This is a genomic window from Propionibacterium acidifaciens DSM 21887 (genome assembly GCF_000426605.1).
Lineage (GTDB): Bacteria > Actinomycetota > Actinomycetes > Propionibacteriales > Propionibacteriaceae > Propionibacterium > Propionibacterium acidifaciens.
The window spans coordinates 52,169-149,926 of record NZ_AUFR01000002.1 but is presented as its reverse complement, the minus strand read 5'-3'; the positions used below and the strand labels follow the sequence as shown (position 1 = coordinate 149,926).

The following is a 97,758-nucleotide window of genomic DNA, read 5'->3' as shown; positions in this document are numbered from 1 at the left end:
CGGCCTGGACTTCTGGACGATCTCGAGAACGACTTGTTCCTTAAACTCCGCACTGTATTTCGGTGCCGACATGATCTAATTCTACCTCACGATCATTTCACCCACTGTCCGAAAAACACCAAGCACTCCAGAACCTGAATTGATTGAACCGCCCAGGGCTCCACGAAGGCAGCGAACGCACGGAAAGATCTGCCATGAGCGCCGCCAGAGGAAACACCCCGAGAAGCCGCCGGTGGTGGGCCACTCGGATGACCGCGGAAGTTCGTAGGAATCCCGAGGGGTCGCGAGCGGTTCGGGGCCATCCACCCAGCCGTCCAAGGCAGCGACCACCGGCGGACGGTCGGCAGCGCAGTGAGCACCGAGCCCGAGCACCGGACGGGAGGCGCCGGCCATTGCCGTCATGATGCCCTGCACCACCGGCGCCACCGGATGCCGCCAGCGGCATGCAGCCGGTGTCCCGAGTCGCCCGGGCCCCCGCCGGGCCGGGCGGCCGATCCGCGGCCCCGGTCAGGTTGCCACCCGGCTTGAGCGCTCCCCCCGGACGGGTAGCATTCCAGGCGATTGCATCGAGTCCGAAATCGGATTCAGGGAGGGACGGAGGCGCAGTGGGGAGCGAGCTCGAGGGCGCGCAGCGCAGCATCAACAGGGCGACCAAACGCATCGACGAGGCCTACGGCCGGGCTGCCCGGGCGGCGGGCCTGTCCGACAGCGCCTTCGACATCCTCTACGCCCTGCACGTGGCCGGCCAGGGCTGCTCGCAGAAGCAGCTGTGCGAGCTGTGCTTCACCGGCAAGCAGACGGTGAACTCGTCGATCAAGAAGCTCCAGGGCGAGGGCGTCGTCCGCGTCGAGCACGGCACCGGGCGCGCCACGCGGATCTTCCTCACCGACGAGGGCCTCGCCCTGGCCGGCGAGCACATCGCCCCGGTCGTCGCCGCCGAGCTCGCCGCGCTCGGCACCGTCCCCGCCGAGCGGCTCCCCCGGCTGCTGAGAGCGATGGGCGACTACGCCGATGCGCTCTGCGCGGCGCTCGACCGGATCGGTGGCGGGCGGGCATGAGCACCACGCACTGCGAGAGGAACATCCCCGCCGAGGAGCCCCGCGCCGGCACGGTCCTCACCACCGCGCTGGGCGGACGGCGCCGCTGGGCGGTGCTGCTCGTGCTGCTCTTCGCCCAGTTCGTGCTGGCCATCGACCTGACGATCATGGACATCGCGCTGCCGGGCATCTCGACGCAGCTGCACCCGAGCTCCGAGCAGCAGCTGTGGATCGTGGACGTCTACTCCCTGGTCCTGGCCGGGCTGCTCGTGGCGGCCAGCTCCCTGTCCGACCGCATCGGCCGGAAGCGGACCTTCCTGAGCGGCGCCCTGGTGTTCTGCGTCGGCTCCGCGCTGGTCCTGGCGGCCCGCAGCGCGCCGGGGGTCATCGGGGTGCGGGCGGTGATGGGATTCGCGGCCGCCCTCATCATGCCGACGACGATCTCGGCGGTGCGCAACATCTTCCTGGACGCGGCGGAACGGGCGGTGGCCGTCGCGGCCTGGTCCATCGTGGGCGGCGCCGGCATGGCGGTCGGCCCCGTGCTCGGGGGATTCCTGGTGGAGCGCTTCAGCTGGCACTCGGCCTTCCTGGTGAACATCCCGCTCATGGGTCTCGTGCTCGTCGCGGGCATCGCCGTGCTGCCGGAGATCAAGGTGGTGAAGAAGGGCCCCTGGGACCCGGCCGCCGCGGTGCTCTCGTTGCTGGGCATGGTGCTGACGGTCTGGGCGCTCAAACACATCGCCGCCGGCGACGAGGCGCCGGCGCCCCGGCTGCTGCTCACCCTCGCACTCGCGCTGAGCGCCGGCATCGCGCTCCTGGCGCTCTTCGTCCGCCGCTGCCTGAGGGCCGCCGAGCCCCTGCTCAAGGTGCGGCTGTTCGCCGACCGGACCTTCACCGGCGGCATCCTGGCCGCATTCGGCTCGATGTTCGCGCTGGCCTCGATGCTCTTCCTGCTCTCGCAGTGGATGCAGCTGGTGAACGGCTTCAGCCCCCTGCGCTCGGGCGTCCTGCTGCTGCCGGCGGTGCTGTCGGGCATCCTCTCCGGGGCCACGGCCCCCGCGCTGGCGCGGCTGCTGGGGCCCGGCGGGTCATGGCCGGCGGCATCGCCGTCGCGGGGCTGGCCCTGCTGCTGCTGTTCCTGCTGCGGGGCGCCCTGGGCTATCCGCTCGTCGCGGTCGTCATGGCCCTGGTCGGCCTGGGCATGGGCTCGCTGGCGGTCGGATCGGCCGCGCTCATGGGAGCCACCCCGCCCGAGAAGGCCTCCAGCGGGGCGGCTTTCGAGGAGATCGCCTACGATCTCGGCAATGTGCTGGGGGTGGCGGTCCTCGGCTCGATCGCCTCGATCGCCTACCGCCTCGGCCTGGACGCCGACTCCCTGGCCGAGGCCGGGGTGGACGCCGGGCTCGCCGCGCAGGCCTCGCAGTCCTACGCGGCCGCGGTCTCGATCGCCCGTGAGCACGGCCTCGACGAGCTGGCGAGCCGGGCCACCGCCTCCTTCAACGGCTCGGTCGTGCTGACCTCGGCCGTCGGCGGCCTCATCACGGTGATCGTCGCCGTCCTCGTGCACCGGCTCGTGCCGAGGGGGCTCGATCTGCAATCGGATGAGTGACGAGCACAGGAGCGTCCTGACGATGGACATGTCGCGACACCTGGGCCGGCGCGCCCTGCTGCGCTTCACCCTGCCCTCGATCGCGATGATGATCCTCACCTCGGTCTACGGCGTCGTCGACGGGCTGTTCGTCTCGAACTGCGCCGGCACGACGGCCTTCGCGGCGGTCAACCTCATCATGCCGTTCATCATGATCCTCGGCACGCTCGGCTTCATGATGGGCTCGGGCGGCAGCGCGCTCGTCGCCCGCACGCGCGGCGAGGGCGACGACGAGCTGGCGAACCGCTACTTCTCGATGATCATCCATGCCACGCTCGCCGCCGGCATCGTGCTGGCGGTCGTCGGAGCCGTCCTCATGCGCCCCGTCGCCGAGGCGCTGGGCGCCTCCGGCGAGCTGCTGGAGTTGTGCGTCCGGTACGGCCGGATCTCGATGGTCTCCCTGCCGGCATTCATGCTGCAGTACGCCTTCCAGACCTTCGCCTCGACCGCCGGCAGGCCCCGGCTCGGACTGCGCGTGACGATCGCGGCGGGTCTGGCCAACGTCGTCCTGGACCTCCTGCTCGTCGGCGTCCTCGGTCTGGGCGTGACCGGCGCCGCCTGGGCGACCGTCGTCGCCGAACTCATCGGCGGCCTCGCCCCGCTCGTCTGGTTCGCACGGCCCAACGACAGCCTTCTGCGACTGGGCCGCCCGGCGAGGGACCCGGCCGCCCTCGGATCGGTCTGCGCGAACGGCTCGTCCGAGATGATGGCCTCGATCGCGGTGTCGGTCGTGAGCATCGTCTACAACCTGCAGTTGCTGCGGCTCATCGGCCGGGACGGCGTGGCCGCCTACGGCACGGTCATGTACGTCAGCATGGTCTTCACCGCCGTCTTCGAGGGATTCTGCATGGCTTCGGCACCGCTCATGAGCTTCCAGCACGGCGCCGCCAACGCCGTCGAGAAGCGCAGCCTCATGCGCGCCTCGCTCGTCGTCGTGACCGTCGCCGGCGCCGGGATGCTCGTCGTCTCGCAGCTCCTGGCCCGCCCGCTCGCCCTGGCCTTCGCCGGCCACGACCCGGCGCTCCTCGCCCTGACCGAGCGGGCCTTCCGCATCTTCTCGCTCTCGTTCCTGCCGATGGGCGTGGGCCTCTACGGCTCGTCGCTGTTCACCGCCCTCGGCAACGGTCTGCTCTCGGCGGCCCTGGCGGCGGTCCGCACGCTCGGGCTGGAGGTCGGCGCGGTCCTCCTGCTGCCGCCCCTGTTCGGCCCGACGGGCATCTGGTTCTCCGTCGTCGTCGCGGAGACGGCGGCGGCGCTCATCGTGGCGGCCCTCGTCAGGGGGCTCGGGCCACGGTACGGGCTCGTCGGTCGGCGGCCGCCCGAGACGGACTCCCGGCCGCCCCTCGTAGCGGCTCCCGCGCCGGCTCTCGGCTGACCGCCGAGGGCGGTGGCCCACCGCATCGGCGCCCGGCGGCGGATGCCCGCGCCATGCCCGGCGCGTCCTACTGCCGGCTGACCCAGTCGAACACGTCGGTGGTCTCCTGGCGCCCTTCCGTTCGTGCCAGCAGGTAGAAGGTGGCGTGCGCCATGGCGTCCCGGATCGGCACCACGACGCGCCCCGGCGCAGGCGCGGACAGCGAGGGCGCATCGGTGACGAAGTAGGGCAGTGCCGAGGTCCGCGTCAGCTGCTCGAAGACACCACGGTCCTCCTGCACGACGAACTGCGCGTGCGGCAGGTGCCGGTCGCAGCGCTCCCGCCAGAAACCGATGTCCGCCAGGAGCAGGAAGGTCTCGCCATCGAGTTCGGCGGCGCTCACCGCGCTCCGACCGGCCAGGGCGTGATCGGCGGGCAGGGCGACCGCGAGATTCTCCACCATGAGCCGGGTGGATCGGACCGTCGGCAGGGGGTGGGTCCGCAGGGCGACCGCGAGGTCGATGTTCCCGGCGATGATGCCCGCCTCGACGTCCGCTTCCGCGAGCATCTGCGAGGTGAGCACCGTCTGCGGGAAGCGTTCCACGATGAGCGCGGTCAGGCGCCACAGCGGGGCCGGCGCGACCGTGCCGACGCGCAGCGCCTTGGTGCGGCGGGCCGCCTCGTCGAGGGCGTCGCGCATGAGGCGCTCGTCGCGCAGGATCTGCCGGGCATGTTCGAGTGCGATCCTGCCCGCCTCGTTCATCTCGAGACGCCGGCCGACCCGATCGAACAGGGGCTGGCCGAGCTCGGTCTCAAGACGACGCAGCGAGCGGCTCAACGCCGGCTGGGAGATGTGCACCGTGCGGGCGGCTGCGCTCATGGTGCCCGCGTTCGCGATCGCATCGAGCTGCCGCAGCTGCTCCGGATCCATCGCGCCCGCCTCTCGCTCATGCATTCGGTGCATCAACGGTTCCGACATTGGCATTTTATCCGCGCCACGATCCGACGAAGACTTGTGACAAGCACCGCAGTGAATCTGGGGTGAGCACGTTTCGCGATCCGAAGGAGCGCACCATGACCGCCATCCCGTCCTTCACGATGAACAACGGCCGGACCATCCCCGCCCTGGGCTACGGCGTCTTCCTCATGACCTCCGACCAGGTGCGCGAGCATCTGCCCCAGGCGCTCAAGCTCGGCTACCGGCACATCGACACCGCCAACGCCTACTTCAACGAGGTCGCCGTCGGCGAGGTGGTGCGCGACGCCATCGCCGCCGGCGAGCTCGCGCGCGAGGATCTGTTCATCACCACCAAGCTGTTCCCGCAGTCCTACCCCTACGCTCAGGCGGTCGAGGACATCGACGCCACCCTGGCCCGGCTCGGCCTGGACTACGTGGACCTGCTGCTGTTCCACCAGCCTTACGGGGAGTACGTGTCCGGCTGGAAGGCGATGGAGGAGGCCGTGGCGGCCGGCAGGGTCCGCTCGATCGGCCTGTCCAACTTCCCGATCGCCAAGTTCCAGGAGATCCTCGACGTCGCCGAGATCATCCCGGCCGTCCACCAGGTCGAGGCGCACCCGCGCTGGAACCAGCACGAGCTCAAGGCCCGGATGTCCGAGGCGACCGGCACCGAAGTGCTGGTGGAGGCCTGGTACCCGCTCGGCCATGGCGACAAGACGCTGCTTGAGGAGCCCGTCATCGCCGCCGCCGCGCAGCGCACCGGCGCCACTCCCGCCCAGGTGATCCTCGCCTGGCATCTGGCGGAGCGGAACATCACATTCCCCAAGACCCTCAGCCCCGCCCACATGGCCGACAACCTGGCCGCCCTCGACGTCGAGCTCACCGCCGCCGAGATCGCCACGATCAACGGGATCCCGCAGCAGCCCTACTACCGGATCCCGGATGAGCCGCCCGCCTTCGTACTGACCACCAACGACTACTCCCAGCAGGCCTGAACCCGCCGGCGGGGTGGACCCGGCCCGGCTGACACGCGCCCCGACGGGGAGGGCCCGCCCCGCGGCGACGACAGCACACGGCTCGTCGGCGCAGGCGCTCCGGGGGCATGCACCATCCGGCCCCGCGGCGGCTGCACAACTCGACCCGCTCAGAGCGACCTCTCAGGAGGACCTGTGACCACAACCGTCCCCACCGTGATTCTCAACAACGGCGTCGAGATGCCGATGCTCGGCTACGACGTCCTCCAGACCCCGCCCGACGAGACCGAGCACTGCGTGGCAGAGGCCCTCGAAGTCGGCTACCGGCTCATCGACACCGCCCAGGCCTACGCCAACGAGGAAGGCGCGGGCGCCGCCGTCGCCGCCGCCGGCGTGCCCCGCGACGAGATCTTCATCACATCGAAGATCTGGGTGTCGAACATGAACCACGAGCGGGCGGCCGCCTCCATCGACGAGTCGCTGGAGAAGCTGGGCACCGACCACATCGACCTCATGCTCCTGCACCAGGCGATGAGCGACTACCCGGGGCCTACCGCGCCATGGAGGAGGCGTACCGGGCCGGGAAGCTGCGCGCCATCGGCGTCTCGAGCTTCTACCCCGAGCGCCTCGTCGACGTCGCCGCCCTGGCCGAGATCCCACCGGCGGTGAACCAGGTCGAGACGCACCCCTTCCGACAGCAGGACGCCGCGCACGCCGTCATGGCCGAGCTGGGCGTCGTCCACGAGGCCTGGGCGCCCTTCGCCGAGGGGCAGAACAACATCTTCGCCGACCCGACCCTGGCCGGGATCGACGCCAAACACGGCAAGAGGCCGGGCCAGGTGGTCCTGCGAGCGCTCATGCAGAAGGACGTCGTCGTCATCCCGAAGTCGACGCACCGCGAGCGCATGGCCGAGAACTCCGACGTCTTCGACTTCGAACTGGACGCCGAGGACATGGCCGCCTTCGCCGCCCTGGACGACGGCACCCTGCCGCGCATCTTCGCCCACTACGACCCGAAGGTCGTCGGCTGGCTGGTGCGCGACCTGGTCAGGACCCAGCAGCTGGGCGGCGGCACCCTGTACTGAGCGGTGGACGAACGGGGCCCGGGGCCCGACCTGCGTTGCGCCGTCAGGACCCGCGATGAAGCAGCAGAAGGTGGGAGGGAGCATGAAGAAACGTCGTCTGGGCAGCCTGGAGGTCTCCGAGATCGGGATGGGCTGCATGGGCCTGTCCCACGGCTACGGACGGATCCCGCCCGAGGAGGAGTCGGTCGCGACGATCCGCGCGGCTTACGACGCCGGCTGCACCTTCTTCGACACCGCAGAGGGCTATGGAGCAGCTCTTCACGGCGCCGGGCACAACGAGAAGCTGCTCGGTGACGCCGTGCGGGGCTTCCGCGACTCGGTGACGCTGGCGACCAAGTTCCACTTCACGGGAGACGCCCCCGAGGGCACCGACGGGGTCGAGTCCTGCATCCGCGACCATCTCGCCCGGTCGCTGAAGAACCTGCGAACGGACCACGTCGATCTCTACTATCTGCACCGCGTGAACCGCGGGGTTCCGGTGCAGGCGGTCGCCGATGTCATGAGCAGGCTCATCGGCGACGGCCTTATCCGACGGCCTCATCCGGGGATGGGGCCTGTCACAAGTGGACGTGAACACGCTCGCCGCGGCGCACGCCGTCGCCCCGGTCTCGGCGGTCCAGAATCTCTACAACATGCTCGAGCGCGACTGCGAACATGAGGTCATCCTGTTCTGCCTGGAGCACGGCATCGGGGTCGTCCCCTTCTCACCGGTCGCCTCCGGCTTCCTCTCGGGCGGAGTCGACGCGGCAACGGATTCCTCGCACGCCGATGACGTGCGGAAGTTCGTGCCCCAGCTCTCCGCGCAGAACATCAGGGCGAACCAGCCCGTCCTCGAGCTGTTGGAGCGCTGCGCAATCGCGCACCGGGCGACCAAGGCGCAGATCGCGCTGGCATGGATGCTGGCGAAGTACCCGAACATCGTGCCCATCCCGGGCTCGAAGCGCAGGGAGCGCGTGCTGGAGAATCTCGGCGCATGCGACGTGGAATTCTCCGACGTGGAGTTCCGCGAGCTCGACGCCGCCTTGGATGCCATCGAGGTGCACGACCATCGCGGGCAGGTCGAGTTCGACGGCATGACCATGAGGGAATGGAACCGGTGACAGACCGGCCGGTCCATGGACAGAGCACCTTCCGGGCACAGGAGAAGGCATGAGCACAATCGTCATCACCGGCCCGTCGTCGGGCATCGGCAAGGCCACGAGTTCGGCGATCTCCTCGGTCCGGCCCGCCAGGGCCGGCGGGCTCAGAACACGAACTGCACGAGCAGCATGTAGACGATGGTGCCACCAGCGATGGAGACCAGCATCTGCCGCCTCCACAGGTGAGGCCCCACCGTGACAGCAATCCCGATCACCTCAGGGACCCCGTGACCGCCCGAGACGAGGGAGACGTCCTTGAGACTGTAGACCACCAGCATGCCGAAGACCGCTGCGGGCAACGCCCGGCCGAGGTAACGGACGAACTCCGGCGTCCGCCGCCCGCGGCCGAACGCGAGGAACGGCAGAAAGCGCATGGCAACGGTGCCGAGGACGCAGATACCGACGGTCCAGACCTGCTGGGCAGGACTCACAGCAGACCTCCCTCGACCTCGATCGGCCTGCGCGGAGCCATGAGCAGCACCAGGATGCAAACCATCGTGGGCACGACGAACGAATCGGCGCCGAAGACGAGCCGGCATCCCGCCGCCGCGCCGACGCCGATGAGCGCGGTCCAGTGCCTGCGCTCCTTCAGCCACTGGTCCAGGAAGATCACGACGAACATGGCCGTCATCACGAATTCGAGACCCGAGGTGTCGAAGGCCACGAGCGAGCCGGCCACACCGCCGATGGTGGCGCCCGAGACCCAGTAGAAGTGGTTGAGCAGGGTGACGAAGAAGTAGAACCAGCCGCGGTCCACGCCCTCGGGGATCCGCGCCGAGTAGTTGATGGAGAAGGTCTCGTCGCACAGCCCGAAGATCAGGTAGGCCTTCTTCCAGCCCATGTCCCGGTACCGGTCGAGCATGGCGATCCCGTAGAACAGATGCCTCGCCTGCACCATGCAGGTGATGGCCATGACCTGAGCCGGTGCGAAGGGGGCGGGCAGCATCGAGACGGCGACGAATTCCAGGGAGCCGCCGAAGACGGTCAGGCTCATGAGCGTCGGAACCAGAAGCCGAACCCCGACACGTTCATGTACACGCCGTAGGCGAACCCCAGGAACCAGAACCCGGCGAAGATGGGCAACGTGCAGGGGAATGCGGCCCTGAACGCCCTCGCCCCGGCTCCCGATGCCACTGGCCACTCTCCCCCGCCGCTGCGGCGCCCGCCTCCCCGGCGGGCCCGGCGGCACCCGGCATGGCAGATTACCCGTGATGCGCCAGACATGCGGCGGCGGTCCAGCCATGGGACACGGGACAGCCGCCGCGCCGAGACCATGATGCCCCGCGATCGCGATGACGAACTGCCGCCGGCCATGCCGAGGCCGCCTGCTGCGAGTGGCCCGCCGCCCAGCAGGGCGAGCCGTGCCTCGTGGCGGCCTCCCCGGCGCAGCCACGACCGTCGCCCCCAGAGCACCGATCCCGCCTCAAGCGGTTCGGGCTCGTCCTCGACCGCCTCCGCCGCTGCGCGGCGCTGCCGCTTCGTGCGGATCACGCGGTCGAGCAGACTGGTCCGGAAGGAAGGATTTGACCAAGTCTCTCCGAACCAGGGAAGACATTCTCGTCAGGAGAATGCCCCTCACCGGGCCACGTGACAGCAAGCCACTCGCCATTACGGATGACAATCGTTCCCTCGGCCCCATCAGCACCCTTTGCCATGTATCGGAAACGAGGGGAAATGCCATTGCTCGACATGATCGCACCCATTTCTTGCTGACCCCAGCGGTCAGCGCATGATTTGAAGAGATCAAATCAGACCAAGGACGGAAAATCTTGAAGGATGCCGGACGCGGGCTACGACAGACAGAAACGCGACGAAGTACGGCGACGATGCCTGTGAATCACTGAGTTCGCATGTCCTCCACTCGCCTTCGATGAGAGTCAGGATTCAGTCCATGACGTCCCCGGTGGGGATGCCGGGTCGGTCGGTGGAAGCGATCCGGCCCCATGCGGCCCTTCGACCGGCTCACGCCGAGCGACGCGGCGCAGGGAACCGCTGAGGATCGCCGGGCAGTTCCATTCGGTCCGGCACCGCCGGGGAAGGGAGCAATGGGTCCGAACACCGCTCTTCATCTGGGATGTTCATGGCGGACGCAAGCAGGGTGCCGAGCCGACGAGCATCCTTCAGGCGCTCTCCCTCCTGGGCCCACGCGTCGAAGGAGATCCGGATGTTCTCATCCTTGGTGATGACGTCCAGCACCAGTCCTGCGGCCCTGTCGGCGCCGGTGCGCACGTAGCGGATGTCGGCAAGTGGAATCTGTCTTTCGATGATGCCCTGGCTGTTGACGCCGCTCTGGGACGAGAGGAAGAAGTGCTCGGGCGTGACACCGAGATACGCATTGCCGTGGATGAGATGCTCGGTGTCATTCACATCGGCGAGCGCCAGCAGCCTCGTCCCCTCCGGCAGAACGTACTGCAGGATCCGCAGCAATTCCTTCGGAGCGGTCCCGTCCTTGAACACTGCCAGGGCCGGTTGCGGCAACTCGCCGATCCGGTGGGGACGGTTGCGGAGAACCGCCACCTTTTCGGCCAGCGCTTCGGCCAGTGGTGCGATGTCGTGGCGGTCCGTACCTCGACCGGCGCCGAGCTTGAACGACCGCCTGCCGGGCAGTGCGGCCACCAGGCGGGCCCGCCGCTCGAGGGCCTCGAGCAGCTCCGCGATGCGCCCCATCGCCTCGTCGTGCTCCTGTTGGGTCGTCTCCACGAGGGAAGTCAGCAGCTGCTGATTCTCAGCGGCGTGGTCCTCGTCGTAGGCGATGGAGGCGGCTCGCAGCACCCGGAAGCGGAACCAGGAACCCTCGGCCATGAGAAGCCCATGGGCGTCGGCGATGATCTCCTCGCCGTGCCCCTGGAGATACTCATTGCGACTCCTGGCATTCGGACTGAGGGCCTTGACGTGGCCCTTCACGTAGTCGTCGAAAACATGGCGCTCCGCGCGCAGGTCGGCCTCCCTCGTCTTCACGGCACCGTAGATGTGCTGGTTGACGAAGCCCACCATCTGGGCCTCCTCCACCGCACGGACCGTGGTTTCGTACAGGCCGAGCAGGGTGTTCCAATGGTCCTGACGCAACTCCTTCAGAACCTCCTGGGTGAGTTCGAGGTTCTCATCAACCCGGCGGGAGACGGAGGCCAACTGCATCTGCAGGCTCAGGAGCGCGGCTGCGGGCCCGAGCGAGGACAGCAGGGTGGCGGCCTGCGCACTGGTCGCCGGAGCCCACCGTATGACGTGCGAGAAACCGTGGCCCTCGGTGAGGACGCCCAGGTTCCAGCCCCCGACTGCACCGGAACCGCGGTCTTGAGCGCCTCCAGCGTCTGGGGTGCGAGCCGGACCAGCCCCTGCGCCGGCAGCGCGCCCTGGACGCCTTGGACCCCGGTATTCACCAGCCCGGCACCGATCGCGAGCCGGTCGGTCAGTCTCTTCGTCGTCTCGGTGCCCATCATGCTGAAGGGGATCAGTTCCATCTCGGACGGGGACCTGTCCGCGAAGAGGACGGCCATGCCGGCCCCGACCTCGACCAGCGCGGTCGTCGGATCATCGCGGGACGCGGGATCGGATCGAGAAGACGCGTCGTTCGGCAGGGGCATGCGGATCCTCCTTGATCAGTCAGGGCAACGCACGACAGAGCCCCACCACTGACACGGCGGAGCCCTGAGTGGTCAGGCAGTCACTTCGACATCCTCATCGAAACCGGGGAACTGCTCAGGGTTGAGTAGGGATATCACGCACGTGCCCGATCGAGCAGGGCCCGTCGACCACGGCGGCAGGGGCTGCTCGCGCCGGCTCACCACTAGCCAGTGCCACAGCAGGCATGTGACCGCCGCGCCGATGCGGCCCATGCGGTGCCGCTCTCCACCACGACTTGCTACTATGTCAGAGATAAATTTTCAATACCTTCACACCCCTGCCACTCCCTGAAGAGTCCCGGAGGCGTGAAGCAGACCAGGAGGGGCTGCACTCATGAGGAAAAAGCTTTGTTATCTGTTGAGCGCGATCCTCGCGTTCGGCATCGTGGCACCGGGCGGGACGACGACAGCGACCGGGCTGGGCAACTCGATCCCCGCCCAGGTGCTCCAGCAGGGGGCCCCGGCCGACGATTCCGACTCGCTGTCGACGTCCCAGCCCCGCGCGGCCCTCTTCGACGCCGTGACGGTCACGGTGGACGACGAGGCGGACCTGCTGGCCGCCATCGCCGCCGCGACCGACGGCGACGCGACGACGATCAAGCTCACGGGCGACATCGCCCTGACCGGCACCGTCACGATCCCCGCCGGCAAGGTCATCACCATCACGAACGCCGACGGCGCGGCGCCGACCGTCACGGGCAGCGCCAAGCCGTTCGTCCAGGTGGCGGCCGGCGGCACGTTCACCCTCAGCGGCGACGTGACGCTGGACGGCCAGGGTCGGGAGAACAGCTTCGTCCGCACAGAGGGCTCCTTCACCCTGGACGGCGCCACCCTGCGCAATCTGCTGGCCTCCCGGCAGGGCGCCGACGACCAGAACGTGGGCGCTGTGATCGCCTCGGGCGGCGATGCCACGTTCACCATGGCGAGCGGCCTGATCACCGACACCACGATCGAACGCGATCATGGCGCGGCCGTCTACGTCCGCGACGGCGCCACCGCGACGATGAGCGGCGGCACGATCACGAACACCACGATCGACAACCAGTTCGCAGGATCGGTCCTCATCGACGGGGCAACCTTCACCATGGAGGGCGGCGAGATCTCCAACGGCGCAGCCGGGGATCAGATCCAGACCTCCGGCGGCGTACTCGTCCTGGCGGTCAACCCGAATGGGGCCGCCGCCGACAATGCCATCGAGTCCACCTTCACGATGAACGGCGGCACGATCACGAACTGCTCGGCCCCGCATGGCGGCGGCGTCTACGTCTACGGCGGCTCCGCCGGCTACCGCGACTTCTGGTCGAAGGCGCACTTCACGATGAACGGCGGCACGATCTCCAACTGCCAGGCGACGGGCCTGACCACGGCCACGGGTGAACTCTCCGACGGCGCTGGCGGCGGCGTCTACGTCGAGAGCGGCAGCGACTTCGTCATGAACGACGGCGCCATCACCGGCAACACCTCCGTCGGCGTGGGTGGCGGCGTCGCGACCTACGACACCTTCGTCGCCTACTTCCACAAGACCGCCTACGAGGACGCGCCCGGCCGCTACTACGACATCGTCTACAGCCAGTGGCCCAGCTTCTTCCCCGCCTCGTTCACCATGAACGGCGGCACGATCTCCGGCAACAGCGCCCGGATGGAGGAGACGACGCAGACGGACAGGGGCTGCGGCGGCGGCGTCTACGTGGCCTCCAGCGAGGTGCGCATCAACGCCGGAACCATCGAGAACAACACCGCCAGCAAGCAGGGCGGCGGACTCTACGTCGGCTCGGTGCCCTACACCCTGTACATCAACGACTCCCTCATCACCGACAACGAGGCCTCCGTGCTCGGCGGCGGCGTGTGGTTCTGCCCCACCGGCGAGGCCAGCATCAACGTGAACAGCGGTACCGCCCTCTACGGCAACACCGCCACCGGCGCCGGCGATGACGCCTCCATCGTGCGCTTCCCCGACAACGAGAAGAAGACGGCCGCGACAATCTCCGACCGCATGCTGGGCGGCGGCCTGGCCGACTGGCACCTGGACGGCGCGACCCTCGAAGCCGACGCCGATAACTCGGTCGGTGTGCCCGACCCGGACGTCGCCCGCTACTCCACCGACACGGCCGGCCAGACGGCGGTCTCGGGCATCACCGACGACCCGGCCTCCTACGAACTCAAGGCCACCCCGAGCGAAGAGGCCATCGAGCTCTCCTCCGGCCTCGCCACAGTGACCATCCGGAACAACTCATCCACCCGCGGCGGCGGCATCGGCTCGAACGGCAAGGTCGTGCTCGGCAACGAGCACGAATACACCGAGAGCCTCACCGTGACCAAGCACTGGGACCCGGGCCAGACCGCGCTCAGCGCACCCGAGAACGCCACGGTCTGGCTGACCATCGACGGCCACCGTGTGGAGAGCGCCGTGCTCGATGAGTCGAACGGCTGGACCCACACCTTCGAAGGCTTGCCGCTGAACTCCGGCGCCACCATCGAGGAGGACGCGCCGGAGGGCTGGACCGCGAATTACCAGCGCGAGTACAACCCGGACACCCGGGTGATCTCCATCGTCGTGACGAACGAGGCCGTCGAGGCCACGCCCGCGCCGACTCCGACACCCACCCCGATGCCCGCGCCGACTCCGACACCCACCCCGATGCCCGAGGTGACGCCGACTCCCGATGCGCCGACGACGCCTGAGGAGACGACTGCTCCGACGCCGGGAACGTCGCCCACGACGAGGCCCGCCAGGATGCCGCGAACCGGTGAGGACGCCCTCGAAGGACTGTTCGGGGCCGTGGCGCTCGTCGCCGCCTGCGCCGGCGTCCAGGCGCTGCGCAGCCACAAGCGCTCATGACCCAGGGTGACGGCCGGGTGCGGGACAGCGCCCCGCACCCGTTGGTGTCCGACTGCGGAGTGTGCGTCCTGTCCGCGGTGGCGATCCTGGTGATCGGTCTCGTCCTCGGACGCTCCCGATCGAGCGCCTCGCTGTGAGCACGGGACGCCGCGCGGCCGGAACTGTCTGTCCTTGTCGAAATCGGATACCCGGGTGATGGGCAGGGCGCCGCGCGGCCGGAGCCGTCCCCGCCCGCGCCATCGGACAGGAACGGACCGGCAGGGTCCGGGCGGGCGAGCGGCCCTCACGGGCACCAGGACGGCGACCGCCGCCACCTGGATGGATGGTGGATGGCGTGTCGGCCCGCCCTCACGAACGTTTCGGCGGCTCCTGAACGGTCCCGGCGAGGGCTCCCTCGTCCGGACGGACGAGCGGCCCCACGAGCTCGTGCGGCCGGTAGGGCTCCTCGAGGCGCGCCACCTCGTCGGCGGTGAGCCGCACGTCGAGGGCGCGCACCGCGTCGTCGACGCGGCCGGGCCGCGAGCAGCCGACGACGGGGGCGGCGACCCCCTTGGCCCAGTGCCAGGCCAGGGCGATGTCGGCCATCGGCACCCCGCGTCGGGCCGCGAGCTCGGCGACGCGGGCGACGATCGGCAGGTCGGCCTCGCGCTCGCGGTCGTACTTGCTGCGCATCGTGACGTCGGTGGTGGCCCGGACGCTGTCCGCGTCCCAGTCCGGGCGCGCGAGGTGACCGGAGGCGAGCGGGCTGTAGGGCGTGAGCGACATGCCGTACCGGCGGCACACGGGGATCATCTCCCGCTCGTCCTCGCGGTAGAGCAGGTTGTAGTGGTTCTGCATGGACGCGAACCTCGTCCAGCCGTGCCCGTCGGCGACGACCTGCATGGTGTGCAGCTGGTAGGCGTACATCGCGCTCGCCCCGATCGCGCGGACGCGGCCGCCCCGCACCAGCGCATCGAGGGCCTCCATGGTCTCCTCGACGGGGGTGTCGTAGTCGAAGCGGTGGATGATGTAGAGGTCGAGGTGGTCGGTGCCCAGCCGCCCGAGGGTGGCGGTGATCTCCCGCTCGATGGCCCGGCGCGACAGGTGCCCCTCGTTGAAGTAGACCTTCGAGGCGAGCACCACGTCCTCGCGGTTGACGCCCAAGTTCTTCAGCGACTGCCCGATGAACTCCTCGCTCGTGCCGTGGGCGTAGACGTTCGCCGTGTCGATGAAGTTCACCCCCAGCTCGAGGGCCCTGGCGATCACCGCCTGGGTTGCGGGCTGGTCGATGACCCACTGGTGGAAGTCCGGGAAGACCCGGCCGAAACTCATGCCCCCGATGCACAGCCGCGGGATCGTGATGTCCGTGGCGCCGAGTCGCGTGTACTCCATTACTCCTCCTCGAGCCGCCCCGTTCCGCTCTCCGGCCGACGGCGCCGCGGACGCGGCACCGGCCATGTCACGCGGCCACGGTGAGATAGTCGCCGTCGTCGATGAGGAGGGCGTCGAGCACATAGTAGCCGCCGACGTGCGCGAGCCCGTATCTCTGGCAGCAGGACCCCTGGTACTCGCTGGACGAGTGGACGAGCACGACCGGATCGCCGTGCCCCTGAGCCAGGTATCCCGCCATGACGGAGTCGGGGATGTAGACCGTGTCCATCCAGACGGGTCGGCCCTCGGACCCGCCGTCGACTGTGCGCCGGTACGTGGGGCCGACGGGCTCCGCTGCCGAGCAGGAGGAGCGCCGCCCCCAGCAGAGGTCGTCGGGGAGATCCTGGGGGGCGACCTCGGTGAACTGCTCCGCGAACGACGCGGAGCTCCCCCACTGGAGCAGCGGCGTGTCCTCGTCGACGAGGGTCGTGGCCTCGCGCTTCGGATCCGAGTCCTGGGAGAGGGGGGCGTCGATCCTCAGGGCGCGGGTGACCTCGGGGAAGTAGAGGCTCTCGTCGTGAAGGACCGCGTCCCGGTCCTGCCCCCACTTCCAGGTGCCGGCATCGGCCCCGTCCTTCATCTGGTAGAGGACGCAGTGGAGCGCCAGGTTCTCCGGGTTCCCCGGTCCGGCTCCGGCGAGCAGCCGGTCGGCGCGGTCGAGCGCGCCGCGGATGTCCACGTCGCCGGGGTAGAGCAGTTCGAGATCGTTGCGACTGGCCATCGTCGCGCCGAACACCCTCTGCGGGTCGCCGCCGTCGTAGAGGTCGCTCACCATCACCTCGGACTCGTCGATGGTGTCAGCATTGGTGGAGACGGGCGCCGGCAGGTCCAGCGCATCGGCGATGCTCCGGTACGTGTCCGCGATGATCTCCGGCGCCTGGTAGCTGTCCCTGAAGGACGAGATGCCGGCGTCCACCGGGCCATCGGGCACCTTGTACATCGGCCGCTCGTGCGTCGCATAGTCGGCCTCGACGTGGAAATCGCGTCCGTCGTGGCGCGCGGTGAAGACGACCGCGTCGTCGACCGCCGTGCGGGAGGGGTCGTCGTCCATGTCGGTGCTCCCCCGGTAGCCGGTGATCTCGGGTTCGAAGCCGTACTTGTCGCGGCAGTGGTCGACGACCGCCTGCTGCGCCTGCTGCGCACGCCGGGCGTTGTAGGCGCTCATCCGCACGCGCTGCGAGCAGTGCTGCGACGTGCAGAGAGCAAGGGAGAGGAGCAGGGCGGGGAGGAGAACACCGACCAGGACGATCGCGACCACGAGGAGAGCACGCCGCCTCGACCGCCTCGCCGCCGCCATGCGTCCCCCGTTCCGAACAATGCCCCGGATGGGCAGTGAAAACTCTTCACGTTCACGGGATTTTCCGGCGGTGAGGAATGACATTCCTGACCGGGAGGCTCATTCAAAACCCTTGTCGGACCCAACCCTGACCACGATCTTTCCTTGATGACGAGTCAGCTTTGAATGCCCCTCCGGGAATCAGCCTCCCGACCGGTCCCCATGAGATCCTCGCGAGCAAATCATTTTGAACATTACTCGACAAGATTCCAGAAGTCAAACACCATGACTCGTCGGACCATGGGAATCATTCCCGGAGGTTTGCTCACAGAAGCTTGTTCACAGCACGACGGAAAGGAGTCCTGACAAGGGGGAGCGCTCGTGCGAACGACTCCTGTGAATGAGCCTCACCGCATCTGTCTCCGGGGACACGACAAGGGACGACGCTTCTGCACGGGGTTTCCGCGAGGCTCGTCCACGGCATCCGCGGCGGACACTCCGACCGGGGACGACCATCATGATCGGGCCCCTGCGAGCAGGCCCCCGAACAGCTCTCGCAGCACCGTCGGCACCGTCGGATGAGGCTGCGGCGAGCCGGAGAGCTTCCGAGCCGCCCCGCGGACGAGCCCCCGTGATCTCGTCGGGCCGCGGACCCGTGGGGAGCCCGCCCGCGGGCTCACAGCTCCTGCCCGAGCGGGACAGCGCCCCATCACGACACGGCCGGGGCCGCGACGGCGAACCAGCAGTCCCGGCTCACAGCTCCTGCCCGAGATAGCGCCCCGTCACGCTCGCCGGGTTCGCGGCCACGTCCTCCGGCGTGCCCGCGCAGACGACGGCGCCGCCCGCCCCGCCGCCGCCGGGGCCCATGTCCACGACCCAGTCGGCGTCGGCGATCACGTCGAGGTCGTGCTCGACGACCACGACCGTCGCGCCGTTCCGCGCGAGGCCGTCGAGCACCCCGAGCAGCGTCCCCACATCGAGCGGGTGCAGGCCGATGGTCGGCTCGTCGAACACGAGGAGCGCGTCGTCCTGGCGTCTGCCGAGCTCACCGGCGAGTTTGAGCCGCTGCGCCTCGCCACCCGAGAGCGCTGGCGTGGCCTCGCCCAACGTGAGATAGCCGAGCCCCAGGTCGTGGAGCGTCCGCAGACGCGCGGTCACCGTGCGCATGCCCCGCGTCAGCACGAGCGCCTGGTCGACGGTGCAGGCCATGAGCTCGGGCAGCGAGACCGCCTCGGGGACGGCGCGCGCACGGGACCCGGGGGCGCCCGTCGCAGCGTCCTTCGCGCGCTTGACCGGTCGGCGCACCCGCCCCGCCTCCTCCGCGTAGCGCGCACCGCCGCAGTCGGGGCACGGGACGTCCACGTCGGGCAGGAACTGCACGTCGAGCGTGATGGTGCCCGTGCCGTCGCACGTCGGGCAGCGCAGGGCGCCGGTGTTGTACGAGAAGTCCCCCGCCCGGAGGCCGCGCGCCCTGGCGTCCTCGGTGCGCGCGAAGGCGCGGCGCAGCTCGTCGAGCACGCCCGAGTAGGTGGCCACGGTCGAGCGCACGTTGACCCCGATGGGCGCGGCGTCGATGATCCTGGCCCGTCCGATGCCGTCGGCCGCCACGCTCCTGACGTGCGCCGGGAGCGGCTCGCCCGCCGCGCTCGCCTTCAGCGCCGGGACCAGGCTCTCCAGCACGAGCGTCGTCTTGCCCGAGCCCGAGACGCCCGTGACCGCCGTGAGCCGCCCGCGGGGGATGCGCACCTCGAGCGGCCCGACGGTGTGCAGCGGCCCCGTGGTCAGGTCGATCGATCCCGCGGCGAACATCTCGGCGGTAGGGACGCGGCTGCGCACGCGCACCGTGCGCTCGCCGGTGAGGAACGGGGCGATGCGCGACGCCGGGTTCCGCCCGACCTCCGCCACGGTGCCCTGCGCGATGATGCGCCCGCCATCGGCGCCGGAGGCCGGCCCGACCTCGATGAGATGGTCCGCCCGGCGCAGCACGCGCACGTCGTGATCCACCACCACGACCGAGTTGCCGTCGGCGAGCAGATCGTCCACCACGCCCAGCAGGCCGTCGACATTGGCGGGGTGCAGGCCGATCGAGGGCTCGTCGAGCACGTAGAGCACGCCGGTCGTGCGGTTGCGCACCGCCCGCGAGAGCTGCACGCGCTGGAGCTCGCCGGTCGAGAGCGTGACGCCGGCGCGGTCGAGCGAGAGGTAACCCAGCCCCAGCTGCTGCAAGCGCTCCATCGGCTCGGTCATCTCGTCGAGGATCGCGACCGCCATGGGGCGCACCTCGTCGGGCAGCGACGCGGGCACGCCGCGCACCCAGTCGGCCAGCTCGTCCAGGGTGAGCGCGGTGGCCTGCGCCAGGTCGATGCCGCGCACCGTCATCGAACGGGCCCGCTCGTTGAGGCGCGTGCCGCCGCAGTCGGCGCACGGCCCCACCGTGAGGAACTTCTCGACGCGCCTCATGCCCTTCTCGTCCTTGACCTTGGAGAGCGCGTTCTCCACGGTGCGGACCGCGTTGTAGTAGGTGAAGTCCATCTCGGCGAAGGTGTCGCCCTTCTTCGCCCGGTAGAGGATGTGCCTCTTCTCGGCCGGGCCGTGGAGGACGATGTCGCGCTCCTCCTGCGTGAGCCGGTTGAACGGCACGTCGGTGCGCACCCCGCACGCGCCGCAGACCTGCTTCATGAGATCCCACATGAGGGTGCCCCACGGGGCGACGGCGCCGTCATCGATGGAGATCGACTCGTCGGGCACGAGCGTGGACTCGTCCACGACACGCGTGACGCCCGTCCCGCCGCAGGTGGGGCAGGCGCCCTCGGAGTTGAACGCGAGCTGCTCGGCGCCCAGGCCGTCGAAGGCCGTCCCGCAGGCGGGGCAGGTGTAGGGCACCATCCGGGCCTCGTTCATGCCCGGTGGGACCTCGGCGCCGCAGTGGGGGCAGGTGTAGGCGCCCGTGCGGCTGAAGAGCGGACGAAGATGGTTGAGCAGCTCGGTCGCGGTGCCGAAGGTCGAGCGCACGCCCGGCACCGCGGGCCGCTGCCGCAGCGCCAGCGCCGCCGGCACGTGCCGCACCTCGTCGACCTGCGCCCTGCTCGCCTGCCCGATGCGTCGGCGCGTGTAGGTGGAGAGCGCGTCCATGTAGCGGCGCGAGCCCTCGGCGTAGAGCACGCCCAGCGCCAAGCTCGACTTGCCCGAGCCCGACACGCCCGCGATGCCGACGAACTCGTTGAGCGGGACGTCGACGTCGACGTCCTTGAGGTTGTGGACGCGCGCACCGCGCACCGCTGTCCGGTCCGGCGCGCGTCCGCGCCCGGCTCCACCGGGGTTCCGACTCATCGTCTGCACTCCTCTCACCGAAAGGCGCCGCCCCTCCTCAGATGCCCCGCCTGGGCCCGAGCCCGTCGCCGCCCCTCCTCCGGTCCTGGCCCCGACGGCACCGGCCGGGGCCCGTCCCATCCACGGCGGCTCGTGAGCGTCATGCGACGAGCGCGACGCACACCGCCATGATGGCGAATGCACGACGTCTCGGATGCGCAGGCACGGCAGCCTCCCATGACCTGCAGACGGACAGGCGCATGCGCCTGTCCGGTTCCCACGTGCGATGCTGCCACCTTAATCTCACGAGGCGACGGGACGGCGCCTCCTCATGCGCCCCGCGCGCAGACGCCGTCTGGTGGGATGCCTGCGTGGGAGGCAGAGCATCCTGCCGCCCATGCCGCCGGAGCCACCGGCCCCGCGAGCAACCGGGGCGCACCGGCACTCATGCGCGCTCCGGGCCGGCGCCCATTGCCTCCCCCGGTCCGGAAGCGGCGCAACTGCTGGCGCCGGCAGTCCGGGCGGTGGCCTCCTGTACGCCCTCATGAGCGTCCAGCCATTCGGAGGATATTCGGGCCATGCAGCAATCCCCGCCGTTGTCGGCGACGAACGCGTAGCGGTCACGCGCGGCCGAGAGGTCGCCGCGCGCCTCCGCGAGCAGTCCGCGGCGGCGTTCCGCGCCCACCTGCTGCTGGCGTGTGGAGCTCAGGGCATCCATGGCCCCCAGAAGCTCGTTGCAGTGTTGCCAGTCCTTGTCCTCCAGGGCAAGGTCGAAGTCGATCCATGCGAGAAGCAAATGGGCGGTCCTGCGCAGCCGAACCGATGCGCGCCCGTTCGAGCAGAGGACGGCAAGGGCGGCGACTCGCCCGCGGACGTTCGCCAACGCGTCCCGGTCGTCACGATGCTCTGCAACGACCGCGCGCACGTTGCAGGCCAGAAGCCTGTTGGACAGGCTCAGTCCGGGGGAGGATTCCGCCTCGTCCGCCCACTGGAGGGCGATGTCGTCGTATCCGAGCTGCGCCGAGCACATGGCGTAGAGCACCTCCCAGGTTGGCCTCTCGCGGCGCCTCGTGCGTTTCCCCATCAACAGGGCCGTTGCGTCGAGCATCTTCCGGGCGCAGCAGTCGGCAGACAAGATGCCCAAGAGCCCGTCGACGTTGCGCCTGCTGAGGACGACCGAGGCGAACGAGACGCCCAGGCACACCACCGCGTACACGGCGAGCCCCTCGATGTCAGGCGCTCGGACGACAGTGGGGACCGCGCAGACAATCAGCACGAGGACGGCGCCGATCACGATGCGCCGATGCCTGCCGAGGAACCTGCGCACGGCCTCCTGCGCGTTCGCGTACGCATAGGGCGAAGCGGTGCGGATGGGCTCGGAACGTCTCGGCATGGCGTCACACTCCTTCCGGGGCGGTGAGTGGGCCCCGCTCGCCGGCCTCTGCCGGCCGCCCACCAGACCGGACCGGGAGGGCGGCCGGGCCAAGATGGTCTTGAATTCTTGCTTCTGGGCGCGGACAGGTTTCGCCGCGTCCCGGTTCCCGGCCTGCCCGGTCAGCACCGAGCGCATCCTGGCATCCCGCCAGTCGGTCAGCCCTTCCTGCACGGTCCTCTCCGTCCGTTCGACCATCTTCGCGATGATGCCGGTGGCGACTCCTCCGGAGACGTACATGGTCGCCTCGGCCTTCATCCCGACGAGCACGTGACTGCCGGACCATTTCCTCCGCCCGACCAGGACGGCGGTTTCTTCGGGGCGACCTCGCCCCGCATGTCCCGATCACGTCCGGAACGACGCATGAAATCCACGAAGAATGCGGCCCTGTCTCGCGTCGGCCACGTCTACTCCCACTCGATGGTCCCCGGCGGCTTGGAGGTGCAGTCGAGCACGACGCGGTTGACCTGAGGGCACTCGTTCGTGATGCGGGTGCTGATGCGCTCGATGACCTCGTGGGGAAGACGCGACCAGTCGGCGGTCATCGCGTCCTCGCTGCTCACCGGGCGCAGCACGACGGGGTGGCCGTAGGTGCGGTGGTCACCCTGCACGCCCACCGAGCGAACGTCGGCGAGCAGCACGACCGGCATCTGCCAGACCTGGCGGTCCAGGCCGGCCGCGGTGAGCTCGGCGCGGGCGATCGCGTCGGCCTCGCGCAGCAGGTCGAGGCGCTCGCGGGTCACCTCACCGATGATGCGGATGCCCAGGCCCGGGCCGGGGAACGGCTGGCGCCGCACCATGGACTCGGGCAGGCCGAGCTCGGTGCCGACGGCGCGCACCTCGTCCTTGAACAGGGTGCGCAGCGGCTCGACGAGCTCGAACCGCAGGTCGTCGGGCAGGCCGCCGACGTTGTGGTGGCTCTTGATGCTGGATGCGCCGTCGCCACCGCCGGACTCGACGACATCGGGGTACAGCGTGCCCTGACACAGGAAGTCGATGCCCTTGTCACCGGCGATCCGACGAGCGGCGGCCTCGAAGGAGCGGATGAATTCGCGGCCGATGATCTTGCGCTTGGCCTCCGGATCGGTGACGCCGGCCAGGGCGGCCAGGAAGCGCTCCGACTCGTCCACGACGACGAGGTCGACGCCGGTGACCGCGACGAAGTCGGTGCGCACCTGCTCGGCCTCGCCCTTGCGCAGCAGCCCGTGGTCGACGAAGACGCAGGTGAGCTGGTCGCCGATGGCCCGTTGGACGAGCGCCGCGGCGACGGCCGAGTCGACGCCGCCCGACAGGCCGCACAGGACGCGTCGGTCGCCGACCCGTTCGCGGATGGCCCGCACCTGCTCGTCGACGATCGACGAGCTGCTCCAGGTGCGGTGGCAGCCGGCGATGTCGTGGAGGAAGTGCTCGAGCACCTGCTGGCCGTACTGCGAGTGCAGCACCTCGGGATGCCACTGGACGCCGGCCAGCCTCCGGTCGAGGTCCTCGATGGCGGCCACCGGGGCACCGTCGGTGCGGGCGAGCACGGTGAAGCCGGCGGGGGCCCTCGTCACCGAGTCGCCGTGGCTCATCCACACCGAGGAGTCGGGGGCCATGCCCTTCAGCAGACGGCCCGGCTCCTCGACCGTCACGGCGGTGCGGCCGTACTCGGAGTCCCCGGTGCGCTCGACCCGCCCGCCCATGGCGTCGGACATGGCCTGGAAGCCGTAGCAGATGCCGAGGACGGGGACGCCCGCCTCGAACAGCGCGGGGTCGACCCGCGGGGCCCCGTCGGCGTACACCGAGGCGGGGCCGCCGGACAGGATGACGGCCGCGGGTCTGCGCGCGAGGATCTCGTCCACGGACGTGTCGTGGGGGACGATCTCGGAGTAGACGTGTGCTTCGCGGACGCGCCGGGCGATCAACTGCGCGTACTGCGCGCCGTAATCGACGACCAGCACGAGATCATGGCTCGTGGGCATGCGACGGATTCTAGTGCCCGGACCCCGCGCCCCGGCTCGACCCCGCACCAGACCCCTGCCCCGTCGTGAACGTCAACACGCCGGCAGGCCTCACACCCCGCGCCCGAGCTCCACCCCCTGCTTCCCACCTCACTTTCGTGCTCGCACCCGGGATACATCCGAGGTGCGAGCACGAAAGTGAGGTGGGAGCGCATACGTGAGGTGCGGACGACGGGAGCCGACGGGCCGGACGACGGGGCCGGCGGACGCGACGGGCACTAGGGTTCAACCATGATCTACAACGACGTGACACAGCTCGTCGGCCGCACCCCGCTCGTGCGCCTCAACCGGGTCAACGGCACCGGCGCGACCGTCCTGGCGAAGCTCGAGTACTGCAACCCGGCCAACTCGGTGAAGGACCGCATCGGCGTGGCCATCGTCGAGGCGGCCGAGGCCAGCGGCGAGCTGCGGCCCGGCGGCACGATCGTCGAGGGCACGAGCGGCAACACCGGCATCGCTCTGGCCATGGTCGGCGCTGCCCGCGGCTACCGCGTCGTCCTCACGATGCCCGAGTCGATGAGCCGCGAGCGGCGCGCCATGTTGCGCGCCTTCGGCGCTGAGCTCGTCCTCACCCCGGCCGCCGAGGGCATGAGGGGCGCCGTCGCCGCGGCCGAGCGCATCGCCGCCGAGCGCGGCGGCGTCCTGGCCCGCCAGTTCGACAACCCGGCGAACCCGGCCGCGCACTACGCCACGACCGGCCCCGAGATCTGGACCGACACCGAGGGCAGGGTCGACGCCGTGGTCGACGGCGTCGGCACCGGCGGCACCATCAGCGGCACCGGGAAATACCTCAAGGAAAAGAACCCCGCCCTCCGGGTGTTCGCCGTCGAGCCCGACGAGTCGCCGCTGCTCACCAAGGGCCAGGCCGGCGGCCACGGCATCCAGGGGCTGGGCGCCAACTTCGTCCCGGCCAACTACGACGCGAGCGTCGTCGACGAGGTCCTCACTGTCAACACCCCGCACGCCATCGACATGGCCCGCCGGCTCGGCACCGAGGAGGGCATCGTCTGCGGCATCTCCTCGGGCGCGTCCGTCGCCGCTGCCCTCGAGGTCGCCGCGCGCCCCGAGTTCGCCGGGCGGACGATCGTCGCCATCGTCTGCGACTTCGGCGAGCGCTATCTGTCCACTCCCCTGTTCGCCGACGTCATGGACGGCTGAGCCGGCAATCCCGCGGTCGCCCCGGCGGCGCGATGGACGACCGGCGTCACAGGCGCACGACCGCCGTGCGCTCATGGGCCGAATGAGCGATGACCCCGCGCCCGGGGATCCTGGCCCATGGTCCGGCCGGCCGCACGGGCGCGGAGGACGACGCCCCGCGCCACGAGGTCCAGGGCCAGGGCCCGCCGTGACCGATGACCTGCGGGCCGTCGGAGGCCGCGATGCCCGCGTCGGCCCCGGACGCCCCCGGACCGGGCGGACGCTGGAGGCATCACCGCGGGCGGCCGGCCGCTGCGCTCCGACACCGGCCGCTGCTCCGACAACGGTCGAGCCGGTCCACGTCGGGCGTCCCGGTGCGGCCGCCGGGGCGGCGGGTCAGGCCCGCTTCGCGATCTCCGTGTGGTGCCGCACGACCTCGGAGACGATGAAGCCCAGCAGTTTCTCGGCGAACTCCGGGTCGAGGTGCGACTCGGCGGCCAGCTCGCGCAGCCGCGCGATCTGGACCGCCTCGCGCCCCGGGTCGGAGGCGGGCAGCCCGAGCTCGGCCTTGAGCTCGCCGACGCGCTGGGTGATCTTGAAGCGCTCGGCCATGATGTGGATCACGGCCGCGTCGAGGTTGTCGATCGAACCGCGCAGCCGCGTGAGCTCGGGCGGGGCGTCGAGGGCCTGGTCGCGTTCATCGCTCATGTCACGAGCCTAGTGAATGGCACGGGGGCGGCCCGTCCCGGCCGCCGAGGAGGGGCCCGGCGGGTGGCCGGGTCAGCGGATGACCAGGTCGATGCGCTGGAACTCCTTGAGGTCCTGGTAGCCGGTGGTCGCCAAGGCCCGCCGCAGGGCGCCGACGAGGTTCATCGTGCCGTCGGTGACGGTGCTCGGCCCGAGGAGCACCTCCTCGAGGGAGCCGACCGAGTCGTAGCGGACGCGCCGCCCGCGGGGCAGCGTGGCGTGCCAGGCCTCGGCGCCCCAGTGCCAGCCCTTGCCCGGGGCCTCGACGGCGCGGGCCAGCGGGCCACCGATCATGGCGGCGTCGGCGCCGGAGGCGATCGCCTTGACGATGTGGCCGGAGGTGCCCATGGCGCCGTCGGCGATGATGTGGACGTAGCGACCGCCCGACTCGTCGAGGTAGTCGCGGCGCGCCTCGGCGACGTCGGCGATGGCCGAGGCCATCGGCACCTCGATGCCGAGCACCTGACGCGTCGTGCTCGTGGCGGCGCCGCCGAAACCGACGAGGACGCCGGCCGCACCGGTGCGCATGAGGTGGAGGGCGGTCTGGTAGCTGGCGCAGCCGCCGACGATGACGGGCACGTCGAGGTCGTAGATGAACTCCTTGAGATCGAGGGGCTCGCCCTGCTCGCTCACGTGCTCGGCCGAGACGGTCGTACCGCGGATGATGAAGAAGTCGACGCCGGCGCTCTCGACGACCGAGGCGAACTCGGCGGCGCGCTGGGGCGACAGGGCGCCGGCGACCGGCACGCCGGCGGCGCGGATCTCGTCGAGCCGGGTCGTGATGAGCTCGGCCTTGATCGGCTCCGCATAGATCTGCTGCATGCGCCGCGTCGCCTCGACCTCGTCGGTGATGGCGGCGAGCTCGGCGAAGAGCGGCTCGGGATCCTCGTAGCGGGCCCACAGGCCCTCGAGGTTGAGCGCGCCGAGGCCGCCCAGCCGGCCGAAGGCGACGGCGGTGGCGGGGCTCATGACGGAGTCCATGGGGCCGGCCACGAGCGGGAAGTCGAACTCGACGGCATCGATCTTCCACGAGAGGTCCACCAGCTCGGGGTCCCGCGTACGCCTCGAGGGAACGATCGCCACGTCGTCCAGCGAGAAAGCCTTCGGCGCGCGCTTGCTGCGTCCGATGTCGTACATAGTCCTCCGATCGCGGTCTGCGGGGACAAATCTACCGGCCCGGGCCCCGGTCGGGCCGTCCGGGGGACCACGTGGGCGCCGAATGGGCGAAGAGGCAAGGTTATTCGCCCGCGCGATCCCCCACTCACCGTTCCGGACGATCCTGCACGAACGCGCAGGAGCGCCCGCACCGCGCTGGGGTCTCCGTCGTGGCGGTCTTCCCACCACAGGCCCGCCGAACCTACCGTGTCAGCGGCAATTCCCGTAGCCGACTCACCGAGGAGCAGACCATGCGCATCGCCGTCCCCACCGAGATCAAGAACAACGAGTTCCGCATCGCCATCACGCCCGTCGGAGTGCACGAGTTGACCCGCCGCGGGCACGAGGTCTACGTCCAGGCCGGCGCCGGGGCGGGCTCGTCCTTCACGGACGAGGAGTTCACCGCCCAGGGCGCGCGGATCGTCGAGGGCGCCGAGGCGACATGGGCCGCCGGCGAGATGGTGCTCAAGGTGAAGGAACCGATCGAGAGCGAGTACCGCTTCCTGACCTCCGACCAGGTGCTGTTCACCTATCTGCACCTGGCCGCCGACCGCCCGCAGACCGAGGCCCTGCTCGGTGCGGGCACCACCGCCATCGCCTACGAGACCGTCCAGCGCGACGACGGCTCGCTGCCGCTGCTGTCGCCGATGTCAGAGGTCGCCGGCTGCCTGGCCCCGCAGGTCGGTGCGGCTCATCTCATGAAGGCGGCAGGCGGACGAGGCGTCCTCTTCGGCTGCGTCGGCGGCGTCCAGAAGGCCAAGGTCGTCGTCCTCGGCGCCGGCACGGCCGGTCAGAACGCGGCACGGATCGCGCTCGGCATGGGCGCCGACGTCACGATCCTCGACGTCGACCTGCGCAAGCTCCACCGCATCATCTGGGACTTCGACAACCGCATCCAGGGGCTGGCCAGCACCGCGCTGGCTGTTCGCGAGCAGGTGCTCGCCGCCGACTTGGTCATCGGCACCGTCCTCATCCCCGGCGCCAAGACGCCCAAGCTCGTCACCGACGACATGGTCGCCGCCATGAAGCCCGGCTCGGTCCTCGTGGACGTCGCCATCGACCAGGGCGGCTGCTTCGAGGACAGCCGCCCGACGACGCACGCCGATCCCACCTTCCCGGTGCACGACTCGGTGTTCTACTGCGTCGCCAACATGCCCGGCGCCGTCCCGAACACCTCCACCCAGGCTCTGGCGAACGCCACCCTCCCCTTTGCGATCCAGCTCGCCGACAAGGGCTGGAAGCAGGCGCTGAGGGACGACCACGCCCTGGCCCTGGGGCTCAACGCGCACGCGGGCAGGCTAGTCTTCGCCGGTGTGGGTGAGGCCCTCGGCATGGAGACCACGCCCCTGGAATCCGTTCTGGTCTGACCCTCAGGAGGGCCTCATGACAGGCAACGAGACGGCGCCCCCGTCCCCGGACGTCCCCGCCGCGAGACCCGACGGGGACGTCAGAGCGCTCAACAGGGAGCTCTCGAACCGTCACATCCAACTCATCGCCATCGGCGGGGCCATCGGCACCGGTCTGTTCATGGGATCCGGCAAGGCCATCAGCCTTGCCGGGCCCTCCCTGCTGCTGGCCTACCTCATCATCGGGCTCATGCTCTTCTTCGTGATGCGGGCCATGGGCGAGATGTTCCTGCACGACCTGCGCTTCAAGTCGTTCCAGGACTTCTCGCGGGAGATGATCGGCCCGTGGGCCGGTTTCTTCACCGGCTGGACCTACTGGGTCCTGTGGGTCGTCACCGCCGCGGCCGAGATGATCGCCATCATCGGTTACTTCGACTTCTGGATCGGGAACCTGAACGTCTCGATGATCTGCACGGCGGCGCTGCTGCTGGCGCTGCTGGGCTCGAACCTTCTGACGGTGAAGCTGTTCGGAGAGCTCGAGTTCTGGTTCGCGCTCATCAAGATCATCGCGATCATCGCGCTGATCCTGGTCGGCGCGTACATGGTGACGACCGGGTTCACCTCGCCGGACGGCACAGTGGCCTCGGTCACCTACCTGTGGAGTCACGGGGGCGTCTTCCCGACCGGCCTGACCGGTTTCCTGGCGGCGTTCCAGCTGGCGATCTTCTCGTTCATCGGAACCGAGTTGATCGGCACGGCGGCGGCGGAGACGGCCGACCCGCACAAGACACTGCCGAAGGCGATCAACGCCATCCCGGTGCGCATCATCATCTTCTACGTCCTGGCGCTGGCCGCCATCATGGCGGTCACGCCCTGGGACAGGGTGAGTCCCGAGATGAGCCCCTTCGTCAACGTGTTCAACCTCGCCGGTCTGGTGGCGGCGGCCAGTGTCATGAATTTCGTGGTGCTGACCTCGGCGTCGTCCAGTTCGAACTCGGGGATCTTCTCCACCTCACGGATGCTCTACGGTCTGGCCGACACGGGCTACGCCTCGAAACGGTTCGCCAGGCTGTCGGGTCGGCACGTGCCGGCCAACGCGCTGGTGCTGTCCGGGGCGCTCGTCTTCATCGCCTTCCCGGTGCTGAAGATCGGCGGTACAGTGATGCGGGCCTTCCAGCTCATCTCGAGCGTGTCGTCGATCCTCGTGCTGTTCATCTGGTCGCTCATCATGGTGGCCTACATCATGTACCGCAGGAAGTTCCCGCAGGCTCACGCGCAGGCCTCCTTCAGGGTGCCGGGCGCCGTCTTCATGCCGTGGGTCGTGTTGGTGTTCTTCCTCGGCATGATCGCGATCCTGGCGCTCGACGAGGAGACGCGCGTCGCCCTGGTCCTGACGCCGTTGTGGTTCATCGCCCTGGCCGTCGTCTGGCGGCTCCGCTTCGCGGGCCGGCCGGCCGTCGTCAAGACGCCGGCAGCCGCGGCGGACTGATCCGCGAGCGACGGGAGGGGCGCCCCTCCCGTCGTGGGGCCGTCGCGAACCGAGCCCGTGCTCGCGCGAGGAGCGGGTTCGGGACGGCGGTCGTCCGGATGCCGCGCGGACGGCTCCCGCAGATCCGCCGAGGCGAATGGCAGTCGTCGCCGAGGCCCTGAGCGGAGTCCTGCAGGCGCGAGCTCGCCCGGGCCCGTGTCAAGCCTTGGGTTTTGCGGGGGCTCGTCTGTCCGGTTGCGGTGGTCTGTAGAGGCTGGTTGCCGCCCTTGATGACCTCGAAGGCCATGCTCGGTCCCGTGGGCGTGTTCGTGCTCGATGGGGGTGAGCATCCCGATCGCGGGGTGGGGCCGTACCGCCTTCTGCGCTCCTCGGGATGAGTCTCAAGCTGAGCGCGTCGCTCAACGAGCGCAGCCCGATCGGGCCGGACATGCCGACCGGGTCGTTGCCCGCCTACGAGTACGGGTTCGCGGCCCAGCCGACCCCCTCCGCGGGGAGCAGAGGCACCCCGGCACCGGGCGTCGTCCCGACCGGGGTTAGCCGCGGCCGCAGCACGGGCGCCATCCCGCCGGACGTCATGCGGACATGGCCCGACGCCATGCGGCGACAACCGACCGGCGCCGCGATCTCCGCCGAATGACAACGAACCACCTGGTCGGCATCGTGCTCCGTCCGCGAGACGATCGTCCCGGGCAGCCCGTCGTCCGTCCGCCCCGCCACTGCCCCTCTCAGGGGCCGACCCCGGGGTGCCCGTCTCAGTCGTGCGAGGAGTAGTTCGGGGCCTCGACGGTCATCTGGATGTCGTGCGGGTGGCTCTCGCGCAGGCCGGCCGAGGTGATGCGCACGAAGCGTCCCCGCTCCTGGAGCTGGTCGATCGTGCGGGCGCCCGAGTAGAACATGGCCTGGTGCACCCCCCCGATGAGCTGGTAGACGACGGCTCCCAGAGGGCCGCGGTAGGGCACCTGGCCCTCGATGCCCTCGGGGACGATCTTGTCGTTGCTCGTGACGTCGGCCTGGAAGTAGCGGTCCTTCGAGTAGCTCATCCTGCGGCCGCGGGTGGCCATGGCGCCGAGGGAGCCCATGCCGCGGTACTCCTTGAACTGCTTGCCGTTGATGAAGACGAGCTCGCCGGGGCTCTCGTCGCAGCCTGCGAGCAGGGAGCCGAGCATGACCGTGTCCGCGCCCGCCACGATGGCCTTGGCGACGTCGCCGGAGTACTGCAGGCCGCCGTCGCCGATGACCGGGACGCCGAAGGGCCGGCAGGCGCAGGCGGCCTCGGCGATGGCCGTGACCTGGGGGACGCCGACACCGGCGACGACGCGGGTCGTGCAGATCGAGCCGGGGCCGACCCCGACCTTGACGGCGTCCGCGCCGGCCTCGCACAGGGCCCCGGCGGCCTCGAAGGTGGCGACGTTGCCGCCGACGACGTCGACGTCCTTCGCGGCCGGCTCGGCCTTGAGGCGGGCGATCATGTCCATCTCGGCCCTGGAGTGGCCGTGCGCGGTGTCGACGACGAGGACGTCGACGCCCTCCTCGACGAGCGCCATGGCGCGCTGGAAGGCGTCGCCGTAGAAGCCGATCGAGGCGCCGACCCGCAGGCGGCCCTGCGGGTCCTTGCTCGCCAGCGGGAACTGGTCGGACTTCACGAAGTCCTTGAGCGTGATGAGGCCCTTGAGCCGGCCCGCGTCGTCGATGAGCGGCAGTTTCTCGATCTTGTTGCGGGCCAGCAGGGCCAGCGCGTCGTCGGAGGCGATGCCCTCGGGCGCCGTGACGAGCGGCATGGGCGTCATCACCTCGCGCACCGGGCGGGCCGAGTCGGTCTCGAAGCGCATGTCGCGGTTCGTGATGATGCCGAGCAGCGTCATGTCCTCGGCGACGACGGGGACGCCGCTGATGTGGAAGGTGGCGCACAGCGCGTCGACGTCGGCGAGGCTCATGTCGGGACCGATGGTGATGGGCTCGACGACCATGCCTGCCTCGGAGCGCTTCACCCGGTCGACCATGGCGGCCTGGTCCTCGACGGACAGATTGCGGTGGATGATGCCCAGACCGCCCTCGCGGGCCATGGCGATGGCCATGGCGGACTCCGTGACGGTGTCCATGGCGGCGGAGATGAGCGGCACGTTGAGGGTGATGCGCCTGGTGACGCGCGAGCTGGTGCTGACCTCGGAGGGGATCACGTCGGTCTCGCGCGGGATGAGGAGGACGTCGTCGAAGGTCAGCGCCAAGGGCGCGATCTCACCGGTCTCCCGCTCCGCCTCGAGCCTGCTGCTCGCCGTCTCCCGTGCCATGTGACGCCCTCTCCTCGCTCGACGGTGGGACCAAGTCTAGTGAGTCCGGCGCCGGGCGGGCGGACGGTCCTGCGCCCTCGCGCGGTCCTCCCGTCGGGCTCGCGGCTTCGGGCCGGGACGCGCGAGGGCGGCCGGACCGGTGTCCGACCGCCCTCTGCGGTGCGTGGGCTCAGCGGCTCACTTCTTGTCGTCGTCGTCCTCGTCGGGCTTGTTCACCACGAGGGTCTCGGTGGTGAGCAGCAGGCCGGCGATGGAGGCGGCGTTGGCCAGGGCCGAGCGCGTGACCTTCACCGGGTCGATGACGCCCTGGTCGATGAGGTTGCCGTACTCGCCGGTCCGGGCGTTGTAGCCCTCGTTGGCGGCCATGTCGGCGATCCGCGAGACGATGACGTAGCCCTGCTCGCCGCCGTTCTCGGCGATCCAGCGGGTCGGCTCGACGACCGCCCTCTGGACGATCTGGGCGCCGACCTTCTCGTCGCCGGCCAGGCCGAGGCCGTCGACGGACGAGGCGGCGTGGATGAAGGCGGCGCCGCCGCCGGCGACGATGCCCTCCTCGATCGCGGCGCGCGTGGCGGACACGGCGTCCTCGATGCGGTGCTTCTTCTCGTTGAGCTCCACCTCGGTGGCCGCACCGACCTGGATGACGCAGACACCGCCGGCCAGCTTCGCGACGCGCTCGTTGAGCTTCTCGCGATCCCAGTCGGAGTCGGTGCGCTCGATCTCGGCGTGCAGCTGCTTGACGCGGGCCTCGACGGCAGAGGCGTCGCCGCCGCCCTCAACGATGGTCGTCGCGTCCTTCGTCACGACGACGCGGCGGGCGCGGCCGAGGACTTCGAGGCCGACCTCGTTGAGCTTGAGGCCGACGGTCTCGGAGACGACCTGGCCGCCGGTGAGGATCGCGATGTCCTCGAGGATCGCCTTGCGGCGGTCACCGAAGGCCGGGGCCTTGACGGCCACGGAGGTGAAGGTGCCGCGGATCTTGTTCACCACGAGGGTCGACAGCGCCTCACCGTCGACGTCCTCGGCGATGACGACGAGCTGGCCCTTCGCCGCGATGACCTTCTCGAGCAGCGGCAGCAGGTCGTTCATCGAGGAGATCTTGCCGTCGTTGATGAGGATGTAGGGGTTGTCGAGGACAGCCTCCATGCGATCCTGGTCGGTGACGAAGTACGGGGAGATGTAGCCCTTGTCGAACTGCATGCCCTCGGTGAACTCGAGCTCGGTGCCGAGGGTCTGGGACTCCTCGACGGTGATGACGCCGTCCTTGCCCACCTTGTCGAAGGCGTCGGCGATGATCCGGCCGATCTCCTCCTCGCGGGAGCTGATGGTGGCGACATTCGCCATGTCAGCGGTGGTCTGAACCTCGCGGGCCGCCCCGCGCAGCGACTCGGTGATCGCCGCGACGGCCTTCTCGATGCCGCGCTTGAGGCCGACCGGGTTGGTGCCGGAGGCCACGGCGCGCAGACCCTCGTGGACCATGGCCTGGGCGAGCACGGTGGCGGTGGTGGTGCCGTCGCCGGCGATGTCGTTGGTCTTGGTCGCGACCTCCTTGGCGAGCTGGGCGCCGAGGTTCTCGTAGGGGTCGTCGAGCTCGACCTCCTTGGCGACGGTCACGCCGTCGTTGGTGATCGTGGGGGCGCCCCACGACTTGTCGAGGACGACGTAACGGCCCTTGGGGCCGAGCGTCACCTTGACGGTGTTGGCGAGGACGTCGACGCCGCGCTCGAGGGAGCGGCGGGCCTCCTCGTCGAACTGGAGCTGCTTAGCCATGAGTACCGGCCCGCCTTACTTCTCGACGACCGCGAGGATGTCGCGGGCGTTGAGCAGGAGGTAGTCCTCGCCGTTGTACTTGACCTCGGTGCCGCCGTACTTGCTGAAGACGACGACGTCGCCCTCGGAGACGTCCATGGGGACGCGGACGCCCTTGTCGTCCACGCGGCCGGGGCCGGCGGCGATGACCCTGCCCTCCTGCGGCTTCTCCTTGGCGGTGTCGGGGATCACCAGGCCCGAAGCGGTGGTGGTCTCGGCTTCCAGAGGCAGAACGAGGACGCGGTCCTCGAGCGGCTTGATCGTGGTGGCCACGTCAAACCCCTTTCTCACTAGTCAGCGCCTTTCGGCGCGGGTTTCTCGGCTGTGTCGACCAGCGGGACGTCGTCGCGGTGCCATCCCCTGGACTGGCACTCCCCTACCGGGAGCGCCAAGGACCAAGTTATACCCGCTTTAGCACTCGATCAAGCCGAGTGCCAGGGCTCCGGGTCGGAGCACGGGGCGCCACCGATGGCGCTCGGGCTCTGCGGGGGTGGCGGGTTTCCGGGTCTTGATGGGCCAGGGCCCCGCAGTGCGGATTCGTGGATCGTCTCCGGGACCGGGCCCGGGGATGCCGGCATGCATGGGAGGCCCGACAGAGAACACCCACACATCAGCCGTCGGTGATGATGCCCTTGCCGATGAGCCAGTCGCGGGCCACGTCGGCCGGCTCACGGCCGTCCACGTCGACCTGGGCGTTCATGGCGATGAGCTCCTGGTCGGTGAGCAGGGGGGAGACGGCGCCGAACAGCTCGTCGTAGGCGGCCGGGTTCCGGTCGTAGACCTCACGGGGCAGCACGGGTGAGGCGTTGTAGTTCGGCAGGAAGTGCAGGTCGTCGGCGAGAACCGTCAGGTCGAGCGCCTGGATGCGCCCGTCGGTGGTGAAGATCTCGCCGAAGTTGCACACCCCCTCGGCCGTGGCCGAGTAGATGGCGCCGGTGTCCATGACCATGCGCTGCGTCGAGCCGGGGTCGAGGCCGTAGCGCCGGGCCATCGGCTCGAAGCCGTCGTTGCGGTTGGCGAACTCGCTCTCGAGGCAGAAGGTCAGCTCGGAGGGATCGAGGGAGGTCAGCTCGGAGAACTTCGTGACGCCCAGACGCTGCGCGGTGCTCGCGTTCATGGCGAAGCCGTACGTGTTGTTCGCGGGCACCGGGGACAGCCAGACGAGGTTGTTGAGCCTGGCGTCCTCGTCGCGGACGGCCTCGTACTGGGCCTGCGGGTCGGCGATGGGATCGGAGTGGCCGAGGTAGCTGATCCAACCCGTGCCGTTGTACTCCCACATCATCTGTATCTGATCGCTCAGGAGCGCCTGCCGGGTCGACGAGGAGCCGGGGATGCCGGTGAGATCGGACACGTCGGCCCCGGCCGACTCGAGGAGGATGACGGCGATCTTGCCGAGCACGAGCTGCTCGGTGAAGCTCTTGGAGCCCACGGAGATGCTCGTCCCGCTCAGGTCGATGTCGGCCAGGTCGCCGGCGAGATGGCCGGAGCGCGTGAAACCGCCGGAGGTGCCGAGCCCGCACGAGGCGAGCAGGAGGCACAGGGCCAGGGCCGGCAGGACGACGAGACGGCGGATTCGGGGAACGGCTCGGGTCATCTCACAGTCCCTTCGGCTCGACGATCAGTTGCAGCACCTGCCCGGCCCACTCCACGAGGAGCGCCAGGAGGGCCACGAGGATGGCGCCGGAGACGAGGATTCGGAAGCGGAACAGGGTGATCCCCGTCTGGATGAGGGCGCCCAGCCCGCCGGCGTTGATGAAGGTGGCGAAGCTGGCCGTGCCCACGAGCAGGACGAGCGCCGTGCGCACGCCGGCCATGATGACCTTCGCGGCCAGGGGCAGCTCGATGCGCATGAGCACGCCCACCGCCGAGATGCCCATGCCGCGCCCGGCCTCGATGAGGCCGCGGTCGACGCCCTGGAGGCCCGTGATGGTGTTCTGGAGCACCGGGAGGAAGGCGTAGATGCTCAGCGCGACGACGGCGGTGGCGGTGCCGAAGCCCATCGCCATGGCCAGGAGCACGACGAGCCCGATGACGGGCGCCGCCTGACCGGCGTTGGCGATCACCAGGACGACCGGCGCCGCCCGCTTGATGCCCGGGCGGGTGAGCAGGATGCCGATGGGGATGGCGGTGACGAGCACGACGACGGTGCAGATGAGCGTGAGCACGATGTGCTGGACGGTCAGCTCGCCGATCGTGCCCCAGGCGAGCTGACGGGACTCGATGTCGTCGAGGTCGGCGGTGCAGCGCCAGAGGAGCCAGCCGGCGAAGATGACGACGACGGCGACGGGGATCCCGAGCAGGAACCTGCGGTCGTCGGCGGAGAGGCGGTTCAGCATGACGGCTCCTGCCCCGCCCCGTCGGGACGGCTCTCCCCCTCGATCTCGCCCGGCCGCTGGGCGCCCTCGGCGGGCGACTCGTCGACCGGCTCGGCGCTGAGCCTTCGCACGAACCGCGTGATCTCGTCGAAGGTGGCCACGCCGAGGAACTCGCCCGCGTGGTCGACGACGAGGGCGCCCTCGTGGAACGAGGTGACGAGCGCGTCGAGGACCGCGTCGAGGGTGGCGTCCTCGTCGAGGAGGATCGGCTGGCGCCCGGGCCTGACCTGCACCCGCTCGCCCCGCAGGGTGTTCGTCCAGTACCAGTCCACCGGGTGGTTCCGCCCGTCGACGACGACGACCTGGTTCGTGCCGCGCTCGCGGGCCTGGGCGAGGACGCGTGCCACGGGGTCCCCGCCGCGGACGAGGACGGCGCTCTCCAGCTCGATCGAGGAGACCCTCTCCAGGGCGAGGCGTCGCAGGGTCGAGCCGCCGCCGGTGAAGTCGGCGACGAAGTCGTCGGCCGGGTTCGTGAGGATCTCGGAGGCCGTGCCGTACTGGGCGATGCGCGCCTGGTCCTGCAGCACGAGGATGCGGTCGCCGAGCTTGATGGCCTCGTCGATGTCGTGGGTGACGCACACGATGGTCTTGTGCAGCTGGGCCTGCACGTCGAGCAGCTCGTCCTGGAGGTGGGTGCGGGTGATCGGGTCGACGGCGCCGAAGGGCTCGTCCATGAGCAGGACGGGCGGGTCGGCGGCCAGGCCCCGGGCGACCCCGACGCGCTGCTGCTGACCGCCGGACAGCTCCTTCGGGTAGCGGTCGCGGTAGGCGGCGGGGTCGAGGCCCACCATCTCGAGGAGCTCGTCGGTGCGACGGGCGATGCGCCTCTTGTTCCAGCCGAGCAGCTTGGGGACGACGGCGACGTTGGCGCCGACCGTCATGTGGGGGAACAGGCTCCCGCCCTGGATGACGTAGCCGATGCGCCGGCGCAGCTCGTCGGCGTCGAGGCTTCGGGTGTCCCGCCCGTCGATGGTGATCGTGCCGCTCGTGGGCTCGATGAGCCGGTTGATCATCTTGAGGCTCGTCGTCTTGCCGCAGCCGGAGACGCCGACGAAGGTGACGATCCTCCCGGCGGGGATGGTGAGGCTGAGATGATCGACGGCTGCCCGCCCCTGCCCGGGGTAGCGCTTCACGACGTCGGCGAAGACGATCTCGCTGCCGGTGGCGGTCGAGGTCTGGCTCATGAACGGATTCCCTTCGGGATGGTGAGGCGGCCGACGCCGACGAGCACCGCATCGGCGAGGAGTGCCACGATGACGATGCCGACGGTTCCGACGACGGCGTAGTTGAGGGCGTTCTTGCCGCCGATCTGGGCCAGCCCGGTGAAGATGTACGAGCCGAGGCCCGGCCCGAGCGCGTAGGCGGCGACGGCGGCGATGCCCATGGACATCTGCGTCGAGACGCGCAGTCCGGTGAGGATGACGGGCCAGGCCAGGGGGAGCCTGATCCGGAGGAAGACGCCGACCGTCCGCATGCCCATGCCGCGGGCCGATTCGATGAGCGCCCGGTCGACCCCGAGGAGGCCGACGACGGCGTTGCGCAGGATGGGCAGCACCGCGTAGAAGGTGACGACGGCCACCGAGGTGACCGTCCCGATGCCGCACAGCGGGATGAGCAGGCCGAGCAGCGCGAAGGACGGGATGGTGAGACCGACCGTCGAGATGGCGTTGGCGACGGGCTCGAGCCTCGGCACGGTCGTGACGACGACGGCCAGGGCGACGGCGATGACCGTCGCCAGCAGCACGGACTGGGCGACGAGGCTGGCATGCTGATAGGAGCGGAATGCGATGTCCGCCCAGCGTTCGGAGATGAAAGCTCCCATGGTCCTCCCCGTCCTCAGGTGTCCTGCACGATCCCCTCGGAGCAGGGGGCCTCTTTCCGTCCACCATAGGTCGTGATCGGGCCCGATGCACATTCCGGCGACTTTCCCCCTCCTCGGAGCCCCACCAGATGCCCTCGCGCGAGCCGTTCCCGCGTCCTGCTCCCCACCGGCCGCACTCGTGCCGAGCGCCCGCGGGACCCCTCCCCCACCGGCGCCGCGCAGGGGTGGGGTCACGGGGCGGGGCGCTCCAGCCGCCGTACGACGAAAGCCCGCGCACCACCCGTCGTGGGGCTCAGGAGGAGGGTGGCCCGGTTCGGGCCGGAGGGGCGCAGCCGTCGGCGCAGCTGCGCCGGGTCGAGGTCGAGGGCGCGCTTCTTGATCTCGAGGACGCCGACCCGGTGGGCGCGCACCCAGGCCCGCAGGGCGGCGGGCCCGGCGTCCAGTTCCTCGAGCACCTCGAAGCAGTCGGCGAGCGGGCCGTGGACGGGCTCGTCGCACGAGAGGTAGGCGACGCGCTCGGCGAGCCGCCACAGGCCGGGCGCAATGGCGGCCGAGGCGCCCGCCCGGCTCACGGCGGGGTCGGGTTCGAGGATGTAGCGCCCCGGCGCGCGGACGGGCGGCGCCGGTGCGTCGGGCTCGGCCCGGACGAGGGCCCCGGAGGGCAGCAGCTGCGCCGCGCGCCCGGGCCCGGCACCCGGGATCCGCCACAGCCCGCACTCGACGAGCTCGTGGTGCTCGCTCACCCAGACCGCCTCGGCCGCCTCGGGCAGAGCCTCGGCCGGGGCTCCGGGGCCGAGCCTCACGACGGCGCTCGTCGGGCCGGCGAGCACGTCCTGGACGAATCCCCAGCCGGGTCGCAGGTCGGCGAGCCGCCAGCTGCGGCCGCGGGCGGTGCGGCGGGCCGGATCGAGGAGGACGGCGGTGCGCCCGTCCGCCCCGGCGGTCAGGTCAGCGCCGACCCGGGTCGCGTCGGCGCAGAGCACACGGGCGCCGGGCAGGTTGCGGGCGGCGAACTCGGCGGTGGCCGGGTCGATGTCGACGGCGGTGACGTCCAAGCCTGCGTCGAGGCAGGCCAGGGCGTCGACGCCGGCGCCGCAGGCGAGGTCGACGACCCGGGTGATGCCGGCGGCGACGAGGCGGGCGGCTCGCCAGCGCGAGACGGCCGGCCGGGAGGCCTGCTCGACGGAGTCGGGCGTCCACCAGAGGCGAGCGGCGCCCGGGCCCATTCTCCGGCGGGCCCGGGCGCGCAGCCCCGCCTGGGTGAGGGCCGCCGCGGCCAGCTCGGGATCGAAGGCGGCGCGCATGGCCTCGGCGGCCGCCAGGGAGTCGGGGTCGGGCAGCGCCTCGGCGGCGGCGACGGCCTCGGCCCCCTCGGGGCCGGTCAGACGGCGCGCGAGCTCGATGTGCACCCGTGCAGGGTACTCGAGCCGGGCCGACACGCGGCGGGCCGGCCCCGCTGCTCGTGACGGGCGGCCGGGGCTCAGGGCAGGACCGTCCAGCGGGCGCCGGTCGGGCGGCCGTTCTCGTACGGGATGACGGCGTGGAACTGGGGCACGTCGGGGTCGAGGACGAGCGGCACGAAGTAGCGGTCGCCCTCCCACATGTCCAGTTGGCCGAGCCGGTCGATGCGCTCCCAGGCGAGCGGGCCCTCCTCGTTGGCCGGGGGGATGTCGCCGTGCCAGGCGTCGACGACGAAGACGAAGCCGAACTGGTCCGAGCCGTCCGGGTTGAAGCCGGGCCAGCTGACCGTGCCGGCCAGGCTCATGTGGTCGACCTCCAGGCGGGCCTCCTCGCGCAGCTCCCGTTTCATGCCGGCGGCCACGTCCTCGTCGCGCTCGACCTTGCCGCCCAGCCCGTTGTACTTGCCGAGCTGGTCGTCGTCGGGTCTGGCGGTGCGGTGCACCATGAGGACGCGCTCGCCGTCGGGGTGGAGCACGAAGGCCAGGGTGGTCAGCTGCGGGCAGATCACGGGCCACCTCCTGTCAGCGGGTGCGGCCGGCGCCCCGGCGCACGGCCAGGCCGGTGAGCAGGCTCTGGGCGGCCAGGGACGCGCCGACCCCCTCGCCGGCGCGCAGGCGCAGGTCGAGCAGCGGCTCCAGGCCGAGTTCGGTGAGCACCTCGCGGTGCGCGAACTCGCGGCTGACCTGCCCGGCGACCAGGTAGGGCTGGACGGCCGGGGTCACCTCGACGGCGGCCAGGGCGGCCACCGAGGTGGCCAGGCCGTCGAGCACGACGATCGCCCCGGCCTCGGCGGCGCCGATCGTCACGCCGGCGAGCACGGCGAACTCCGGACCGCCGACCTCGGCGAGAGTGCGGGCCGGGTCCGTGCGCAGCGCCTGCGGATCGACGCGGCGGAAGACGGCGCGGAGCACCTCGGCCTTGTGGTCGAGCATCGCCGCGTCCGAGCCGGCCCCGATGCCGACGGCCCGCTCGGGGCTGATGCCGGTGAGCGCACTGGCCAAGGCGGAGGCGACCGTCGTATTGGCCACGCCGATCTCGCCGAGGGCGACGAGCCCCCCGGCTGCGGCGCGCCGGCCGAGTTCCCGTCCGGCCGCGATGAGGCGGGCCGTGTCCCCGCCGGTCATGGCCGGGGCGTTCACCAGGTCGCCGCGGGGGCCGGCCGGGCGCAGCTGCTCGACACCGGCCAGGGGCTCGCCCGCGACGCCCGCGTCGACGAGGATCGTGTCCAGGCCGGCGGCGACCGCGGTGACGACGCCGACCGCGCGGCCGGCGGCCGCGGCGTCCATGACCTCGCGGGTCACCGACTGGTCGAAGGCCGAGACGCCGTGCTCGACGATCGGGTGGTCGGCGGCGACGAGGACGAGGGTGCCGGCGGTGACCTCCTCGCCGGTGACGGCGACCGTGCGGTCGAGCGCCTGGTCGAGCCTGCCCAGCGAGCCGGGCGGGGTGAGCAGGTCGTCGGCCCGGTCGCGGGCGGCCACGACGCGGCGCTGGTCGGGGGCGGCGAGCTCGCTCCACAGCGGCGAGGAGGGGTCGGGTCCGGGCACCGGGGCGGGCGGCGCGGTCTCGGGAGACGGCGCGGCGCCGGGCAGTCCGCTCACCGGCGGCCGGGGCGCGTTCTCGGGCCAGCGGTCGGCCATGATCACCTCGTCCAGGGGCAGCTTGTGCGACCAGGCGCGGCGCTCGAGGCCGGGGAGGGGCGGGCGTTCGTCGGGCCAGCCCAGGCACAGCCAGCCGAGGGTCTCGACGCCGGCGGGCAGGTGCAGCAGACCGGCGAGCTCGGCGGGGCGCATGAGCGTCACCCAGCCCATGCCGAGGCCGGCCGCGCGGGCGGTGAGCCACATGTTCTCGATGGCGGCGGCGCAGCTCCACAGGTCGGCGTCGTGGAAGGTGTTGCGGCCGAGCACCCCGGAGGCGGGGGTGCGGCGGTCGCAGGCGACGACGAGGCCGAGCGGGGCCTCCCGGATGCCCTCCAGCTGCAGGTCGAGCAGCCGGGACCTCCGGTCGGGCGTCAGGCCGGCCGCTTGGCGCAGCCGTTCGCGGTCGGCCATGAGGGCGGCGCGCTCACGGGTGCGGCGGTCGCGCACGACGAGGAAGCGCCACGGCTGGGACTGGCCGACGCTGGGGCCGCTGTGGCCCGCCCCGATGACGGCGCGGACGAGCTCGTCCGCCACGTCGTCGGGCCGGTAGCGGCGGATGTCGCGGCGGGCGCCGATGACACGGTCCAGGGCGGCGCGGGTGGCGTCGTCGAAGGCCCAGCCGGTGATGTCGTCGTCGCGTTCGGCCGAGCTCGTCGCGTCGCCGATGAGCGGCACCGGGCGACGCCAGATGCGACCGGAGGACTCGGTGGTGTGCGCACTCATGGGCCCACGGTACCGGTGGATCGCCAGGGGCGTGGCCCGGCGGCCCCGCCCGGTGGACGCGCGCTCCGCGGGCCGTCGGAGCGCAGTCGCGACCGATGGCGGGTCAGTCGCGTACGACGACCGTCCCGACCGGCAGCCCCGAGTCGGCGCCGATGCCCAGGCCGGAGGGCTCCAGCCCGGCCTCGACGATCTGGGCGCCGAGCACGGCGATCATGGCGCCGTTGTCGGTGCACAGCCCCGGCCGCGGCCGACGCAGCACGACACCGGCGGTGGCGGTGCGCTCGGCCAGCAGGGTGCGCAGCCGCGAGTTCGCGGCGACGCCCCCGCCGATGATCATGTCCGTGATGCCGTGGTGCCGGGCGGCGTCGACGGCCTTGGCGGTGATGACGTCGGCGACGGCCTCCTGGAAGGAGGCCGCCACGTCGGCCACCGGCACGTCGAGGCCGTCGAGGCGGCGCGTCTCGACCCAGCGCGCGACGGCGGTCTTGAGGCCCGAGAAGGAGTAGTCGAAGCGGTGCCGGGCCATGTCGTGCGGGGCGGTGAGGCCGCGCGGGAAGCGGATGGCCGTCGGGTCGCCGCCCCGGGCGGCCTCGTCGATGACCGGCCCGCCCGGGTAGGGCAGGCCGAGCAGCCGGGCGACCTTGTCGTAGGCCTCGCCGGCGGCGTCGTCGATCGTCGTGCCGACCTCGACGACGTCGCCGGTGATGTTCCCCACCCGCAGCAGCTGGGTGTGACCGCCCGAGACGAGCAGCGCCAGCGTGGGGCGGGCCAGCGGCCGGGCCGGTTCGCCGGCGGGATGGTCGAGCAGGTCGACGGCGACATGGCCGACGAGGTGGTTGAGCCCGTACAGCGGCCTGCCGAGGACCGCCGCAAGGGTCTTCGCCGCGGCCAACCCGACGACGAGGGAGCCCATGAGGCCCGGCCCGGCGGTGACGGCGACGGCGTCGAGCTCCGACAGGTCGACGTCGGCCGCGGCGACCGCGCGGCGCAGGGCGGGGCCGATGGCCTCCAAGTGGGCGCGCGAGGCCACCTCGGGCACGACGCCGCCGAAGCGGGCGTGCAGCTCCATGGAGCTGGCGACCTCGTTGGCGAGCAGCTGCTCGCCGCGCACGATGCCCACCGAGGTCTCGTCGCAGCTGGACTCGATGCCCAGCACGAGAGGTTCGCTCATGGTCGTCCTCCTTCGCCCGTGTCGGGTCGGGTCGTGTCCGGCGGGGTGATCGGGGCCTCCATGACGAGGGCGTCGGCCCCTGGCCCGTAGTAGTCGGCGCGGACGTCGATGCGGGTGAAACCGGCCCGCCCGTAGAGGGCCAACGCGGAGGTGTTGTCGTGGCGGACCTCCAGCAGCATCCGGCGCGCCCCGGCCGAGGCGGCCTCGGCGAGCAGCCGGGCGAGCAGGGCGGCGGCCACGCCCCGGCCGCGGTGGGCCGGGGCGACGACGATGCGCAGCAGCTCGGCGTCCTCGTAGAGCACCCCGACGACGCCGGCGGCGACCAGCAGTTCGCCGGAGTACGCCCCCAGTGCCCGGTTGCCGGGACGGGTCAGCTCACTCGTCCACGACCGTGCGCTCCAGCGCTCGCGCGGGGGGAACCCGAGGTCCTCCAGGGCGAGCAGACCGGGCAGGTGGGCGGCGCCGAGGCGCTCGCCGCGTCTCACGGGCAGGCCGACGGCGGCGTTCACTGCGCCGTCCCGGGGCGCAGACGGTGACGGCGCCCGGTGAGCGCCGACTTGCGCGCGGTGGGCGGTGCGGCGTCGGGTGTGCGCAGGTACAGCGGCTCGAGGCCGACGTCGGGCAGCTCGTGCAGGTGGGCGGCGAGGAGGCCGGCGTCGAGCCCGAGCGGCGCGTCGCCGGGGCGGCGGGGGGCGAGCAGGTCCGGGTAGACGCGCACGCCGGGCCCGGCGGTGGGCAGCTCGGGAAGGACGGCCGGGGCGCTCACCCGCGGCTGGCCGACGCGACGTCCGTCACGGTAGGCGGCCCAGTAGAGCTCCCTGCGCCGGGCGTCGGAGGCGATGATGAACTCCGCCGGCGCGCCCCGGGCGGCCCACTGGGCGGCGATGGCGTCGAGGCTGCACACGCCGATGACGGGCACGCCCGCCGCGATACCGGCGGTGACGGCGGTGGCCACGCCCACCCGCAGCCCGGTGAACGGGCCGGGCCCGACCCCGACGCCGATCGCCGCGAGGTCGGCCCAGCCGATGCCCGCGTCCGCCAGGACGGCCTGGATGGTCGGCACGAGCAGTTCGACGTGGGAGTGGTTGTCGCCCGCCTGCTCGGAGGCGACCGTCCGGCCGTCGCGGGCCAGGCCGGCGGTGACGACGGTCGACGTGTCGACGGCCAGCGTCCAGCCGATCGGGCGGGTGGGCGGATGGGCGCTCATCGGGTCTCCTGGGCCTCGGCGGCCGGTGCGGCGAGTTCGTCGCGCAGGCCGTGAAGGTTCTCGCCGGCCCAGCGGTCGCCGTGGCCGGTGAGGTAGACGGTGCGGGTGTCGTCGGCCGGGTCGTCGCCGCGGGCGATGTCGATGTCGAGCCGGTCGGGGGCCAGACCCTCGGCCATCCCGGCGCCCCATTCGACGAGGGTGACCGAATCGTCCATGGTGGCGTCGAGGTCGATGTCCTCGAGCTCGGCGGCCGAGCCCATGCGGTAGGCGTCGACGTGCACCAGATCGGGGCCGGTGCCGCGGGCGCGGTGCACGCGGGACAGGACGAAGGTGGGCGAGATGACCGGCCCCTCGACGTCGAGGCCGGCGCCGATCCCCTGGGCGAGGGTGGTCTTGCCGGCGCCGAGTCCGCCGTTGGCGACGAGCAGGTCACCGGCGCGCAGGCGGGCGGCCAGCAGCGCGCCGAGGCGGCGCATCTGCTCGGCCGTGGGCACGGCGACGGCCACGGGCAGGTCGATGCCCAGGATGAGACCCCCCGGCACCTCGTGGTCGGTGCTGAACCCGTGGGAGCGCCACCAGCCGATGACCTCGGGCAGGTCGGTGCGGGCCATGAGCTGGAGCCGGCGCAGCCCCTGCTCGGCGGCCCGCTCCCCCGCCGCGCGGACGATGAGGGCGGCGAGCCCGCAGTGCTGGAACCGGGGCCGGACGCTGACCCTGTGCACCATGAGGGTGTCCGGGTCGGGGGCGCTCATGAGCAGACAGGCCGCGTCGCGGCAGCCGACGGTGGCGATGATGCCGCCGCCGTCTGCGATGCGGGCGCGCACGTCGTCGACGGTGTCGCTCAGCGCCTCGGGCGGGGGGTCGAGTGCTCGTCTGGCCCCGAAGGCCTCGTGGATGATGGCGAGCACGGCGGGCGCGTCCTGCGGGCCCGCCAGTCTCAGCTGCACGTCGTCATCGGTCACGTCGGCCCAGTCTAGTGAGTGACCCACCCGGGCCTGATCCGGCAGCCAGAGTCGCCCTTCATCTGACCGAAACCGTCCCCTGCATCGCCCCGGTCGGCCAGGCCTCCCGACGATCCGCGAATCCGCGTCATGGACGATCTCGCGACGGTCCCCGCCGGTGCTGACCGTCGCGGCCCAGCGCCCGCACTCGCCCACTCGTACCGGTACGACCTGCCGGTGGGCTGGGTCACCTCGACCAGACGGCCCGCCGCGTCCCGCCCGAACCTGACCAGGGATGGAACAGCAAAACCGCGTACGATCAAGGACCATGGCAACGCCGACCCACAGCGTGTCGACGTCCGCATCACGGAACGGGTCGGCTCCTCCCGGCTCGGACGTGTCTCGTCGGGGCGCGTGGTGCGCTCGGCCGCTGGCCGACCCGGATCGGTGACCGGTGCCGTGCCGACGCCCGTGGTCCGGCCGTGTGGCCGGGTTCACTGTCTGGAGCCCCTGCGCCGGTACGGCCGCCCACCGCGGCGCACGCCCCTGCGGCCCCCCTGCCTGCGGGCCGGGCGCGGCGGGGCGATGAGGGCCTTGTACCGCTCGGCGCTGATCGGTTCGCCGTCGGGCTCGGCGCCGCCGGTCAGCTCGGCGAGCCGTTCGCCGGGGCGCACGCCGTGGGGGCGCTCGTGGACGCCGGCCTCGCGCAGGATGCGCTCCATCCGGCGGCGCTGGCGGGGCAGCACGATGGAGGCGACCAGGCCGTCGGTGCCGGCGCGGGCGGTGCGCCCGGCGCGGTGCAGGTAGTCCTTGCCGTCGTGGGGCGGGTCGGCCTGGAGAACGAGCGAGACGTCATCGACGTCGATGCCGCGGGCGGCCACATCGGTGGCCACGAGCACCGGCACCCTGCCGGCGCGGAAGGCGTGGAGCACGCGGGCGCGCATGCCCTGGGGCAGGCCGCCGTGGAGGGCGCCGGCCATGACGCCCGCCCCGCGGAGCCGCTCGGCGGTCTCGTCGGCGTCGCGCTGGGTGCGGACGAAGACGATCGTGCGTCCCGGCCGGTTGACGGCCTGCGCGATGACCTGCCTCCTCTCGCGGGCGCTGACGCCCCAGACCTCGTGGCGCATCGTCGTGACCGAGGCCCGCGCGGAGTCGACGCCGTGGACGACCGGGTCGTGGAGGTAGCGGTGCACGAGCCCGTCGACCTGCTCGTCGAGCGTCGCGCTGAACAGCAGGTGCTGGGCCCCGGCGGGCACCTCGTCGAGGATGCGGGTGACCTCGGGCACGAAACCCATGTCGGCCATCTCGTCGGCCTCGTCGAGGACGACGGTCTCGACCCGGTCGAGACGGGCGGCGCCCCGCTCCACGAGATCGACGAGCCGTCCGGGCGTGGCCACGACGACGTCGACGCCGTGGCGCAGGGCCCGCAGCTGCGGGGTATAGCTCATGCCGCCGGCGACGAGCACGGTGCGCACGCCGACGGCACCGGCGAGCGGGCGCAGGACGTCGTGCACCTGCATGGCCAGTTCGCGGGTCGGAGCCAGCAGGACAACGCGGGGATGCCCGGGCGCGGCGCCGCCCGTGCCCAGGCGGGTGAGGGCGGGCAGACCGAAGGCGAGGGTCTTGCCCGAGCCGGTCCGGCCGCGGCCGAGCAGGTCGCGTCCGCTCATGGCGTCGGGGATGGCGGCCGCCTGGATCGGGAAGGCCGTCGTGATGCCCTGTGCGTCGAGGACGGCGACGATGGCCTCGGGCACGCCGAGTTCAGCGAAGCGCGGGCCGCGCCGGGGCCGGTGCGCGGGCCGATCGAGGCCGACGGAACCGTGCGGGTGCTCGCCGCGCGGACGCCCGACGCGCCCGGTGCCCGCGCGGGACGCGGAGTTCTCCGGCGCGGGCCCGGCGGCCGGGGACGCACCGGCCTCGGATTCGGGAACGGCGGGGTCGGTGTCGAGGGCGCGCGCCCACTGGGGGTCGACGTCCCCCGCCGACCCGCGGCGCTCGTCACGACCGCGGCGGTCACGACCCCACCGGTCCTCACGACGGCCCCGGCTCCAGCGGTCCTCACGACGATCCCCGCCATGACGGTCCCTGCCACGGCGCTCGTCCCGGCCCCGGGCCTGGCGGCCGGCACCACGGCCTGCTGGCCGTCGGTCGTCGCCCCGGCCCTCGGACCGGTCCCCGCCGCGCGCCGGACGGGCGGGCCGGCGTCGGTCGTCTCCGGCGGGCCGCCACGTCCTGCGGTGCGCGGGACGGCCGGTGCCGGCCTCCCACTCGTCACGGCCCCAGGCGCGCGGACGGGCGTCCCGCTCGTCGCGCCCGCCGCGGCCTCGGGAGGAGCGCTCGCGGGCGGAACGGCCACGGTCGGAGCCGCGGCCACGACGAGGGCGGCCGGAATCATGGGAGGAGGACATGGAGGAACCTTCGAGACGACGGGAGCGGAAGCCCTGCGTCGAAATTCCCGGTCGGGCCCCTCGTGCGCACATCGCGCACCGGCGATCCAGCATAGCGGCCGGGCCAAGCCGGGCCGAGACCGTCGGCGAGGGCGGAGACCGGCCGCGACCGGCCGCCCCCGTCGAGCCGGGACGCGCCCTCCGGGGCACCCGGCGTGCGGTACGGATGAGCACGACCCGGTGAGTCGGGGCGCTCTTGGTTCACGAGCGCCCTCGTCCCGACACCATCGGCACGACCCCGGCGGGCCGGGACGCTCCACCATCCGCCCCGTCAAGCCGGCGCGGGCCGGTCCCGGCGTCCGGAGGCGGCGCCAGCCCGCTCCGCGAGCCGTGCGATGAGGGCGGGCAGCGTGCGGGCGAGCGCGTCGGGCGGGTACGGGCCGGGCATCGCCTCCGCGGCGAGCGCCTGGGCGCTGGCCCCGAGCACGCCCGCCCAGCGGGGTCCCAGGCCCGCCGCCAGCAGCGTCGCGCAGATGCCGGCGAGGACGTCGCCCGAACCGGCCTGCGCCGTCCAGGCGGGGCCGGGCAGGGCGACGGTGACGCGGCCGCCGGGCTCGGCGACGTACTGGGCGGCGCCCTTGAGCAGCACCGTCGTGCCGAAACGGTCGGCGCCCTCGCTGGCGGCGCCGACGGGATCGGCGAGGACGCTGGAGCGCTCGACGCCCAGCATGCGGGCGAGCTCGCCTGCGTGCGGGGTCGCGAGCGAGCCGGCGGGCAGCGCGACGGGCAACTCGGCCAGGGCGTCCGCGTCGACGACGAGCGGCACCCCGTCGGCCAGCCGCTCGGCCAGGCGCCGCCGATTCCGTCCGGGATCGCCCCAGCCGGGGCCGACGAGCCAGGCCTGGACGCGGCCAGGCCCGAGGGTGACCGAGGGCATCGCCGCGACGACCATGGCGGGCACCGGCTCGGGCGCGCAGCAGCGGATGAACCCGGCCCCGGCGTGCAGGGCCCCGCAGGCGGTGAGCACGGCGGCGCCCGGGAAGCGGGCCGAGCCGGCGTCGATGCCGACGACGCCACGGGCGTACTTGTCGGACTCGGGCCCGGGCACCGGCCAGCGGGCCGCGACGTCCCAGGGGTCGGCGGCCAGGAGCCCGGTACCGGTGACGTCGATGCCGATGTCGGCCACCTCGACGCGTCCGCAGCGGGAGGCGGCCGGCTGGACGACGTGGCAGGGCTTGAGGGCCCCGAAGGTGACGGTGCGGGCGGCCGTGAAGCAGGCCGGGTGCTCGGCTCCGGCGCCGTCGGAGTCCAGGCCCGAGGGCACGTCGACGGACAGGACCGGCACGGCCAGGTCGGCGCAGGCGCGGGCGAGCTCGGCGACCGGTTCGCGCAGCCCGGGGCGGCCCCCGATGCCGAGCACGGCGTCGATGACCAGATCGGTGTCGGCCAGCCCGGCCATGGCGGCCGCCGCGTCGACCTCGCGGGCGCCGGAGGCGATGGCGGCGGCCCAGCCGGACTCGTGCCGGCGCGCGGAGGTCGGCCACAGCGCCACCTCGATCCCGGCGGCGGCGAGGTCGCGGGCCGCGTAGAGGCCGTCCCCGCCGTTGTTGCCGGGACCGACGACGACGAGCACGCGGGTGCGGGACGCCGGGGCGGAGGCGAGCATCTCGCAGGCGGTGGCGCTCACGCGCGCGGCGGCGGTCTCCATGAGCCCCTCGCCGGGGTGCGCGTCGAACCAGGCCCGCTCTGCGGCCCTGATCGTCTCCGCCGTGGCGACGGGGCGCATCTCAGCGCGCCTCCGCGACGACGACGGCGCAGGAGACCGGCCCGTCGTGGCTCAGCGACAGGTGGAAGCAGGTGGCCCCCAGCTCCTCGGCGCGGGCCAGCACCGTGCCGCGCACCACGAGCGAGGGCCGACGGTCGGGGCCGACGACGATCTCCGTGTCGCGCCACGACAGGTTCCCGGGGGCGCCGAGCGCCTTGGCGAGGGCCTCCTTGGCGGCGAAGCGGGCGGCGAGCGACTCGGGGGCGCGCGGCAGCCCGTGGGCGAGGCGCTCGTCCGGGCTGAACAGCCGGTCGAGGACGCCGGGCCGGCGCTCCACCATGGCGCTGAAGCGCTCGACCGAGCAGACGTCGATGCCCACGCCGATGATCATGTCCACTCCCCTACTCGACGGTGACCGACTTGGCCAGGTTGCGCGGCTGGTCGACGTCGTTGCCGAGCGCCGTGGCCAGCTCGCAGGCGAACAGCTGGAGCGGCACGACGGCCAGGACCGGCTGGAGCAGGGTGCTCACCCTCGGCAGGCGGATGACCCGCTCGGCGTAGGCGTCGACCTCGCCGTCGTCCTCCTCGGCCAGGACGATGGTGCGGGCCCCGCGGGCGCGCACCTCCTGGATGTTGCTCACGACCTTGTCGTGCAGCTGGTCGCGTCCCGCCGGCGGGACGATGACGAAGACCGGCATGCCGGGGTTGATGATGGCGATCGGGCCGTGCTTGAGCTCGCCGGCGGCGAAGCCCTCGGCGTGCAGATAGGCGATCTCCTTGAGTTTGAGCGCGCCCTCCATGGCGGCCGGGTAGCCGACGTGGCGACCGAGGAAGACGTAGTCGCCCTGGTCGATGAGCTCGTGGGCGAGCCCGTAGACCTCGTCGGCGCCGTCGAGCAGCCGCTGGATGCGCGGCGGCATGCCGGCGAGCTCGTCCATGACGGCGCCGATCTCGTCGCCGAACTTGACGCCGCGCACCTGGGCGAGGAAGAGGCCGAGCAGATAGCAGGCGATGAGCTGGGTGAGGAAGCCCTTCGTCGAGGCCACCCCGATCTCCGGGCCGGCATGCGTGTAGATGACGGCGTCGGACTCGCGCGGGATGGTCGAGCCGTTCGTGTTGCAGATGGCGATGACCTTCGAGCCCTGCTCGCGGGCGTGCCGGATGGCCTGCAGCGTGTCGGCGGTCTCTCCGGACTGGCTGATGGCCACGCACAGGGTGTTGGCGTCGACGATCGGGTCGCGGTAGCGGAACTCGCTGGCCAGCTCGACCTCGCAACCGATGCGCGTCCAGTGCTCGATGACGTACTTGGCGACCATCCCGGCGTAGTAGGCGGTGCCGCAGCCGATGATGATGATCTTGTCGACCCGGCGCAGCTCCTCGGGGCCGATGCGGATCTCGTCGAGGACGAGTTCGCCGTTGTCGGAGTAGCGCCCCAGGAGCGTGTCGGCGACGGCCCGGGGCTGCTCGAAGATCTCCTTGCGCATGAACCAGTCGTAACCGGACTTCTCGGCGGCGGTGGTGTCCCAGTCGACGTGGTAGGGGTTGACCTCGACGGGCCCGCCCTCGAAGTCGGTGACCTCGATCGTGTCGGCGGTGATGACGACGACCTGGTCCTGGCCCAGCTCGATGGCGTCGCGCGTGTGCTCGATGAAGGCGGCCACGTCGGAGGCGAGGAAGTTCTCGCCCCTGCCGACGCCGACGACCAGCGGCGAGTTGCGCCGGGCGGCGACGACGCGGGTCGGGTCCCGGGCGTCGATGGCGACGAGCGTGAAGGCGCCCTCCAGGTGGGAGCAGACCCGGCGCATGGCGCCCGCGAGGTCTCCGGCGGAGTCGAGCTCGCGTCCGAGCAGGACGGCGGCGACCTCGGTGTCGGTCTCGGAGCGGAAGGCGACGCCCTCCCCGACCAGCTCGGCGCGCAGGGAGGCGAAGTTCTCGATGATGCCGTTGTGGACGAGCGCGACGCGCCCGTCGGCCGACAGGTGCGGGTGGGCGTTCGCGTCGGTGGGGCCGCCGTGGGTGGCCCAGCGGGTGTGCCCGATGCCGATGGTCGACGCGGGCAGCGGCCTGGCGGCCAGCTCCTCGTCGAGGTTGGCGATCTTGCCGGCCTTCTTGCGCCACTCGATCCGGCCGTCGGCGCCGACGGCCACCCCGGCGGAGTCGTAGCCGCGGTACTCGAGGCGTCGCAGGCCCTCGATGATGACGCTCACGGCCTGCTGCGGGCCGACGTAACCGATGATTCCGCACATGGTCCCTACTCTAGGGGCACCCGGCGCCGGGGCGGGCGCACGGCCCGACCCGCTCGGCGTCCCGGCGGACCCGCGCGGCGACCTTCTCATCGCCGCGGCCCGTCGCGCCGAGTGGACATCGGCGCCGTGACGTGGTGGGCTGCACGGGTGCAAGGCTCATCAGACCCCACCGGCTCGGAGGACGACCGGCCGCCGCGCACCATTGAGGCCCTCGACGTGGTCGCCCGTCACGCCGTGGCGGCCGACGGCCCCTGGTTCGAGGTCGGCCGCGCGCAGTGGGCACGGCTGGCCGACGGCGGCTCCCCCGGCCTCGACCGGGCGACCGTTGAGCACCTGCGGGGGCTCGACGACCCGACCGACGAGTCCGACGTCGAGCAGGTCTACCTGCCGCTGAGCCGGCTCATCGAGCTGCACCGCACGAACCGCAGGCGCCTGTGGGGGGCCCAGAACCGCTTCCTCGGCCTGAGCCCGGACACGACGCCGCGCACCCCGCTCATCGTCGGCGTCGCCGGCTCGGTGGCCGTCGGCAAGTCGACGACGGCCCGGCTGCTGCGCGAGCTGCTGGCCCGCGGCGAGAACCGTCCCCGCGTGGTGCTCGTGACCACCGACGGCTTCCTCCTGCCGAACGCCGAGTTGGAGGCCCGCGGCCTGCTCCAGCGCAAGGGCTTCCCCGAGAGCTACGACCTGAGGGCGCTGCTGCGCTTCGTCATGGACGTGAAGTCGGGCCGTCCCGACGTCTCGACGCCGGTCTACTCCCACACCCTCTACGACATCGTGCCGGGCGAGCGCGAGCAGATCCACCGCCCCGACATCCTCATCCTCGAGGGCCTCAACGTCCTCCAGCCGGCCAGCGCCGGGCGCAGCGAGCGGGCCTCGGTCGCGATCAGCGACTTCATCGACTTCTCGGTCTACGTCGACGCCGACGAGCACGACATCGAGCGCTGGTACATGGAGCGCCAGCTCGCCTATCTGCACGCCGCCGCCGAGGACGACGACAACTTCTTCCGGGCCTGGCGGAACCTGAGCGACGAGGACTTCCTCGCCCTCGCCCGCCGGGTGTGGGCCCGGACCAACGGCCCGAACCTGCGCGACAACATCGCCCCGACGCGCCCGCGCGCCACGGTGATCCTGCGCAAGGGCCCGGACCACCGCGTCGCGACTGTGCGCATCCGCAAGATCTGAGGGTCGGCCCGTCAGCCCCGCAGGCCGACCCGTTCGGCCACGACGCCGGCGAGCCGGTGGGCGATCTCGTCGGCCTGCTCCTGGGTGGCGGCCTCGACCATGACGCGCACGAGCGGCTCGGTGCCGCTGGGCCGCAGGACGACGCGCCCGGAATCGCCGAGCTCCCGGCCGGCCGCGGTGACCCGGCTCGTGATGACCGGATCGATGCCGGCGCGCAGCTTGTCGACGTTGGGCACGTTGACGAGGGACTGCGGCAGGCGCGTCATGACGGAGGCCAGCTCGGCGAGGCCGGTGCCGCTCCTGGCGACCTCGGCGGCCACGTGGAGGCCGGTCAGCACGCCATCGCCGGTGGTGGCGAACTCGCTCATGATGACGTGGCCGGACTGCTCGCCGCCGAGGGTGAAGCCGTTGGCCGCCATGTCCTCGAGCACGTAGCGGTCCCCGACCTTCGTCTGGTCGACGTGGATGCCGTGCTCGCGCATCGCGACGATGAGACCGAGGTTGCTCATGATCGTCGCCACGAGGGTGTTCTCGACGAGCTTGCCCTGGGCCTGCAGCCCCAGCGCGAGGATGGCCATGATCTGGTCGCCGTCGATCCAGCGGCCCAGGGCGTCGACGCCCTGGCAGCGGTCGGCGTCGCCGTCGAAGGCGAAGCCCAGGTCCGCGCGGCGGGCGACGACCTCGGCCTGCAGGCTCTCGATGTGCGTCGAGCCGCAGCCCTCGTTGATGTTGAGGCCGTCGGGGCTGCGGTGGATGCCGATGACCTCGGCGCCGGCCGCCTCGAAGGCCGGTACGGCGGTGACCGAGGAGGCGCCGTTGGCGCAGTCGAGGACGATGCGCAGGCCCGCCAGGCTCGTCCCGCCGAGAGAGTCGACGAGATGGTCGATGTAGGAGCCCAGGAGCCGGTCGTCGGGGCAGACGTGGCCGACGTCGGCGCCGGTGGGGCGCCGCCAGTTCTCGCCCATGCGCTCCTGGATGGCGTCCTCGATGGCGTCGTCGAGCTTGACGCCGCCGCGGGCGAAGAACTTGATGCCGTTGTCGGGCATCGGGTTGTGGCTCGCCGAGAGCATGACGCCCAGGTCGACCTCCTGAGCGGCGACCAGGTGGGCCAGGCCGGGGGTCGGGATGACGCCGACGTCGACGACGTCCACGCCGGCGCTGGCGAGGCCCGCCATGACAGCGGCCTGGAGGAACTCCCCCGAGATGCGGGTGTCGCGTCCGACGATCGCCACCGGCCGCCGGCCGTCGAAGGCGCCGACCTCGCCGAGCACATGCGCTGCGGCGACGGACAGGCCGAGGGCGAGTTCTGCTGTGAGGTCACCGTTGGCGACGCCGCGGACGCCGTCGGTTCCGAACAATCGAGCCATGGGTGGAACTCTACTCATCACCCGCGGTGCACCCGATCCCGTCCATCGCCCGGGGGCGACCGCCGGCCGCGCATCGCCCGAGGACGGGGGCGGCGGGAGCACGTGGCCGGGCACCCGACTCCCCCGCCCGGGGGAGGGCGCATGACGTGGCCGCACATCTCCTCGGTGAGGGTGCGACTCTCCCCCCTCGGGGAGGACGGGGCGCCACGCCCGCGGAACGGGCGACGGCAGCGGCCCGCACGCCGGCCGGGCCCGTGGGCGCCCTCCTTCGTGCTCCGCGGGGACGACGACGGCCCGGACCCGTCCGTCCCCCTCCGCCTCGCCTCGGAGGCGACCGGGGCGGGAGCAGAGCGCGGAGCGGGGACGGGAGGCGGGACCGGGCCGTGCGACGGGCGCGACGAATCAGCGCTTGGAGTACTGCGGGGCCTTGCGGGCCTTCTTGAGGCCGGCCTTCTTGCGCTCCTTGACGCGGGCGTCACGGGTGAGCAGGCCGGCCTTCTTGAGGACCGGGCGGTTCACCTCCGCGTCGATGGCGTTGAGGGCGCGGGCGATGCCGAGGCGCAGGGCGCCGGCCTGTCCGGTCGTGCCGCCGCCGTCGATGCGGGCGATGACGTCGTAGGCGCCGGTGGCGCCGGCGGTGACGAAGGGCTCGTTGATGAGCTGCTGGTGCACCTTGTTGGGGAAGTACTCCTCGAGGGTGCGGCCGTTGACGCGGTAGGAGCCGGTGCCGGGGACGAGGCGCACGCGCGCCACGGCCTCCTTGCGACGGCCCGTGCCGGCGCCGGGCGCGATGACGGCCGGGCGCTCAGCGGCGCCGGCACCGGCGGCACCGGTGGAGTCGGAGCGGTAGGCGATCTCGCGGTCGTTCTCGTCGGTGAACGGCGTCGTGCCGGTCTCGACGTCCTCGTTGGCGGTCTCGGACACAGTCAATTCCTCGCTCACTGCGCAATCTGGGTGATCTGGTAGGGCTGGGGAGCCTGGGCCGCGTGCGGATGCTCGGGGCCGGCGTACACCTTCAGCTTCCTCATCTGCTGACGGCTCAGCTTGTTCTTCGGCATCATGCCCCAGACGGCGCGTTCGACGGCCCGACGGGGATCCTTCTCGAGGAGCTCGCCGATCGAGGTGACGCGCAGGCCGCCGGGACGGCCGGAGTGGTCGTAGCGCAGGGAATCGGTGCGCTTCTTGCCGGTGAGGGCGATCCTGCCCGCGTTGACGACGATGACGAAGTCACCGGTGTCGATGTGCGGGGCGTAGGTGGGCTTGTGCTTGCCGCGCAGCAGGGTGGCAGCGGTCACGGCGAGACGGCCGAGCACGACGTCCTCGGCATCGATGACATGCCAGGCCCTGGTCACTTCGCCGGGCTTCGGGCTGTAGGTAGACACGGTCGCAGACCATCTTCCACTAGTTCACTACGGGTTCTGAGTTCACTCCGCACTGTCGGGGCGCGGTCTTCGGGGCGCCCTCGAGAGCCCGCCGGACCGGCGCACCGCCATGGCGGAGGCACAACAGCGACTAACGATAGCCCGGGAACCCCGCCCTGGTCAAAGCATGGCGAGGGACCATCGCCCCGGCCGCCCGCCGCCGGGACCCCTCTGCTGCCGCCGCCGATCCCCCGCCGGAGGAGCCGGAGCCAGGGGCTCCACCGCCGGACGCGGGCGGGCAACGGCCGGGCGCGCACCACGGGTACCGGTCGTCGGGATCACCCCGCCCCGCACCGGGGGCGGTGCCCCGTCATGTGCGGCTCATGTGCGGCGGCCCAGAGAACGGCAACCGGATTCCTCCCCCGAGTTGACCCGGTTCCTGAAGAGTCTTAGACTTTCTCAGGAATTGATTCAGGGAGCACGATCTTCTCTTCGCCGCTCCCCTCCCGCAGACCTTGAGGATTCGTTGCATGAGCGCACGCAGGGCACTGGTCGAGCAGTCCGCCGACATGATCTCGGCGACACTCGCCATCACTGCAGTCACCACAGCACGCAGGGCGATGTCCACCACCTCCACCACCGGCGCCCGGCGGGCGCTCGCGGACGACGAGTTCATCGCCGCTCCCGCCGCCCGCCGGGCCCTGTCCGAGTCGCTGCGGGCGACCGAGTCGCCGCGGCCGCTGCGGGCCGCCGAGCCCGTCGACGAGCCGACGGGGGCCGGGCGCGCCCGGCGCGCCGCCGAGCCCGTCGTCCCCGTCGCCCTGACCCTCGACGGCACCGGCCCCGAACGCGCCTTCATCAAGGCCGAGCCGGACTCCCGCAGACACCACGGCAGGTCGCGCCTCATGGCCGCCGGCATCGGCCTGGCCGCCGTGATCGGCACCGTCTCGGGCGGTCTGGCCATCACGACGAACGCCATGGCCTCGGGCACCGCCAGCCCGTTCGACACGACGGACGCCGAGACCGCCGGGGTCATCGCCGACGACCAGGCCGGCGCCGAGGCCGATCCGGCCATCGAGGAGACCCCCGAGGTCGTCGAGGTCGAACCCATCACCGTCGACGTCACACCGACCGTCGACCCGGCGAGCGTCACCGCCCCCGGGCAGAAGGCCCCGCTGTCCACCGCCCAGGCCATCGAGAAGGCCAAGTCGATGGTCGGCGACCAGAACTACGGCAACATGTGCCTCGCCCTGTCGGCGGCCTTCTACGGATACTCCAGCGCCGGCGTGAACTCCGCCACCGACGCCGCCGCGACCATCCAGGCCGCCGGCCAGATGCACACCGACATGAACAGCATCCCGGTCGGCGCCCTCGTCTGGTACGACGGCGGCCCGTCCGGCAATCCCTACGGCCACGTCGCCATGTACGCGGGCGACGGCATGATCTACTCCAACGGCGCCCCGACCGGTGTCGGCCTCATCCCGCTCGACGAGCCGGCCGACGGCTGGCACGAGCCGATCATCGGCTGGTCCACCGTCTGGCTGCCCAGCGCGACCGGCTGACCCGGACGATCCGGCCCCCCGAGGCCCCGGCGACACGCCGGGGCCTCCCCTTTTCCCGCCCGTCCGGGCCCCTCCGGGCCGACGGGCCTTGCCAGAGCGGCGAGCTCGGGGCAATGTGTGCACATGAGTTCAAAGACGAACACCGCACCACGGATCCAGGGTCCGGAGGATCTCCGCAACGTCGTCCTCGTCGGCTCCGCCGGCAGCGGCAAGACCACGCTGTTCCAGAACCTCCTGCGGGCCCGCATCCCCGACCACCGCCCCGACAAGGAGGACGCCGAACGCACGAGCACGCTCGCGCTGGCCAGCGTCGTCGACCACAACGACACGGCCGGCGACGACGTCGTCGTCAACCTGCTCGACGCGCCCGGCCACCCCGACTTCGCCGGCGAGCTGAGGGCCGGCCTGCGGGCGGCGGACGGGGCCGTCTTCGTCATCAGCGCCGCCGACGGCCTCGACCCGATCACCACCTCGCTGTGGGCCGAGTGCGCCGCGACCGGCATGCCGAGGGCGATCGTCATCACGAAGCTCGACACCGACAAGGCCGACTTCGAGGCCACCCTCGACGCCATCACGACGGCCTTCGGCTCGGGCACGCACCCCGCCTATCTGCCCCTCGAGGACGAGGACGGCCAGGTCATCGGCAACATGAGCCTGCTGACCGGGCACGTGCACGACTACTCCAGCGGCCGGCGCGTCACGACCGACGCGGACGAGGCCCAGCGCTCCCTCATCGAGGCCTTCCGCACCGACTACGTCGAGTCGATCATCACCGAGTCCGAGGACGACGCCCTGCTCGAGCGCTACTTCAACGGCGACGAGCTGAACAACGACCAGGTCGTCGAGGCCCTCCTGTCGGCCATGTACCACGGCAACTTCTTCCCGGTCATCCCCGTACGGCTGGACGGCATCGGCACCGAGGAGATCCTCGGCCTGGTCCACCGGGGCTTCCCGCACCCGAACCGCCGCACGCTGCCGCTCGTCGTCGACGCCGACGACGAGCCCATCGACCCGCAGCTCGGCTCGGTCGAGGGCCCGCTGCTCGCCGAGTCGATCCGCACGATCGCCGACCCCTACGCCGGGCACCTGTCGATGGTGCGCGTCTACTCCGGCGTGCTCACCCCCGAGGCCGCCGTCCACGTGGCCGGCCACCGCGAGGGCATCACCGGTGTCCGGCACGGGCGCGAGGACCACGACGACACCGAGCGGATCGGCCTGCTGACCGTCCCGGCCGGCACCGGCACCGCCCCGGTCGACAGGGCCATCGCGGGCCAGATCGTCTACGTCGCCAAGCTGTCGCGGACCGACACCTCCGACACCCTCTCGGATCCGGGGCACCCGGCGGTCATCGAGCCGTGGGAGCTGCCCGAGCCGCTGCTGCCGACCGCCATCGAGGCGGCCGGGCGGGGCGACGAGGACAAGCTCGCCACGGCCCTGGGCCGGCTGCTCGTCGAGGACCCGACGGTGCGCGTCGGACGGGATCCCGACACCGACCAGATGCTCCTGTGGACGATGGGCCAGGCCCATCGCGACCTCGTCCTGGCGAGGCTGCGCGGACGCTACGGCGTGCAGGTGACGACCCCGCCGGTGCGCGTGGGGCTGCGCGAGACCTTCGTCGCGCCGGCCGAGGGCCACGGCCGTCACGTCAAGCAGTCGGGCGGCCACGGCCAGTACGCGATCTGCGACATCCGCGTCGAGCCCGGCGAGCGGGGCAGCGGCTTCACCTTCGTCGACGAGGTCGTCGGCGGCGCCGTCCCCCGCCAGTTCATCGGCTCGGTCGAGAAGGGCATCGCCGCCCAGCTCGCCAAGGGCACGATCAGCGGGCACCCGATGGTCGACGTCAGGGTCACGCTCCATGACGGCAAGGCCCACTCGGTCGACTCGTCCGACATGGCCTTCCAATCGGCGGGCGCCCTGGCGCTGCGCGAGGCGGCGAACCCCGCGACGGTCGCCCTGCTGGAGCCGATCGACGAGATCGCGGTGCACTGCCCGAACGAGTACCTGGGCGCCGTCATGACCGATCTGAGCAACCGGCGCGGCCAAGTCAGCGGCACCGAGCCCGGCGACGACGGCTTCACCACGGTCACCGCCCGCGTCCCGGTGCTCGAGCTGCTCGAGTACGCCATCGACCTGCGCGGCATCGCCCGCGGCGCGGCCAGCTTCACCCGCGCCCGCTCCGGCTTCGAGCTCATGCCCGCCACCAAGGCGGCCGCCCACCTCGGGGAGCACTGAGCGCCGACGCGGACGCCTCCCGGCGGGACGCCCGGACCAGTAGGCTGGTTGACCGTGCCAGAGCATCTCGCCCCGTCCCGCCCGGCCGGGCCCGCGTCCCGTGGCGCGCCGGGGAACGGCGCCGCCGTGGGACGCCCGGGCCGTGGCGTCGTCTCGTTCGTGCGCCGCAGCCCCCGCATGAACGCCTCCCAGCACCGGGCGATGGACGAGCTGGCGCCCCACTACCTCATCGACGTGCCGCGCTCGTCCATGTCGACCTCGATCGCCCCGGGCACCCGGGTCGACCTGGCCGAGCGCTTCGGCCGCGAGGCGCCACTGGTCGTCGAGATCGGCTCGGGGGTCGGCGAGTCGCTCGTCGCCATGGCCGCCGCCCGCCCGGAGCTGAACGTACTGGCCTTCGAGGTCTACGCGCCGGCCGTCGCCTCGACGATGGGCAGGCTCGAGCGCGCCGGCGTGGACACCGTGCGCCTCGTGGCGGCCGACGGGGTGGAGGGCCTGCGCGAGCTCGTCGCCCCCGCGGGGCTGACCGAGCTGTGGACCTTCTTCCCCGATCCGTGGCCGAAGAAGCGCCACCGCAAGCGGCGCCTCGTCGGCCCGGAGCTCGCCCGGCTCGTCGCCGACCGCCTCGTCGACGGCGGCCTGTGGCGTCTGGCCACCGACTGGGAGGACTACGCCGACCAGATGACCGAGGTGCTGGGCTCCAACGGGCTGTTCGTCAACAGCTGCGCCGACCGGCCCGGCGGCTGGGCCCCGCGCGGCGACCGGCCGCCCACCCGCTTCGAGCGGCGCGGCCTGGCGGCCGGGCGCGCCATCCGCGACCTCGTGTGGGCCAGGGCGCCCCGATGAGCCCGGGGACCGCACGGGCGGGGACGCGCCGCCTGCGTCTGGACATCGGCTACGACGGGACCGGCTTCCACGGCTGGGCCGCCCAGCCGGGCCTGCGCACCGTCGAGGGCGAACTGGCCCGCTGGATCGGACGCCTCGCCCGACTGGGCGCCGACGCCGAGCTGACGGTCGCCGGGCGCACCGACGCCGGCGTCCACGCCCGCGGGCAGGTCGCCCACGTGGACCTGCCCGCGGGCGTCGCGCCTGAGGCGCTCGCGCACCGCCTGCGCAGGGTCCTGCCGCCGGACCTCGTCGTCCACCGGATCGTCGGGGCACCGGCCGGCTTCGACGCCCGCTTCGCGGCACTGTGGCGCCGCTACGTCTACCGCCTGTGGGACGAGCGCTCGCGCCCCGACCCCCTGATGCGTGGCCACGTCACCGCCGTCGGCGGGGTCCTCGACACGGCGGCGATGACAGGGGCGGGCGCGCGCCTGCTGGGGCTGCGAGACTTCGCGGCCTTCTGCCGCCGCCGCGAGGGCGCCACGACGATCCGCACCCTGCTCGAGTGCACCGCCGTCCGCGCCGACGACCCGTGCGGCACGGTGGAGCTCACGGTGCGCGCCGACGCCTTCTGCCACTCGATGGTGCGCTCCCTGACCGGGGCCCTCGTCGCCGTCGGCACCGGCCGCCGGCCGCCGGAGTGGATCGACGAGGTGGCCGCCAGCACGCGCCGCCACGGCGGGGTGACCGTCATGCCGCCCGGCGGCCTGTGCCTGGAGGAGGTCGGCTACCCCGACGAGGGCGCGCTCGCCGAGCGCGCCGACCGGGCGCGCGCCGTCCGGACCCTGCCGCCCGACGACTGCTGCACCACGGAGGGATGAGATGGGCCACTACTTCGTCACGCCCGCCGGCCCGGCCCGGCCGCGCACCGTGCGCGCCCGCATCTGGGGCCGCGAGCTGACCCTCATGAGCGCCGACGGCGTCTTCAGCGCGCACCGCCTGGACCCGGGCACCGCGGTACTGCTGCGCGAGCTCGACCCGCCGGCCGACCGCGGGGCCCGCCTCCTCGACCTGGGCTGCGGCATCGGCCCCATCGCACTGGGACTGGCCCTGGAGTGCCCGAGCGCCCTCGTCGACGCCGTCGACGTCAACGAGCGCGCCGTCGAGCTGACCGCCGCCAACGCGCGGGCCCTCGGCGTTGCCGACCGTGTGAGGGCCGTCCGCCCCTCCGACATCGGCCCCGCGGTGCGCTACGACGAGATCTGGTCGAATCCCCCCGTCCGCATCGGCAAGGCGGCCCTGCACGAGCTGCTGGGCACCTGGCTGGGGCGGCTGCGCCCGGGCGGCGTCGCACACCTGGTCGTGGCGAGGAACCTCGGCGCCGACTCGCTCGCCGCCTGGCTCGTCCGTCAGGGCTGGCGGGTCCGGCGCGTCGGCTCGTCCAGGGGCTACCGCGTCCTCGACGTGACCGGCGGCGGGGACGGCGGGCTCTGAGCCCGACGGGCCCCGGCCGTCACCGCAGGCACAGGGTCGGGGCCCGGCCGCGGCTCCGGCGCCCGGGTCGGTTCCTGGCCGGTTCGGCCGCGGGGACGCGGCCCGGCGCGGCAATCCTCCTGCGAACAGGCCCCCGGGCGGAGGGTGGGTCCGGTCGTAGAATCGGGGCAGGACGTCGTTGTCCGGTCGTCGCGTGTGGGCGGGGTCCGCCCGTGCGGAGGGGCCGGCGGCCTCGTCGATCCGTCTTCTCATCAGCTCGCGGGAGCGGCGCCCGCCGTGCCCGGCCCCCGCGGAAAGGACCGCACATGTCCATCAGCAAGAAGTCCCTCGGCAGGAGGGCGGCGGCAGTCTCGATGAGCCTCGTCGCGGCGGCCTCGCTCGCCGGGTGCTCCGGCTCGTCCTCCTCCTCGTCCTCCCCGTCCTCCGGCTCGGCGTCGGCGAGCGCCTACTCGACCGTCGAGGACTGCACCGGCGCGGGCCAGGTGTGGCTGGTCGTCTCGGACGACGAGGGCCGGGTCATGGCGAACCAGTGCGTCGGCACCCCCGAGAACGGCACCGCCGCCCTCGAGTCCGCCGGCCTGGCGATCGGCCGCGACAGCAGCGGCCAGTTCATCTGCCAGATCGGCGACTACCCGTCCGAGTGCCCGACCACCTATGACAAGTACTGGAACTACTACCACGCCGAGCCGTCGGGCACTTGGATCTACTCCCAGGAGGGCGCCGACACCTTCAAGCCCGAGGCCGGCTGGATCGAGGGCTGGTGCTACGGCTCCACCTGCACGCCCGAGGGCATCGAGGGCGACGCCGCCCCGCAGGTCAGCAGCGCCGAGCCGGCGACCGGCGACGCGAGCGAGAGCCCGTCGGCCGCGGAGTCCACGGCCGCCTGACCGGCCGCCCGTCCCCGGGGCCCACCGCGAGCTTCGGCCCGCGGCGGGCCCCGCGGCGTTCGGGCCCATCGGCCCGCGCCCCTCGCCCGCTGCCGCGTGCGCGGCGTCGAAGTGCTCGACGCGCGGGTGGAGGCGGACCGGGTCCTCCCCGACGCCGAGGCCCTCTCGGACGGGCGGATGGACGTGCCCGCGCAGCCGCGCGCGGCAAACGACTTCCGCGCGGAACCGGCAGGGGCCGTCGCGGCCGACGCACGTCCCCTCCCGCCGGCCGGTGGCCTCACCCGCGATCCCGGACCCGAATCATGCACCCGGCGGCGCCCGGGAACCCTTGGCGGAGTCCCCCGCATTGATTTCTCTACGTTGTAGAGTAATGTTTCGTCCATGTCCCTTCCACGTTCCGTCCGCACCACCGCCGGCCCCAGTCGAGGAATCGATCGCCCCGCCGTCCGCCTCTACAGCCGTGTCGGACTGTTCTACGGCCTCGCCATCGCCATCCCCTGGGCGCTGTGGACCGCGGCGAGCCTCGTCTCACGGGCCGGGCAGGGCACCGCGGCCCGCTGGGTCACGAGCGGACTGGGGCTCGCCGGGCTCGCGTCCCCGATGCTGACAGCCGCCGCACTGATCCGCCGCGATCCCCGGCTGCGCCGCGACGTCATCGGCCGCATGACCGCACCGAGGGGCACCGCCCTCGCATGGGCCGCCGTCGCGATCGCCCTCATGCCGATCGCCCTGCTGGCGGCCACCGCCGTCTCCGTCGCCTGCGGCGGATCGACGGAGCAGTTCGAGCTCAACCGGCACTCCGCCGTCATGATCGGCACGATCCCCGGCTGGGTCACCATCACTCTCGCCCCCCTCCTCGAGGAGCTGGCCTGGCACGGCTACGGCACCGACGCCCTCACCGCCCGGTGGAGCCTGTGGCGCGCCACGTGGGCGTTCACGGTCTTCTGGGCCCTGTGGCACGCCCCGCTCGCGGGCATCAGGGGCTCCTACCAGGCCGAGGTCACCGACACGGGCCCGCTCGCCGGCGCCAACTTCCTGCTGTCGCTCCTCCTGTTCACGATCCTGATGAACTGGCTCTACTACCGCTGCGGCCGGAGCATCTGGATCGCCGTGCTCTTCCACCTGTGCGCCAACGTGGGCAACGAGCTCTTCCGCACGAGTCCCGGCACCAAGGTCATCCAGACCCTCATCCTCGTCCCCGTCTGCATCTGGGTACTCTGGCACGATCGAGCCCTGTTCCTCACCCGACCGGAGACGCAATGAGCCCTCGTCCGCCCAGGACCAACCGGCAGGAGATCGTGCGCGCCGCCATCGCCCTCATCGACGCCGACGGCATCGACTCGTTCAGCATGCGGCGCCTGGCATCCGCGATGGGTGTGGACCCGATGACGCTCTACCATCACCTGCCGAACAGGGCCGCGCTCCTCGACGCCGTCGTCGACGAGCTGTGGAGCAGCATCGAGCTCGGCGAGCCCGCCCCGGGCACCGAGTGGCGGGAGAGCCTCGCGGGCCTGGCGCACCGCCTGCGCGGCGTCCTCCTGGAGCACCCCCGGCTCATCGCGCTCGTCGGCACCCGTCCGGCTGTCACGCCGCACATGCTGACCACCATCGACCGGGTACTGGGCTGGCTCGATCGCGACGGCCTCGCGCCCGCCGAGGCGCTGCGGCTGCTCGACTGCGTCACCGGCTACGTCGTCGGCAAGGTCCAGGGCGAGCTCCGCCGGCCCGTCGGCGGCCCCGGCGTGTCCGTCGACACGGCGCTCGAGGGCACGGACGGAACGAGCCATCCGCACCTGACGCGGGCACTGGCCACGGGCTACGGCTGGTCGCCCGACGAGGAATTCGCCCGCGGGCTCGACGCCATGCTCGGCGGCTGGGGCGGCGGCCCCGTCCCGCCAGAGCGCCGGTGACGGCCCCGGCACCAGCGGTGAGAACCGGCGCAGGAGGCGCGGGCCCCGGACGAGGAGCCGCGAGGAGCGCCGGCGGCCGGGCCGTCCGGCTCCGCGTCGACCGTCTCGAAGAGGGCCCGCCGGTCGGCCCGGCGCAGCACCCTCAGCACGCCGGGGCCGACGACGATGATCGCCACCGTGTTGGTGACGGCCCGGCCGACGTTCCAGCCCATGCCGGTGGCCAGCTCGAACAGGACGAAGGTGTGCAGATTGTGCGCCAGCCCGGCGTCCGCGTCCCAGCTCAGCCCGGTGCCGGCGCCCACGTTGTAGGGCCAGAAGGCGAAGTCCATGAGGGCCCCGTAGAGCACCGCGCTCACAACGCCCCAGCCGCACAGCATGGCGATCTCTCCGGCGCCGCGCACCCTGGCGGGCAGGACGCCGGCGACGAGCCCGACGTAGGCGCAGCACAGCGCCTGGTACGGCAGCCACGGGCCGACGCCGCCGGTGAGCAGGGCCGAGGTGAGCATGACGAGGACGCCCATGATGAAGCCGAAGCCGGCCCCGAAGACGCGCGCCCCGAGGATGACGAGGAAGAAGATGAGGTCGATGCCGGTGGTGCCGGCGCTGAGGGGTCGCAGCACCGCGTCGATCGCGGTGAGCACCCCCAGCATGGCCAGGGCCTTCACGTCGATGGCGCCGCTCGCCAGTTCGACGAGCACGAGGGCCAGCACCACGGGCAGCACGAGGGCGAGGACGAAGGGCGCCCGCTCCGTGAAGGCGCCGGTACCGGCCGCCGGCACGACGAGGGGCCAGCAGAAGGCGGCCAGCCCGAGGACGCCGGCCGCTGCGAGCGCGACGCGCGAGCGCCACGCGGGGGTGGCGGCTCCCCCGCCGGAGCCCCTCATGGCCGGGCCGCCTTCGCGCCGGACCAGTCGACGTCGTCCAGGGTGAGGACCGGGCGGGGCGCGAGGACGCGGGCGAGCTGCGGGGCGAAGCCGGGCGAGGCCGTGCAGACCTCGCGGGTGGGCCCGTCGGCGACGATCTGGGCGTCGGCCATCATGATCGTCCGGTCGCTCACGGCGGCGGCGAACTCGACGTCGTGGGTGCTCACGAGCACGGTCGTGCCGTCGGCGGCGAGCCCGCGCAGCACGGCGCACAGCCGGTGCTTGACCTCGTAGTCGAGACCCCGGGTGGGCTCGTCGAGGAGCAGGACGGCGGGTCCGGCGGCCAGCTGGATCGCCAGGACGAGGCCCAGGCGCTGGCCCTCCGACAGGTCACGCGGGTCGGCCCCCGGCGGCGGGTCCAGGCCGAGGCGCTCGAGGAGCGTCCTCGTCGTGCCGTCGGCCGCGTCGGCGTCCCGGTCGGCGCGGGCGCACTCGGCGGCGACGCTCGGCAGGTAGAGCAGGTCGGCCGCGGTCTGGGGCACGAGCGTGATGATCCGGCGGGCCGCCCGGGCGCCGAGCCGGCGCGGATCGGCGCCCGCAACCTCGAGCTCGCCGGTGCTGCGGAGCGCCCCCTGGAGGGCCCACAGCAGGGTCGACTTGCCGGCGCCGTTGCGGCCCATGAGGGCGGTGACGCGTCCGGCATCGAGTTCCAGGCTCACCCGGTCGAGCGCGACGACGGGCCCGTACGAGACGCCGAGTCCCCGGGCCCGCACGGTCGTCGGGCCCACGGGAACGGCCGGGCGCCCGACGAGGCGCGGCTCCAGCCGGTCGCGCTGCACCCGTCGGCGGGCCTCGCGCACCGACAGGGGAACCTCGGCCCAGCCGACGGCGCGGGCGAGCTCGGCGAGCGGGGGGACGACGTCCGCGCGGGCGAGCACCTCGGGGGCCGGCCCCAGCTCGGCCCGGCCCCCGCCCGGCAGCCACAGCACCCGGTCGACCTGCTTCATGACCCGCTCGAGCCGGTGCTCGGCGAGGACGACGGTGAGTCCGGCGTCCCACACGAGGGCGCCGATGGCGGCGAGCACATCGCTCGCGGCGGTCGGGTCGAGCGCCGAGGTGGGCTCGTCCAGGACGAGCACCTGGGGCTGCACGGCGAGCACGGCGGCGATGGCGACGCGCTGCTGCTGACCGCCCGAGAGGCTGCGCAGGCTGCGGCGGCGCAGATCGGCGATGTCCATCGTGTCGAGGGTCTCCTCGACGCGCTTGCGCATGACGTCGGGGGCGATGCCGAGCTGCTCCATGCCGTAGGCGATCTCCTCCTCGACGACGTCGGTGGTGAAGCCGGCGAGCGGGTCCTGGCCCACGAAGCCGACCAGGTCGGCCATGTCGCGGGCCGCGTGCTCGGCGACCGAGCGCCCGGCGACCCTCACCGTGCCGCGCATGCGCCCGCCGCTGAAGCGCGGGACGAGCCCGTTGATCGCGCCGAGCAGCGTCGACTTGCCGGTGCCCGTGCGGCCCGTCACGAGGACCAGGTCGCCCTCGTCGATGTGCAGGCTCACCTCGGACAGGACGGGCGCGGCCGGGCCCGGGTAGCTCACCGACAGCCGCTCGACGTCGATCACCGCTCGTCACCTCGTGGACGGAGCCGTTCCGGCCCGCAGCCGGGCCGCTCCCCCTCGTCGTCGCGCCCGGCGCCGGCGCGCTCGTCGGCCCGGGCGAGCCAGTCACGGACCCGCGGCGGCGCGGGCGTGAGGAGCGCCGGGGCGCCCAGCGAGAGCCCGGCCAGCACGAGGAGCGGGTGGAGGGCAGGCGGCGCCAGCGGCGGCAGGACGACAGTGAGCGTCCGGGGCGCGAGGGAGCCGACGAGCACCGTCGCCGCCACGGCGAGCAGACCGCACAGGAGCACCGTCCACTCCGGCCCCGACCAGGGGTCGGGCCGGTAGCGGGTGACGCACAGCCCCCGCCCGGCCAGGTGCAGGGCCGCCCACGAGGCGAGCAGACCCGCCGCGAGCAGGCCGCCCCACAGCACCCGGGAGTGGCCGCCGCCGAGCATGAGGAAGGCCCCCAGGCCCAGGCCGACCAGTCCCACCAGCCCGAGAAGGGCGCCCAGCGGCGAACTGCCGACGGCCCGCGTCCGGCCGAAGCCGCGCGACTCCATGCTCCGGGCCAGGCCCATGGCCCGCTCGACGGAGTCCTCGAGGACGGGGACGACGATCGGCAGCAGGGCGCCGGCGCCCCGACCGGCGTCGCCGCGCAGCCGGCGGGCGCGGCGCACGCGGGCGAGGGACTCGACCATCTGGGGGGCGACGGTGAGCGCGATGACGACGGACACCGAGATCTCGTGGAGGGCCGCCGGGACGGAGCGCAGCGCCCGCCGCGGGTTGGCCAGGGTGTTGGCGGCGCCGACGCACAGCAGCATGGCGGCCAGGCGCATCGCGTCGAAGCAGGACATGAGCAGCGGCTCCAGGTAGACCTTCCCGCCGACGCGCACGCCGGCGGCCCAGGCCGGCAGCGACAGCTGGGGCAGGCGCCACAGGAGGGTGCCGGAGCGTGCCGAGCCGAGCACGACCGCGACGAGGATGCGCATGACGAGCACGAAGCCGGCCAGCGACAGGTGGACGCCCAGCGAGCGGGCCCACGGCTCGTCGGTGCGCCGGCGCAACACGGTGACGAGGACGGCGGCGCACACGAGCCCGATGAGCCAGGGGTTGGTGGTGAGGCTGACGGTCACGGCCGCGCAGATCGCCCAGGACCACCAGGCCCAGGGGTGCACGGTGCGGCCGGCGAGTCGGGCGCCGCCCGGCCCCGGGCCGCCTCCGGCCCACGTCCTGCTCGACACTGGTCCCCCCGTCCGCGCCCGGCCGACGCCGTCCCGGCGGGCACGACCGAGGGTACAACGCCCGATGGCCCCGCGCAGCGGCCCGGCCCACCCGCGCAGCGGGAGCGCCGCCGATGAGCTCCTCATACGTCCTCGGCGGGCCCGCCCGACCGCGCAGCGGGCGCGCCGACGGACGCCGCCGCTCGGCTTCCGGACGCCCTCCGGCCCCACCCGCGCGGCGGGGCGCCGGCCGGGCGGGGCGCCGGCTCACGCGGTGCGCTCGGCGACCCTGACGAGGATCTCGGGCCAGGTCCTCTCCAGGCGCCGGCCGGCCAGCCGGACGCCGCCCCGGCAGGCGAGCGCGCCGATGAGCAGCCCGACGGCCAGGCCCGCCCAGCCCAGCCCCCGGGCGCCCATGGACGCGAGGGCGAACAGGACGATCGGGGGAAGGGCGCCGATGACCGGCATGACCATCGACAGCAACGACCCGACGAGGCCCTCGACGCTGTCGCCGGTGCTGCGGAGGCCCAGGCCCGCCGTGGGCGGCGGCAGGGACTGCTGCCACATCGAGTCCACCCAGGTGCCGGTGCCCAGCGCGACGAGCCACGGGCCGACGGTCATGCCGAGCAGTCCCGGCACGTCGAGGCCGAGCGTCACGACGAGGTTCACGGCCAGGAGCGGGCCGGTGAGGAGGGCGACGACCACGACGCGCGCCGCCCGCTCGCGGGCGGCGGGCACCTGCGCCAGGGCCAGGATCCACAGCGCCGAGCCGTCGTCGCTCAGGCCCCAGGCCGAGACGGTCGCGGTCATGACGGCGCACAGGAACGGCGCGATGAGGAGCAGCTCCGTCCGGCCCCTGGTCAGAGCCGGGACGAGCATGATGAACGGCACCGCGACGAGTCCGAGCAGCTGCACGACCCGCCGCGAGTCGCGGCGCCGGTAGCGCAGCTCCCCGCCCATGAGCGCGCCCACCGCCCCTCCGGGCAGCAGCGCGTCGAGTCGCGAGCCCCTGATCCGGACGGCCTCGACGGAACGCGGGCCCGGACTCACCAGGACGCGCTCGATGAGGCGCTCCCAGAATCCGGGCCGGCACGGCGACGAGGGCGAGCGAGGCCACGAGGTGGACCGCCAGGGACGCCCATGCGCCCTGCTGCGCGTCCCAGGACAGCGACCAGCACCAGCCGAACGGCGTCCACCGCGCCGCCTGCGCAGCCGCCATCACCCCGGCCGGCGGCCCCGGACTCGACAGATGCCGCGCCAACTCGTCCGGGAGGACCTGGAGGAGCGCGCAGACCCCGAGGATGCCCAGCAGCAGGAGGACGCCCAGCGTCTCGCGCACCCGTCGTCATCCCAGCACGGCGCCGAGCCCGGTCACGGTGGTGCGCACCGCCAGGGTGCAGAGAACGACCCCCAGCACCAGCTGGAGGACGCCCACGAGCAGGGGGCAGGGGCTCGGAGCGCCAGGCGACGACCACGAGGACGCCGACGGCGATCGCTCCGGGACCGAGCAGGCCCGCGACGAGCAGGCCGGGGACCAGCTCGCGGCCGCGGCAGGGCGTGAGGGCGGAGCGGGTCGGGTCGAGCGGGTCCGCGCCGGCCCCGAGCAGGGCCAGGAGCGGCCAGACGAGGGCGACGGCCGCCATGGCGAGCGTCGGGAGCGGCCCGCGCGCGGGGCGGCCCCGTCGGCCCCGAGGACGACGAGCGGGCCCAGAGCGTGGAGGAGGACGACGGCCGAGGCGACGATGCGCCCCGTCGAGGCCGTGAGGCTGCGCCAGGCCAGCCTCAGTCGGAGCCGGACGAGGTATCCAACCACGAGAGCCCACCCCCGTCCATCCGGCGGGCGCCGACGAGCTGGAGGAAGCGCTGCTGCAGCGGCATGCCGGCGCGCACGTCCGCGGTGGCGCCGACCGCGAGGAGGCGCCCGCCGGCCGTGACGGCCACGCGGTCGCACAGCGTCTCGACGAGCTCCATGACGTGGCTCGGCATGATGACGGTCCCGCCGCCGGCGGTGCGCCGGTGGAGGATCTCCCGGATCGTCTCGCCCGAGACCGGGTCGACCGACTCGAAGGGCTCGTCGAGCACGAGCAGGCGCGGGTTGTGGACGAGCGCGGCGGCCAGGCCGATCTTCTTCGTCATGCCGGCGGAGTGGTCGCGGACCATCGTGTCGGCGTCGCCGGCCAGGCCCAGGGTCACGAGCAGCTCCTCGGAGCGCCCGCGGGCGGTGGCGATGTCGAGCCGGTGCATGCGGGCGACGAACTCACGCAGTTCGCGCCCGCTGAGGCGGTCGAGGGTCCGCAGGCCGTCGGGCAGGGCGCCCAGTCGGGCAGGACGCCCATGAGGGCCTTGGCGGCGGACGGGTCGGACCAGACGTCGTGCCCGGCGACGGCCACGCGCCCCTGGTCGGGGCGCAGCAGGCCGGTCGCCAGCGACAGGGCCGTCGTCTTGCCCGCGCCGTTGGGGCCGACGAGCCCGAACAGGGAGCCGGGACGTCCAAGTCGATGCCCGCCACCGCGCAGCGGACTCCGAAGAACTTCACGAGATCCCGGACCGGCAGCGCCGCCCGGGGTCCGTCGGGGGCGGGGCGGGCATCCATCCGGGGGCGCCCATGCGGGGCGCCCGGTGCCGGTCGGTGGCATCGTCGTGCTGCTCATGGAACCGTTCTCGCCTTGTGGGGGCGAGAACGCATCCTCCGCACGACGGAGAGGCCGCCATGGTCGGGGGTCCGCCGTCGGCCGCAGGGCGCGTCCCCCGGACGACGGAGGAGTCCCGGACCATGGAGCGCATTGGTCGTGTGAACACCGCGGACCTCCGCACGGCGGGGGATCCCGGTCATTTCCGACCGCCCCCGCAGTCCCCGGTCGCGCGTCCCCCGCACGGCGGAGGAACCGCTGCGGGGGCGTTCACCGTGAGCGCTCGGGCCCCCGGGCTGGAATACCCCGGGCCGTCCGGGCGTTCTCCTGATCGACAACCACCGAGGACCGACAACCAGCCCTCCGCGCACCGGGGGGCGGAACGAGGAGACATGGCCGTTTACACGCTTCCGGATCTGCCCTACGACTACTCCGCTCTCGAGCCCTACATCTCGGGCGAGATCATGGAGCTCCACCACGACAAGCACCACAGGGCCTACGTCGACGGCGCCAACACGGCCCTCGACAAGCTGGCCGAGGCGCGCGGAGCGGGTGACTTCGGCACCATCAACAAGCTCGAGAAGGACCTGGCCTTCAACCTCGGCGGCCACGTCAACCACTCCGTCTTCTGGCGGAACATGGCCCCCAAGGGCTCCGGCCCCGAGGCCCCCACCGGTGAGCTGGCCGAGGCCATCGACGAGTTCTTCGGCTCCTTCGAGACGATGAGGGCCCAGTTCTCGGCCGCGGCCACCGGTATCCAGGGCTCCGGCTGGGCCTCGCTCGTGTGGGACCCGCTGGGCAGGCGCATCCAGACCCTGCAGTTCTACGACCACCAGAACAACCTGCCGGCCGGCGCCACCCCGATCCTCCAGCTCGACATGTGGGAGCACGCCTTCTACCTGCAGTACAAGAACGTCAAGGGCGACTACGTCAAGAACTGGTGGAACGTCGTCAACTGGGCCGATGTCTCCGAGCGCTTCCTCGCCGCGAAGAACGCCTGAGCCGCGCCGGCGCGGCGGTCACCTCAGGAAACTCGAGGCAACCGCTCGCCCGGACGAAGGGGCTCCCCGCGGATGCGGGGAGCCCCTTCCTTCGTCCCGACCAGCGCATTCGCTCCGGGACGGCGGCGCGCGGCCCCGGACCGGCGCGGAACGGCCCCGTACGCCTTCTTCCACATTTCTCAGCTCTGTCTTAGACTGGGGGCGCTCACGCGACGCGCTCTTCCTCCGTGCCGGAGCGTGGCACAGGACACTCACCCAGCTCATCAGGAGTCCGAACGCGTGAAGAAGACATGGACCGCCCCGGTCGCCACCTGCGTCGGTGCGGCGACGCTGTTCACCAGTGGGTTCAGCATCGCTCTGGCCGACAACGACGTCGAGCTGACGGTCGACGGCCAGACCACCCACGCCCACCAGCTGGGCGGCACGGTCGCCGACCTGCTCAACGCCCACGGCATCGCGCTCGGCGAGCACGATGCCCTCAACACCTCGCTCGACACGAGGATCACCGACGGCCAACAGGTCTCGGTGAACTACGGCCGTCCGGTCAACGTCACCATCGACGGCGCGGAGAACTCGCTGTGGACCACCTCCACCAGTCTCGACGACGTCCTCGACTCGCTCGGCGTGGCCGATGACGCCCGTATCTCGATCGACCGCAGCACCCGCATCGAGCGCGAGGGCATCACGGTCACCGCGGTGACTCCCAAGCACGTCACGCTCGTCGCGGACGGCCAGGACCGCACCATGGTCTCCACCGACGAGACCGTCGCCGACCTGCTCGCCTCCAACGGCATCACGCTCGGCGAGAGGGACCGCGTGAGCGCCGACGTGAGCACCCCCCTCACCGAGGGCATGCGCGTCCAGGTGCAGCGCGTCACCGTCCAGGACGTCAAGACCACCGAGACGATCGCCCACGACACGAAGAAGATCGAGGACGACAGCCTCGACTCCGGCACCGAGAAGGTGACCAAGGAGGGCAAGGACGGCTCCAAGGACGTCGAGTACGAGGTCGTCATGGTCGATGGCGTCGAGGAGAGCCGCACCACCAAGTCCGAGAAGGTCGCCTCCGAGCCCGTGACCGAGGAGGTCGCCGTCGGCACGAAGAAGTCCTCGTCAGCGAAGTCCTCGTCAGCCGGCGGGAGCACCGGCTCCACCGATGGCCTCGACCTGTCGAACGCCGCCATGTGGGACCGGATCGCCGCCTGCGAGTCCACCGGCAACTGGTCGATCAACTCCGGCAACGGCTACTACGGCGGCCTGCAGTTCGACAACCAGACCTGGCTCGGCGCCGGCGGCGGCCAGTACGCGCCCCGCGCCGATCAGGCCACCCGCGAGCAGCAGATCACGATCGCCAACAAGGTCTACGCCCAGCGCGGCCTCTCGCCCTGGGGCTGCGCCTCCGCCGCCTGACCCCCGGCGGCCGCCCATCTCCGCCCCCGGCCCGCCGGCCCCTCCGTCAGGGGGCGTCGGTCGGCGTCCCGGCGGAGGATCCGTCCTCGAGGACGGGCAGCCGGGCCCGGACGACGTCGGCGAGATCGAGATCCACGTCGACGACGGCCAGCCCGGGCCCCGTCCCGAGCTCGAGGAGCACCTCGCCGGAGGGGTCCACCACCATCGAGTGCCCCACCCCGGTGGGCGCCGTGCCGCCCCCGCCGGGATCCGCCTGGTCGACGGCGATGACGAAGGACGCGCAGTCCATCGCCCGCGCCGTGACGAGCGTCCTCCACTGGTGCACCTTGCCCGCCCCGGGCGCCCACGAGGCGCACACGAGCACCGCCCTGGCGCCGCGGCGGGCCAGGGCGACGAACTGGGCCGGGAACCGGACGTCGTAGCAGACGGCCAGCCCGATGCGCTCGGCCCCGACCCGCGCCAGGACCAGGCGGTCCCCCGGCGCGACCCGAGCCGACTCCCGCCGCCCGAGGGCGTCGAAGAGGTGGATCTTGTCGTACCGGGCGCCGCCCGGCCCCGTGACCAGGAGCGTGTTGCGCACCCGGCCGTCCGGGGAGTCGGTGAACATCCCCACCGCGATGACGACGCCGAGCCGCGCGCCGAGGGCGCGCACGGCGCTCGCCCACGGCCCGTCGAGGGGCTCGGCCGCCTCCGCCGGGTTCCGCCGGAAGGAGCACATCGTCGCCTCCGGGAGGACCACCAGCTCGGCCCCCAGGTCGGCGGCGCGGGCCGCGAGATCGGCGATCTGCGCCAGGTTCTCCCGGGGCTCGGTGGTGGCCAGCAGCTGGGCGAGGGCGATCCGCATGGACCCACCCTCGCCCAGGAGCGGCCCTCCGGGCAAGCCGCCCGTCACCGCCCCGCGTCACCCCGCCCCGGGCTCGAGCCTCCCCTGCACAGAACCCCGACGAACCTCGGGCGACCACGACGGGGCCAGCGAGCGGCCGGCACACGCACCCCCCGACCCCGGGGCCACCCGCATGACGCGCAGGACCCCCGACGCCCCTTCCGGCGTCGGGGGTCCTGCGCGTTCTCGGGGCGGTCTCAGGCCTCGTCGGCGGTGTCCGCGTCGGCGGAGGCATCGTCCTCGGCCGGAGCGTCCTCGGACGAGGACTCCTCGTCGTCGACGGGGGCGTCGGCGGCGGGCTCCCCGACAACGTCCTCGACCGTGTCCTCGACCGTCCCGGCGGCGGGCGCGGAGGCCTTGGACTCGACCGGATCGGTGATGATCTCGAGGACGGCCATCGGGGCGTTGTCCCCCCTGCGGTTGCCGATCCGCGTGATGCGGGTGCAACCGCCCTCGCGGCCCTCGAGCACCGGGGCGATGTCGTCGAAGAGGTGGCGCAGCACGTCCTTGTCGCGGATCGTCCTGGCGACACGACGACGACTGTGCAGATCGCCGCGCTTGGCCTTGGTGATGAGCGTCTCGGCCAGCGGCTGCACGCGGCGGGCACGGGTCACCGTGGTGGTGATGCGGCCGTGCTCGAACAGCTGGCTGGCGAGGTTCGCCAGGATGATCCGCTGGTGGGACGCGCTGCCGCCGAGGCGGGGACCCTTCGTGGGCTTGGGCATTGTTCAACTCTCCAAATCATGTGGCGCGCACGAGGCGCACGGATCAGTACTGTTCCGTCTCGGCGTAGTCGGCGCCGTCGTCTTCTTCGTCCTCGTAGCGGTCCACAGCGGCCAGCGGGTCGAAGCCGGGGGCGCTGTCCTTGAGGGACAGGCCCAGCTCGGCCAGCTTGTCCTTGACCTCGTCGATCGACTTCGAACCGAAGTTGCGGATGTCGAGCAGGTCCTGCTCGGAGCGGCTGACCAGCTCGCCCACGGTGTGGATGCCCTCGCGCTTGAGGCAGTTGTACGAGCGCACCGAAAGGTGCAGGTCGTCGACCGGCAGGGCCAGGTCGGCGGCCAGCTGCTCGTCGACCGGGCTCGGCCCCATCTCGACGCCCTCGGCCTCGACGTTGAGCTCGCGGAACAGACCGAAGAGCTCGACGAGGGTCTTGCCGGCGGACGCCACGGCGTCGCGCGGGCGGATGCTCGGCTTGGTCTCCACGTCGACGACGAGGCGGTCGAAGTCGGTGCGCGTCTCGACGCGCGTGGCCTCGACCTTGTAGCTCACCTTCAGCACGGGCGAGTACAGCGAGTCGACGGGGATCCTCCCGATCTCGGCGTCGGGGTCGTTGTTGAGGGTGCTCGACACGTAGCCGCGGCCCCGCTCGACGATGAGCTCCATCTCGATGGAGCCGTCCTCGGACAGGGTGGCGATGTGCAGCTCGGGGTTGTGGATCTCGACGCCGGCCGGCACCGCGATGTCGGCGGCGGTGACCTCGCCGGCGCCCGACTTGCGCAGGTACATGGCGACCGGCTCGTCCTCCTCGCTCGAGAGCACGAGGCCCTTGAGGTTGAGGATGATCTCGGTGACGTCCTCGACGACGCCCGGCAGCGTGGAGAACTCGTGCTGGTTGCCCTCGATCTTGATCGAGGTGATCGAGGCGCCGGGGATCGAGCTGAGCAGCGTGCGGCGCAATGAATTGCCGAGCGTGTAGCCGAAACCGGGCTCGAGGGGCTCGATGACGAAACGCGAGCGGAAGTCGCTGACGACCTCCTCCGACAGGGTCGGACGCTGTGCGATGAGCATTCTTCTGCCTTTCCGCCCCGACCGCTATATGACGGGGCGATGAGTGGGCTGCGGAGACCTCCTCGCAACCCGGTGGGGACGCGGGGACCGGCCCCGCGCGCCGTGAAGAGGACGACCGCCCCGCACCGGCGGAGGACCGGCGCGGGGGCGCGCCGACTACTTCGAGTAGAGCTCGACGATTGCCTGCTCGTTGACGTCCACGACGATCTGCTCGCGCGTGGGCAGCTGATGCACGAGGATGCGCATCCTGTTGGGCTTGACGGTGAGCCAGGCGGGCACGTCGCGCTCGCCGAAGGTCTCGCGGGCCACGACGAAGGGGACCATGCCCTGGCTCTTCGGGCGCACGTCGATGATGTCGAGGGCGCTCACGCGGAAGCTGGGGATGTTCACCTTCCTGCCGTTGACGAGGAAGTGGCCGTGGCTCACCAGCTGGCGCGCCTGGCGGCGCGTCGTGGCGAAGCCGGCGCGGTACACGACGTTGTCGAGGCGGGACTCGAGGATCTGCAGCAGCAGATCGCCGGTCTTGCCCTGGCGGCGCGAGGCCTCCTCGTAGTAGTGGCGGAACTGCTTCTCGAGCACGCCGTAGGCGAAGCGGGCCTTCTGCTTCTCGCGCAGCTGGAGGGAGTACTCCGAGTCCTTCGTCCGCCCGCGGCCGTGGACGCCCGGGGCGTACGGACGGCGCTCGAAGGCCTTGTCATTGCCGACCAGGTCAACCCCGAGGCGACGGGACTTCTTGGTCATGGGGCCGGTGTAACGGGCCATTGTTGTTCAGTCCTTTTCTGCTTGGTCGGGTTCAGACGCGGCGGCGCTTCGGGGGGCGGCAGCCGTTGTGCGGCACCGGGGTGACGTCGGAGATCGTGCCGACCTCCAGACCGATGGCGCCGAGCGAACGGATGGCGGTCTCGCGGCCGGAGCCGGGGCCCTTGACGAAGACGTCGATGCGCTTCATGCCATGGTCCATGGCACGACGACCAGCAGCCTCGGCTGCCATCTGCGCGGCGAACGGGGTCGACTTGCGGGAGCCCTTGAAGCCGACGGTGCCGGCGGAGGCCCATGCGATCACGGCGCCGGAGGCGTCCGTGATGGCGATGATCGTGTTGTTGAACGTGCTCTTGATGTGGGCCTGCCCGGCGACCACATTCTTCTTCTCCTTGCGCCGCACCTTGGTCCTCGCGGCGCTCTTGCGGGCTGCTGTAGCCATGAGTTCTGTGTCTCCTGGAATCCTTGTTCCGCGTCACCCGCAGGCTCAGCGGGCCTTCTTCTTGCCGGCGACGGCCTTCTTGCGGCCCTTCCGGGTACGGGCGTTGGTGCGGGTGCGCTGGCCCCGCACGGGCAGGCCGGAGCGGTGCCGGCGGCCCTGGTAGGCGCCGATCTCGATCTTGCGGCGGATGTCGGCGGCAACGGCGCGGCGAAGATCGCCCTCGACCTCGTAGTTGGCGTCGATGAAGTCGCGAAGGGCGACGAGCTGCTCGTCCGTCAGGTCCTTCACGCGGATGTCCGGGCTGATGCCGGTGGCTTCCAGAATCTTGTCGGCCCGGGTCCTGCCGATGCCGTAGATGTGGGTGAGTGCGACCTCGAGGCGCTTCTCGCGCGGCAGGTCGACTCCTTCGAGGCGTGCCATGTGGCGATACCTTTCGGATTGTCGGTCGATTCCGTACGACCGCGAAGGTTGTGGCGTGAGGCGTTCCCGTTGGCCCGGCGAGCGGTTCGCCGGCGGGCCCCGGCCTTCGTCCGGGGGTTCGACTGGGCGGCTCCCAGCCCTGCTCTCACGTTGGGCGCCGCCGCGGCGGTCCGCGGCGGTTGTTCAGTTGTCCGAAGAGCGGGTTCTCAGCCCTGGCGCTGCTTGTGGCGCGGGTTGGTGCAGATCACCCGGACGACACCGCGGCGACGGATCACCTTGCAGTTGTCGCAGATCTTCTTGACGCTCGGCTGGACCTTCATCGAGCCTCTCCTTGCTGGGCCGCGGGGCGGGCGCCCGCGGCCGTGGGTTGACGTGATTACTTGTGGCGGTAGACGATGCGTCCGCGCGTCAGGTCGTAGGGGGAGAGCTCCACGACGACACGATCCTGGGGCAGGATGCGGATGTAATGCTGACGCATCTTCCCGCTGATCGTCGACAGCACCTTGTGGCCGTTGTCCAGCTCAACACGGAACATCGCGTTGGGCAGGGCCTCCACGACCGTGCCCTCCAGCTCGAGGGCCCCCTCTTTCTTGGTCATTGACTCTCAATCTCTCGATCGAACGCTTGGACGTGCCCGGCGGCCGCAGCCGCAGGACACCCGCATGCGAGCATGCGGGCACCATCGGGCACAAAGAACCGACGGTCAATGCTACGACACCGGGGGCTCACGCCCAAGTCACCGGGGCGCACGTCCGAATCCGCCCGGATCCCCGCCGGACGGGCGCGCGGCATCGACGCCAGCCCCGGTCGCGGAGGCGCCACAGGATTCCCACCGGATGGAGCGCGAGGGCCGGGCGATCTGCTTTGCTTGGACTGCCGTCCTGCCCGGACGGGCCGCCGAGCACCACAGGAGCGAGGATGTCCTTCTTCATCATCGACTACATCTACGACCCCGCCAAGGACGCCGATGCCGTGCGTCCCGTCCACCGCGCCTATCTGCGCGAGCTGTACGCCGCGGGCTCACTCAAGGCCGCCGGACCCCTGCTCGGCACCGATCCGGTCCGGGCGCTGCTCATCGTCGAGACGCCCGACGAGGCCGCCGCGGCGGCGCTGAGCGACGCCGACCCGATGGTCGTCGAGGGCGTCGTCATGAAGCGCAGCATCACCGAGTGGAACCCGGTCACCGGCGTCTTCGCCCAGGCCTGAACGACTCGGGCGCTCCCCGGTCGCTCGTTCCTCAGACGCTCGTCGTGTTGCGCTCGTGGGCCCGGTGCCGGGCCGGCTCGAGCTGGATGGTCGAGTGGCTGATGTCGAAGTGCTCGGCTAGGCACTCGTCCAGCTGGTCGAGGATCTCGTTGGCGTGCGAGTCGGTGAAGCACTCGTCCGCGATGACGACGTGGGCGCTGATCGACGTGACGCCCGAGGTGACGGTCCAGGCGTGCAGGTCGTGGGCGGCCTGCACGTGGTCGACGCCGAGCAGGTGCTCGCGCACCTCGTCGAGGTCGAGGTCGGCCGGAGCGGCCTCCATGAGGACGCGGACGGCCTTGATCGTGATCGGCACCCCGGCCCGCGCCATGAGAGCCACGACGATGAGCGAGGCGATCGCATCGGCGCGCGTCCAGTCGGTGACGTAGATGACGACGCCGGCGACGAGGGTGCCGATGAAGCCGAACAGGTCGGTGAGGATGTGCTGGTAGGCACCCTCGACGTTGAGGCTCGTGCGGTTGGCGGCGGCGATGAGGCGCACGTCGACGACGTTGACGACCATGCCGACGAGGGCGACGACGATGACCGGCAGGGCGTCGACCTGCGGCGGGTCGACGAGGCGGCGGACGGCCTCGACGAGGACGACGAGCGCCACGACGAGCAGGCTCACGCCGTTGACCATGGCCGAGATGATCTCGGCTCGTCGCCAGCCGAAGGTCATCGGCCCCCTGGGCGGCCGGACGGCCAGGCCCGCGGCCCACAGGGCGATGGCGATCGAGGCGGCGTCGGTGAGCATGTGCCCGGCGTCGGACAGCAGGGCCAGCGAGCCGGTCAGAAGCGCGATGACGACCTCGGCGAGCATGAAGGCCAGTAGGAGGAGCAGCGCCGCCCACAGGGGCCCGCGGCGGGTGGCGGCGGTGACGGTCACGCCGTGGTCGTGGTGCTGCTCGTGCACCTCGTCCGGTTCGCCGTGGCCGTGCTCGTGGGCGTCGCGGGTGTGGCCGTGCCGCATCGGTGCCTCCTGTCGGTCGGTTCGGGACCACCCTAGGAGCGCCGCGAGCCGCGCGTCCAGCATCGGCCGCCCATGAGCCAACAATTCTCCCGGACGAGCATGCTCCCTAGTCGGCACGCATGAACGAGATGCGAACGGTCCTCAACGGCGAGAGGCTCAGAGAAGGACTGTCAGCAGGAGGACGACCACGGCGAGGACGGCCGCGCAGAGGCCGAGGGCCACCCCCAGCGAGACCCGTGCGAGGGACGCGCTGCCGGGACGCGCCGCCGGCTCGTTGATCTGCCCGGGGGCGAGATCGACGCCGTTCGCGGCGCCGGCGGGATCGCCGAAGCGGTACTGGGCGGGCAGCCGCTCGCCCACCCTGGCGAGCTCCGCCCTCGTGCCGGCGCTGAAGAGCTCGTCCTGGAGGGCGTGGTAGTCGGCCAAATCGAGCTGGCCTCCGGCGTAGGCCCTTCCCAGAAGGTCGTTGAGGCGCGACCGGTCGTTCTCGAGCTGGCCCCGCGGCACCGGGCTGTTCGTCATGGCCCCAGCCTATGCGGCCCGCCCCCAGTGGCGGCACCATCCTGCGAATGCAGCCCCGACCGACCACCACCGAGTCACCGACACAGTACCCCGGGTGACACCGTCCCCGAACGCAGCCCCGACCGGCCCCACGGATTGTCGTGCAGAGCCGGATGCTCACGCCGCACTGTCGGGACGCGTCCCACGACGCCGCTGCCCGATCCGGGCCCTCCGCCACATGTGCTCGTAGCGGCGGGTGACGGCGAGGATGTCCTGCTCGACCTCGCTCCAGAGAACATCACCTGCTCCCCCAGGTGAGTCGCATCACGGCATGGCCCCGCGCCGGAAGCTCCCCCGGTCGCGGCACCGGTCCCCGTGACAGGTCGACTGGCTGGTGCGACGAGCCCGGCTGTCCACCTCGATGAACGAGCCTGTCGCCCACCAGAGGATCGACGCGCCCCGCCCCGGCCACCTCCACCTGGGTGAGAACGGGCAGGTGCAGCGCCCTCAACCGCATCCGCACCAGCGACTCGGTTCCCGACCGGGCCCACTCGCAGCAGTCGATGAGCCGGTGGGGCGGACGCTTCCGGGCAGGAAGAGGGCGTGCAGATCGCCACGGTCGGCCAGCCCCAGATCCATGACGGAGTCGGCAGGCGACAGCGCTGCGCGGGTCGAGGCACCGCACCATCGCCTGGATGGCCTTCCGGGATCCACGGCCGCGCGCGGGGCGCACTCGTACAGATGGGTGCTGCCCGTGCGCACCAGCTCTCCCCGGGCCCGGCCCCTACTCGTCCTGACATGGATCTCGCCGCCGACCAGCGGCGTCCAGACCCCGTACCGGGACAGGGCGGAGACGCAGCCGAGCACTCCTCCGGCCTCGATGGCGCGCACCACTCGCGGGTCGGCGTTCGCCGGCGAGTACCAACCCCGTCGCAGGCGCCGCATCGAGCCGTCGTCGACGCAGTCCCGGATCACACGCTTCGTCGCACCCGCCCGCGTCAAGGCGCGAATGCTCAGCACCCCGCCGACCGCCTCGCTTCAGGCCGCCCGGGAGAGCACCTCGAGTGCACGGATCGCCGTCATGGGGCCCATGACTCGCGGACCCGAACGATCCCGGCAAGACCTGTGGAAAACTCCGGCGGCCCGCCGCCTGCCGACTCCGCCCTCCGGGACGCCGCACCTGCCCCCAACCGCACGCACACGACACCACCCGTGCACAACCGCAGGCACCCGCCACCAACCGCACATGAGGACGAGAAGACCCGACGGAACGGACCAGGGCTCAGTCGAGGGACGCGAAGGGCGCTCCCCTGGCCTCCAGCTCGGCCCTGCCCCCGTCGGGCTCGGTGAGCACCCACAGGCCGTCGGGCAGGACGGCCACGGTGTTCTCCCAGTGCGCGGCCCGCGAGGAGTCGCAGGTCACGACGGTCCATCCGTCGTCGAGCTCGGCGACATCCTCGCCGCCGAGCGTCGCCATGGGCTCGACGCACAGGCACATGCCTGCGACGATGCGCGGGCCCTTGCCGGGACGGCCGTAGTTGGGCACGTCCGGCGGCTGGTGCATGGCGGTGCCGATGCCGTGGCCGGTGTACTCGCGCAGGATGCCGTAGGGGCGCCCGTGCGAGTGGAGCGAGGCCTCGACCCCGTGCGAGACATCGCCGACCCGGGCGCCGACCCGGATCCGGGCGATGCCGTCCCACATGGACCGACGGGTCGTCTCGGACAGGGCGCACGAGGCCCCGTCGACCTCGCCGACCGGGAAGGTGCGCGCGGCGTCGCCGTGCCAGCCGTCGACGATGGCGCCGAAGTCGATGGAGACGATGTCGCCCTCCTCGAGGACGCGCCCGCCCGGGATGCCGTGGACGACGACCTCGTTGACGCTGATGCAAACGACCCCCGGGTAGGGCGGGTAGCCCCAGTCCGCGCCGTAGTCGAGGAAGTTGCTCCGGGCTCCGTGCTCGGCCAGCACGCGGCGGCCGATCCGGTCGAGCTCGGCCGTCGTGACGCCCGGTCGGACGGCGGCGCCCATCGCCCGGAGGCCCTCGGCCGTCACGAGCCCGGCACGGCGCATGAGGCGGATCTGCTCGGCGGTCTTGATCTCGACGCGCTCGCGCTGGAACACGATCAGGCCACGAAGGCGTCGACGGCGGCGATGATGCGGGCGCCGATCTCCTCGACCGTGCCGTTGCCGTCCACTCGTACGAGCAGACCCCGCTTCTCGTAGGCGTCCAGCAGAGGCCGGGTGGACTCGAGGTAGACGTCCATGCGGTGCCGGATGGTCTCCTCGTTGTCGTCGGCGCGGCCCTCGATCTCGGCGCGCCTGAGCAGACGGGTGACGAGGTCCTCGGGATTCACGTCGAGGCAGATCACGGCGTCGAGCGCCTGGGAGCGCTCTGACAGGTGGGCCTCAAGGGCCCCGACCTGGTGCAGGGTGCGGGGGAAGCCGTCGAGCAGCCAGCCGTCGGCGGCGTCGGCCCGGTCGAGACGATCGGCGACGATCCGCTCGGTGAGCTCGTCGGGGACGTAGTTGCCGGCGGCCATGATGGCGCTGACCTGCTCGCCCAGCTCGGTGCCCTCCTTGACGTTCGCGCGGAAGATGTCGCCGGTGGAGATGGCGGGGATGCCGTAGTGCGCGGCGACGCCGACGGCCTGCGTGCCCTTGCCCGCGCCCGGAGCGCCCATGATGAGCAGTCTCATGAGAGGAACCCTTCGTAGTTGTGCTGATGGAGCTGGGACTCCACCTGCTTCATCGTGTCAAGACCGACGCCGACCATGATGAGCAGGCTCGTCCCGCCGAACGGGAAGTTCTGGTCCGCGCCGAGCAGGACGATGGCCAGCGTCGGGATGAGCGAGATGAGCGCCAGGTAGAGGGAGCCGGGGGCGGTCAGCCTGCTCAGGACGTACGACAGGTAGTTCTCGGTGGGCTTGCCGGCCCGGATGCCCGGGATGAAGCCGCCGTACTTGCGCATGTTGTCGCTGATCTCGACCGGGTCGAAGGTGATCGCCACGTAGAAGTACGTGAAGAAGATGATGAGCAGCAGGTAGACGACGTTGTAGACGAGGCTGTCGCCGGTGCCCGCCAGATTCGCGGCGATCCACTCGGAGACCTTCCCGGTGGGGCGGAAGACCGTGTAGAGCGAGGGCAGGTAGAGGATCGACGAGGCGAAGATGACGGGGATGACGCCCGCCTGGTTGACCTTCAACGGGATGTAGGTGCTGGAGCCCCCCATGAGCCGGTTGCCGACCATGCGCTTGGCGTACTGCACCGGGATGCGGCGCTGGGCCTGCTCGACGAAGACGACGCCGGCCATGACGAGCAGGCCGACGGCGACGACGACGACCAGGAGCAGCCAGCCCTGGTTGCCGGGATGGGCGGTGCGGATGGCCCACATCGAGCTCGGGAAGCGGGCGGCGATCTGGGTGAAGATGAGGATCGACATGCCGTTGCCGACGCCGCGGTCGGTGATGAGCTCGCCGAGCCACATGATGAGCGAGGTGCCGGCGGTCATCGTGAGGATCATGACGACGATCGAGAAGATGCCCCTGTCGTAGACGACGGCCTGGCTGCACGAGCTGTACAGCTGGCCGGAGACGGCGAGCATCGTGAAGCTCGTGGCCTGGAGGACGGCGAGGACGATCGTGACCCACCGGGTGTACTTGGTGATCGTCTCCTGGCCGGTGGAGCCCTCCTGCTTGAGGTTCTCGAGGTGCGGGATGACGACGGTGAGCAGCTGGAGGATGATCGACGCGGTGATGTAGGGCATGATGCCCAGCGCGAAGACCGACAGGTGCAGCAGGGCGCCGCCGCTGAACAGGTTGATCATCGCATAGGCGCCCGCCGTGTCACCGGTCGTGGCGTCGGCGGCGCACTGCTGGATCGCGGAGATGTTCACATTCGGCGTGGGGACGGACGCCCCGAGCCTGAAGATCACGAGGATCATCAGGGTGAACAGGATCTTCTTGCGCAGGTCCGGGGACCGGAACGCGTTGAGGAAAGCCGAAATCACAACTGCACTCTCTGTTGGTGGGCTGCCCACCCGGTGCCGAGGACGCCGGTCGGGCCATGGCGCAACCCGAACAGCGTACCCCGTCCGCCTGAGCCGGGTGAGTCCCGACGACCCGCGAGCCGCCCGGCCGTCGTCGGTCCGGAGCACCGGACCCCCTTCTCACCGGGCGGTCGACGCCGACCGCACCACCGTCTGCCGCGCCGCCACCGGACGACCGGCACCCCAGGGCCGGTCCGCGCCGAGCGGCACGACCCCACCGCCGCCCACGACGCCCCGGAACACCCCGGTAGACACCGAACAGCCCTTTCCCACCCCGACTGCGCCACCACCGGGCCGCGCCGCTACCGGACGGCCGGCACCGTCCAGGGCCAGCCCGCGCCGAGCGGCACGAACTCGCTGCCGCCCATGGCGGCGACCCGATCGGCGAGAAGCGCGAAGCCCCGGTCGTTGAGCAGGCCGTCGTGGATCGGGATCACGAAACGGGCGCCGACGGAGCGGACGAAGTCGACGGTCTCGCCGATCTTGCTCCACGGGGCCATCATCGGCACGGCGAGCACGTCGACGCCCTCGGGCGCGGTGTCGATCTCGTCCCCGGGATGGAACAGCACCGGCTCACCGGGGCCCGCGATGATCAGGCCGACGTTGCCGATGCGCGGGATCTCCGGATGGATCACCGCGTGCTCTCCGCCGACGGCGGTGACCGTAACGTCCTCGACGGTGATCCGCGTCCCGGCGCTCAGGACCGCGCCCCCGACCGCCGGGAGGTCCTCGAGGACCCCCTTCTCGGCATGTACGGGCAGACCCGGGCGCTCGGCGATGAACTGCGGGAAGCGGGCCGGGTCGACGTGGTCCGGGTGCCGGTGCGTGATGAGGACGGCGTCCAGCCCGTCCAGATCGGTCCAGCCGTCGGAGTACTCTCCGGGGTCGATGAGGATGCTGGCCCGGCCGGTCTCGACCAGAAGGCAGGAATGACCGAAACGCGTGATCTGCATGCCCCCACTATGCCCCTGAGAGGGCCCGGTCCGAACACCGGGACATCCCCCTCCCGCCCCGCGAGCGGCACCCCGAAAAACCGCGCGCCCCCCACGGGACGACCCGCCGGAACCCTAGGATCGAGAACCGTTCCGGAAACAGCATCACGCGGGTCACTACGGGATTCGCCGCTCGCCGCGGCGAGCGGTCCACCCGATGGTCCCTGCCGGGAAGGAGTCCCCCATGGCAGCATCCGATCCTCGCCCCGGCGCACCGCGCCGGGCACCGCGCCGAGTCACGGCCGTCCTCGCCGCGCTGTCGTTGGCGGGCGGAGCGCTCGTCCTCGACGCCCCGTCCGCCTCCGCCGCCGAGGCCGAGGGCTACGACGTGCGCTTCGGCTCGAGCGCGAACAACCCGGTGCCCGTTGACCTCAACCCCCGGACCCTGTGGACGCGGACCCACGACTACCTGGTCCTGCCGGAGGGCCACGACGACTACACGCTGTCCTACTCGCTCGACTGGCCGAAGCCCGACAGCACCGGGCTGAACCCGGAACTCGTGACCTACCGGGACCAGGCCGGTCGCAGCACCGCCTACATCGAGACCCTGTCCATGTGCAAGGAGGCCAGCGCCTCGGGCATCCAGAAGGTCCCGGTGACGGTCTCCGGGTTCCCGGACGGCTCGTCCAAGACGATCTACAGCTACTTCTCGGTCGACGCCAGCACCTGCTCCGACCCATCCGAACGGCCCAGCTACGTGCAGACCCACGAGGCGGTGCCCGGCGGTCATGCGGTGAGCTACCGGCTGGCGTCGAAGTACCAGCCGGCCACCGGGCGGACCGGCACCGGGATCCCCGAGGGGACCGTGTTCACGGCCACGGGTCTGCCCGACTTCCTCGAGCTCGACCCGGCGACCGGGGCCATCACGGGGACGACGAGCGAGCAGACGCCGATCGGGCGCTACGAGTTCGACGTCGAGGCAGCCTATCCGAGCGGGACCCGCGAGCAGGTGGGCTCGCTCCGCCTCGACGTCTACCACCGGGCCCACTCCCCCGCCTACGAGACTCAGGAGGTCACGACCGGATCCTCCGCCTCCGCGGACCAGACCGGCGACCGGACGATGCCGGACGGGACGGTCTTCTCCCTCGCCCCGGGCTGGTCGGCCCCGCAGGGCTGGTCCGTCGCCGTCGACGGGTCGACAGGGCGGGTGACCGCCACGGCCGACGCCTCCGTCAAGGCGGGCACGAGCGTCGACGTCGAGCTGAAGGTCTCCTACCCCGACGGCTCCTGGCGCACCGGGCTGGTCTCCAGGTTCACCGCCGTCCGGGACTGACGACGCGGCTTCACCCGTACCAGTCGGGCGCGGGCTCGGGTGGCTCGGGTGGGGCGTACTTGGCGCGGTAGGCGTTGAGGCGCTCGGCGATCATGAACGCCATCTCGAGGCTCTGGTTGCGGTTCAGGCGCGGATCACAAGTGGTCTCGTAGCGCTCGGCGAGGTCGGCCTCGGACAGCTGGAAGGCGCCGCCCAGGCACTCGGTGACGTCGTCGCCGGTGAGCTCCATGTGGACGCCGCCGGGCCAGGTGCCGAGCTGCTCGTGGACGTCGAAGAAGCCGTTGAGCTCGGCGACGACGGCCGCGTACTCGCGGGTCTTGAAGCCCTTGGGCGTCTCGAAGGTGTTGCCGTGCATGGGATCGCACACCCAGGCCACCCTGCGCCCCGAGGCCTCGACCCCCTCGACGAGGGCGGGCAGCCGGTCGCGCACCCTCTCGGCTCCCATACGGGTGATGAGGGTGATGCGGCCCGGCACGCGGGCGGGGTCGAGCCGGTCGGCAATGGCGAGGGCGTCGGCGGCGGTCGCCGACGGGCCGAGCTTGATGCCCAGCGGGTTGTGCACGTGGCTGAGCAGCTCCGCCTGGGCGCCGTCGGGCTGACGGGTGCGCTCGCCGATCCAGACCATGTGGCCGGAGGTGTCGTACGGCAGGGCGCTGCGCGAGTCGATGCGGGTCATCGCGTATTCGTAGTCGAGCAGCAGGGCCTCGTGACTGGCGTAGAAGTCGACGGTGCGCATGGTGTCGGCGTCGACGCCGCAGGCGGTCATGAAGCCGAGGGCGCGCTGGATCTCGTCGGCGACGCGCTCATAGTCGTCCTCGACGTGCGAGTCCTTGACGAAGCTGGCGTTCCAGGCGTGCAACTGCCGCAGGTCGGCGAAACCGCCTTTGACGAAGGCGCGCACGAGGTTGAGGGTGGCCGCCGAGGCGTTGTACATGTCGATGAGGCGCTGCGGGTCGTGGCGGCGGGCCTCCGCGGTGAAGGCGAAGCCGTTCACGGCGTCGCCGCGGTAGGCCGGCAGCGTGACGTCTCCACGGGTCTCGGTGTCCTTGCTGCGGGGCTTGGCGTACTGGCCGGCCAGGCGGCCGATCTTCACGACCGGCACCTGCGCCGCATAGGTGAGCACGACACTCATCGCGAGCAGGACGCGCAGCTTGGCCTTGATCTGGTTGGCCTGGACGCCGTCGAAGGTCTCGGCGCAGTCGCCGCCCTGGAGGATGAAGGCCCTGCCGTCGGCGGCCTGGGCGATGTGCTCGCGCAGGTCGTCGCATTCGCCGGCGAACACGAGCGGCGGCAGACAGCGCAACTCGTTGACGACCCGGGCGGCTTCGGCGGCGTCGTAGTGCGGCTGCTGGACCTGGGGCATGGCGTGCAGATCGGTCAGCGAAGGAATCAGTTCGGGCACCTTCCCAAGGATACTTCCGCATCCGGATGCCTGTTCGGGGCTCCGTCCCGTGGGCCCTTCGGCCAGGGGTTTCACGGCGCCGCCCAGGTTTCGGACAGGTCCCCGGCGGTCATCACCCGGCCCCGCAGCCGGGCCCGGACCGGCTCAGTGCCCGCCCCGGGCCCTGGCCTGCGCCTCGGCGGCCGCGCGGGCCAGGTCCTGCTCGTCGCGTTCGCGCAGCATCTCCCGGCGCTCGGCCTCGGCGCGGCGCAGCTGGGAGAGCGTCGGGTACGCGCGCGCCCTCGCCCAGGCGTTCTGCCGACGGGCCGCGGCCGCGAGCTCGGCGGCCCGCGCCGGCGTGGTGTCGACGTAGGGCAGCCCGGTCAGGGCCGCGATCGCGCCCATGATCTCGTCGGTCGCGCCGCGCAGCAGCACCCCGTCGAGGGCGTAACTGAGCGCCGGGGTCTCCCAGAAGCGCGAGAAGTCCAGGGGCTCGCCGACGACGACGGTGGGGCCGAGGGCGCGGCGGGTGAGCGGCTCGAGCAGCCGGGGGCCGGCCGCCGCGGGGACGATGCCGACGGGCACGACCGGCACCTTGGCGGTCAGCGCCAGCCAGGCCACGTCGGTGCCGCCGCGGTGGATGTCGCCGTCGGGGCTGGGGGCGCCCTCGGGGAAGACGACGACGAGGCCGCCGTCGGCGAGCACCCGGGCCGCGTCGTCGCCCTGGGCCGGGTCGTCGATGGGGACGCGGCGGCGCAGCAGGCGGTTTGCCGAGGCCGTGGCCAGGTGGAGCGGACGGTCGAGCGCCGCGCAGAGGCGGGTGAAGTCGCCGGCCCAGACGTGGTTGGCGGCGAGGATCGCCGCACCGTCGGGCAGCCTCTCGAGACCCTCGGCGTGCACGGACAGGGCCTGCTGGGTGGTCCTGGCGGCCCGGCGGGTCCAGCCCCAGGCGGCGCGGACGCGCCCGGGCGCGTCGAGCTGCTCGACGCGGGTCAGTTCATCCGGAGTGATCTGGGAGCCGGGCCCGGCCTCCTCCCCGGGGACCGGCGCGGGCTCCTCGTCGGGGGCCATCGGGTCGTCGTAGCGGTTCTCGTCAGTCATGGCTCTCGCCGGCCCTGGACCGTTCGGCGGACCCGGCGTCCCGGGCGGCCAGCTCCGCGTCGGTGGGCGGGGCCTCGAGGCCCTCGTCGGCCCTGGCGCGCAGATGGCCGGTGAGGTCCTTGCCCTTGAGGTTGCCGTACTTCACGCGCGAGGCGTAGACGTTGACGTACTCCTGACCGCTCAGCTGCTGGATGTGGGCCATGACGTCGTCGGTCACCCAGCGCAGCACGCGCACCGAATCGGCCTGGCCCCGCCATGGCGTGTAGTCGAGCGGGGCGCCGATGACGATGCGGGCGCCCTTCATGGTGGGCAGTCCCAGCGGGCCCCGGCGCAGCCGGGTGTTGACCATGCCGACGGGCACGACGGGCACGCCGTTCTCGAGGGCGAGGCGTGCGACGCCGGTGTGGCCGCGGTAGAGCCTTCCGTCCGGGGTGCGCGTGCCCTCGGGGAAGATGCCGATGAGATTGCCGGCGGCCAGTTCGGCCTCGACCGGCCCCATGGCGTCGACGCTGGCCCGACCGCCGGAGCGGTCGAGCGGCACCATGCCGACGGCGCGCAGGAAACGGGCGACGATGCGCATCCGCAGACCCTTGCCCTCGAAGAGCTCCTTCTTGGCGGGCCAGATGAGGCGGCGCCGCATGAGCGCCGGGAGGGTGAAGGTGTCGCCGGCGTCGAGGTGGTTGCTCGCGAGGACCGCGGGGCCGGTGGCGGGGATGTTCCGCTCGTCCACCAGCTCGGGGTGCATGAGCAGCCTCACGCCGGGACGGAACAGCGCGTACTTGAAGAAGCGGTACCACACGCCGTCCACTCTATCGGCGGCGTCGGCGCCGCCGGAGAGGACTCGGCCCCGGAGGGACGGGGCCCGGGAGGACCCCCATGCCTGCTCAGGCAACGTTCATCCGGCCCGGACAGCACCCGCGGCGGAGCGCACGGGTGAAGTGCGCACCGCTCGTCCCGGCCCGGGCGGCGCTCGGGCCGGCCGTCGACGGCCGACGGCATCCCACCGAGTCGCCCCGTCCGGGCCGCGTGAGGCGATGGTCAGGAGCTGTTCGCGGCGCACCAGCGCGGGAGCGGATCGGCGGCCCCGCCCAGCTGCTCCGCGGGCGTCGTCCACAGCTGCTCGACGAGGGCTCCGGCCGCCTCGGCCCCGTTCTCGTCGACGAGCTCGTCGACGGCGGCCCAGCTGAGGGCGTAGGCGTCGCGCAGGGCGTCGGCGTCGTCGGTGGACGAGAACTGCTCGTCGGCGGGCAGGACCGGTGCGCCGTCGGTGTCGCGGCAGGCCCGGGCGACCCGCGCCCGGCTCGCGGCGGCCTCGTCGGCGTCGCGGGGCAGGCCGAGCCACTCGGCCAGGCCCTCGCTGACCCACTCGTTGCCGCCGACCGGCGCCCCGAGGTCGGACAGGCGCCAGTGCACCGACTCGTGGGTGAGGAGCATGTTCGCCTGCGAGGGGCTCCACAGGCCGGCCCGGGCCGGGTTGACGACGATGCGGGGGGCGCCGCCCTCGCGCTGGGTGAGGGCCCCGAGACCCTGCGTGCGGGCTGCCGACATGCCGGTGACCAGGGCGTACGTGCTGTCGGCGGCGGGCACCTCGAGGACGAGCGGCGCATCGGGGTCGACGGTCAGCAGGGACATGCCCGCATCGCGCGCCGCCGACGACGCCATCGACGCCGCGGCCGACAGGTCGGGCGCGCCCCGGCCGACGATCAGCACCGCGCCGTCGACGGAAACGACGTCGGTCGGTTCGACGAGCCAGGCGGGGGCCGGGCCGGACGCCGCCCCGATCCCGGTGATCCGGCAGACGCTGCCGGCGCACGCTGTGGCGATGCTCACGGCCTCGGTGGCGACGGCCCGCTCGCCGGGCACCGACCAGCGGACCCGCCAGCCGTCCCCGGTCCGCTCGAAGTCGACGTCGGACAGCCGACCGAGGTTGGACCACCACATGTCCCGGGTGGACTGCGGGACCGTCCGGTCGAGGGCCGTGTCGAAGCGCTCGCGGTCGCCCGCCGCGATGGACGAGTCGAGCACCGCCAGCGCGTCGTCGGCGCTCGACGGTCCGGACGGCGAGCAGGCGGCCAGCGGCGCGGCGAGCGCCACGGCGAGGGCGCCCAGCAGTGCCCGGCCGAGGGCGGACCGACCGCTCATCGCCGCCCCATCCCGGTGCCGGGGGCTCAGATGATCTCGACCCTGTCGATGACGACGTCCTCGACGGGACGGTCCATCGGGCCGGTCTCCACGGCGGCGATCTCGTCGACGACCTTCCTCGAGTCCGCGTCGGCGACCTCGCCGAAAATCGTGTGGCGCATGTTGAGGTGCGGGGTGGGGGCCACCGTGATGAAGAACTGCGAGCCGTTGGTGCCCGGGCCGGCGTTCGCCATGGCGAGCAGATAGGGCTTGGTGAAGGTGAGGTCGGGGTAGAACTCGTCGGCGAAGCGGTAGCCGGGGCCGCCACGACCGGTGCCCGTGGGATCGCCGCCCTGGATCATGAAGCCGTCGATGACGCGGTGGAAGACCGTGCCGTCGTAGAACGGGCCGGTCGCCCTCTTCCCCGTGGTCATGTCGAGGTACTCGCGCGTTCCGTTGGCCAGCTCCACGAAGTTCGCCACCGTCTTGGGCGCGAAGTCGTCGAACAGGTCGAGCGCGATGTCGCCGTGGTTGGTGTGCAGGACGGCCTGCGTCACGTTCCTCCCCCTCCAGCTGTCGTACGAGAACGGCGTCCATCCTCTCAGACCGGGCAAAACCGGCCGTCCCCGAGCCGGCGGGGCCCATCCCCGCCCGGTGAGACCGGCACCCCGGTCCCGATCGACCCTGAGCCCGGCCATCCGCCCTCGTACGACGGGCCACCCGCCTGTAGCCTGGCATCAGCTCGATCACGAGCAGGCTCGACCACGAGCACCCACCGAGGATCGGAGAATCCCATGTCGAGGAAGACTCTCAGGACGTCCATGGCGGCCGCCGGCGAGAACGCCCGCGAGGCCATCAGCTCCGCCGCCGAGAAGGCCGGCCCCCTGTACGACCAGACGCGCGACACCATCCTGGAGGTGCTCGAGAAGGCGGGCGACGGCACGTGCACCGACGCCGTGCGCGAGAGGGCCGACGAACTGCCCGATTCGGTGAAAAGGCACTTGCCCGAGGCCGCCCGTCCGGCCAAGAAGCACCACCGGCTGCTGACCGGTCTCGGTATCATCGCCGTGATCGGCGCCGTCTTCCTCGTCGTCCGCCAGATCCTCCTGCCCAAGGACGACGGCTGGACCCCGCACGAGCCCAGCGGCGCCTTCGGCGACGACGACGTGACCACCGACTTCAGCGACTCCGTCGCCGAGCCTGAAACCGCCGTGGAGGAGGCTGCAGAGGCGCCCGCCGAGCCCGCCGGGCAGGGCACGACCAGGGATTACGGCCCCGGCTCCTACGTCGGCGCCAATCCGCCCGAGGGTTACACGACCAAGGGCAACGAACGCTCGATGAAGTACCACACCCCCGACGGCGCCGGCTACAGCCGCACCAACGCCGACGTGTGGTTCGTCTCCACCGAGGCCGCCGAGGCGGCGGGCTTCACCAAGGCGCTCCGCTGACCCCGAGAGTCGACAGGAGGGGCCCCGCCGATTGGCGGGGCCCCTCGTCCGCCCGGGGCCGTCCGGGGACCACGGCCGCAGTAGGCTCACCCGACATGGAGCCCTTCCTCATCACCGCGGGCGGGCTGGTGCTGTCGGCCCCGACCGGGGACGACACCGACGCCTTCGCGCGCATCTGCGCCGAGCCGAGCATCGCCGCCTGGACGACGATCCCGACCGGCTTCACCCGGAACGACGCGCAGCGCCTCGTGACGGTGGCGACGAAGGAGGGCTGGCGGACCGGGGCGCACCCGATGTGGGCGGTGCGCCCGGGGCGGGGGCTCGAACCGATCGGCATGGTGAGCCTTACCGCGCGCCCGTTCGGCACCTGGGAGATCGGCTACTGGACGAGCGAGGCGGCGCGCGGCAGGGGCCTGACCACCCGCGCGGTGCGGGCCCTCGTCGACGCGGCCCTCGACCCGGACGGCGGGATCGCCGCGCAGCGCCTGCTGTGGCGGGCCGAGGTCCATGACGGCGTCCCGAACTGGGCGAGCTGGCGGATCGCCTGGCGACTGGGCTTCCGCAAGCAGGGTCGGCTGCGCAGCGCCGCCGCCGACGGTGAAAGACGCCACGACATGTGGCTGGCCGACCTGCTGCCGAGCGACCCGCGCGCCCCGCAGGACCCCTGGGACGGCCCGCTGTCGCGCCCGGGCGCCCCGGCCTTCGAACGCGAGGCGACCCCGACCGACGCCACCGCCACCCGCGAGGGCGACTGCCCCGAGGGCCTCGTGGCGCGCTTCCACCGCGTCTACGGCCTGCCGATCGTCACCGACGGCCCGAGCCTGGACCGCGAGCACCTGCACATGCGCATGAGCCTCATCGCCGAGGAGTTCGCCGAGCTCGTCGGCGCGGTCTACGGCCCCTCCTCCCGCGGGATCCTCGAGGAGGCCTTCACGAGGGCCATCGCCGTCGACGAGGACGAACGCGACCTGGTCGAGACCGCCGACGCGCTGGCCGACCTCGTCTACGTCATCTACGGCATGGCCCTGGAAACCGGCATCGACCTGCCGGGCGTGTTGGCCGAGGTGCAGCGCTCGAACATGTCGAAGCTGGGCGCCGACGGGCGGCCCATCCACCGCGCGGACGGCAAGGTGCTCAAGGGACCGGACTTCTTCGGACCCGACGTGGCCGGTGTACTGGCCCGCGGCGGGCGCCGGCCCGTGCGACGACGAGCGGGGAGGCCGACCCCGAGAATCTGACATGATCCGAGCGTCCGTGGCCCGGGATCTCGTCGCAGCCGGGCAGCTCGTCCCGGCACGCCGTGTCCTGTGCGCCTCCTGGGCCCCTGGCCTCGCCCCCCTGAGGGGTCTCCCTGATTCCCTCCCCACCCGGGCCGGGAGCCCATGGCGCCGTGTCGGCGCCCGGGTTTAGCGTCGGTGTGGCCGCCCGCCCCCTGGTGCTGGCCCGTCAGTGCCGTGTGGGAGGGATCGTGTCGTGGCCGAGTACTCGGACAGGCTGGGAGCCTATGACGAGCCGGTTGCTTTTGATGATGCGACGGCTGATGCGTTGAGGTCGGCGGCGTCGGCGCTGTCGGGCACCCTGACGGGTCAGGCGGCCTCGCGGGCGGGGTGGGCGTCGGCGGCGTCGGCGGATTTCGAGGGGCATTACGCGGACGTGTTCGACGCGAACGCGAAAACAGCCTCGACGGACTGCACGAACATCGCATCGGCGTTGGACGATCTCGCGGCCGAGGTGCAGAAGCTGAAGGAGGCCGCCCAGGCCGAACGCGAGCGGAGGAGGCAGGCCAAGGAGTGGGCCGACCGGCAGGATCGGGAGAACATTCTCAAGAGGGGCTGGGACTGGGTGACCAACGGCGACAAGCCCCCTCGGGCCCGGCCCAGGTGCCGCTGCCGGAGCCCCACGAGCCGACGACCACACCCTGGTCCGAGCCGGCCCCGGGCCCGGCGGGGGCGGTGTCCTCGGCCCGGCCGGACGATCTGCGGACGTACTCGTCGAACGTGACCGGCGCCAACGACACGGTCACCACCCAGAAGGGCGCCCTGGAGGGGGCGATCGCCGACTTCGCCGAGCGGTGCTCGTGGTGCAGCATCGACGCGTCCGGGATCACGGGCGCGCTGGCCTCGTTCGGGGCGAACAACACGAACGAGACCCGCTGGGTCGACACGGTCGCGGCCGCGTTCGAGGCCGCCGGCGCCTCGGGGGTCGTCTCCACGGTCTCGGACGCGGCGATCGACGCATCCCTGCAGGCCGCCGGGGTGGACCAGGCCCGCCGGCCGGTCGACGTGACCGCCCCGAGCATCCTGGGCGACCCCCAGACCTCCGGGTATGCGGACGACCCGGTGAACACCACGACCGGGAACTTCATCGAACCGGAGACCGACCTGTCGTTCGACGGCGGGGCCGCGTCGTTGGGGTTCGACCGCATGTACAACTCCCTGTCGGCCGGCATCGGCGCGTTCGGGCCCGGCTGGGCCTCCACCGCCGACCAGCGGCTGACCATCGACGAGGACGGGGCGGTGTGGGTCCAGCCATCCGGACGCCACATCGTGTTCCCGAGACTCGGTGGCGGCTGGGACCGGGCCGACGGCGACAGTTTCTGGCTCCACACCACCGATGGCACCGGCGGTGCCGCCGGCGGCACCGGCCCCACCGCCGAGGCCGCTGTTGCCGCAGACGCCGCCAGCAGGAACGCTGCCACTACCCCCACTGCTGCTACTGGTGCCGTTGACGGGAGCTCCCCTGCCACCGGTGACGGCTCCATCGGCGACGCAGCGGCCCCCGCGGGCGCCGCTTCTGCTGTCGCGGGCGCTGGTGTCGGGGTGTTCGTGGTGTCGGACAATGCGGGTGGCCGGTGGGTGTTCGACCGGGCCGGCAGGCCCGTGTCGGTGTCTCGGGGCGCGGGGACCAGGGTGGACTACCGGTGGGATGGTGACCGGCTGGTGGGCCTGTCCCACGAGCGAGGCCGGGCCATCACCATCGAGTGGAATGACCAGCACACGCGGATCACCGCCCTGGCCGCCAACGACGGACGGCGGGTGGACTACGCCTACGACCCGGCCGGCAGACTCACGGAAGCCGCTTCTGCCGGCGGGGCCCGCCGGTACGGATGGAACGAACAGGGCCTCATCGCGCAGGTGGTGGATCCGGATGGTGTGGTCGAGGTGGTCAACGCCTACAACGGGCGGGGGCAGGTGGTGTCGCAGCGGTCCCGGTTCGGCCGTACCTCGCACTACACGTATCTGCCGGGGAACATCACGCAGGTGGCTGATGGGGATGGGGGCCGGGCGAACACGTGGATCCATGACCAGCGGGGCCGTCTGGTCGGGATGGTGGACGCGGACGGGGCCCGGCAGTCCATCGGTTGGGACCGGTGGGGCAACCGGACCCTGGTGACCGGCCGCGACGGGGCGGTGACTGTTTTCCGGTATGACGGGCGGGGCCGGCTGGTCACGCGCCTGGAGGCGTCGGGGGCCCGCACCGACTACGAATGGGACGGCCTGGACCGGGTGGTGCGGGTCACCGTCACCGACACCACCACAAACAACAACAGAACCGCCACCAGCGGGGCCGCCACCGGCAAAACCGACAGCACCAGCACCGGCAGCACCGGCACCGTCACTGGCAGCGGCAGCGGGGCCGCCGCTGGTGGGTCGGGGCCAGCGGTCACTTCGTACGGCTATGCGGGCGGGGACAGGAATCCGTCGACGGTGAGGGACCCCTGCGGGGGTGTGTCCCGGCTGGTGTGGGATCGGGGCCTGCTGACCGGGGTGGTGGATCCGGCCGGTGTGGTGGTGCGGTTGGGTTATGACGGGCACGGTGACCTGGTGTCGTCGACTGACGGGGACGGGAATGCGGCCCGGCTGGTGCGTGACGGGGCGGGGCGTGTGGTCGCGGCGGTCACCCCGCTGGGGCACCGGACCGAGTACCGCTACGACCAAGCCGGCCGGCTCGTCTCCCGCAGGGACCCGGACGGGGCGGTGTGGCGGTTCGAGCACACGGCCGGGGGCAGGCTGGCCGGTGTGGTGGACCCGGACGGGGGCCGCAGGCGGTACGGGTACGGCGGGCACGGGGAGCGGGAGACATTCACGGATCCGCTGGGCGGGGTCGTGACGTCCCGGTGGGATGATGCGGGGAATCTGGCCGGGGCGGTGATGCCGGACGGGGCCCGGTGGCGGTATGTGCATGACGGGCTGTCCCGGTTGGTGGCGACGGTGGACCCGGCCGGTGGCCTGTGGCGCCGCGAGTACGACGTCAATGGCATGGTTGCCGCGACGGTGGACCCGACCGGGGTGCGTGTGGACTGGGTCACGAGCAACCGGGGGCGGGTCCGGACGGTGTCGGACGGGGCCGCGTCGGGGGCGGTACGGACGGACGGGCTGGGCCGGGTCACCGTGACGACCGGCGATGACGGGGCCGACCGGGTGACCCGGTACGACCGGTGCGGTCGGCCGGTCGGGTTCGTCGATGGCGGGGGGAACACGACCCGGCTGGTGCGGGACCCGGCCGGCAGGGTCACCGCTGTGGTGCGGCCGTCGGGGGCTGCCACCCGGTACGGCTACGACGTCTGCGGCCGGCTCGCGCGGGTGACCGACCCGGCGGGCGGGGTGGCCTGTTTCGGCTATGACGCGGATTCGAGGCTTGTGGAGGAGGTCCGGCCTGGTGGGGAGCGGGCCTGGTGGTCCTACGACGAGTGCGGGCGGGTGACCGTGAAGCACGCCCCCGGGTACGGCACGACCAGGTACCGGTATGACGGATCGGGCCGGGTCGTGGGTCTTGTCGATCCGGTGTGCGGGCGGCGCCGGTTCCGGTACGACCGGGCCGGGAACCTCGTCGAGGCCGTCTCCGGGACGGGCGCGGTCACCCGGTACGGCTACGACCGGCTCGGTGCGCTTGTCACGGTGACGGACCCGACCGGCGGGGTGACCCGGTACGGGCGCGACCGGCTCGGCCGGGTGGTCGAGGCGACGGACGCGCTGGGCAGGGTCACGACCGCCGGGTACGACGCGGCGGGCCGGCAGACGTCCCAGACGGGCCCGGACGGGCATGTGAC

86 protein-coding genes and 4 pseudogenes are annotated in these 97,758 nt (G+C 72.1%); 31 read left to right on the top strand and 59 right to left on the bottom strand.

The window, feature by feature from the left end:
- The first annotated feature begins 605 nt into the window (after positions 1-605).
- The 4 genes and pseudogenes from K336_RS18925 to K336_RS13770 all read left to right on the top strand — a co-directional run bounded on the left by K336_RS18925 (position 606) and on the right by K336_RS13770 (position 4,060).
- Positions 606-1,058: a MarR family winged helix-turn-helix transcriptional regulator gene (locus K336_RS18925; protein WP_051245321.1), complete on the top strand. Its 453-nt coding sequence runs from the start codon at positions 606-608 to the stop codon at positions 1,056-1,058.
- Positions 1,055-2,080, top strand: a pseudogene (locus K336_RS20050) (MFS transporter); the annotation flags it as partial. The gene K336_RS18925 and the pseudogene K336_RS20050, both read left to right, overlap by 4 nt.
- Positions 2,081-2,127: 47 nt before the next feature.
- Entirely contained in the window at positions 2,128-2,646 is a 519-nt protein-coding gene (locus tag K336_RS19590) for an MFS transporter (RefSeq protein ID WP_028706166.1), read from the top strand.
- The gene (locus K336_RS13770; protein WP_081660507.1) at positions 2,639-4,060 is read left to right on the top strand and encodes an MATE family efflux transporter; all 1,422 of its coding nucleotides are present in this window, start codon (positions 2,639-2,641) and stop codon (positions 4,058-4,060) included. The genes K336_RS19590 and K336_RS13770 overlap by 8 nt, the downstream gene beginning before the upstream one ends.
- A gap of 67 nt (positions 4,061-4,127) precedes the next feature.
- Here K336_RS13770 and K336_RS0102160 read toward each other — a convergent pair whose 3' ends face one another.
- Complete coding sequence (locus tag K336_RS0102160; protein ID WP_028706165.1) at positions 4,128-4,970, bottom strand: LysR family transcriptional regulator; 843 nt, start codon at positions 4,968-4,970, stop codon at positions 4,128-4,130.
- 143 nt (positions 4,971-5,113) lie between these two features.
- On the opposite strand from K336_RS0102160, the gene K336_RS0102155 reads away from it, so the two are divergent.
- The 4 genes and pseudogenes from K336_RS0102155 (at position 5,114) to K336_RS19210 (ending at position 8,156) form a co-directional block, all read left to right on the top strand.
- On the top strand, positions 5,114-5,992 hold the full coding sequence (locus K336_RS0102155) for an aldo/keto reductase (protein WP_028706164.1): 879 nt from the start codon (positions 5,114-5,116) through the stop codon (positions 5,990-5,992).
- A gap of 219 nt (positions 5,993-6,211) precedes the next feature.
- Positions 6,212-7,056: pseudogene (locus K336_RS13765) on the top strand (aldo/keto reductase).
- 55 nt (positions 7,057-7,111) lie between these two features.
- Positions 7,112-7,714 (top strand): aldo/keto reductase, encoded by a 603-nt coding sequence (locus K336_RS19215; RefSeq protein WP_211223413.1) that lies wholly within the window; start codon positions 7,112-7,114, stop codon positions 7,712-7,714.
- Positions 7,620-8,156 carry an aldo/keto reductase gene (locus K336_RS19210; RefSeq protein WP_211223412.1) on the top strand — a complete coding sequence of 179 codons (537 nt, stop codon included), beginning with the start codon at positions 7,620-7,622 and terminating at the stop codon, positions 8,154-8,156. Before K336_RS19215 ends, K336_RS19210 begins: the two co-directional genes overlap by 95 nt.
- A 143-nt stretch (positions 8,157-8,299) precedes the next feature.
- Here K336_RS19210 and K336_RS0102140 read toward each other — a convergent pair whose 3' ends face one another.
- The 4 genes from K336_RS0102140 to K336_RS16720 form a co-directional block, all read right to left on the bottom strand.
- Complete coding sequence (locus K336_RS0102140) at positions 8,300-8,626, bottom strand: branched-chain amino acid transporter permease (RefSeq protein WP_028706163.1); 327 nt, start codon at positions 8,624-8,626, stop codon at positions 8,300-8,302.
- On the bottom strand, positions 8,623-9,438 hold the full coding sequence (locus K336_RS13755) for an AzlC family ABC transporter permease (protein ID WP_459166156.1): 816 nt from the start codon (positions 9,436-9,438) through the stop codon (positions 8,623-8,625). Before K336_RS13755 ends, K336_RS0102140 begins: the two co-directional genes overlap by 4 nt.
- Before the next feature lie 719 nt (positions 9,439-10,157).
- Complete coding sequence (locus K336_RS13750) at positions 10,158-11,330, bottom strand: hypothetical protein (protein ID WP_028706162.1); 1,173 nt, start codon at positions 11,328-11,330, stop codon at positions 10,158-10,160.
- An 8-nt stretch (positions 11,331-11,338) separates the two neighbouring features.
- Positions 11,339-11,776, bottom strand: a complete 438-nt coding sequence (locus K336_RS16720) for a hypothetical protein (RefSeq protein WP_028706161.1) — start codon at positions 11,774-11,776, stop codon at positions 11,339-11,341.
- Between the two features lie 373 nt (positions 11,777-12,149).
- Between K336_RS16720 and K336_RS13745 the strand changes: the two genes are divergently transcribed.
- Both K336_RS13745 and K336_RS18335 read left to right on the top strand, forming a co-directional pair.
- Positions 12,150-14,654, top strand: coding sequence for a Cna B-type domain-containing protein (locus tag K336_RS13745; protein ID WP_021797077.1), 2,505 nt, complete (start codon positions 12,150-12,152; stop codon positions 14,652-14,654).
- Complete coding sequence (locus K336_RS18335) at positions 14,651-14,791, top strand: hypothetical protein (protein WP_155944957.1); 141 nt, start codon at positions 14,651-14,653, stop codon at positions 14,789-14,791. Before K336_RS13745 ends, K336_RS18335 begins: the two co-directional genes overlap by 4 nt.
- A 211-nt stretch (positions 14,792-15,002) precedes the next feature.
- Here the strand turns inward: K336_RS18335 and K336_RS0102115 are convergent, their stop codons facing one another.
- The 5 genes from K336_RS0102115 to guaA form a co-directional block, all read right to left on the bottom strand.
- Positions 15,003-16,025 carry an aldo/keto reductase gene (locus K336_RS0102115; protein WP_021797064.1) on the bottom strand — a complete coding sequence of 341 codons (1,023 nt, stop codon included), beginning with the start codon at positions 16,023-16,025 and terminating at the stop codon, positions 15,003-15,005.
- A 67-nt stretch (positions 16,026-16,092) separates the two neighbouring features.
- The gene (locus K336_RS0102110; RefSeq protein WP_028706160.1) at positions 16,093-17,322 is read right to left on the bottom strand and encodes a hypothetical protein; all 1,230 of its coding nucleotides are present in this window, start codon (positions 17,320-17,322) and stop codon (positions 16,093-16,095) included.
- Between the two features lie 771 nt (positions 17,323-18,093).
- A complete protein-coding gene (locus K336_RS0102105; protein ID WP_051245326.1) occupies positions 18,094-20,670 on the bottom strand; it encodes an excinuclease ABC subunit UvrA in 2,577 nt (858 codons plus the stop codon).
- 424 nt (positions 20,671-21,094) lie between these two features.
- Complete coding sequence (locus K336_RS16715) at positions 21,095-22,351, bottom strand: hypothetical protein (protein ID WP_021797075.1); 1,257 nt, start codon at positions 22,349-22,351, stop codon at positions 21,095-21,097.
- Positions 22,352-22,488: 137 nt separating this feature from the next.
- A complete protein-coding gene (guaA, locus tag K336_RS0102095; RefSeq protein WP_021797067.1) occupies positions 22,489-24,042 on the bottom strand; it encodes a glutamine-hydrolyzing GMP synthase in 1,554 nt (517 codons plus the stop codon).
- A gap of 270 nt (positions 24,043-24,312) precedes the next feature.
- Here guaA and cysK point away from each other — a divergent pair, with 270 nt between their 5' ends.
- A complete protein-coding gene (gene cysK, locus K336_RS0102090) occupies positions 24,313-25,239 on the top strand; it encodes a cysteine synthase A (RefSeq protein WP_021797088.1) in 927 nt (308 codons plus the stop codon).
- Between the two features lie 375 nt (positions 25,240-25,614).
- Here cysK and K336_RS0102080 read toward each other — a convergent pair whose 3' ends face one another.
- Both K336_RS0102080 and K336_RS0102075 read right to left on the bottom strand, forming a co-directional pair.
- Positions 25,615-25,926 carry a chorismate mutase gene (locus K336_RS0102080; protein ID WP_021797094.1) on the bottom strand — a complete coding sequence of 104 codons (312 nt, stop codon included), beginning with the start codon at positions 25,924-25,926 and terminating at the stop codon, positions 25,615-25,617.
- Positions 25,927-25,998: 72 nt separating this feature from the next.
- On the bottom strand, positions 25,999-27,102 hold the full coding sequence (locus K336_RS0102075) for a GuaB3 family IMP dehydrogenase-related protein (RefSeq protein WP_021797091.1): 1,104 nt from the start codon (positions 27,100-27,102) through the stop codon (positions 25,999-26,001).
- A 269-nt stretch (positions 27,103-27,371) separates the two neighbouring features.
- Here K336_RS0102075 and ald point away from each other — a divergent pair, with 269 nt between their 5' ends.
- The 3 genes from ald to K336_RS18330 all read left to right on the top strand — a co-directional run bounded on the left by ald (position 27,372) and on the right by K336_RS18330 (position 30,592).
- On the top strand, positions 27,372-28,487 hold the full coding sequence (gene ald, locus K336_RS0102070; protein ID WP_028706158.1) for an alanine dehydrogenase: 1,116 nt from the start codon (positions 27,372-27,374) through the stop codon (positions 28,485-28,487).
- A gap of 16 nt (positions 28,488-28,503) precedes the next feature.
- Positions 28,504-29,955 carry an amino acid permease gene (locus K336_RS0102065; RefSeq protein ID WP_028706157.1) on the top strand — a complete coding sequence of 484 codons (1,452 nt, stop codon included), beginning with the start codon at positions 28,504-28,506 and terminating at the stop codon, positions 29,953-29,955.
- Positions 29,956-30,328: 373 nt separating this feature from the next.
- Positions 30,329-30,592: a hypothetical protein gene (locus K336_RS18330; RefSeq protein ID WP_155944955.1), complete on the top strand. Its 264-nt coding sequence runs from the start codon at positions 30,329-30,331 to the stop codon at positions 30,590-30,592.
- Between the two features lie 115 nt (positions 30,593-30,707).
- Here K336_RS18330 and guaB read toward each other — a convergent pair whose 3' ends face one another.
- The 18 genes from guaB to glmS all read right to left on the bottom strand — a co-directional run bounded on the left by guaB (position 30,708) and on the right by glmS (position 51,790).
- On the bottom strand, positions 30,708-32,243 hold the full coding sequence (guaB, locus tag K336_RS0102055) for an IMP dehydrogenase (protein WP_021797097.1): 1,536 nt from the start codon (positions 32,241-32,243) through the stop codon (positions 30,708-30,710).
- A gap of 177 nt (positions 32,244-32,420) precedes the next feature.
- Positions 32,421-34,013: a chaperonin GroEL gene (groL, locus tag K336_RS0102050; RefSeq protein ID WP_021797095.1), complete on the bottom strand. Its 1,593-nt coding sequence runs from the start codon at positions 34,011-34,013 to the stop codon at positions 32,421-32,423.
- Between the two features lie 15 nt (positions 34,014-34,028).
- A complete protein-coding gene (gene groES, locus K336_RS0102045; RefSeq protein WP_021797066.1) occupies positions 34,029-34,325 on the bottom strand; it encodes a co-chaperone GroES in 297 nt (98 codons plus the stop codon).
- 337 nt (positions 34,326-34,662) lie between these two features.
- Positions 34,663-35,646 (bottom strand): glycine betaine ABC transporter substrate-binding protein, encoded by a 984-nt coding sequence (locus tag K336_RS0102040; protein ID WP_021797081.1) that lies wholly within the window; start codon positions 35,644-35,646, stop codon positions 34,663-34,665.
- 1 nt (position 35,647) lies between these two features.
- Positions 35,648-36,388, bottom strand: a complete 741-nt coding sequence (locus K336_RS0102035; RefSeq protein ID WP_021797068.1) for an ABC transporter permease — start codon at positions 36,386-36,388, stop codon at positions 35,648-35,650.
- Complete coding sequence (locus K336_RS13735; protein WP_021797092.1) at positions 36,382-37,611, bottom strand: ATP-binding cassette domain-containing protein; 1,230 nt, start codon at positions 37,609-37,611, stop codon at positions 36,382-36,384. The genes K336_RS0102035 and K336_RS13735 overlap by 7 nt, the downstream gene beginning before the upstream one ends.
- Entirely contained in the window at positions 37,608-38,249 is a 642-nt protein-coding gene (locus K336_RS0102025) for an ABC transporter permease (RefSeq protein ID WP_021797074.1), read from the bottom strand. The genes K336_RS13735 and K336_RS0102025 overlap by 4 nt, the downstream gene beginning before the upstream one ends.
- A 230-nt stretch (positions 38,250-38,479) precedes the next feature.
- A complete protein-coding gene (locus K336_RS0102020) occupies positions 38,480-39,658 on the bottom strand; it encodes a class I SAM-dependent methyltransferase (protein WP_051245325.1) in 1,179 nt (392 codons plus the stop codon).
- 71 nt (positions 39,659-39,729) lie between these two features.
- A complete protein-coding gene (locus K336_RS0102015; protein WP_028706154.1) occupies positions 39,730-40,218 on the bottom strand; it encodes an NUDIX hydrolase in 489 nt (162 codons plus the stop codon).
- A 13-nt stretch (positions 40,219-40,231) separates the two neighbouring features.
- Entirely contained in the window at positions 40,232-42,073 is a 1,842-nt protein-coding gene (gene bluB / locus K336_RS0102010) for a 5,6-dimethylbenzimidazole synthase (protein ID WP_028706153.1), read from the bottom strand.
- Between the two features lie 103 nt (positions 42,074-42,176).
- A complete protein-coding gene (gene tsaD, locus K336_RS0102005) occupies positions 42,177-43,244 on the bottom strand; it encodes a tRNA (adenosine(37)-N6)-threonylcarbamoyltransferase complex transferase subunit TsaD (RefSeq protein ID WP_021796205.1) in 1,068 nt (355 codons plus the stop codon).
- Entirely contained in the window at positions 43,241-43,753 is a 513-nt protein-coding gene (gene rimI / locus K336_RS0102000; protein WP_021796206.1) for a ribosomal protein S18-alanine N-acetyltransferase, read from the bottom strand. The genes tsaD and rimI overlap by 4 nt, the downstream gene beginning before the upstream one ends.
- Positions 43,750-44,451 carry a tRNA (adenosine(37)-N6)-threonylcarbamoyltransferase complex dimerization subunit type 1 TsaB gene (tsaB, locus tag K336_RS0101995; RefSeq protein WP_021796204.1) on the bottom strand — a complete coding sequence of 234 codons (702 nt, stop codon included), beginning with the start codon at positions 44,449-44,451 and terminating at the stop codon, positions 43,750-43,752. The genes rimI and tsaB overlap by 4 nt, the downstream gene beginning before the upstream one ends.
- Positions 44,448-45,413, bottom strand: coding sequence for a tRNA (adenosine(37)-N6)-threonylcarbamoyltransferase complex ATPase subunit type 1 TsaE (tsaE, locus tag K336_RS19970; RefSeq protein ID WP_051245319.1), 966 nt, complete (start codon positions 45,411-45,413; stop codon positions 44,448-44,450). The genes tsaB and tsaE overlap by 4 nt, the downstream gene beginning before the upstream one ends.
- Before the next feature lie 473 nt (positions 45,414-45,886).
- Positions 45,887-47,800, bottom strand: coding sequence for a DEAD/DEAH box helicase (locus tag K336_RS17425; protein ID WP_123825851.1), 1,914 nt, complete (start codon positions 47,798-47,800; stop codon positions 45,887-45,889).
- Positions 47,801-48,110: 310 nt separating this feature from the next.
- Positions 48,111-49,565, bottom strand: coding sequence for an NAD(P)H-hydrate epimerase (locus K336_RS13720; RefSeq protein WP_081660504.1), 1,455 nt, complete (start codon positions 49,563-49,565; stop codon positions 48,111-48,113).
- 1 nt (position 49,566) lies between these two features.
- The gene (locus K336_RS0101975; protein ID WP_028706150.1) at positions 49,567-49,935 is read right to left on the bottom strand and encodes a holo-ACP synthase; all 369 of its coding nucleotides are present in this window, start codon (positions 49,933-49,935) and stop codon (positions 49,567-49,569) included.
- A gap of 10 nt (positions 49,936-49,945) precedes the next feature.
- On the bottom strand, positions 49,946-51,790 hold the full coding sequence (gene glmS / locus K336_RS0101970) for a glutamine--fructose-6-phosphate transaminase (isomerizing) (RefSeq protein ID WP_021796117.1): 1,845 nt from the start codon (positions 51,788-51,790) through the stop codon (positions 49,946-49,948).
- Between the two features lie 201 nt (positions 51,791-51,991).
- On the opposite strand from glmS, the gene coaA reads away from it, so the two are divergent.
- Positions 51,992-52,972, top strand: coding sequence for a type I pantothenate kinase (coaA, locus tag K336_RS0101965; protein ID WP_051245324.1), 981 nt, complete (start codon positions 51,992-51,994; stop codon positions 52,970-52,972).
- Between the two features lie 11 nt (positions 52,973-52,983).
- On the opposite strand, the gene glmM is transcribed toward coaA, so the two are convergent.
- From glmM to rplM, 3 genes are all read right to left on the bottom strand, one after another.
- Positions 52,984-54,339 carry a phosphoglucosamine mutase gene (glmM, locus tag K336_RS0101960; RefSeq protein WP_028706148.1) on the bottom strand — a complete coding sequence of 452 codons (1,356 nt, stop codon included), beginning with the start codon at positions 54,337-54,339 and terminating at the stop codon, positions 52,984-52,986.
- A 402-nt stretch (positions 54,340-54,741) separates the two neighbouring features.
- Complete coding sequence (gene rpsI, locus K336_RS0101955) at positions 54,742-55,263, bottom strand: 30S ribosomal protein S9 (protein WP_021796123.1); 522 nt, start codon at positions 55,261-55,263, stop codon at positions 54,742-54,744.
- Between the two features lie 14 nt (positions 55,264-55,277).
- Positions 55,278-55,721: a 50S ribosomal protein L13 gene (gene rplM / locus K336_RS0101950; RefSeq protein WP_021796122.1), complete on the bottom strand. Its 444-nt coding sequence runs from the start codon at positions 55,719-55,721 to the stop codon at positions 55,278-55,280.
- Positions 55,722-56,230: 509 nt separating this feature from the next.
- Here rplM and K336_RS0101945 point away from each other — a divergent pair.
- The 8 genes from K336_RS0101945 to K336_RS13710 all read left to right on the top strand — a co-directional run bounded on the left by K336_RS0101945 (position 56,231) and on the right by K336_RS13710 (position 64,610).
- Positions 56,231-57,262, top strand: coding sequence for an NlpC/P60 family protein (locus K336_RS0101945; RefSeq protein WP_028706147.1), 1,032 nt, complete (start codon positions 56,231-56,233; stop codon positions 57,260-57,262).
- A 123-nt stretch (positions 57,263-57,385) separates the two neighbouring features.
- Positions 57,386-59,494, top strand: coding sequence for an elongation factor G-like protein EF-G2 (locus tag K336_RS0101940; RefSeq protein WP_043123097.1), 2,109 nt, complete (start codon positions 57,386-57,388; stop codon positions 59,492-59,494).
- Positions 59,495-59,548: 54 nt separating this feature from the next.
- Entirely contained in the window at positions 59,549-60,340 is a 792-nt protein-coding gene (trmB, locus tag K336_RS0101935) for a tRNA (guanosine(46)-N7)-methyltransferase TrmB (protein WP_233418691.1), read from the top strand.
- Positions 60,337-61,200, top strand: coding sequence for a tRNA pseudouridine(38-40) synthase TruA (gene truA / locus K336_RS0101930; RefSeq protein WP_028706145.1), 864 nt, complete (start codon positions 60,337-60,339; stop codon positions 61,198-61,200). The genes trmB and truA overlap by 4 nt, the downstream gene beginning before the upstream one ends.
- 1 nt (position 61,201) lies before the next feature.
- Positions 61,202-61,813 (top strand): class I SAM-dependent methyltransferase, encoded by a 612-nt coding sequence (locus K336_RS0101925; protein WP_021798634.1) that lies wholly within the window; start codon positions 61,202-61,204, stop codon positions 61,811-61,813.
- Between the two features lie 305 nt (positions 61,814-62,118).
- Entirely contained in the window at positions 62,119-62,700 is a 582-nt protein-coding gene (locus K336_RS16710; RefSeq protein WP_051245317.1) for a hypothetical protein, read from the top strand.
- A 381-nt stretch (positions 62,701-63,081) separates the two neighbouring features.
- A complete protein-coding gene (locus K336_RS0101915; protein ID WP_051245316.1) occupies positions 63,082-63,963 on the top strand; it encodes a CPBP family intramembrane glutamic endopeptidase in 882 nt (293 codons plus the stop codon).
- Positions 63,960-64,610 carry a TetR/AcrR family transcriptional regulator gene (locus K336_RS13710; RefSeq protein WP_081660502.1) on the top strand — a complete coding sequence of 217 codons (651 nt, stop codon included), beginning with the start codon at positions 63,960-63,962 and terminating at the stop codon, positions 64,608-64,610. Before K336_RS0101915 ends, K336_RS13710 begins: the two co-directional genes overlap by 4 nt.
- 107 nt (positions 64,611-64,717) lie before the next feature.
- Here K336_RS13710 and K336_RS13705 read toward each other — a convergent pair.
- From K336_RS13705 to K336_RS13695, 6 genes and pseudogenes are all read right to left on the bottom strand, one after another.
- A pseudogene (locus K336_RS13705) lies at positions 64,718-65,494 on the bottom strand (ECF transporter S component); the annotation flags it as partial.
- Positions 65,491-67,095 carry an ABC transporter ATP-binding protein gene (locus tag K336_RS0101900; protein ID WP_028706143.1) on the bottom strand — a complete coding sequence of 535 codons (1,605 nt, stop codon included), beginning with the start codon at positions 67,093-67,095 and terminating at the stop codon, positions 65,491-65,493. The pseudogene K336_RS13705 and the gene K336_RS0101900, both read right to left, overlap by 4 nt.
- Complete coding sequence (locus K336_RS13700; protein WP_051245314.1) at positions 67,092-68,312, bottom strand: CbiQ family ECF transporter T component; 1,221 nt, start codon at positions 68,310-68,312, stop codon at positions 67,092-67,094. The genes K336_RS0101900 and K336_RS13700 overlap by 4 nt, the downstream gene beginning before the upstream one ends.
- A 246-nt stretch (positions 68,313-68,558) precedes the next feature.
- Positions 68,559-69,341, bottom strand: a complete 783-nt coding sequence (locus K336_RS0101890; RefSeq protein ID WP_028706142.1) for a hypothetical protein — start codon at positions 69,339-69,341, stop codon at positions 68,559-68,561.
- A 295-nt stretch (positions 69,342-69,636) separates the two neighbouring features.
- Entirely contained in the window at positions 69,637-70,104 is a 468-nt protein-coding gene (locus tag K336_RS18325; RefSeq protein ID WP_155944953.1) for a hypothetical protein, read from the bottom strand.
- Positions 70,074-70,884, bottom strand: a pseudogene (locus tag K336_RS13695) (ABC transporter ATP-binding protein). Before K336_RS13695 ends, K336_RS18325 begins: the two are co-directional and overlap by 31 nt.
- 429 nt (positions 70,885-71,313) lie before the next feature.
- Between K336_RS13695 and K336_RS0101875 the strand changes: the two are divergent.
- The gene (locus tag K336_RS0101875) at positions 71,314-71,922 is read left to right on the top strand and encodes a superoxide dismutase (protein ID WP_021797989.1); all 609 of its coding nucleotides are present in this window, start codon (positions 71,314-71,316) and stop codon (positions 71,920-71,922) included.
- Between the two features lie 279 nt (positions 71,923-72,201).
- Positions 72,202-73,332, top strand: a complete 1,131-nt coding sequence (locus K336_RS0101865) for a resuscitation-promoting factor (RefSeq protein ID WP_043150051.1) — start codon at positions 72,202-72,204, stop codon at positions 73,330-73,332.
- 46 nt (positions 73,333-73,378) lie between these two features.
- On the opposite strand, the gene K336_RS13690 is transcribed toward K336_RS0101865, so the two are convergent.
- The 8 genes from K336_RS13690 to infA form a co-directional block, all read right to left on the bottom strand.
- The gene (locus tag K336_RS13690; protein WP_043150049.1) at positions 73,379-74,176 is read right to left on the bottom strand and encodes a carbon-nitrogen hydrolase family protein; all 798 of its coding nucleotides are present in this window, start codon (positions 74,174-74,176) and stop codon (positions 73,379-73,381) included.
- Positions 74,177-74,412: 236 nt separating this feature from the next.
- Complete coding sequence (rplQ, locus tag K336_RS0101855; RefSeq protein ID WP_028706140.1) at positions 74,413-74,940, bottom strand: 50S ribosomal protein L17; 528 nt, start codon at positions 74,938-74,940, stop codon at positions 74,413-74,415.
- Positions 74,941-74,983: 43 nt separating this feature from the next.
- A complete protein-coding gene (locus K336_RS0101850; protein WP_021797995.1) occupies positions 74,984-76,006 on the bottom strand; it encodes a DNA-directed RNA polymerase subunit alpha in 1,023 nt (340 codons plus the stop codon).
- Between the two features lie 156 nt (positions 76,007-76,162).
- Positions 76,163-76,768 (bottom strand): 30S ribosomal protein S4, encoded by a 606-nt coding sequence (gene rpsD / locus K336_RS0101845; RefSeq protein ID WP_021797997.1) that lies wholly within the window; start codon positions 76,766-76,768, stop codon positions 76,163-76,165.
- A 31-nt stretch (positions 76,769-76,799) separates the two neighbouring features.
- A complete protein-coding gene (gene rpsK, locus K336_RS0101840; RefSeq protein WP_021798001.1) occupies positions 76,800-77,207 on the bottom strand; it encodes a 30S ribosomal protein S11 in 408 nt (135 codons plus the stop codon).
- A 45-nt stretch (positions 77,208-77,252) separates the two neighbouring features.
- Positions 77,253-77,627, bottom strand: coding sequence for a 30S ribosomal protein S13 (gene rpsM, locus K336_RS0101835; protein WP_021797990.1), 375 nt, complete (start codon positions 77,625-77,627; stop codon positions 77,253-77,255).
- Positions 77,628-77,833: 206 nt separating this feature from the next.
- Positions 77,834-77,947: a 50S ribosomal protein L36 gene (gene rpmJ / locus K336_RS0101830; RefSeq protein ID WP_016667967.1), complete on the bottom strand. Its 114-nt coding sequence runs from the start codon at positions 77,945-77,947 to the stop codon at positions 77,834-77,836.
- A 56-nt stretch (positions 77,948-78,003) separates the two neighbouring features.
- Entirely contained in the window at positions 78,004-78,225 is a 222-nt protein-coding gene (gene infA, locus K336_RS0101825) for a translation initiation factor IF-1 (protein ID WP_021797992.1), read from the bottom strand.
- A gap of 320 nt (positions 78,226-78,545) precedes the next feature.
- Between infA and K336_RS0101820 the strand changes: the two genes are divergently transcribed.
- Positions 78,546-78,833, top strand: coding sequence for a YciI family protein (locus K336_RS0101820; RefSeq protein WP_021798003.1), 288 nt, complete (start codon positions 78,546-78,548; stop codon positions 78,831-78,833).
- 31 nt (positions 78,834-78,864) lie between these two features.
- On the opposite strand, the gene K336_RS0101815 is transcribed toward K336_RS0101820, so the two are convergent.
- From K336_RS0101815 to K336_RS0101790, 7 genes are all read right to left on the bottom strand, one after another.
- A complete protein-coding gene (locus K336_RS0101815) occupies positions 78,865-79,788 on the bottom strand; it encodes a cation diffusion facilitator family transporter (protein WP_028706139.1) in 924 nt (307 codons plus the stop codon).
- Positions 79,789-80,001: 213 nt separating this feature from the next.
- Positions 80,002-80,367 (bottom strand): DUF1707 domain-containing protein, encoded by a 366-nt coding sequence (locus K336_RS0101810; protein WP_021797980.1) that lies wholly within the window; start codon positions 80,365-80,367, stop codon positions 80,002-80,004.
- Positions 80,368-80,853: 486 nt separating this feature from the next.
- The gene (locus tag K336_RS18320) at positions 80,854-81,348 is read right to left on the bottom strand and encodes a hypothetical protein (protein WP_162142545.1); all 495 of its coding nucleotides are present in this window, start codon (positions 81,346-81,348) and stop codon (positions 80,854-80,856) included.
- 280 nt (positions 81,349-81,628) lie between these two features.
- Complete coding sequence (map, locus tag K336_RS0101805; RefSeq protein WP_021797983.1) at positions 81,629-82,468, bottom strand: type I methionyl aminopeptidase; 840 nt, start codon at positions 82,466-82,468, stop codon at positions 81,629-81,631.
- Positions 82,469-82,470: 2 nt separating this feature from the next.
- Positions 82,471-83,043, bottom strand: a complete 573-nt coding sequence (locus tag K336_RS0101800; protein WP_021797988.1) for an adenylate kinase — start codon at positions 83,041-83,043, stop codon at positions 82,471-82,473.
- Positions 83,040-84,353, bottom strand: a complete 1,314-nt coding sequence (gene secY, locus K336_RS0101795) for a preprotein translocase subunit SecY (RefSeq protein WP_021797985.1) — start codon at positions 84,351-84,353, stop codon at positions 83,040-83,042. Before secY ends, K336_RS0101800 begins: the two co-directional genes overlap by 4 nt.
- Positions 84,354-84,694: 341 nt before the next feature.
- Positions 84,695-85,345, bottom strand: a complete 651-nt coding sequence (locus K336_RS0101790; RefSeq protein WP_021797994.1) for an MBL fold metallo-hydrolase — start codon at positions 85,343-85,345, stop codon at positions 84,695-84,697.
- A gap of 223 nt (positions 85,346-85,568) precedes the next feature.
- On the opposite strand from K336_RS0101790, the gene K336_RS0101785 reads away from it, so the two are divergent.
- The gene (locus K336_RS0101785; RefSeq protein ID WP_028706136.1) at positions 85,569-86,657 is read left to right on the top strand and encodes a Rib/alpha-like domain-containing protein; all 1,089 of its coding nucleotides are present in this window, start codon (positions 85,569-85,571) and stop codon (positions 86,655-86,657) included.
- Positions 86,658-86,667: 10 nt separating this feature from the next.
- Here the strand turns inward: K336_RS0101785 and K336_RS13685 are convergent, their stop codons facing one another.
- From K336_RS13685 to K336_RS0101760, 5 genes are all read right to left on the bottom strand, one after another.
- Positions 86,668-88,059, bottom strand: coding sequence for a class II 3-deoxy-7-phosphoheptulonate synthase (locus K336_RS13685; RefSeq protein WP_043150047.1), 1,392 nt, complete (start codon positions 88,057-88,059; stop codon positions 86,668-86,670).
- A gap of 144 nt (positions 88,060-88,203) precedes the next feature.
- Entirely contained in the window at positions 88,204-89,139 is a 936-nt protein-coding gene (locus K336_RS16705; protein ID WP_051245313.1) for a lysophospholipid acyltransferase family protein, read from the bottom strand.
- Positions 89,132-89,938 (bottom strand): lysophospholipid acyltransferase family protein, encoded by an 807-nt coding sequence (locus tag K336_RS13675; RefSeq protein ID WP_081660509.1) that lies wholly within the window; start codon positions 89,936-89,938, stop codon positions 89,132-89,134. The genes K336_RS16705 and K336_RS13675 overlap by 8 nt, the downstream gene beginning before the upstream one ends.
- Positions 89,939-90,177: 239 nt before the next feature.
- A complete protein-coding gene (locus K336_RS0101765) occupies positions 90,178-91,281 on the bottom strand; it encodes a hypothetical protein (protein WP_028706135.1) in 1,104 nt (367 codons plus the stop codon).
- Between the two features lie 26 nt (positions 91,282-91,307).
- The gene (locus K336_RS0101760) at positions 91,308-91,817 is read right to left on the bottom strand and encodes a peptidylprolyl isomerase (RefSeq protein WP_028706134.1); all 510 of its coding nucleotides are present in this window, start codon (positions 91,815-91,817) and stop codon (positions 91,308-91,310) included.
- Positions 91,818-92,054: 237 nt separating this feature from the next.
- On the opposite strand from K336_RS0101760, the gene K336_RS0101755 reads away from it, so the two are divergent.
- From K336_RS0101755 to K336_RS20320, 4 genes are all read left to right on the top strand, one after another.
- Entirely contained in the window at positions 92,055-92,708 is a 654-nt protein-coding gene (locus K336_RS0101755; protein ID WP_155944951.1) for a sunset domain-containing protein, read from the top strand.
- A 95-nt stretch (positions 92,709-92,803) separates the two neighbouring features.
- Positions 92,804-93,946: a bifunctional GNAT family N-acetyltransferase/nucleoside triphosphate pyrophosphohydrolase family protein gene (locus K336_RS13670; RefSeq protein WP_021798305.1), complete on the top strand. Its 1,143-nt coding sequence runs from the start codon at positions 92,804-92,806 to the stop codon at positions 93,944-93,946.
- A 235-nt stretch (positions 93,947-94,181) separates the two neighbouring features.
- Positions 94,182-94,709, top strand: coding sequence for a hypothetical protein (locus K336_RS18315; RefSeq protein ID WP_155944950.1), 528 nt, complete (start codon positions 94,182-94,184; stop codon positions 94,707-94,709).
- On the top strand, positions 94,706-97,758 hold a 3,053-nt coding region (locus tag K336_RS20320), incomplete at its 3' end, for a DUF6531 domain-containing protein (RefSeq protein WP_211223410.1). The genes K336_RS18315 and K336_RS20320, both read left to right, overlap by 4 nt.

Coding starts and splice junctions, on each gene's coding strand:
- truA (WP_028706145.1), top strand. CDS start 60,337: ATGAGCCCGGGGACCGCACGGGCGGGGACGCGCCGCCTGCGTCTGGAC.
- K336_RS0101915 (WP_051245316.1), top strand. CDS start 63,082: ATGTCCCTTCCACGTTCCGTCCGCACCACCGCCGGCCCCAGTCGAGGA.
- K336_RS19590 (WP_028706166.1), top strand. CDS start 2,128: ATGGCCGGCGGCATCGCCGTCGCGGGGCTGGCCCTGCTGCTGCTGTTC.
- K336_RS16705 (WP_051245313.1), bottom strand. CDS start 89,139: ATGACTGACGAGAACCGCTACGACGACCCGATGGCCCCCGACGAGGAG.
- K336_RS0102080 (WP_021797094.1), bottom strand. CDS start 25,926: ATGAGCGATGAACGCGACCAGGCCCTCGACGCCCCGCCCGAGCTCACG.
- K336_RS16710 (WP_051245317.1), top strand. CDS start 62,119: ATGTCCATCAGCAAGAAGTCCCTCGGCAGGAGGGCGGCGGCAGTCTCG.
- guaB (WP_021797097.1), bottom strand. CDS start 32,243: ATGGCACGGGAGACGGCGAGCAGCAGGCTCGAGGCGGAGCGGGAGACC.
- cysK (WP_021797088.1), top strand. CDS start 24,313: ATGATCTACAACGACGTGACACAGCTCGTCGGCCGCACCCCGCTCGTG.
- K336_RS0102035 (WP_021797068.1), bottom strand. CDS start 36,388: ATGCTGAACCGCCTCTCCGCCGACGACCGCAGGTTCCTGCTCGGGATC.
- K336_RS0101800 (WP_021797988.1), bottom strand. CDS start 83,043: ATGAGACTGCTCATCATGGGCGCTCCGGGCGCGGGCAAGGGCACGCAG.
- tsaD (WP_021796205.1), bottom strand. CDS start 43,244: ATGAGCGAACCTCTCGTGCTGGGCATCGAGTCCAGCTGCGACGAGACC.
- K336_RS0101945 (WP_028706147.1), top strand. CDS start 56,231: ATGAGCGCACGCAGGGCACTGGTCGAGCAGTCCGCCGACATGATCTCG.
- rpsM (WP_021797990.1), bottom strand. CDS start 77,627: ATGGCACGCCTCGAAGGAGTCGACCTGCCGCGCGAGAAGCGCCTCGAG.
- rpmJ (WP_016667967.1), bottom strand. CDS start 77,947: ATGAAGGTCCAGCCGAGCGTCAAGAAGATCTGCGACAACTGCAAGGTG.
- K336_RS13770 (WP_081660507.1), top strand. CDS start 2,639: ATGAGTGACGAGCACAGGAGCGTCCTGACGATGGACATGTCGCGACAC.
- K336_RS0102160 (WP_028706165.1), bottom strand. CDS start 4,970: ATGGATCCGGAGCAGCTGCGGCAGCTCGATGCGATCGCGAACGCGGGC.
- K336_RS13710 (WP_081660502.1), top strand. CDS start 63,960: ATGAGCCCTCGTCCGCCCAGGACCAACCGGCAGGAGATCGTGCGCGCC.
- K336_RS0101975 (WP_028706150.1), bottom strand. CDS start 49,935: ATGATCATCGGCGTGGGCATCGACGTCTGCTCGGTCGAGCGCTTCAGC.
- K336_RS17425 (WP_123825851.1), bottom strand. CDS start 47,800: ATGTCCTCCTCCCATGATTCCGGCCGCCCTCGTCGTGGCCGCGGCTCC.
- K336_RS0102155 (WP_028706164.1), top strand. CDS start 5,114: ATGACCGCCATCCCGTCCTTCACGATGAACAACGGCCGGACCATCCCC.
- rplQ (WP_028706140.1), bottom strand. CDS start 74,940: ATGCCCAAGCCCACGAAGGGTCCCCGCCTCGGCGGCAGCGCGTCCCAC.
- K336_RS0101850 (WP_021797995.1), bottom strand. CDS start 76,006: ATGCTCATCGCACAGCGTCCGACCCTGTCGGAGGAGGTCGTCAGCGAC.
- K336_RS0101925 (WP_021798634.1), top strand. CDS start 61,202: ATGGGCCACTACTTCGTCACGCCCGCCGGCCCGGCCCGGCCGCGCACC.
- K336_RS0102115 (WP_021797064.1), bottom strand. CDS start 16,025: ATGGAGTACACGCGACTCGGCGCCACGGACATCACGATCCCGCGGCTG.
- groL (WP_021797095.1), bottom strand. CDS start 34,013: ATGGCTAAGCAGCTCCAGTTCGACGAGGAGGCCCGCCGCTCCCTCGAG.
- K336_RS0101765 (WP_028706135.1), bottom strand. CDS start 91,281: ATGAGCGGTCGGTCCGCCCTCGGCCGGGCACTGCTGGGCGCCCTCGCC.
- K336_RS13755 (WP_459166156.1), bottom strand. CDS start 9,438: ATGGCTGGACCGCCGCCGCATGTCTGGCGCATCACGGGTAATCTGCCA.
- guaA (WP_021797067.1), bottom strand. CDS start 24,042: ATGCCCACGAGCCATGATCTCGTGCTGGTCGTCGATTACGGCGCGCAG.
- glmS (WP_021796117.1), bottom strand. CDS start 51,790: ATGTGCGGAATCATCGGTTACGTCGGCCCGCAGCAGGCCGTGAGCGTC.
- K336_RS0102075 (WP_021797091.1), bottom strand. CDS start 27,102: ATGTACGACATCGGACGCAGCAAGCGCGCGCCGAAGGCTTTCTCGCTG.
- K336_RS18330 (WP_155944955.1), top strand. CDS start 30,329: ATGAGTCTCAAGCTGAGCGCGTCGCTCAACGAGCGCAGCCCGATCGGG.
- K336_RS0102025 (WP_021797074.1), bottom strand. CDS start 38,249: ATGGGAGCTTTCATCTCCGAACGCTGGGCGGACATCGCATTCCGCTCC.
- K336_RS13690 (WP_043150049.1), bottom strand. CDS start 74,176: ATGCGGATCGCCCTCGCCCAGCTGCTGGCCACCACCGAGCCCCGGGAG.
- K336_RS13670 (WP_021798305.1), top strand. CDS start 92,804: ATGGAGCCCTTCCTCATCACCGCGGGCGGGCTGGTGCTGTCGGCCCCG.
- K336_RS0101810 (WP_021797980.1), bottom strand. CDS start 80,367: ATGACGAACAGCCCGGTGCCGCGGGGCCAGCTCGAGAACGACCGGTCG.
- K336_RS0101790 (WP_021797994.1), bottom strand. CDS start 85,345: ATGCAGATCACGCGTTTCGGTCATTCCTGCCTTCTGGTCGAGACCGGC.
- K336_RS0102065 (WP_028706157.1), top strand. CDS start 28,504: ATGACAGGCAACGAGACGGCGCCCCCGTCCCCGGACGTCCCCGCCGCG.
- tsaB (WP_021796204.1), bottom strand. CDS start 44,451: ATGAGCGCCCATCCGCCCACCCGCCCGATCGGCTGGACGCTGGCCGTC.
- bluB (WP_028706153.1), bottom strand. CDS start 42,073: ATGAGTGCGCACACCACCGAGTCCTCCGGTCGCATCTGGCGTCGCCCG.
- glmM (WP_028706148.1), bottom strand. CDS start 54,339: ATGGCTCGATTGTTCGGAACCGACGGCGTCCGCGGCGTCGCCAACGGT.
- K336_RS0101755 (WP_155944951.1), top strand. CDS start 92,055: ATGTCGAGGAAGACTCTCAGGACGTCCATGGCGGCCGCCGGCGAGAAC.
- rpsD (WP_021797997.1), bottom strand. CDS start 76,768: ATGGCCCGTTACACCGGCCCCATGACCAAGAAGTCCCGTCGCCTCGGG.
- K336_RS13745 (WP_021797077.1), top strand. CDS start 12,150: ATGAGGAAAAAGCTTTGTTATCTGTTGAGCGCGATCCTCGCGTTCGGC.
- ald (WP_028706158.1), top strand. CDS start 27,372: ATGCGCATCGCCGTCCCCACCGAGATCAAGAACAACGAGTTCCGCATC.
- K336_RS19215 (WP_211223413.1), top strand. CDS start 7,112: ATGAAGCAGCAGAAGGTGGGAGGGAGCATGAAGAAACGTCGTCTGGGC.
- rpsK (WP_021798001.1), bottom strand. CDS start 77,207: ATGGCTACAGCAGCCCGCAAGAGCGCCGCGAGGACCAAGGTGCGGCGC.
- infA (WP_021797992.1), bottom strand. CDS start 78,225: ATGACCAAGAAAGAGGGGGCCCTCGAGCTGGAGGGCACGGTCGTGGAG.
- K336_RS13735 (WP_021797092.1), bottom strand. CDS start 37,611: ATGAGCCAGACCTCGACCGCCACCGGCAGCGAGATCGTCTTCGCCGAC.
- K336_RS13750 (WP_028706162.1), bottom strand. CDS start 11,330: ATGCAGTTGGCCTCCGTCTCCCGCCGGGTTGATGAGAACCTCGAACTC.
- K336_RS18335 (WP_155944957.1), top strand. CDS start 14,651: ATGACCCAGGGTGACGGCCGGGTGCGGGACAGCGCCCCGCACCCGTTG.
- K336_RS0102040 (WP_021797081.1), bottom strand. CDS start 35,646: ATGACCCGAGCCGTTCCCCGAATCCGCCGTCTCGTCGTCCTGCCGGCC.
- K336_RS0101820 (WP_021798003.1), top strand. CDS start 78,546: ATGTCCTTCTTCATCATCGACTACATCTACGACCCCGCCAAGGACGCC.
- K336_RS16720 (WP_028706161.1), bottom strand. CDS start 11,776: ATGCCCCTGCCGAACGACGCGTCTTCTCGATCCGATCCCGCGTCCCGC.
- K336_RS13720 (WP_081660504.1), bottom strand. CDS start 49,565: ATGCGCCCCGTCGCCACGGCGGAGACGATCAGGGCCGCAGAGCGGGCC.
- K336_RS0101875 (WP_021797989.1), top strand. CDS start 71,314: ATGGCCGTTTACACGCTTCCGGATCTGCCCTACGACTACTCCGCTCTC.
- K336_RS0101785 (WP_028706136.1), top strand. CDS start 85,569: ATGGCAGCATCCGATCCTCGCCCCGGCGCACCGCGCCGGGCACCGCGC.
- K336_RS0102105 (WP_051245326.1), bottom strand. CDS start 20,670: ATGAGTCGGAACCCCGGTGGAGCCGGGCGCGGACGCGCGCCGGACCGG.
- K336_RS0101940 (WP_043123097.1), top strand. CDS start 57,386: ATGAGTTCAAAGACGAACACCGCACCACGGATCCAGGGTCCGGAGGAT.